The sequence below is a fragment of the Acidovorax sp. WCS2018Noco2-16 genome (genome assembly GCF_031843945.1).
In the GTDB taxonomy this organism is placed as follows: Bacteria; Pseudomonadota; Gammaproteobacteria; order Burkholderiales; family Burkholderiaceae_C; genus Paracidovorax.
Genome location: NZ_JAVTJJ010000003.1, coordinates 1 through 112,452 on the forward strand (window position 1 = coordinate 1; position 112,452 = coordinate 112,452).

Here is a 112,452-nt window from a genome sequence, read left to right on the forward strand (position 1 = left end):
GAAGCAAACGCACAGCCAACTCCAAAGCCCAGCGAGCTCAAAAAAGATCAGTGCTCAATCATTTCCTGCACCTTCCCCACCAACGCCGCCATATCAAACGGCTTCGTAATCACCTGCATCCCATACTCCAGCAACCCATTGCCCACCGCAGCGTTCTCCGCATACCCCGTGATGAACAACACCTTCAGCTGCGGCCGTGACACCCGCGCCGCGTCCGCCACCTGCCGGCCATTCAGCCCACCCGGCAACCCCACATCGGTCAGCAGCAGATCGATGCGCCGGTCAGACTGCAGGATGTGCAGCCCCGACGGCCCGTCAGCCGCCGAGATGACTTGATAACCCAAGTCCTGCAACTCCTCCACGATCAGCCCGCGGATCGTCGCCTCGTCCTCGATCACCAGCACCACCTCGCCATCGCCCCGGTGCTCGTACTGGCTGCGCTCGAGCTCCAGGTCGGGCTCGGCATCGCCGATGTGGCGGGGCAGGTACAGGCACATGGTCGTGCCCTCGCCCGGCACCGAATAGATCCGCACCTGCCCGCCTGACTGGCGCACGAAGCCATACACCATCGACAGGCCCAGCCCCGTGCCCTGGCCCATGGGCTTGGTGGTGAAGAACGGGTCGAAGGCGCGCGAGGCGACCTCCGCAGTCATGCCGGCACCCGTGTCGGTCACGCAGACCGAGATGTACTGGCCGGGTGTCAATTCACGCTCGCCGGCAGCGCGGTCGTCCAGCCATTTGTTGGCGGTTTCGATGGTGAGGCGACCGCCCGAAGGCGCCATGGCGTCGCGGGCGTTGATGCACAGGTTGAGCACGGCGTTTTCCAGCTGCGACGGGTCGACCTTGGTCAACCACAGCCCGCCTGCACCCACCACTTCCAGCTCGACCGAAGGGCCCACGGTGCGGCGCACGATCTCTTCGATGCCCGCGACGAGGCGGTTCACGTCGGTGGGTTTGGGGTCCAGCGTCTGGCGGCGGGAGAAGGCCAGCAGCCGCTGCGTCAGCGATGCCGCACGGCGCACCGACGACTGGGCCATGCCGATGTATCGCTCGGCGTTCTCGAAGCGCTGGGCAGCTAGCCGCTTCTCGAGCACCTGCAGGCTGGCGCTCATGCTGCCCAGCAGGTTGTTGAAGTCGTGCGCGATGCCGCCGGTCAACTGGCCGATGGCTTCCATCTTCTGGGCATGGCGGAACTTGGACTCGACCTCCATCAGCTCCTGCGTGCGCTCGGCCACCTTGCGCTCAAGCGACTCATTCACTTCGCGCAGTTGGGCTTCGGTGCGCGCACGCTCCACGGCCGTGCGGGTGCGGCCTGCCACTTCGCGCATGAAAGCCACGTCTTCGGGCGACCATTCGCGCGGTTGTGCATGGTTGGCGAACAGCAGTGCCACCAGCTCACCCTGTTCCAGAACCGGTATGTTGAGCAGCGCAGCCACGCCCCGCTCCTGGATAGCCGCCAGCGCGCTGCGGGTGCGCTCGTCGGCACGCACGTCTGCAATGCGCACGACCCGGTCTGCCTTCAGGTCGTCCACGAAGCTGCCGTAGCGGCGCAGGTTCAGGCTGCCCGCGATCGATGCGGTGCCCGGCTGCGTCCAGTCGCAGGGGATGGTGGCGTCGTCGGTGACAGGGTCCACCAAGGCGTAGCCGGCACGGCTGACGCGCAGCGTGCGGCCCAGCAGTTCGGCCGCGGCCTCGCAGATGGCGTGGGCAGATGTCAACGACCGCAGCAGGTCGGTGAACTGCGCGAGTGCGGCGCGGCGCGCCTCAGCCGCCATGCGTCCCGTCACGTCCACGCCTTCCACGAAGATGCCGGTCACAGTGCCCTGGGCATCGCGGATGGGCTGGAACACAAAGTCCACGTAATGCTCGCCCTCTGGCGAGTCGTAGCGCGCGCCGTGGGCAGTCAACGCCTCGCCGCTGAGGTAGACACTGTCGAGCAGCGCCAAGTAACCCTGCTCCACCGTTTCAGGCAAGGCTTCGACCACGGTCAGCCCGATGATCGCGCGCGGGCCCACCAGCCGGCGGTAGCCGGGGTTGGCCAGCGTGATGCGGTGCTCCGGGCCTTCCAGCATGGCCATGAAGCTGGGAGACTGGTCGAACAGCTTTGCGAACTGTTCGCGCTCGGCGACCAGGCGGCGCTCCAGCTGCACCTTGGCCGTGGTATCCGTCACCATGCCGAGCACGCCGGCAACGGCGCCCTGCTCGTCCGGAATGGGTGAATAGCGCAAGTTGAACCATACCGTCTGGGGCGCTCCCTGCAGGTTCAGCTCCAGGGGGGTGTCGTGATAGTCCAGCGTGCCGCCCGCCAGGCAGGAGCGCAGCACGTTGTCGTTGAACTCGCGCGCCTCCGGCCAGGCCTGCAGCACTGGCATGCCCAGGATTCCCGGGTGACGCTGGCCGCTGAACGCGGCGTAGCCTTCGTTGTAGATCAGGATGCCGCCGTCACCCCACAGCGTGGCGATGGGCACCGAAGAACGCAGGATGGTGGCCAGGGTCAGCCGCAAATGGGCCGGCCACTGCTCGATGGGACCGAGCGGCGTGGCGCTCCAGTCGAAGTCGGCAATGAGACGGGCCATGGAGCCGCCACATTGAAGAAAAGGCGGTAGGGCCGAGCCCGGCGCGGGGTGTGACATGCAGTCTGCCTTCTGATTGTTTTGTCTACTGGAAGCGGGCTGCTGGCGAACCTTTGCCATGGCACAACGCTCCCCTCAGAAGACGGCCATGGCGCGAAATATTCTGGTGCGTGGACACAAGCGTGCGCCACGGGCAACGACAAGGTGCGTAAGAAACCATGCTCCCCTACCCCCTCAGTCGCGGTATACGGGCGCTGGCGTGGCCCGTCCGCCAGACTGGGGAGCCGTGTCAGCACCCGCACGCGCCGGCGCCTGGGCTGCATCGCCGCCACCGCCGAAGAGCCGCCGCAGCGTTTCACCCAGCCGCGCGCCCAAAGCGGTGCCGATGCCAGGCGCCACCGCCGTGCCCAAGGCCGCTCCGGCCAGCGCAGCGGGTGGCAGGCTCAGCGTGGGGTCAGACACCGTGCCGCCAAACTCCAGCGGCACGCCGATCACGCCTTCCACCAAGTCCACCGACACATTGCCCTTCACCCGCTGGCTCTGTATGACGGCGCTGCCGGTGGCAGTAAGTACGCCAGAAGTCGCCTTGAGGTCGGAATAGCGCACGATGGTGCCGTCTCGGTCGCCTTCGGTGCGTACGATGCCGCTCAGTTGGTCCAACGGCGTGGTGCCTTGATGGTTCTGGCCGGCGCTCTTCACGGCCTTTTCCAGATCGAACGTCAGCAGGCGTGCCTGGCGGATGTCGAAACGGGTGCGGGTCTGGAGAGAGCGCAGCGCCTCGGCCGGCTCGGCCCCCTCGGCGATCAGGTCGGTGTGGCCGTCGGCCCGGCCCGCCACGATGGCGCGGCGCTCGAAGGCAGCCATGAGGCCCACGATGTCCACGCCCGTGAAATCAATGGCGCCGGTGATGCGGTAGCGCGTGCCGAAGGCTTCCAGCCGAAGCTCGCCCGGCTGCGTGCGCCCCCCGGCAGTGACGTCGGCACGCCAGCGGTCTTGGGTGCCCTCGCGGGCGATTTCCAGCGCAGCGGGCACCGAAGCCCCCTCGCGCTCGATCCGGCCACGCCGTGGGCGCCACTCGGTGTCGAACTGCACATCACCCGTGTACGCCAGAGAACGGTTGGTGCGCGACACCCACCGCACATTGCGCCATTCGACATGCTGCACGGGAATGTCGGCCAGCTTGAATGGAGCGTCAGGCTTGGCACCATCCTCTGCCGGCTGAACACTGAAGCCGGAAAGCGAGCGCTGCGGTACGGAGGCATCTTCCACCAGCAACTGCGTGATCGACAGGCGCCGGCGCAGCAGCTCGGACCACTGTGCCTGAGCGGTGACACGGGCGACGGTAATGGGGGCTTCCTGCCCGGTGGCCACGCCTTCGAGCACGACGCGCGGCGCGCGCCACAGGCCCCACTGCAAGCGCTGCACGGTGACGGGAACGCCCAACTTTTCCGATGCTTCGGCCTCTACGCGGCGCGCCAGCTCCTCCTCCGTCGGCAGCCAGACCCACAACGCCAGCACGGCAAGCAGCACCAGGCCCGCGATGGAGGCCAGTGCGATCCAGACGGTGCGGCGTTGAGGCATAAGAGCAAAAGAGGGAGGGAAGGCAGAACGGAAGGATGAGATCAACGTGCAACACGGCTGCCAACGCGCAAATGCACACTGCCAGACCGGCGTGCCGACGCACTCGCCAGACCTTAGCGGCGACCCCGCCTTATCGCCGTCGTCCCAGGACTACAGCCTATGTGCGCCAAACACCTGATTCGACACCACCAGGGAAGCGCTTGGGACGCGTTGACACACCCTACACTTCGCGCCGTTCCACACAACACACAAACCGAGGAGTATTCCCCTTGTCCACCTACTTTCCCCGATGGCGCGAGACGCGCGCCACCGAAGGCGCCGTCGTGGCCCCCGACGAACGCCTGCCCTGGGGCCAGACCGCCGTCATGGGCGTGCAGCACGTCATCGCCATGTTCGGCGCCACGGTGCTCGCGCCCATCCTCATGGGTTTCGATCCCAACGTCGCCATCCTGATGAGCGGCCTGGGCACGCTGATCTTCTTCATCGTGACTGGCGGGCGGGTGCCCAGCTACCTGGGCTCGAGCTTCGCGTTCATCGGCGTGGTGATCGCCGCGTCGGCCTATGCGGGCAAGGGCCCGAACGTGAACATGGGCGTTGCGCTGGGCGGCATCATTGCCTGCGGACTGCTCTACACCCTGATCGGCGTGCTGGTGCAGGCCGTCGGCACTGGCTGGATCGAGCGCTTCATGCCCCCGGTGGTGACCGGTGCGGTGGTGGCCGTCATCGGGCTGAACCTGGCGGGTATTCCCATCAAGAACATGGCAGCCAACAACTTCGAGGCCTGGATGCAGGCCGTCACCTTCGTGTGCGTGGGCCTGGTGGCGGTGCTGACGCGCGGCATGGCGCAGCGCCTCTTGATCCTGCTGGGGCTGATTGCGGCCAGCATCATCTACGCCGTATTCACCAACGTGCTGGGCTGGGGCAAGCCGCTGGATCTGTCGCCCATCGCCGCCGCCGCCTGGGTGGGCATGCCGGCCTTTACGGCGCCGGTGTTCAGCGGCCCGGCCATGCTGCTGATCGCGCCCGTCGCCATCATTCTGGTGGCCGAAAATCTGGGCCACATCAAGGCCGTCACGGCCATGACCGGCCAGAACCTGGACCGCTACATGGGCCGCGCGTTCATCGGCGACGGCATTGCCACCATGGTCAGCGGCAGCGCGGGCGGCACGGGCGTGACCACCTATGCCGAGAACATCGGCGTGATGGCCGCCACCAAGATCTATTCCACCGCCGTGTTCCTGGTGGCCGGCGTGATCGCGCTGGTGCTGGGCTTCTCGCCGAAGTTCGGCGCGCTGATCCAGGCCATTCCGCTGCCGGTAATGGGCGGCGTCTCCATCGTGGTGTTCGGCCTCATCGCCGTGGCCGGCGCCAAGATCTGGGTCGACAACCGGGTGGACTTCTCAGACAACAAGAACCTCATCGTCGCAGCTATCACGTTGATTCTGGGCACGGGCGACTTCACGCTCAAGTTCGGCGCGTTTGCCCTGGGCGGCATCGGCACCGCCACGTTCGGCGCCATCATCCTGTACGCCTTGCTGAACCGCCGCGCCCAACGCTAGCCCAGGCGACGGCCTGTGCACTGTGCAGTCACGGCGACCGTGGCGTGCAGCACCCTGGGGGATACAAGCCAAGATGCGCATTGGCAGTTCCTGCCCGACCGGCACGGTGCGGTAGTCCGAAAGGACCGGTGGTTCAGCATGACAGCGCCTGTAGCAACATCCACATCGCCGCCGGCATTGCCTTTCACGGGTGATGCTGGGCTGCGATTTTTCCCAGGGCTGGCTCTACAGCGCGCACGTCCGGCCGGCCAGTTGGGCGACTACGCCCGCCGTCACTTGCCGGCCCCATCGCTCTGAGCAGGGCCGCAGAGGGTACGGCGGACTTAGCGCATCAGCCGCCACACCAGCTCGACCCCGGCTGACAGCAGGTCGAAGCGGTCGGAAGATGACCCCTCGGTGAACCGCTCCTTTTGCCGCTGGCGCTCTTCCCGGTTGCGCTCACGCTCCAGGGCCACCAGCGCATCGGCCAGCGCCGGTGGGCTGACGGGCTCTTCGGCCCGTCGGGCAGCCTGGCTGTGGCGCTGCAGCGCTGCGTCTACCGCCTTCGGGTCCAGCAGCGACAGCGCAGAGCGGCAATAGGGGCAGGCGTGGTCGCGGCGGATGTCCACCGTGCCGCCGCAGTGCGTACAGCTGATGGTGCCCACGCGGTCGGCCAGCGCCTCGATCTCGATGGGCGAGAGATGGCGCACGAATCCTTTTTCCACCATGAACGAGCCGAAGGTGCTGAAGCGCCCATGGCCGGCCGTGCAGCGGTAGGTGCGATAGCGCCCGCCCCGGGCCACGTCGAAGCCGCCTTCGAGCGTGCGTGCGCACCGCGCGCACTGCAGCCGCTGCGCGATGGGGTGGTGCGCATCGCTGCGGTGGCCGTGCAGCAGCTCGAACAGCGCCAGCACGCCGGCGGGCGCCAGCCGGGTGTTTTCCTGCGGATCGAACCACAGGCCCTGGCAGGCGAAACACAGGTCGAGCTCCAGCGTGCCGCCGCCATGCGCGGCGAAGCGGTGAACGGCAGCGGGCTGGCGGCAGGACGGACACAGGCGGGCGGACGGCAGCGTGGACATGGTGCCCAGCATGGTAGCGGCTGCGCGGCGCCGTTTCAGCCACACACCGCCGCTGTCAGTTGCGCAGGCATGGCCACCTTCTTACCTGGACGAACCAGCGCCGTTCAAGTGAGGTCCATGGCCCCGGCTACCTCAGAGCGCTTTCACAACGCTGCGTCAGACCCCGGCGCAGACTCCGTCGGCACGTGGGTCCGTCGCGCCTTCGATGCGCCCGTCGGGGTGCACGGCCACGGCGCCTGCGTGGCCCATCATGTCCTCGAAGTCGCCCACCACCTGCACGTCATGGCCCGCCTGGCGCAGCGCCTCCACCAGGGCCGGATCAAAACGCGACTCCAGCTTGAGATTGGTGGACTGGTCGCCCCAGGTGCGCCCCAGCAGCCAGCGCGGCGCGGTGATGGCCGCCTGCATGTCCTGCCCGAAAAGCGCATGCCGCGTGAAGAAGGCCGCCTGTGTCTGCGGCTGCCCTTCCCCGCCCATGGTGCCGTAGGCGAGCACACGGCCGTCGTTCAGCAGCGCGAGCGCAGGGTTCAGGGTATGGAATGGCAGCCGGCCCGGCGTGAGCTGGTTGGGGCCGGGCTCCAGCGTGAACGAGGCGCCCCGGTTCTGCCATTGAACGCCCGATTCAGGCAGCACGATGCCGCTGCCGAACTCCCAGTACACGCTCTGGATGTAGCTCACCACCCGGCCCTGCGCATCGGCCGCGCCCAGCCAGACCGTATCGCCGGGCGCGGTGGGCACCGGCCAGGGCGCGGCGCGCTGCGAGTCGATGTGAGCGGCCTCGGCATCGAGCGCGCCGGGCTCCAGATAGGCCACAGGGTCGGCATGCATGTGGGCCGGGTCGCCCACATGGCGGTTGCGCCATGCGAAGGCGCGCTTGGTCGCCTCCACCACGCCGTGTACGTGCGCGAAGCCCTCGGCTTGCGACACACCCAGCCGGTCGAACAGGCCCAGGATGGCCAGCGACGACACGCCCTGCGTGGGCGGAGGCTGATTGAACACCTGGCCGACCGACAGGCGGGTCGACAGAGGGGCCACCTGGCGCGCTTGCCAACCCTGCAGGTCGGCGAGCGCCAGCGGGCTGCCCAGCGTTTGCAGGTCGCGCGCCATGCTGCGGGCGAGGTCGCCCCTATAGAAATCGTCGAGGCCGGCGTGGGCCAGCCGTTCCAGCGTGGCGGCGATGCGCGGCTGGCGCAGCGTATCGCCCACGCGCGGCACGCCTTCTGCGGCGAAGGCGGCGGCAAAGCCAGGCACGTGCTCCAACTCGCCCCACTTCGCCTGCGTGAGCGACGCCTGCGAACGGGTGACGGACATGCCCTGGCGGGCATGGCGAATGGCATCGGACAGCAGGTGCGGCAGTGGCAGCGGCGTGCCCCAGGTGCGCGCCACCTCCAGCGCTTCGGCCCAGCCCCCCACCGCGCCGGCCACGGTCAGCGCGGCACGCGGGCCGCGCGTGGGAATGGCTGCGTCACCTTGCGCACGGTAGAAAGCCGCATCAGCCGCCTGCGCAGCAGAGCCGCAGGCCCGCACGGCCACGGGGGCCGCCATGCCGGGGGCGTGGATCAGCCAGAAGCCATCGCCGCCGATGCCATTCATGTGCGGATAGACCACCGCAATCGTGGCCGCCGCAGCCACCATGGCCTCCACGGCATTGCCTCCTTCGCGTAGCACGGCGGCGCCGGCCTGGGCTGCAAGGTGGTGGGGCGCGGTCACCATGCCGCCGCGGCAGTGCAGGCTATGCAGCATGGGCCGGCTCCTTGGGTGCGTCCATGAGCGAGACATGCGCTGCCACCACGCACCAGCCCTGGCCCGGCATGCGCACCCAGGTCTGCTGCTGGCGGCCGATGCGGACGCTGCCTTCACGGGTGAATTCGGTGCTGGCCGTGGCCATGTCACGCCCATACGTCGTGATGGACGTGTGGCGCAGCGTGCGCGCCAGCCCGACGGCGGGCCGCGCACTGCGGAACGCTCGGATGGCGTCAATGCCGTAGAGGTTTTCGGTGGCGCCATACCGCACGGTATGCGGGCTGTGGAAGAAGAGCGCGTCCAGCGCATCGACCTCGTTGTGCACCAGCGCGTGTTCGTATTGTTCGAAGGCGGCCATCACCTCGGCCAGCACCTCGGGCAGATTGACGGTGGTCTCGTCATGCATGCATTTGTCTCCGTTATCGATGTGGTGGCAATTGTGGGCCAGCTCAGTGCCCGCCGCCCAAATAGGCGCGCGTGAGCGCATCGTTGGCGGCAATCTCCTCTGCCGTGCCTTGCGCCACGACACGGCCGCCCTCCAGCACATAGGCACGGTCGGCCAGCGACAGGGCCAAGGCGGCCATCTGATCTACCAGCACCAGGGTCATGGATTCATTGCGCAACGCGTCCAGTGCGGCGAACAGCTCCTCAATGACCTTGGGCGCCAGGCCCAGCGACGGCTCGTCGAGCAGCAACACTTTCGGCTGCGCCATGAGCGCACGCGCAATGGCCAGCATCTGCTGCTCCCCGCCCGACAGCAGGCCGGCACGCTGATGCAGCCGCTCGCGCAGGCGCGGAAAGCGCTGCAGCATCTGCTCCACGCGTGCCTCGCGGCCCTCGGGCACCAAGAATGCGCCCAGGCGGATGTTGTCGAGCACGGACAACTCCGGAAACACCTGCCGGCCTTCCGGCACGAGCACCAGCCCATGCGCCACCACCTGTTCAGCGCGCAAGGTGCCCAGCTCCACCCCCGCCAGGTGTATGCCTCCTTGCAACGGACGGTGCAAGCCGGCGAGCGAGCGCATCAACGTGCTCTTGCCCGCGCCATTGGCGCCGAGCAGCGCCACCAGTTCGCCCTGGCGCACCCGCAGATCCACGCCGTGCAACACCGGCTCGGCACCGTAGCCGGTCGTCAGATTCCCTACGCCGAGCACTTCGACAGTACCCTGTGGCAGCGTGCGGCCGATGCCGCCGCGCACTGCCACGGCCCCACCCGCGCCGTCACCCAGGTATGCCTGACGCACCGCGGGATGCGCCTGCACCTCGGCCGGCGTGCCTTCGGCCAGATGGCGGCCCGATTCCAGCACCACCACATGGTCGGACAGCCCCATCACCAGCGCCATGTCGTGCTCCACCAGCAGCACGCCCACGCCCTGGTCGGCAATGCGGCGCAGCAGCGCGGACAAGCGCTCCTTGTCTTCATGCGACAGCCCAGCCGCCGGCTCGTCCAGCAGCAGCACGTCGGGGTCGGTGGCCAGGGCGCGCGCAATCTCCACCAAGCGGCGATCCACGTGTGCCAGATCGGCGGCGCATGCCCAGGGGTCGCCCGCGTAGCCGCACCACGCCAACAGCGCCGCCGCCTGCGCCCCGGCCTGGGGCGAGCGGATGCGCATGGCGCCCAGCAACGCACCCAGGCGACCGCGCGGCAGGGCCAACGCCACGTTGTCGATCACGCTCAAGCTGCCGAACAGCTGCGAGGTCTGGTAGCTGCGGGCCACACCGGCCCGTGCAATACGCCATGCGCTCAGGCCCTGCACGGGCATGTCGCCCAGCAGGCAGCCGCCTTGCGTAGGCGTGTAGAAGCCGCTCAGCATGTTCAGCACCGTGCTCTTGCCCGCACCGTTGGGGCCGATCAGGCTGGTCACCTGGCCGGGCCGCACGCTGAACGACAATTTCGACACCGCATGCACGCCGCCGAACACCATGGACAGGCCATCGGCCCGCAGCGTGCGGCGCACGCGGCTGCCCAGGGCCGGCGCGGCCCCTGCATTCAGCGACGCAGCCACCGCCGCAGCAGGCTCTGCTCGGCGAGGCCACAGGCGCAGCACCAGGCCGACCAGCCCCTGCGGCGCAGCCCACAGCACGGCCAGCAGCAGCGCGCCGAAGAAGAGCAGCCGGTATTCCTCCAGCCGCGCCAGCAGCTCCGGCAGCAGGCCCACGATGACGGCACCCACCAGCGGCCCCGCGATGCTGCCCGAGCCACCGATCATCACCACAAGCACGAAGAGGATGGACTGCAGGAACGAGAAACTGTGCGGCGTGACGAAGCCCGACAGCGGCGCGTAGAGCCCGCCCGCCACACCGGCCAGCAGCGCCGACACGGCAAAGGCCATGGTCTTGACGACGAGCGGATTCAGCCCGATGGATTCCGAGGCGGTTTCCGCATCGCGCACGGCCCGCAAGGCCGCGCCCCAGCTGCCGCGCGACAGCCGCACGAAGGCCACCATAGCCAGCGCCGCAGCCACGATGGCTAGCGCCGCCACGGCTCTTTCGCCGCGCAGTGTGCCCCAGCCCAGGCTGGGCGCCGCAATGCCCATGATGCCGTTCTGCCCGCCTGTCAGCTCGCGCATCTCGACGGCGCTGTGTTCCACGATAAAGCCGAAGGCGATGGTGACCATCGCGAGGTAAGGACCCTTCACCCGCAGCGCAGGCAACGCCAGCAGTGCGCCCATGGCACCGGCGGCGAGGGCCGCCACGGGCCATGCGGCCCAGAAGCTCCAGCCGGCCTTGGTGGTGAGAATCGCCACGGCATAGGCACCGATGGCATAAAAGCCCACGTGGCCGAACGAGACCTGTCCCGACAGGCCGAGCAGCACGTTCAGGCCAATGCCCACGATGGCCAGCAGCGCCACGTTGGCCAGCACGAAGACGTAATAGCCGTTGACGGTGGCGGCCAGCCCTATGCCCCCCAGCACGGCGGCAATGCCCAGAATCCACAGCCCCGTCCCGGCCAGGCGGCCTCGCGCTGGCGCGCTGCGTCCCACGTTGTGTTGTTCAACCATGTTCATACCTTGCGCACCAGGGCACGCCCGAAGAGCCCGTTGGGACGCGCGGCCAGCGCCACGATCACGAGCGAGAAAGTGAGGATCTGCGTGTAGCCCGAGCCGAGCGTCGTGGTCACCAGCGCCTCGACCAGTCCGAACAGCAGGCCGGCCAGCATCACGCCCCATGCGCTGGATACGCCCCCCAGAATGGCCACCGCAAACGCCTTCAACCCGAACAGCGTGCCCATGTCGGACTGCACGTTGAAGAGCGGCGCGATCAGCACGCCCGCAATGCCCGCGAACAGCGCCGACACGGCAAAGGCAGCGGCCACCACACGGCCGATGGGAATGCCCATCAGCCGCGCCGCGTCACGGTTCTGCACCACCGCCAGCATGGCCGTTCCCCAGCGCGTGCGGCGCGCCACCACGTGCAGCGCAGCGGCCAGCGCCAATCCCACGACAGGAATCAACAACTGCAGCGGATACACACCCAGCCCCTGCCCGCCCAGCTCGATGGGCGACTGGGCCAGCGGCGACGGCAGGCTGCGCGGTTCCTTGCCGAAGGTGAACATGACCACGTTGTCCACCACGATGCCCAGCGCCACGGTGGCCATCAGCCAGGCGTCGGAGCCCCGGCTGGCGAAGGGCCGCACGGCCACGAACTCCACCACCAGGCCATAGAGCGCGCACAGCAGCAGCGCCAGGGCGATGGCCACCGGCATGGGCCAGCCCAGGGTCATGGCAAAACCATAGGTGAGCACGGCGCCCAGCATCATGGAACTGCCTTGCGCGAAGTTCACAGTGCCGGAGACGACATAGGTGACGTGGAATCCCAGCGCCATCAGCCCGTACATGCTGCCCAGGCCGATGCCGCTGATGAGGGCGGAGAGAAATAGCATCGTGGTGATTGATCGAATGCGGTGAAGGAATGACGGCAAGCCGCGTTGGAAGACGGCCTGAAGCGGTCAAGAAAGCTCAGCGAAGCGGTTCTGGCCAGGCGCTACACGCCAGATTGATGGCAGGCAGTACGGCTGGTACGACAAGACACAGCAACGACGCCAGAAGCGCTTTATTGGCGGCGTTTACTGCTTGTCCAGCCCCACGGGCAGGATGCGGTTGCCGATGAACTGCGCCCACACGTAGTCGTTTTCGTTCAGCGCGTCGTGGTTGGCTTCGGTGAAAGGCTTGTCATAGGTCTTGATCAGGCCCTCGTACTTGTCGATCTTGTAGAAGCCCTGGCGCAAGGCATTGCCTTCGGTGCTGCCGGCCTTGGCAATCGCCAGCGCAGCCAGCTGCACGGCGTCGTAGGCATTGGCCACGCCGACGGCCGGCGTGATGTTGTCCGGCCCCTTGATCTCCGGGTAGCGGGACTTGAGCGCGGCCAGAACCTTCTCGCCCACGGGCGACTGCTTGCCGAAGAAGCTGTAGGTCTGCACGAAGTGCACGTTCTTGGCATTGGGCCCACCCAGCTCGGTGAAGCGGCCACCGGCCGGCCCCCAGTGCGAAACGATGGGCACCTGCCAGCCCATGCGGTCGAGCGACTTGACCACCTGCGCCGACGGCCCCACGTTGCCCACCATGAACAGCGTGTCGGCACCGGCGGCCTTCAGGCGCGTGAGCTGCGGCACCACGTCCACGTCGCTGTCGTTGAACTTCTCGATGGCCGCGGCCTTCATGCCCTTGGCGGCCAGCGCGGCGGTCAGGCCCTTCTCGTTCGATTCACCCCAGGGGTTGTTCACCAGAATCATCCCTGGGTTCTTCGCGCCGAAGGTCTTCTGCGCATAGGCCAGCATGCCCCGGTCCACGATCTCGTCCACCGCGGACACGCGGAAGGCGAAGTTGGGCTGGGCGCCGTTCTTGGTGATGGGCGTGCCTGCGGCCCAGGGGCCCATGAACGGCACCTTTTCCTGATTGGCCAGTTGCACGATGGCGATCGACACGGGCGTATCGAGCCCGCCAAACAGCACCGCCACCTTCTCGCGGTAGATCAGTTCACGCGCAGCCGTAACGCCCTTGGCCGGGTTGGCCTCGTCATCGCGGCGCACCAGCTCGAGCTTGCGGCCACCCAGCAGGCCCCCCTTGGAATTGATCTCTTCGATGGCAATGGTCATGCCCCGGGTGATCGACTCGCCCGCCAGGGCCGACTGGCCCGACAGCGCCGTGACCAGGCCGATCTTGATGGGCTCGGCAGCCTGCGCGGCCCCCACGAACGAGGCAGCGGCCAGGGCGGCCAGGGTGAATGTGCGACGGGTCGTCTTGGAACTCATGTTGGTACTCCAGGCTGGAATGAAGCTGCGGGTTGGGCGGAGCGTGACTACTTCGCGTGGCGTACCACGTGCAAGCACCATGCCAGCGTCAACCATCCATTACTTTTATTGCCAACATATGTAAATTCATATCGTCAACAATTTGGCACACCACTTGCTCACACCGCAATGGAGCGGCCTGCCAGGCCATACAGCACCAACCCGGTGCACCCATCGGAGAACCCCTATGCAACACGCCCCCTTCGAGGGCACGCCCGCACCTGCGCAGGACGCGGGCTCGCTGGTAGAAGAATTCCTGCGCCTCATCATGATTCCTGCGCCCGAGCAGGCCAGCCGCCTGGTGTCGCCCCAGCTCGCCATCCGCTTCACGGGCGGTCGCGCCATGCAGCGCCCTGCCGACTGCGCCGCCTTCAATGCCCAGCGCTACGCCTGGGTGAAGAAGCGGTTCGAGCGCACGGACGTGGCCCAGGGTGCGACCGATGCGGAGGCCGTCGTCTACAACACCGGAACGCTGCACGGCGCCTGGCCCGACGGCACACCGTTCGAGGGCAACCGCTACATCGACCGCTACGTGGTGTGCCACGGGCTCATCGTGCAGATGGATGTGTGGAACGACAGCGCGGAATGGCTGCTGGTGCGGGCTGGTCTGGCTGCGCCCTGGCCGTCGCCCATGCAGCCCCCCGCGGAGCCGGGCGCATGAGCGCGTATGGCATGGGGCCGCTGCCCTCTCACGGCCGTTTCGGCTATTCGGCCATCCCCGACCGGCCCGACTACGCATGGCCGGGCGGCGCGCGATTGGCCGTGTACCTGGGCTTCAACCTGGAACACTTTGCTTTCGGTGAAGGCCTGGGCGCGCGCATCGGCCCGGTCTCGCCCGAGCCGGACGTGCTCAACTACAGCTGGCGCGAGTACGGCAACCGCGTGGGCGCCTGGCGCTGCCTGTCACTGTTCGACCAGCTGGGGCTGCCCACCGGCTGCCTGCTGAATACCGCGATGTACGACCACTGCCCCGAGCTGGTCGCGGCCTTTGCGGCGCGGGGCGACGAGCTCATCGGCCACGGCCACACCAATGCGGAGCGCCAGGGCGCGATGGCAGAGCATGAAGAGCGCGCGCTGCTGGCCGGCTGCCGTGTCCGCATCGAGCAGATGAGCGGCAGCGCGCCCACGGGCTGGCTGTCGCCCTGGATCTCCGAGAGCCGCGCAACGCCCGATTTGCTGGCCGAGACCGGCTATGCCTACACGCTGAACTGGGCGCATGACGACCAGCCCCTGCCCATGCACACGCGCGGCGGTGCCCCGCTGTGGTCGGTGCCCTACCCGCAGGAGCTGAACGACATTCCGATGATCGTCGCGCGCAACCTGGATGGCCGCGACTTCGCCCAGATGATTGTCGACAACTTCGACGAGATGCTGATGCAAAGCGCCAGCCAGCCGCTGGTAATGGGCATTGCCCTGCACCCGTACCTGGTGGGCCAGCCCTACCGGCTGCGCCACCTGCGCCATGCGCTGGAACACCTGTGCCGGGCACGCGATGCGGGCCAGATCTGGTTCACCACGCCGGGCGCGGTCTGCGGCCACATGCAGGCGCTGTTTCCCACCGCTGCCACCACAGGGCTCGCGACCTGATCGCGCGCGCCGGCCGTTTCCCATTCCTAGCCCGTCACACCATGTCCTCCACGACCACCCCGTTTTCCATCGATGACACCGCACGCGCCTGGGTGCCCCACGGGCGCTTCACCGTGCCCGGGGCGCCCACGGGCGCGCTGGCGGGCCTGAGCTTTGCCGCCAAGGATGTCTTTGACGTCGCCGGCCACACCACCGGCGCGGGCAACCCGACCTGGCTGGCCACCCATGCGCCCGCCGAGCAGCACAGCCTGCTGGTGGAGCAGCTGCTGGCAGCGGGCGCCACGCTGCAGGGCAAGGTGATCTCCGACGAGTTGGCCTACAGCATCCACGGCCACAACCTTCACTACGGCATGCCGCTCAACCCTGCGGCGCCAGACCGCATTCCCGGCGGCTCGTCCAGTGGCTCGGTGGCCGCCGTGGCGGCGCGGCTGGTGGACTTTGCCCTGGGCACGGACACGGGCGGCTCCACCCGCGTGCCCGCCAGCTATTGCGGCGTGTGGGGCCTGCGGACCACGCACGGACTGCTGCCGCGCGAGGGACTGGTGCCGCTGCACCCGAGCTTCGATACCGCCACCTGGTTTGCACACGATGCGCGCACCTTTGCCCGTGTGGCAGATGTTCTGGCGCCAGCGCAGCCCTTCACGCCGCGCCGCGTGCTGCGGGTCGACGATGCGCTGGCCGAGGCCGACGCGGCCTTCGCGCCGCTGCTGGCCCAGGTGGCGGCCGCGCTGCAGGCGAGCACCGGCGCAGCGGTGCAGCCGGTGTTGGCCGCTGATGCCGGCGATACGCTGGAGCAATGGCGCCGGCACTACGTGGCCTGGGGCGCGCATGAAGGCTGGCAGGCCCACGGAGCGTGGATCAGCAGCCATGCGCCCGCGTTCGAAGACGCCATCGCCGGCCGCTGGCAGGCGGCCAGCCAGGTCGATGCGGCCAGCGCCCGGCAGGCCCAGGCCGAAGGCCTGGCCATCAGGGAGCGGGTGCGCGCGCTGGTGGGCGACGATGCCGTCATGCTGCTGCCCTCTGCGGCAACGGCAGCGCCCCGGCGCGATGCGGGCGGCGCGGAGATCGACGCCATCCGCATGCGCACCCTGCGCATCAGCTGCATCGCAGGGCTGGCGGGCTTGCCGCAGGTCAGCCTGCCGCTGCGCCTGCCAGACGGCCTGCCCGCAGGCATCTCGCTGATCGGCCCGGCCGGCAGCGACCGGGCGCTGGTGCACCTGGCCGTGCAGGTGTGGCAGGCGCTGCAGCCTGCGCAGGCCTGAGCCGGGCCGGCAAAAGGGCGGCCGGAAAGCGCGACAATCGCTGAAAACACAGACGCCTGGGCATTGTCGACAATGCCTGTCGAACATTCCATGGCCACCCCAAAAACCTCCAGCCCCGCGCCCAAGCCGCGGCCGGCCGTCCGCAAGGCAGCGCCTGCTGCCGCACGCCCCACAGTGCGTTCTGCGAAGCGCCCCGCACCGCAACCCAAAGCGTTGCCTGCATCCTTGCCTGAAGCGCCGCTCGCAGGCCCCGCCATCGAGGCCGCCACGCTGCCGGGCATGCGCACCGGCGACGATGTGGAAACGCGCATCTACAACACCGTGTTCGAAAGCGTGATGACGCAGCGCCTCACACCGGGCACCAAGCTGCCCGAGGCGTCGCTGTGCGCGCTGTTCGGCGTGCGCCGCGCCACGGTGCGCAAGGTGCTGCAGACGCTGGCGCACGACCACATCGTGGAGCTGCGCCCGAACCGGGGCGCGGTGGTGGCGGCCCCCTCGCCGGAAGAAACCCGCAAGATCTTCGAGGCGCGCCGGGCGCTGGAGGCCGCCATAGTGCGGCTGGCCACCCACCACGCCACGCCGGCCGATCTGGCGTCGCTGCGCGTTCAGCTGCAGCAGGAGCACGACGCCATGCACAGCTTCACGCAGCCGGCGTGGGCACGGCTGGCCAGCTCGTTCCATCTGCGGCTGGCGGAGCTGGCGCGCAACCCCATCCTGCAGCGCTACCTGATGGAGCTGGTGTCGCGCTGCTCGCTCATCGTGGCGCTGTACGAGCCGCCGGGCAAGGCGTCGTGCGAGCACGAGGAGCATGCGCGCGTGGTGGAACTCATCGCGCAGGGCGACGCCGAGGGCGCCGTCCGCGTGATGGAGGGCCATCTGCTGGAGCTCGAGCGCAACGTCTGCATGCAGCACGATGCGCCGGGCAACAGCCTGGCGCGCATGCTGGGCATGGGCTGAGGGCCGACCGGCCCGCCCACCCGCTGCGGATAATGGCTTGACCACCGTCATCGAGAAGAAATCATGTCCATCTGGAAGAAGCCCATCGACCTTGCGCAACTCAACAGTGGTGCGCCCAACGCCATCACGCATCTGGGCATCGAGTTCACCGAGGTGGGCGACGACTTTTTGCGCGGACGCGTGCCGGTGGACGACCGCACCAAGCAGCCTTATGGCCTGCTGCACGGCGGCGTGAGCGTGGTGCTGGCCGAGACGCTGGGGTCGGTGGGCGCCGTGTACGCGTCGCCCGAGGACTGGCGCGCAGTGGGGCTGGACATCAACGCCAACCACCTGCGCGCCGCCACCAAGGGCTGGGTCACCGGCACCGCGCGGCCGGTGCACATCGGCAAGACCACGCAGGTGTGGCAGATCGACATGGTGAACGAAGCGGGCGAGCTGACCTGTGTGTCGCGCCTGACCATGGCCATGCTGCCGCCGCGCTAAGCAGAATACAAGCCAAATTGGCCTCTAGCGCTTATCCATCAAGCGCAAGCAGCTATATATTTTATAGCAAACGATTCCGGCATGGGCTATCGCTGGGGTAGCGCGCGGGCCGGGTTGCCCACCACCGTCACGCCCGCAGGCACGTCGCGCGTGACGACGCTGCCGGCGCCGATCAAGGCGCCATCGCCCACCGTCACCCCGGGCATCAACAAGGCGCCCGCACCGATCCAGACATGCTGGCCGATGCGCACCGGCCGGCCGAACTCTGCCCCCGTGGCGCGTCCCGCGGCATCGCGCGGATGGTCCGCCGCGAGGATCTGCACGCCGGGCCCGATCTGCGTGCCATCGCCGATGGTGACCTCCACCACGTCGAGCACCACGCAGTTGAAGTTGAGGAACACCCCCGCCCCGAGCCGCAGGTTGAACCCGTAGTCGCAGTGGAACGGCGGCCGCACGACGCTGCCAGGCCCCACCGCCCCCAGGCCCTCGGCCAGCAGCGCGTGCCGGCCGATGGCATCCAGCGCGGCATGGGCTGCGGCGTCGTTGTAGCGGGCCAGCCACCGGGCGGCGGCGTCGCTGCCCGCGCGCAGTTCCGGGTCGCTGGCGATATACAGCTCTCCGGCGAGCATCTTCTGTTTCTCTGAGCGTGGGGCAGAAGCCAAGGGCGTCGTCATGGTTGCAGCATAGGTGGGCAGATGTTCAGTCGCCCCGGCGTTCCGCGTCGGCGACCGAGGCGCTGGCGGCATCGGTCCACACGCCGAGGCGAAAGTCCGCATCCTGCATGTCGATCACGGGGCGCAGCCCCAACTGCGTTTGCACGCGCTCATGCACCGCGTCGCCCGCCAGCGCGCAGCCATCGATGGGCCGGCGCCAGTGGCAGGCAGCCACCACGCCGCCCGGCGCCAGCGCAATGCGCACACACGCCGCTAGGCGATCGATGTCGTCTGGTGCCAGGTAATAAACGAATTCGCTCAACACGATCAGATCGAAGCTGCCGCCAGGCCAGTCGCCGGGCAGCCACAGGCGCGCGAACGCCACGTGCGGCTGCCCCACCAGGCGCGCCGCCGCGGTGGCCAGGGCGCGCTCGGCCCCGTCGCTGGCCAGCAGGCGATCACAGCGCGGCGCCAGTTCGGCTGTCAGCAAGCCGGTGGCGCAGCCGGGCTCGAACGCGCTGGCATAGCGGGCATGCGGCAGGCTGGCCAGCAGCAGGCGCCGCTTGCGCGCTTCGTACCAGCTGCCGTCGAAGTGCCAGGGGTCGTCGCTGCGTTCGTAGAGCGCGTCGAAATCGTGCGCAGTGAGGGCACCCGCCGCATGGGTGGTGATGGTGGTGGTGGATGAAGTCATGCGGGGGCGAACAGGGTTTCGAACGGCCAGCCCGCGCGCTGTGCGATGGCGTCGTCCAACACCGGCCCCTGGCCACCCGCACGGGGCGCCAGTTGCGACAGGTGGCAGGCCAGCGCCTGCGCCTTGCGCGTGACAGCAAGAGCGGAGTGAAGCCTTGGCGGGCGCAAAACGCGCAGCCGGTGCCACGGAATCTGCGGATGCGACGGGTCGGCCCAATGCCACATCCACACCGGCGCTTCCCACAGGTCCGCGCCCACGGCGCTTGCCGCCTCGGCCGCCGCCCGTCCGCAGGCTTCATGGTCGGGATGGCCGTCGAGCCGCCAGGTGCTGACCACCACGTCGCCGGGGCGCAGCAGCTGTTGCAGGGCGTGCGACAACGCGGCCTGGGCTGCAGTCACTCCGCCATCGGAAAAGCCCAGCAGACGCAGCGCCGCATCAGGCACACCCAAGGCGCGCAGACCGGCCAGGCGCTCGTCGCGCCGCGCGGCAGCCAGCGCTGGCTCCGGCCATGCGGGGTCACCCGCGTGGCTGGCCTCGCCGTCGGTCACGCCGACGATGAGCACGCTGCCGCCCTGCTGCACGTGGGCCTGCAGCAGCAGCCCGCAAGCCAGCAGTTCGTCGTCGGGGTGCGGCGCCACGACGACCAGGCGGCGCGAAGCGGGCACGATGTCGGCTGACTCCACGCCCGCCGTTGATCGTTGGCTCAGCCAGTCCTGCCACACGGCGGGCGCGTGGAGCGGATGCGGGCCGATGTGGCGACTGGCCGGTGTTGCCAGGGCGGCTGACATGGGTTCCGGGGCCATCACAGCTGCCATGGCGATTCCTCGTGTGCGGCCAGCCGCTCGCCCAGCGCCGCGTCGTCGCGATCCGCATGGCTCTGGCGAATGAACACGGGCAGATCAGCCGTCATGCGGGCAAAGTCGGCGTCGCGGCAGAACGGCGTCGCGCCCAGCGCCCGGCCGGCCTCGTCCAGCACGCGGCGCGCGCAGGCTTCGGCCGCCTGCCGGGCGCGCAGGGCAGCGCGCAAGGCGTCTGCCGCAGGGTTCGCGTCGATCCAGTCCGCAGTTTCTTTCAGCAGCGCGCCGGTGGTGCCCAGGGCTACGTCCACCCGCCCGAGCGCAGCCAGACGGAAAGGCGTGCGCTGCGCTGTCGGCGTCTGCGCGATGGCGGCATGCAACGTGCGACCGAGTGCCAGCGCGCCACCCCACCAGCACGCGGCAATGCCGGCACCGCCGTGCCAGAAACCCGGCCGCTGGAGGTAGTCGCCCTCGCCCCCCACGCATACCGCGCGCACCTGCTGGAACGACACGTCCGCACTGGCGCTTTCGGCCATGCCGACAGCGCGCCAGGTCTGGGTGGATACCGTGATGCCGGGCTGCAGCAGATCGACCGCCACCAGTTGCGGCCCGTGCCCATCGGCGTGCCAGGCGGTCAGCAAGCCATGCGTAGCGTGTTCGGCGCCAGAGCACCAGGCTTTGGTTCCGCTGATGCGGACCGCACCCGGGTTGGTACTGCTGTCGTCTTGCTGCCAGGTGACGCGCTCGCCCGGCGCCTCGGACGCCCAGGTGCCCCAGAGGGAATCGCCGCCGCTGCCAGCAATGCCCTCGGGCGCGCGCAACTCGCGCAGGATGGCCAGCGCATCGGTATGGCCTTCGTACAGCTTGGCGAGCGACAGATCATGTTGGGCCACTTCGGCGATGGAACGCCACCGCTGCAGGGTCTCGCCCTGCCCCGGTTGCGGCAACCGCGCGCAGGCGGCGCTGGCCAGTTGCTGCATGCGCACGGCAGCGCCCAGATGACGGCCGGCCACCAGCGCGGCCTGCAGCGCATCGAGCGTGGTGAGGTCGGCGGCCTGCGTCATGCCGCCACCTCGGCGGCCAGCAGCGCCGGCACCATCAGCCCCGCCAGATGAGCGCCGAAGCCGGCCGGCGCGCGGAACTGCCGGCGCGCGCTGGTAGCCACGCGCGGCGCGTTGGTCCACGCGATGCCTATGCCCGCCTTCTCCAGCGCGCGCACCAGGGCCACGTCCTCGCCCGTGCGCAGCTCTGAAAAGCCGCCCACCTGCTGGTACGCGTGCGCGCTCACGCCCAGGTTGGCGCCGTGCACATGGCGGTGCCCCGGCAGGTCGCTGTAGCCGGCGTGATAGAGGTGCTGCACGGCCTTGCCGTAGCTGCCCCAGTCGCGCACCTCCACCGTGCCGCAGACCGCGTCGCTAGCCTGGCCGAGGTGCTGCACCAGCCAATCGGGCGCGACGGTCGAATCGGCGTCGGTGAAGCTGAGCCACCGGGCACCGGCCTGCAGCGCATGCCGAGCCCCGGCTGCGCGTGCGGCGCCTACGTTACGCCGGTCCAGCCGAATCGTCTGCACGCCGCTGCGAAGCGCCAGGCGCTCAGACCCGTCGGAGCACGCATCGAGCGCCACCACGATCTGCACCGGCTCTCCCCGCAGCGCGGGGTGCTGGGCGGCGACACGCAGCGACTGCAGGCAACGGTCCAGCGAGGCTTCTTCGTCATGGGCAGGAATGACCACGCCGATCATGGGTGAGCCCTGTGAGCCATGCATGCACCGTTCAGCATTGGACGCGCCGATCGGCGAAGCCGGGCTGGCGGCTGGTCGTTGCTTGCCCTGTGGCTCTGCACCATGGTGAACTCCTTGGAATGGAACCTGCAAGCTAAGGCTTGCCTTGATGCGGCTTCGTAGGATGAAATCGAGCGCGTTCATCAGAACGCGTCAGCACGAGCGGGAGCCGGCAGAAAATCCAGACCGCTGGCGATCCATTCACCATTCGCTCGCATCCAGGCGTTCCGGCGTCCTACAGTCGGAGGGACGCGACTCGCCTACCGTGTGCCGGGTATTGGCAGAATCCTCGGACTCTGCCCTACCTGCCGTGCCACAGCCCGCACACTGAACCAATGACAGAAATAGAAGCCGCCTCATGACCCAGATCGCCACCGGACACGCCGCCCCATGAGCCCGTGGGCCGTCGCATGGCAACGCGCACGAGACAAGGTAATGGCCGTGCCGGGCCTGTCGGTTCTGGTGCTGGCCGTGCGCAATTACGTACTGCACCAGAGCGCCAACCAGGCGGGCAGCATGGCGTTCTCGTCGGTGCTGGCGATGTTCCCGTTGCTGATCCTGCTGTCTGCCACAGCGGCCTACATCGGCGAGCCGGGCGACGCCGCAGCCCTGGCGCAGCGCGTGATGGAATACGCGCCGCCCCTGGTGCGCAGCGCCATGCAACCCGTGATCGAGCAGGTGCTCGCGCAGCGCAACCAAGCCCTGCTGACCATCGGCTTTCTGGTCACGCTGTGGACCGCGTCCTCAGGCATGCAGGCGGCACGCACGGCGCTGAACAAGTCCTACGGCATCCAGCGGGGCCTGCCCTTCTGGAAGGCCCGCATCAAGGTCACCGTATTCACCGTGGTGGTCGGCGGCGGCATAGCAGCTGCGTTCAGTTCGGTGATCGTCATGCCCTATGTGTGGCAACTGCTGGAAAACAGCGCTGGCGTGGATGCAGATGCACCCTGGCTGCGCAACAGCGTGCGCTATGGCTCGGCATTTCTGGTGTTGACGGTGCTCTACGCACTGCTCTACGGCTGGCTGCCCGACCTGCGGCAACGCCTGCGCACCGTGATTCCGGGCGCCATCGTGGGCGCGGCTTTCTGGGTGGGCGCCGCCGCCACCCTGTCGTACACATTGCGCAGCGCGGGCAAGCTGGCGCTGGTGTACGGCAGCTTTGCGGGCGTGGTGGCTACGCTGGTGTTTCTGTACATCAGCGCCACCACGCTGATCTTCGGGGCGGAAGTGAATGGCGTGCTGCACCAGAAAAGCAAGGCAGCGGAAACGCCTGAGCCGCCCGCAGCAGACACGGCCGCACCCGCCGTGCCGTAAGAACGCGCCGGCCGTTGCGGCTTTCAGTCCGCCTGTGCCGACGCGCGCGCCATGCGCTCGCTCTTCCAGTACACGTCGTCGCCGCCATCCATGTGGTTGAGCACGCGCGAGAGCACGAACATCAGATCCGACAGGCGGTTGAGGTAGCGCCGCGGGGCGTCGCGCAAGGCTTCCTGCGCGCCCAGCGCCACCACGGCACGCTCTGCGCGGCGCGCCACGGTGCGGCAGACGTGAGCCTGGGCTGCGGCGCGGGTGCCTGCGGGCAGGATGAATTCCTGCAGCCTGGGGAGCGCGGCGTTGTGCTCCTCCAGCGCCGCATCCAGCTGCTGCAGCGCTTCGTCCTTGAGCAATTCGAAACCGGGAATGGACAGCTCGCCCCCCAGATTGAAAAGCTGGTGCTGCACGTCCACCATTAGGTCGCGCACGTTTTGCGGCAGCGGCTCGCACAGCAGCAGGCCGATGTGCGAGTTGAGTTCATCCACGTCGCCCATGGCGTGCGGGCGCGGGCTGTCTTTCGATACCCGGGTGTTGTCGCCCAGGCCCGTGGAACCGTCGTCTCCGGTGCGCGTGGCGATTTGTGTCAGTCGGTTTCCCATGGCTCGATTTCTCCTCGATTGGCGATAGCTTGGCCATTTTGCGTTACATGCCGGGGGCAATTGTGTAGCCGGGCAACGGCAGGCAAGAGTGCTGGCGCGCAAGGCGCGAACGCGGTGCAATGGCATCCTGTTCAACGCTTTTCGAGGAGTCAGACCCATGTCAAAGGCCAAGCCAAGGCGGTCTTACCCGTTCGATGCCCGCAGCGTGATGCTGTTTGCGGCCATCACGGTGGGAGGCATTACAGCGCATGCGCAAAGCCCATCTTCGACGACCGCCTCCAGCTCGCGGTCACAGAGCACCCAAACCAGCCCTGCCACGTCGTCAGGCTCTTCTGCGGCACCCCGCGCGGTGTTCGGCGGCAGCAGCAGTGGCAGCCACGCGAAACCGCCTGCTTCATCCAGCAAGGCAACGAAAACCGGGGGACGCCAACCCTGATCCAACCTACTTAGTGCTAGCGGCCCGACTCCACCCCGGGCCGTGAACGGGCCCGCCGCGCTGTACTCCAGGGCGTGACGGGCCCGTTCCTTTGTAGGCAAGGCGAAGTTAGAACTCCTTGCGCCCCGCCCAGATTTCCTTGGCCAGATAGGCCTTGGCACCCAGCTCCAGGAACGGCAGGGCCGGCGACCGGGTGGGGGCGCCGAGCGCCAGCGCATCGGCGATCAGCGGGTTGTCCAGACCCAGGGCATGCTCGACGAGCAACGTCCCAAGAATGGTCTGCTTGACGATGCCCACGCCGTTGCAACCCGCCGCGACATGCACGTTGGGCGCGACAGCGCCCCATCGCGGCGCCCCGTTGCGCGTGACGGCCAGCGTGCCCATCCAGAAGTGCTCCAGTTCCACGTCGGTGAGATTCGGGAACCGCGCGGCAAAGACCTGGACGTGCGTACGCTTGGCATGGTCACGCTGCGACTGCGAGACCTTGAGGTTCTTTGGAAACAGAAACCCTTGGCGAATGAGCATGCGCCGGTCGTCCGTGAAGCGCATGGTGGCGCCCACCACAGCATTTGCCGGCGTCAGGCCCCAGCTGTCGCGCACCCCATAACGGCGCTGCTGATCTTCATTCAGCGGCTTGCTGAGCGAGCCGAACGACACCATGGGAAAGGTCTCGCCCCGGAAGAAGCCCAGCTGCTGGGCGAAGGCGTTGTTGGCCAGAATGAGCCGGCCTGCCACGACAGAGCCGCCCCCGGCCGTCTGCGCCCTCACTTCTTTGCTGCCGACATCCAGGGCAACGACAGGCGAATTCTCGAACAACGCCACGTTGGCGGGCAGGCTGTCTGCCAGGCCTCGGCAAAGAGCGGCCGGATTCAGCAGGATGCAGCCGGGGGTGTAGATGCCCGAGCGAAAGTAGCTCGTTCCCAGCCGCGGTGCCAGATCGTCGCGGCGAAAGAACTGATGCGCCTGCCCGAGTCGATCCAGTTCATCGGCATGGTGCCGCAGTGTCTTTTCGGCCTGGGGCGATACGGCGCAGTGGTACTTGCCGGCCTGCCTCCAGTCGCAGGCGATCCCGTGCGGGCCGACCAGGGCTTCGAGCTGTTGAACGCCAGCGGCCAGCAGGCGCTGGTAATGGCGGGCCTTGGCCAATTCGTCCAGCGATGAGCCGACGTTGTGCGGAACATCGATGGCGAAGCCGGAATTTCGGCCGGAGGCGTTGTCGCCCACCACTCCCGCATCCAGCACGGCAATGCTGGCCGAAGGTGCCAGCTGCGCCAGCCGCCGTGCCGCCGCCAGGCCGGCGTATCCCGCGCCGATGACGAGCCAATCCACCTTCAATGCATGCGCCAGCGGCTCCTTTGCCGTGCGGGGCGGCAGGATGGTCGACCAGCCGTTGGTTCGGTCCTCCTGCGGAAGGTGCTGCACCCTGATGGGTTCACGCCCACCCTGGTGCGCCACCTGCTTGTTCGACCCGGTCAGATTCAGCGTCTCTTTCATCCATGAAATTGTCGGGCCATTCCACAGCGAGGCGGCCGCGAAGCCTGCCGCTCAGTCGTGCAGCGACGACAGGAACTGCTGCAGCTCGGCCGTCTTCGGCGCACCGAAGATCTCGGCAGGCGGGCCCATCTCATGCACCCGGCCCTGATGCATGAAGATGACGCGATCGCTCACCTTGCGCGCAAAGCTCATCTCGTGCGTGACCATCAGCAGCGTCATGCCTTCGTTGGCCAGGCTTTCCACCACGCGCAGCACCTCGCCCACCAGTTCGGGGTCGAGTGCGGAGGTGATCTCGTCGCACAGCAGCACGGCCGGCTCCATGGCCAGCGCACGGGCAATGGCCACGCGCTGCTGCTGCCCGCCCGAGAGCTGGTCGGGCATGGCGTCGAACTTTTCGGCCAGGCCCACGCGCAGCAGCAGGCGGCGCGCCTGCTCGGCGGCATCGACCTTGTCGGTCTTCTTGACCAGCGTGGGCGCCAGCATCACGTTGCGACCCACCGACAGATGCGGAAACAGGTTGAAGCTCTGGAAGATCATGCCCACGCGCTGGCGCAACTCGCGCATGGCCATCGGGCTGTCGTGCAGCAACGGCTTGCCGTCAACCGACAGGGCGCCGTCCTGGAACTGCTCCAGCCCGTTGATGCAGCGCAACAGCGTACTCTTGCCCGAGCCGCTCTTGCCGATGATGGCGATGACTTCGCCACGCGCGACCTTCAGATCGATGCCCTTGAGCACCTCGTTGGCGCCATAAGATTTGCGCAGCGCGGTGATCTGCACGATGGGCGCGCCGGAGACGGGCGCAGCGGCGGGGCGTTCCCCGTCCAGTGGGGTTTCAGCGACGGCTTGCATGGAGGATCTTCCTTTCCAGGAACTTGGCGTAAAGACTGATGGGGTAGCACAGCGCGAAGTACATCAGCGCCACGCAGGCGAACACGGTGAAGGGCTGATAGGTGACGTTGGAGATCATGTTGCCGGCCCGCGTGAGTTCGACGAACCCCACCACCGATGCGAGCGCCGTGCCCTTGATGACCTGCACCATGAAGCCCACCGTGGGCGGAATGGCGATGCGCAGCGCCTGCGGAAAGACCACGTGGCGCAGCTGTTCGCCGAACGACAGCGCCAGGCTCTGCGCGGCCTCCCACTGCCCTTTCGGAATGGAGGCGACGCAGCCGCGCCAGATCTCGGTGAGGAAAGCGCTGGTGTAGAGCGTGAGCGCCACCGTGACCGACACCCACACCGACACCTGGATGCCGAAGAGGCCGATGCCGAAGTACGCCAGAAAGAGCTGCATAAGCAGCGGCGTGCCCTGAAACAGCTGCACGTAGGCGCCCACGACGCGGTCCACCCAGCCGATGCGTGTCAGGCGCGCCACCAGCAGCAGCGCGCCCACCAGCCCGCCGCCAATGAAGGCGATGAGCGAGAGCACCACCGTCCAGCGCGCGGCCAGCAGCAGGTTGCGAAAGATGTCCCAGAAGGTGAAATCGACCATGGCGATGCTCCCGTTAGCGGCCGAAGATGAACCGTGGACCGGCCCAGTTGAGCAGGTGGCGCAGGGTGACGGACAGCAGCAGGTAGATGCCGGTGGCGACGATGTAGGCCTCGAACGTGCGGAAGTTCTGCGCCTGGATCACGTTGGCCGAATAGCTCAATTCCTCGGTGGCGATCTGGCCGCAGACGGCAGAGCCGAGCATCACGATGATGATCTGGCTGACCATGGCCGGCCACACGCGCTTGAGCGACGGTGGCAGCACCACGCGGGTGAACACCTGCACGCGATTGAGCGCCAGGCTCTGCGCCGCCTCGATTTGGCCGCGCGGCGTGTTTTCGACACCGGCACGGATGATCTCGGTGGCATAGGCACCCAGGTTCAGCACCATGGCGATGATGGAGGCGACCTCGGGGCCCAGCTTCACGCCCAGCGAGGGCAGGCCGAAGAAGATGAAGAAGAGCTGGACGATGAAGGGCGTGTTGCGGATCAGCTCCACATAAGCCCCCACCGCCACGCGCAGCGGCAGCGGCCCGCTGGCGCGCGCCCAGGCGCAGGCAATGCCCACCACCATGCCGATGGCCATGGACAGGGCCGTCAGCCCCAGCGTCCACAGCACACCGCGCAGCAGAAACGGCCACTGCACCAGCACAGCCGCGAAATCGAGTTGGATTTGCATATCAATCATCCGTTGCAGGACGCGGCCCATGAACCCGTCACGGCCTCACCCGTCCGATGGCCGCGGAGCAGGCCAGACCAGCAGACGCCGTGGAACCGGCTTCGCCGGGCCACTGGCGTCGTCCCCCCTCCCACGCGCAGCGTGAGAGAGGGGGTGAAGGCGCGCAGCGCCTCAGGGGGGAGCACCCTCATTCCGTCAGTGGCAGATCGCCAGCGGGGCGGCTCAGCCACTTCTTGGCCATGGCGTCCAGCGTGCCGTCCTTCTTGGCGGCCAGGATGATCTCGTTGACCCTGGCACGCAGTGCGTCTTCGCCCTTGGCGACACCGACGAAGCACGGGCTGTCCTTGATGAGCAGCTTGTATTCAGCGCCCAGCTGCGGGTTCTTCTGTGCCATCAGACCGGCGTTGGACACGCTGGTGGCCAGCACCTGCGCCTGGCCGGCGACGAACGCGGCGGTAGATGCAGCCTGGTCTTCATAGCGCTTGAACTGCATGGACGCGGGGCCGACCTTGGCCAGTTCCTGCTCTTCCATCGCGCCCTTGGCCACGGCAATGGTCTTGCCTGCCAGGTCGTCGAACGACTTGACGGTCATGCTCTTGGGGGCATAAACGCCCTGGAAGAACGGCGCGTAGGCATGCGTGAAGTCGATCACCTTCATGCGCTCGGGGTTCTTGCCCAGCGTGGAGATCACCAGATCGACCTGCTTGGTCTGCACATAAGGAATGCGGTTGGCGCTGGTGACGGGCACCATCTCGAGCTTCACGCCCAGTTGCTTGGCGATGAGTTCCGCCATGGCGACGTCCAGGCCCTGGGGCTTGAGGTCCAGGCCGACGAAGCCGTAGGGTGGGTAGTCGGTGGGCACGGCGATCTTGATGGTCTTGGCCTGCGTGATCTTGTCCAGCGCGGTTTGCGCGTGGGCGGCGGTGCCGCCCAGCAGCGTGGCGGCGGCGATGGCCAAGGCGGCGTGGCGGCGGGAGAGTGTGAAGAAGGTCATGAAAGTGCTCCAGGTCGACATCAAGGGAGGGGGTGGTTTTTGGACAGGGGTGAAAGCGTCTGATCAGTCGGCAGCGGTGTCTTGCGCCGCTGCCTGCGCTGCGGCGTCTCGGAATGCAAGGGCCGTGCCGTCGAGGGCATGTCGGCTGCTTCTGCGATCTCTGCAGCATCGATTGCCGTGGTGGTGCCCAGGGGAGCCAGCGCACCGCGCAGGCGCGCCAGCGGGTCGGCCAGGGCCGGCAGGCGCAGGTGCCCCTGCACGGTGCCGATGTGTTCTTCCATGAGCGCTTCAGCGCCCGCAATGTCGCCCGACTCCAGCGCCGCAACGATTTGCACGTGGTCGTCGCACGACTGCGCCGCGTCGTGCGACGACTGGTACAGCATGGCAATGAGCGTGGTGCGCGCCGTGAAATCACGCAGCGTGTCGGCCAGCAGGCTGTTGCCCAGGCACTCAGCCAGGCAGACGTGGAAGTCGCCCAGCAAGAAGCTGCGTGCGGCTACGTCGTGGCCGCGCACAGCGGCCTTCTCACGCCGCAGGTGCGACTTGAGCGACTGCAGCGCGCCCTTGCCCAGCGGCTGCTTCATGCTGCGAATGAGGCCCAGCTCGATCACGCGGCGCGCCTCGAAGGCCTCGCGCGCTTCGTCCTGCGACGGCTCCACCACATACCAGCCGCGCCGTGCGCTGACGGTGACGATACCGCGCACCGACAGCCGCATCAGCGCCTCTCGCACCACAGTGCGGCTGCAGTCGAACAGCGCGGCCAGTTGCTGCTCTCCCAGGCGAGTGCCGGGCGGCAGCTTCTGCGCCATCACGGCTTCCATGATGCGGTCGCTGATGGTGGTGGAAGAGGAAGTGGGCGCAGAAGCGGCAGGAGGCATGCCGACTGATCAGCAGAAACCGTGCCCGCTTGTATTCAAGGCGAGTGCACAAATGTGGTTCGCTGTGCGCGGTACACCGGCTCATTCGCACCAACCTGGCGCCTTCCGTGCCCGCAAGCTGGGCGAAGGCGACTTCCGTCAGCCGGCCAGCAGCCCTTCAGCCAGCCACCGGGTGCCCTGCAGGAAATCGTCAATGTCCATCGCTTCATGCGGGTTGTGGGAGCCGTTGGCATTGCGCACGAACAGCATGGCTGCCGGAATGCCGGCAGCCGCAAACACGGCGGCATCGTGGCCCGCTCCGCTGGGAACGCGCTCTAGCGCCTGCCCCGCGCGCTTGGCCACGGCCTCGAAACGCTGGATCCAGCCCTCATCCATCGTGGCCGGCGCGGTGTAGAGGCGGTCGTCGAATTCGAACCGCACGCCCCGGTCGGCCGCAATCGCGCGGCATTCGTCCTGCATCAGCTGATGGAAGCGCTCCAGCGTGGCGGCATCCTGGCTCCGCACCTCGAAGCTGAACTGCACCTCGCCCGGAATGACCGACACCGCATGCGACTGCGCGGGCGTAGTGCAGATGCCGCTGGTCATCACCAGGTCCATGCCCATCTGCAGCAGCACACGCCAGTGCTCGTCCATGCGCGACAGCAGCTGCGACACGGCCAGCACGGCGTCCTTGCGCAGCCAGCGCGGCACGGCGCCGGAATGGCCGGCCTCTCCAATGCAGCGCACGCGGTTGTGGCGCAAGTTGCCGCGAATGCCGGTGACGACCGCCACCGGCCAGCCGCGCGCCACCATCACCGGGCCTTGTTCGATATGCAGTTCCAGATACGCCGCCACGGGCACCGGCAGCAGCGATGTGCCTTGTGCGATGGCGTCCACATCGGCGCCGCAACGCGCCATGGCGCCTTCCAGCGTGCCAGCGCCCGCGCGGTGCGGCAGTTGCAAGGCGGCCGCAGGCAGGCGGCCTAGCAGCGCCATGGAGCCCATGTAGGCCCGGCCGTACCACGCGCTTTCTTCACCCCGCAGGGCCAGCACGCGCACAGGCGCGGCCTGGTCGTGCCGGCCGCGCAGCGACGCCAGCACCAGCATACCGGCCACCACACCCGCCAGGCCGTCATAGTTGCCGCCTTGCGGCACGGAATCCACATGCGAGCCGATCACGACCACCGGGTCGGTGCGCGTGTCTTCGGGCAGGCGCATCCAGAGATTGCGGGCACGGTCGTATTCGCAGGCCAGCCCCAGCGTGGCGGCGTGCCGCTCCAGCACCTGCAAGGCGGCGTCTTCGCCAGGCCCGTAGCTCTCGCGCGTGATGCCCGGGCCGTCGCGGGTGCCGTCAGCCACTTCGCGCAGCAGTGTCTCGGCCTGGCTGCGCCATGCGTCGGCGTTCATGCCAAGGCTCCTGCCGGCCCGGCGCCGGTGCCACCGTGTGCCAGAGACCACTGCGTGGGCGATGCGGTGAACTGGGCCAGCGTCTGCAGCTGCTGTGCGCTCAGGCTTCCCGATTCGATCAGTGCCGCATGCAAGTGCGACCACGACGCCAGCGCGTGCAGCTGCAGCGCGTGCTGCGCCAACTGCTCGGTGGTGTGGGGGTAGATGGCGTAGTCGAACAGCACCAGCGCATCGCTGACCTGGGTGCCGGCCTGGCGCAGCGCGGCAGCTGCGGCCATCTTGGAGCGCCCGTCGGTGGTCACGTCGTCCACCAGCAGCAGGCTGCCACCGTCTTGCGGTACGCGCCCTTGCAATTGGGCCTGCACACCCCAGCCAATGGGCCGCTTGCGCAGGTACAGCATCGGCAGGCTGAGCCGGTCGGCCAGCCACGCCGCGAAGGCAATGCCGGAGCTTTCCGAGCCCACCACGGCGCTGATGCCGCGCTGCGCCACCAGCGGCGCTACAGCGCGAGCAGCGGCATCCATCAGGTCGGTGCGCCAGGCCACGTCGCACAGTAGCGCATGCACGTCCACATAGACCGGACTGGCCCAGCCGGAGGTGTAGAAGAAAGGCGTGTCGCCCGCGATGCGCACGGCATCGGTGGCCACCAGCGCGCGGGCGGTGCGCGCTGCGTCAAGAGAGGAAAAGATCATGGGAGCCTGGGAGCGTAGGAACCTGGGAAGGGCCAAGCGATGCATCGTAGGCAGGCCGCTGTGGCCAGAGAAGTGCAAAAATCTCCGCGAGCCGTTCCAGAACGCGATGGCTCGCGTCTTGCAAGCGATGGAGGCGCTCCACATCCCCTCCTCCTTCTTTTCCATGTCCCGCCTTCTCTCCCCTCGCAGCTTCTTGCGCCAGCTCGATCTGGGCACGCTCGATCTTTTCATCATGGTGTGCGAGACCGGCAGCATCGCCCGCGCGGCCGAGCGCGGGCAGCTGGCGCCCTCGGCCGTCAGCAAGCGCATCGCCGAGCTGGAAGTGCTGGCCCAGGCGCCGCTTTTGGTGCGCCATGCGCGCGGCGCGCGGCCCACGCCGGCCGGCGCGCAGCTGCTGCAGCATGCGCACGCCATCCTGCTGGCGGTGGAGCACCTGCATGCCGATCTGGGCGAATTTGCCCAGGGCGTGCGCGGCCATGTGAAGGTGTGCGCAAGCGCATCGGTGGTCGAGCAGTTTCTGCCTGCAGAGATCGCCGGCTTCATGCAGCGGCAGCCCGACATCCGCATCGACCTGCGCCAGGCCGCCAGCCGCGCCGTGGCGCAGGCGGTGCGCGAAGGCGCGGCGGACATCGGCATCTGCGGCGCCAGCGACGAGGTGCTGGGCCTGGAATCACGCCCCTACCGGCGTGAACGCCTGGTGCTGGTGGTGCCGCGCGGGCATGCGCTGGCACGGCTGCGCAAGGTGGCGTATGAACGCGCACTGGCCTATCCGCAAGTGGGCCTGCGTGACAGCAGCACGGTGCAGCAGTCGCTGGCGCAGGAAGCACGGCTGACGCGGCGTGTGCTGGGCCGGCGCATGGAGGTGGACAGCCTCAGCGCCATGTGCCGCATGGTGGAAAGCGGCCTGGGCCTGGGCGTGATGCCCGAGGGCGCCTTCCGCGCCTTGGGCGAGGCGACCGACCTGCGCGCCATCGCGCTCACCGACGCCTGGGCCGACCGTGAACTCAACCTGTATGCATTGCGCTTTGCGGACCTGCCGGCGGCGGCGCAGCGCTTTGCAGACCATGTGACGCCGCAGGCCTGAGCGCGGGCCAAGAGGCGACGTGGGGTCATGGCCGCCCGGCATGGCCCCGGCGCTCATCGGCTTCTAGAATCAACCATCGCCCACACCCGCAGCGCACCACCGCGGCGCCTGCCGAAAGAAAGCCATGAACGCCCCCACCTCCGCCTCCCATCTGTTGCCCAATGTGCCGCTTCGCCCCGTGCCGCAAGTGCTGCTGGATGCGCTGGCGGCGCGCTTTGGCGCGCAGCTTTCCACCGCGCTGGCCGTGCGCGAACAACACGGCCGCGACGAGGGCTCGATCCAGGCGCCCCCGCCCTCCGCCGTCGTGTTCGCCGAAAGCACGCAGGACGTGGCAGACGCCATCCGCCTGGCCGCGCAGTACGAAGTACCGGTCATTCCTTACGGTGCCGGCTCGTCGCTCGAAGGCCACCTGCTGGCCATCCAGGGCGGCATCAGCATCGACGTGAACCGCATGAACCGCGTGCTGCGCGTGGACGCCGAGGACCTGACGGTGACCGTGCAGCCCGGCATCACGCGCAAGCAATTGAACGACGCCATCAAGGACACGGGCCTGTTCTTCCCTATCGACCCCGGCGCGGACGCCAGCATCGGCGGCATGGCCGCCACGCGCGCCAGCGGCACCAACGCCGTGCGCTACGGCACCATGCGCGAGAACGTGCTGGCGCTGGAGGTGGTTACCGCCAGCGGCGAGGCGATCCGCACCGGCACCCGCGCCAAGAAAAGCGCCGCCGGCTACGACCTGACGCGCCTGATCGTGGGCAGCGAAGGCACGCTGGGCGTGATCACCGAAGTCACGCTGCGCCTGTACCCGCTGCCCGAGGCGGTGAGCGCCGCCATCTGCTCGTTCCCCAGCATCGAAGAAGCGGTGCGCACCGTCATCCAGACCATACAGCTGGGTGTGCCCATCGCCCGCGTGGAGCTGATCGACGCGCACACCGTGCGCATGGTCAACGCCCACAGCAAGCTGGGCCTGCGCGAAGAGCCCATGCTGCTGATGGAATTTCACGGCTCGCCCGCAGGCGTGCAGGAACAGGCCGAAACGGTGCAGGCCATCGCGCAGGACTGGAACGGCAACGCCTTTGAATGGGCCACCACGCCCGAAGAGCGCACGCGCCTGTGGACCGCGCGGCACAACGCCTACTTCGCCGCCGTGCAAAGCCGCCGCGGCTGCCGCGCCATCAGCACCGACACCTGCGTGCCCATCAGCCGCCTGGCCGACTGCCTGCTGGATTCGGTGACCGAGGCCGACGACAGCGGCATTCCGTACTTTCTGGTCGGCCACGTGGGCGACGGCAACTTCCACTTCGGCTACCTGATCGACCCGAACAGTGCCGAAGAACGCCAGAAGGCCGAAGCGCTGAATCACCAACTGGTCGCCCGCGCCCTGGCGCTGGGCGGCACCTGCACCGGCGAACACGGCGTGGGCATCCACAAGATGGGCTTTCTGCTGGACGAGACCGGGCCAGGCGCGGTGGCGATGATGCGGGCGATCAAGCAGGCACTGGATCCGAAGAACATCCTGAACCCGGGGAAGATCTTCGCGATCTGAATGCTATTTAATTAATAGCTGGTAGCGCTTTATTGATAAGCGCTACGGGCATTTTTGGCTCGCAGTCCCGCTGAACGGGGCTATAAGGCATCGAGCGGACTCAAGATGCCGCGCCCACCCTTGTCGAGCACATGGGTGTAGATCATGGTAGTGCTGACATCGGCATGGCCCAGCAGTTCCTGCACCGTGCGAATATCGTAGCCCGCCTGCAGCAGATGCGTGGCGAACGAATGCCGCAGCACGTGGGGCGATACCGGCTTGTCGATGCCCGCACGCCGCGCCGCCTCGCGCACCGCCCGCTGCACCGATTCAGGGTACACATGGTGGCGCCGTTCCAGTGGCTGGCCGCTGCGCACATCCGGGCGAGGATCCATAGACCGCACGGGCAACGGACAAACCCGCTGCCACGCCCAACTCCGGTCCGCGTCTGGGTACTTCACCGCCAGCGCATGCGGCAGATACACCCGTCCCAGCCCGGCCGCCAGATCCTTTTCATGCAACGCCCGCGCTTTGTCTAACTGCAAGCGCAGCGGTGCCAGCAGGTTCTCGGGCAGCACGGTCACCCGATCCTTGTTGCCCTTGCCTTCGCGCACGATCACCTCGCGCCGCGCAAACTCCACGTCCTTCACACGCAGGCGCAGCGCCTCCAGCAGTCGCATGCCCGTGCCATACAACAATCGCGCCACCAGGCCGGGCGTGCCGTTCATGTGCAACAGCAAGTCGCGCACCTCGGTGGGCGTCAGCACCACCGGCAAACGCTGGGACCGCTTGGCTTGCACGACCTCGTCCAGCCACGCCTGTTCGATGCCGAGGACCTGCTCGTCAAATACAGAATCGCCGCCTTGGCTGGTTTTGCGTGGATGCGGAAACTTGGCGATCCACCGCCAGATGGCTCAAAAACGCCTCGACCTCCAGCGCAACCATGTCTTGCGGATGGCGCTTGTCGTGGAAAAGAATAAAACGCCGAGCCCAGTCGAGATAGGCATGTTCGGTACGAATACTGGAGTGGAGCGTGCGCAAACGAATGCGCATGCGCTCCAGCAGTTTGGGCGGGCGAGAGTCAGAGCCCGCAATAGCCACGGATGCCCTGTCTGGATTCATCCGGAAAATTTTAGGTTTGCCTAATCACTGGTGCGGGGTTTTCCTGGGTACGCAACAAGATGTGTTGTCTTATTGGACTTCAGCCATTAGGATGAGTGCTGTCTAATTCTAGTTAGACGGTATGCGAACATTGTAATTTTTTAAACTACAAAGGAGATAACTCATGGCACTTAAACCAGGACCAAAGCCGATAGCAGATTCAACAGGAAAGCCGGATCAGCGCCGCCGTGATAACAAAACCACACCAGGGAATACACCGGGCCTCAAACCTAGCAAATCGAGCAACCCCCCAAAAAATAAATGACACCTTGCCAATAAAATTGCTTTTCTAACCCGGCGCTCTAGCGGACGGCTACGCCGCCGCTTAGCTTGGCCCAATCTGGTGATGGGCTTAACGCATACATAAATTACAACGTCAAATTCAAATGCGACTGTTAATCTCACACCGCATCAAGCGTGAGAACATAACATTCTATTCAAGCGAACGGCTACGCCGCCGTTTAACTCAGGCATCAGTCCAAATACAGGCAGGGTGTTCAAGATGGCATTTACAGGCAAGCCGGCAGCGAAGTCCACAGGCGACCAAGCTAAGTCAAATACTTTAAAAGCTAACCCGTATCCAGGAAACAATCCTAGATATATGCCGAGCCCAGACTGCGGACAAACCGGGCGCAAAGTCGAACGAGTGCTCGCTCCAGAGGGGCCAATCTTCGAGGAAGAAGATTGCGAACTTTGCAGCGGGCTTGGGTGGGTAGCAACGTGAGCAAGCAGGCGCCTGTGTGCGCACAAGGTCTTGCGCCTAACCACACGTTACAGCCGACCGGCTTAGGCGGCGGCTGCACTCATTCGTTAGTTCCTCTAAATACCTTCTTTATGTAGACCGCTATTCATTCCAGCGTTTCGCATCGCACAGGTTTCTGCTCGGGGGTTTTGTTGCTGCGCCGGGGTTCGCCTCTCAAAGCTGCGCCAGCTTCAGGCTTTTTTGGCCTCCAGCGTTTTTGCAGCAAGCGCTACCAGCTATCATTTTCGCGACGCCGCACCGCTATTGTTGCGCAGCGCTTTTTCGTGGACCGCGCCCGTCTTGAAGTCGGGGCGCCATCTTTCGGCCTTAGGGCCTAACTGTTCGCCGCAGCAAACCGCTTCGCGGCGGCTGAACTCAGTTCGTTAACCGGCAGATAGATCGTGGAGAGTTTTGCGTTCGGAGGCGGAGAGGCGGAGCGAGTCGAGGTGCGTTTGCATGGCTATGAGCGCGCTCCAGCAGGCGATTACTACGACGACAACTGGCTCCGGGTATCTGTGCATCTCAACGTCGGCTCGTTTTCTGGTTCATTTGAGGCGACCTTCCTCACCTCGGAATTGATTGAATTTCGGGAAAGCCTGTGTTCTCTGTATGAGTCGCTGGCAGGGTCTGCGCGTTTCGAGACTCTTGAGGGACAACTCGCATTGCACCTCACAGGTGACGGCAAGGGCCACATTGCGCTGGTGGGCATAGCGTTCGATGCACCAGGAACGGGCAATCGGCTAGATTTCCATATTCACTTGGAACAAGGGCATCTTCCGTCGGCGATCAGAGGATTTGATTGCATTGCAACCACATTTCCGGTACGTGCCGGTTAACAGATGGCCCAAGGCAGACGCCCTTCGGCGCCGCTTGGCTTCGGCGTTACTCGCCATGATGTCATCGAACCACTCGTCCAAGCCGACGTTTCTTCGTCACGCGGCGTCATTCAGTCTCTAACCCTCCTCGGAAGGATTCCTCTGCGATGACCAAGCTGCTGGTTCACGTTCAAGAAGGCACCGAGATCGCCACGGCCGAGACAGCCTTTGGTGGCAGGCCCAGTGCACCCGGCGGTGTTGTCGATTGGCCCGTTTGCCGCTCATGCAACGGTTCCATGCAGTTCCTGGGGCAGTTGCCGCAAAGTGATTCGAGTGCACTGCTCTTGCTCTTCATGTGCCAGAACGAGCCAGGCCTGTGTGAAGAATGGGATGCCGATGCTGGAGGGAACCAGGTCGTGGCTGTCCCGACGACAGGCCTCGACCTGGTGCAGCCGCCGTCATCGGGAGAAGTTGTACGCCCCGCCCGCCATGGGGCGCGGACCGTTTTGCGTTCCGAAGAGAACTACGAGTCCGCGAGAGCAGCGTGGTCGAAAGAAAATGATGCGAGTCCGCGGGAGGTGCTGGGGCAGATAGGCGGAACTCCTACCTGGCTTCAGGGAGAAGAAGTGCCCCTTTGCAGTTCCTGCCAGCAGCCGATGAGCTTCGTCGCACAGTTGGAGCAAGGGCCGGATTGGCAAACCGAAATGAACTTTGGAGGGGGTGGCTGTGCTTATGTCTTCAACTGCTCATGCGGATCGGCTAGCCCAAAGTTCCTCTGGCAGTGCTGAAGCGGCCGATCTCTTCCATTGGGCGGACTTCAACCACATCGGCATCGCCGCCTATGTCAAACATTGCACGTCACTAGAGCCGATGCCATATGCCTGAACTTCCGGAAACCATCCACTCCGAGATTGAGCGCCTGTCTGCCGAAGGTGATGTCTTGGCAGAAGAACAAAAATACTCGGAGGCGATACCCGTGTATTGGCAGGCCTGGGATCTCTTGCCAGAGCCAAAGACCGGGTGGAATGCCGCCACTTGGCTGCTTGCAGCGATAGGCGACGCAAACTTTCTGTGTAGGGACTACACGGCAGGCAGAGACAACCTCAGCACGGCAATGCAGTGCCCAGATGCGCTTGGCAATGCTTTCCTGCACCTAAGACTGGGCCAGTGTCTGTACGAGCTAGGCGTTGTTGATCGTGCAGCAGACGAACTGATGCGGGCATACATGGGCGGTGGAGCTGACATCTTCAAAGACCAAGACCCGAAGTACCTGCGCTTTCTGCAAACCAAAGCCCAAGGCATCGAAGCACCCAAGAAGCCGTGGCAGTTTTGGAAGTGACGCTACAAATTCAGGTGATGCGGGTCATCGCCCTTGGACGCAAAGTCATATGAGCAAAACGACAGAAGACCCTCTGCGCAAGCGGCCCAGGCGACTCTGGGTAGCCGCCGTCATGAACATGGTGGCTGGCCTCATAGGCTTGTTCATGCTTGCCTATCTCTCGACGTCCCCGCAAGTGCCCGACGAGTTCAGGCCGGGGCCGGGAGCTGCTGTGTTTTCTCTGGCCACCGCCAGCCTCCTCATCGCTTCGTCGGCCCTCGCCTTGCTTGGCAGGGCGCGGTGGGACTGGCTGATGCTGGCTGCCGCAGTGGTCTATTACGGGGGCATCCTGGCGCAGAACATCTACATACTGATCCAGGTACAGGAAACGGCGATTCCTACGCAGCCCCTGGTGTCTCATGCCGTTCGCAGCGGCCTGGAGATTGCGATCAATCTATGGGCCGTGCTGAGCGCAAAGACACGTTCGTACTTTAGCCATGCAAATTGAGTGCACCCGTCAAATCGACTGCAGCGAGCCAGACGAATTGGGCGCGTACGACTATTACTACGAGTACGACGTCTACCGCTTTACCGATGGCCCCGTTAGCCTGATTGCACGCAGCTACATTGACGAGCCAGGCGAAGCGCATTTTCTTAGCGTTGAAGCCGACGGAAAGCGGCGCACCTTGGTCGATGCCGACCTGGCGCATCACCTGTTCCATCTGGCGCAGTCCTACCTGCGCAGCGAAGGGAAGACCCAGTTACGTTGGTTGAATGGCAGAGGGAACGGGTATGAACCAGTGCCAGACGGTCTATCACACGGCGCCTAGAGATGGGCCGAACTGCAGACATAGGCCGCGCTGGTCGAGAACCACGCCTTTGCAGCGTTAGGCTTTCGGAAGGTCGGCAAGTCGGCCCACCCCGGATACAGCCGCGCCACCAGCATCACCATGCGTGAACCGGTGGCCGGAGAGTGCGCCTGACAACTTGTTCCCCCCGCGCGCGCGAAAACCTGGCGACAAGGCCGCTACTCTTTGCACCTGTCGCATGCCCAACCTCGAAAGCACCCAATGGCCCAATACACCGCAGAAATCACCTGGCTCCGTGGCGAGCAGGAATTCCTCGGCAATCGATACAGCCGACGGCATGTGCTTCGATTCGATGGTGGCATCGAAGTGCCCGGCTCTTCGTCACCGCACGTCGTTCCTTTGCCGATGTCGGACGCTGCGGCGGTTGATCCGGAGGAGGCTTTCGTGGCCTCGCTGTCGAGCTGCCACATGCTGTGGTTTCTCTCCATCGCCGCCAAACACGAGTTTTGCGTTGATCGCTACATCGATAGCGCAGCGGGTGTGATGGGCAAGAACGCCGAGGGACAAATGGCCATGCTGACCGTGACGCTGAGTCCGCAAGTGCTCTTCTCTGGCGATAGCGTGCCGAGCCGAGAGCAGATAGAGCAGCTCCATCACAAGGCGCATGCAGCGTGTTTCATCGCCAACTCGGTGAAGACGCAAGTGCTGTGCGAGCCGGTGCACGCGGATACTTAGCATGCGGTGTTGCGCTGTGTCGCGTTGCAGGCGATACACTCCCGGCGGCCTGCGGTTCGCCACGGTCCAGCCCATGACCGGGCCGCTCTCACAGTCTTCCGCCGAGCCTTGCGCAAATACTTTGCAAACGGTGTGCTTTCACTATGACTAACCCCAACACGTCCCTCAAGCCTTCGTGGCAGCGTCCTCTCTACTTTGGCGTGGGCTGCCTCAGCCTGGCCTTCGGTGTTGTCGCACTGGTGGTGCCGTTGATCCCAGGCATCGTGTTCCTTGCTCTGGCCGCCGGGTGTTTTTCGCGCTCGTCACCTGCAATGGACCGATGGCTGACGACGCATCCACGGTTCGGCAAGCTGATCACCAATTGGCAGACCTCTGGCGCGATTTCGCGCACGACGAAGTGGGTCATCACGGCCAGCATGGTGGCCAGCTTCTCTCTCATCTTTTTTGAAACGCCGTCGCGTGCCATTCAGGCTGCGGTGGCGGCCGGCATGCTGGCTGTGCTGGTCTATGTGTGGAAAAGGCCGGAGCAGGCTAACCTGCCGGCCGCAGCTTGAACGTTGGCGCCCGGCGAACGCGCCAGGTCGTCTTCTAAATCCCATGATCGACATAAAGCCCGCCAGCTTTCCTGCAGACCACGATCACGTCGTCGCCATCTTTCGGGAATACGTCGCCAGCCCGAGCGTGAGTCTCGACTTTCAAGACTACGAGCCGGAGTTTGCTGCGCTGCCGGGCAAATACGCCGCACCAGACGGCCGGCTGCTGCTGGCGTGGAAGGATGGCGCCGTTGTTGGCTGCGCCGCACTGCGCAAAGTGGATGAGCGCACTTGTGAGATGAAGCGTGTCTACATTCGCTCTGCAGCGCGCGGGCACGGGCTGGGCCGCCGGCTGGTCGAAAGCATCATCGCGCAGGCCAGAGCGGCGGGCTACGTGCGCATCTGCCTGGACGTACTGCCCGAGTTCAAGGCTGCCCAGGGCATCTACCAGTCGCTGGGCTTTCTGCCGGCGCCGCCTGTATCGTTCAACCCCATACCCGGCACCCTATTCCTCGGCCTGGATCTGACACCGGCCGAATTCACCACCACTGCGGCCTGACCTGCCTCCAAGCGCCTGGCCAGTCGCCGCATCTGCATTGGGAAAATCATGGAACATTCCATCGAACACGAAGAGCTGGGCACCAAGGGCGCCTTCTTCATTCAGCAAAAGGGGCAGCGCGTAGCCGAGATGGCCTACAGCCGCACCAATGCGTCCCTGATCATCATCGACCACACCGAAGTCGATGAATCATTGAAGGGCCAGGGTGTCGGCCGCCAATTGCTCGGCGCGCTGGTGGTGTGGGCGCGCAGTGCCAACACCAAGGTGATTCCGCTGTGCCCTTTCGCCAAGGCCCAGTTCGGCAAGGACCCGGCGATTCGGGACGTGCTGAATTAAGAACCCTTGTCGTTGGATTGGTGTCTGTCGACCGGCATCCAGCCCGACACTTCGATTCACCGCCGTGGCCGCCTTTATCGCACGGCCGGCTCCAACGTCATTCCACCAAAGGACCACCTCATGGGCTTACTCGACGGCGTGCTGGGCAACGCCTCCAAGATCGACCCGCAGACGATTCAGCGGGACTTCGCGCAGATCCTCGCGCCCGGCGAGAAGGTGGAACACGCCTACCAGCTGATCCGCGACTACTTCGTGTTCACCGACAAGCGCTTCGTGCTGGTGGACAAGCAGGGCATCACGGGCAGCAAGGTGGCCTACCACTCGATTCCCTACCGGAGCATCACGCATTTCAGCGTGGAGACGGCGGGCACGTTCGATCTGGACGCGGAACTGAAGATCTGGATTTCCGGCTCGCCCGTGCCGGTGCAAAAGCAGTTCAACAAGAAGTTGAGCATCTACGAGGTGCAGGCCGTGCTGGCCAGCTACGTGCTGCGGGCGTAGCCGGGGCATCGCCTGCGCCGGTCGCGGCAGATTTCAAGCCAAATTGGCCTCTAGCGCCCTATCCACAAGCGTAGGCAGCTATATTTTTTATAGCAAATCAGACTGAATCCAAGCCGAATCAGGCCGACAGCCCGCAGCCTACGCCACCATGTCCAACTGCATCATGATCATGTTGACCAGGGTGCCCACGGTGGGCCGGCCGGTCTCGATGGTGAAGTGGGCGGCTTCGCGGTAGAGCGGGTCGCGCAGGGCGTACATCTCGCGCAGGCGCTCTAGCGGGTTGGCCACTTGCAGCAGCGGGCGGGCCTTGTCGTGGCGCACGCGCTTGAAGATCTCGTCGGGCGAGGCGCGCAGATACAGCACGTGGCCGAAGTCCTGCAGGATGGCGCGGTTGGGCGCGCGCAGCACGACGCCACCACCAGTCGACAGCACCAAGTTGCCGGGTTGCGCTGCCACTTCGGCCAGCAGCGCCGTTTCGCGTTCGCGAAAGCTGTCTTCGCCGTGCAGCTCGAAATACGTGCGAATGCTGGTGCCCAGCACCTGCTCGAGCCGATGGTCGAGGTCCACGAAAGGCACGTCGAGGCGGCGGGCGAGCTGCCGGCCGACGGTCGATTTGCCCGAGCCTGGCATGCCGACCAGTGCGCAGCGCGTCTGCATTCTTCTGTCCTGTTTCAGTGGGTGCGATGGAAGGCGTGGAGTGTACGACCGGCGAGCCATGCCTTTCGCGGCCCTGTCGGCATCTGCTGACAGTCGGCCACCTGGGCGGGCCTGACAATCGGGCATGGCACTTTCTTCTTTCAAGGAACGTGTGGCCGATCGCGCGCAACGCTTGCTGCGGCCGATCGCCCCGTTGATTCGCGCCGCCAACCTGTGGATGGACGTGGACGGCCCGCGCATGAGCGCAGCGATGTCGTTCTACGGCATGCTGAGCCTGGCGCCGCTGCTGCTGCTGCTGGTGGGGGTGATGGGCTGGTGGATCGACAAGGAATATCTGGAGACCAACCTCATCGCCCAGGTGCAGCATGTGGTGGGCGCGCGCGGCGCGGATGTGATCCGCATGGCGCTGGCCAGCGCGCAGGAGCCGTCTGAAGGGCGGCTGGCCTCGCTGTTCGGTTTCGGGCTGCTGCTTTCAGGCGCCACTGGCGTCTTCGTGGAGTTGCAGTCCGCGCTGGAACGCCTCTGGCTGGGCGGCCTGCCCGCCGCGCCGCAGACCACCAAGGCCTGGTGGCGCATGGCCTCGCTGCGGCTGCGCGGGTTGGGTTATGTGCTCGCCATCGGCTTTCTGCTGCTGATCTCGTTGATGGTGTCCACCGGCATCAACATGGTGGGCCACTGGGCCAGCGGCACGTTGCCGGTGGGCTCGGGCACGCTGCTGCTGGTGGTCAACGAGCTGGTCGCGTTCGCGATTGCGGTGGCCCTGTTCGTGGGCCTGATGCGCATCGGTGGCGGCCCGAAGCCTTCGATGATCTGCCTGGTGTTCGGCGCGGTGGTGGGCGCCATCTTGTTCACGGTGGGCAAGCAGTTGCTGGCGCTGTACCTCTCCACGGCGGCGGTGGTGTCGGCCTATGGCGCGGCGGGCTCGCTGGTGGTGCTGCTGATGTGGATCTTCTTCTCGTCGGCCGTGTTGCTGTTCTCGGCCGCGTGCGCCCGCGCCTTGCAGGAAACCCGCGAGGAGTTCGCCAAGCACAAGGGCCTGCCCAAGGACGAAGAGAGCGCCCCGCCGCTGAAGGGCCGCACCCCGGTCAACGGGTGATCTCGAGCCCGGTGCCGAGTCCCAGTCGATCGGCCAGGCGCAGCGCATTGGTGGGCGCGTGGATCTTTTCGGTGTTGTCGAAAAAGCAGAACACGTTGCGATCCGTGCGGCCACTCCCCGGCTGCTCCTTCGACAACGTGCGCACATCGGCCGGCACGCCGCCGCCCGCCCAGGCACGGATGCGTTCTGCCCACCGGTCGATCTGCGCATCGCTGTAGCCGCTGGCGTAGAGCTGGCTGGCACCGTGCAGGCGCAGGTACATAAAGTCGGCCGTGACATCGCCCAGCTCGGGCCAGCGGCCGCCCGTGTCGGCCACCACCAGCGCTACGCTATGGCTGCGCAGCAGGGCGATGCAGTCGGGGTGGCAAAAACTCTCGTGCCGCACTTCGAGCGCATGGCGCACGCGCCAGGGCAGCTCGGGCTCCAAGAGTTCGCGGCCACGCATGCGCTGCGGCTCGCGCTCGGTAGCCAGCGCAGCGGCGGCGCGGGTGTCAGGCGGCAGCAGGGCCAAAAACGCATCGAGCAGATCCGCGTCGAAATGCAGGCTGGGCGGCAGCTGCCACAGGATGGGGCCGAGCTTGGGGCCCAGCGCGAACAGGCCCGAGGCGAAGAAGTTGGCCACAGCCGCCCGGGCATCGCGCAGCCGCAGGATGTGGGTAATGAAGCGCGGCGCCTTGACGGTGAAGACGAAGCCGTCTGGCGTATCGGCAGCCCAGTTGGCGTAGCTGTGCGGGCGCTGCAGTGCATAGAACGAGCCGTTCAGCTCGATGGCCGGAAACTGGTGCGCGGCATGGGCCAGCTCGCGCGCTTGTGTAAGGCCCGGCGGGTAGAAATGCCCGCGCCACGGCGCATAGCGCCAGCCCGAGATGCCGATGCGAATTTGAGCAGCCATAGCCCGCAGGATATCGGCGCACCTGCTGGGGAATGCGGGTCGGCATGGCGGCCTACAGAGCGGCCACCGCTCCTTACTGCCGTTACAAATAGACCCGTCTTGTAAAGCGAGGCTGCGGGTACCCTGCCGGCGACAACTCCAAGGAGGACTTCATCATGAGTCTCATCGTTCGATCCCCCAATTCACTTTCTTCCACCCACGGCGCAGCAGCCCCGGCGGGCGCATCGGCCAAGTGGCTGTGGGCCGCCATCGGCGCCCTGGGCGTGAGTGTGCTGGCACTGGGTGCCACGCTGGTCGTGCAGCAGTCCGGCCGCAATGCAGCCGCCCCCCAACCCGTTGCGGCCATGACGGCCCCCGGCGCCACCACCGACACGCGCACGGCGCTGGTGGACGAAGGATCTGCATCAAAAGTGCCTCCAGCGCAGGTACAACGGGCGCAACCAGCTATTAATTCAGTAGCAAACCGTGCACCAGCCGCACCCGCAGCACCGGGGCGTGAAGACTACGCACAGGGCGGCGGCTACCCATCGCCCAACTATTCCCGCCCCGTGTCGGCCCAACCCGCGCAGGCGCCGGTGTGCGCCAGCTGCGGCCGGGTCGAATCGGTGCAGGCCGTGCAGCAGGCGGCGCCGGCAACCGGCATCGGCGCAGTCGCTGGTGGTGTGCTGGGCGGCGTGCTGGGCAACCAGGTGGGCAAGGGCTCGGGCCGCACTGCCGCCACGGTGCTGGGCGCCGTGGGCGGCGGCTACGTGGGCCACACGGTGGAGCAACGCACCCGCACCACCACGGCTTACCAAGTGCGCGTGCGCATGGACGACGGCTCGGTGCGCACCTTCACGCGCTCGCAGCCGGTGGCCGAAGGCACCTCCGTGCGCGTGGACGGCCGCTCGTTCCGCGTGGACCAGGGCGGCGACGCCCGTTATGGCAACGGCCAGCCAGTGCGCGTGGTGAACGCCTACTGATCGCCAATCGCACCGGGGCTGACCGCCCCCCGCCTGCAGATAAAAAGCCAAAGGCCGGCTCCGGAATCATCCGGGCCGGCCTTTGGCTTGTGGCGCGCTGCGATAGGCAGTGTCGGCCCGATTACTTCTCTACGAAAGCGCGTTCGACGACGAAGTCGCCTGGCTTGCTGGTGTTGCCTTCCTGGAAGCCGCGCTTTTCCAGGTCTTCCTTCAGGTCAGCCAGCATGGCCGGGCTGCCGCACAGCATGACGCGGTCAACGGCCGGGTCGAACGCGGGCAGGCCGATGTTGGCCGGGAAGGTGCCGTTGTCGATCAGGTCGGTGATGCGGCCCTGGTTGCGGAAAGGCTCGCGCGTAACGGTGGGGTAGTAGATCAGCTTGTCGCGGACGATGTCGCCCAGCAGTTCGTGCTCGGGCAGTTCGTTTTCGAACAGGTGCTGATAAGCCAGCTCTTCCACCTGGCGCACACCATGCACCACCACGACCTTGTCGAAGCGCTCGTAGGTTTCAGGGTCGCGCGCCACGGCCAGCCAGGGCGCCAGGCCCGTGCCGGTGCCGATGAGATACAGGTTCTTGCCGGGCAGCAGGTAGTCGATCAGCAGCGTGCCGGTGGGTTTCTTGCCGACGATGATGGTGTCGCCGACCTGGATGTGCTGCAGCTTGGAGGTCAGCGGGCCGTCTTCCACCTTGATCGACAGGAACTCGAGGTGCTCTTCGTAGTTCGGGCTGGCGATGGAATACGCACGCAGCAGCGGCTTGCCGTTCACCTTCAGGCCGATCATGGTGAAGTGGCCGTTGGAGAAGCGCAGCGCAGGGTCACGCGTGGTGGTGAAAGAGAAAAGGCGGTCGGTCCAGTGGTGAACGGTCAGGACGCGTTCTTCGAGAAAGGCGCTCATGGAATGGCAGTGTCCGGGTAGAAAGAACAACAACGGAAGAACACCCGCACGGTGCAGGGCCGGTGGCTTGAAGCTGCCCCCTGCCATACGGGCAAACCCGGGCATTGTCAGGCATACCGGCGGCGCAGGTACATTCTCATATTGCAGATGCTTATGCCCCAGGACACATGACCATGCCTTTGACTCGCCGCATCACCCTTCGCATTCCCCTCGCCGCCCTGGCACTTGCAGCCGGCCTGCCCGCGCTGGCCCAGGCCCAGTCGGTCTACAAGATCGGCGAGATCAACAGCTACAAGGCGCAGCCCGCGTTTCTGGAGCCCTACAAAAAGGGCATGGAGCTGGCGGTGGAACAAGTCAACGCGGGCGGCGGCATTGGCGGCAAGAAGCTGCAGCTGGTCACCCGTGACGACAACGGCAACCCGGGCGATGCCGTCCGCGCGGCCGAGGAACTGCTGGCTCGCGAGAAGGTGGACGTGCTGACCGGCACCTTCCTGTCGCACGTGGGCCTGGCGATGACCGACTTCGCGCGGCAAAAGAAGGTGTTCTTTCTGGCGGCCGAGCCGCTCACGGACAAGATCGTCTGGGAGAGCGGCAACCGCTACACCTTCCGCCTGCGGCCTTCCACCTACATGCAGGTCGCCATGCTGGTGCCCGAGGCGGTGCAGCTGCGCAAGAAGCGCTGGGCCATCGTCTACCCCAACTACGAATACGGCCAGTCGGCCGTCACCACCTTCAAGACGCTGATGAAGGCCGCCCAGCCCGACGTGGAGTTCGTTGCCGAACAGGCCACGCCGCTGGGCAAGGTCGATGCCGGCAGCGTGGTGCAGGCGCTGGCTGACGCCAAGCCCGACGCCATCTTCAACGTGCTGTTCGCGGCCGATCTGGCCAAGTTCGTGCGCGAAGGCAACACGCGGGGCCTGTTCCAGGGCCGCGGCGTGGTGAGCCTGCTGTCGGGCGAGCCCGAATACCTGGACACGCTCAAGGACGAGACGCCCAACGGCTGGATCGTCACCGGCTACCCGTGGCAGGCCATTCAGACGCCCGAGCACAAGGCGTTTCTCGACGCGTACCAGAAGCGCTTCAACGACTACCCGCGCGCGGGCTCGGTGGTGGGCTACAACGCCATCCTGTCGCTGGCCGCCGGGCTGCAGCGGGCCGGCTCGGCCGACACCGAACGGCTGATCGCCGCCTTCCGCGGCCTGCAGCTGGACACGCCCTTTGGCCCCATCACCTACCGCGCGCAAGACCACCAGTCGACCATGGGCGCCTTCGTCGGCAAGACGAAGAACGACGGCGGCAAGGGCGTGATGGTGGACTTCCGCTACCTGGACGGCGCGAAGTTCCAGCCGTCGGACGCGAAGGTGCGCCAGTTGCGGCCTGCGGCCCATTAAGCGCGTTCAAGCGCATTCCTGAACCGTGGACTTCTCCGGCCTGCTGCTGCAGTTGCTGAACGGGCTGGCGGGTGCGTCCACGCTGTTCTTGGTGGCGGTGGGCCTGTCGCTGATCTTCGGCGTCACGCGCATCGTGAACTTCGCGCATGGCTCGTTCACCATGCTGGGCATTTACGTAGCGTATTCGCTGGTCGATGGGCTGGCAGGCACCATCGGCTTCTGGCCCGCACTGCTGCTGGCGCCGGTGGCAGTCGGCCTGCTGGGCGCGCTGGTTGAAGTGACCCTGCTGCGCCGCATCTACCGCGCGCCCGAACTCTTCCAGCTGCTGGCCACCTTCGCGCTGGTGCTGGTCATCAAAGACGCCGTGCTGTGGGCCTGGGGGCCTGAAGAGCTGTTCGGCCCGCGCGCGCCGGGCCTGGAAGGCGCCGTCACGCTGCTGGGCCGGCAGTTTCCCGCCTATGACCTGTTCCTGATCGCCGTGGGGCCGCTGGTGCTGGCTTTGCTGTGGCTGCTGCTGCACCGTACGCGCTGGGGCACGCTGGTGCGCGCGGCCACGCAAGACCGCGAGATGGTGGGCGCCCTGGGCGTGAACCAGGCGTGGCTGTTCACCGCCGTGTTCGCTTTAGGCGCGCTGCTGGCCGGCCTGGGCGGCGCGCTGCAACTGCCGCGCGAGCCCGCCAGCCTGGAGATGGACATGACCACCATCGGCGCCGCCTTCGTGGTGGTGGTGGTGGGCGGCATGGGCTCGATACCCGGCGCCTTCGTGGCCGCGCTGCTGATCGCCGAGCTGAAGGCGGTGTGCATCTGGCTGGGCGTGGTGGAGGTGGCAGGCATGTCCATCGCCTTTCCGCGCCTGACGCTGGTGGTCGAATTCCTGGTGATGGCCGCCGTGCTGGTGTGGCGCCCGTGGGGCTTGCTGGGCCGGCCCATGGCGCCGGTGCGCGCCGCCGCCGAGGCCGAATCGCCGCTGCAGCCCTCCGGCCCTGGCGCGCGTGCGGCCTGGGTGGCCGGCGTGGCCCTGCTGGCACTGCTGCCGGTGGCGGCCGGCGCCTGGCCCTACGCCACGGTGCTGATGCAGGACGTGCTGATCGCCGCGCTGTTCGCCGCCAGCCTGCACGCGCTGATGGGGCCGGGCGGCATGCATTCGTTCGGCCATGCAGCGTACTTCGGCGTGGGCGCGTATGCGGTCGCGCTGTGGGTGCGTGCGGCCGGCCTGCCCGCGCCAGCCGCACTGGTGCTGGCCCCGCTGGCGGCGGGCGCCTTCGCGCTGGCCTATGGCTGGTTCTGCGTGCGCCTGTCGGGCGTGTACCTGGCCATGCTGACATTGGCCTTCGCGCAGATCACCTGGGCCATCGCCTTCCAGTGGGACGCGGTGACCGGCGGCAGCAACGGCATCACTGGCGTGTGGCCGCAGGGCTGGCTGGCCGAAGGGCCGGCCTTTTACTGGCTGGTGCTGGCCTGCGTGGTGGCGGGCGTGTTCGCGCTGCGGCGCCTGCTGCATGCGCCGTTCGGCATGGCCCTGCGCGCGGCGCGCGACTCGGCCTTGCGGGCCGACGCCATCGGCATCGACGTGCACCGGCTGCGCTGGGCCGGCTTCGTGGCGGGCGGCATGGTGGCAGGACTGGCGGGCGCGCTCTATGCGCTCTCGAAGGGCGGCGTCTCGCCCGAAACACTGTCGGTGGCCAAGTCGGTGGACGGCCTGGTCATGGTGCTGCTGGGCGGCGTGCAGGCGCTGGCCGGCCCGCTGGTGGGCGCGGCGGCGTTCACCTGGCTGCACGACACCATCGCGCGCCACACTGATTACTGGCGCGCGCTGCTGGGCGCCACCATGCTGCTGCTGGTGCTGCTGTTTCCACAAGGAATTTCGGGCTTTGCGCATACCTGGCAAGCGCTGATAGCTATAAAAAAGAGAGCACAACAGGAGGCGCCGCCATGAGCCTGCTGCAGGTCAGCGGTCTGGCCAAGTCGTTCGGCGGGGTGCGCGCGGTGGACGGCGTGGGCTTCAGCCTCGCGCCCGGCGAGCTGTTGGCGCTGATCGGGCCGAACGGCGCGGGCAAGTCCACCACCTTCAACCTGGTCGGCGGGCAATTGGCGCCCGATGCCGGCACGATCACGCTCGATGGCGAGCGCATCGCTGGCCTGCCGCCGCGCGCCATCTGGCGCCGGGGCGTAGGCCGCACCTTCCAGATCGCCGAGACCTTCGCATCGCTGACCGTGCTGCAGAACGTGCAGATGGCGCTGCTGTCGGCCGACCGGCGCGTGTTCGCCTTCTGGCGACCGGCGCGCACGCACCGCGTGGACGACGCGCTGGCGCTGCTCGAGCGCGTGGGCATGCGCGCGCAGGCCGCGCGCCCGTGCAGCGAGCTGGCCTACGGCGACGTCAAGCGCGTGGAACTGGCCATGGCGCTGGCGCACGCGCCGCGCCTGTTGCTGATGGACGAACCCACCGCCGGCATGGCGCCCGCCGAACGCCTGGCGCTGATGGCCCTGACGCGCGCGCTGGCGCACGAGCGCCGCATGGGCGTGCTGTTCACCGAACACAGCATGGACGTCGTCTTCCAGCATGCCGACCGCGTGATCGTGCTGGTGCGCGGCCGCATCCTGGCCGAAGGCCCGCCCGCCGCCATCCGGGCCGATGCGCGCGTGCAGGCGGCTTACCTGGGCAGCGGCAGCCTCACCGCACGTGTCAAGCCTGCAGCCGAGGAAGCCACGCCATGAGCCTCGCCGATGCACCGTTGCCGCTGCCGTTGCTGCAGGTCGATGGCCTGCAGGCCTGGTATGGCGCCGCACAGATTCTGTTCGACGTGAGCCTGCAGGTAGGGCGCGGCGAGGTGGTTGCGCTGATGGGCCGCAACGGCGCAGGCAAATCGACCACGCTGAAAACCATCGCAGCGCTGATCGCGCGGCGCAGCGGCACCGTGCGCCTGCTGGGCGAAGACGTGTCGCACCTGGCAACGCACCAGATCGCGCAGCGCGGCCTGGGCTGGGTGCCCGAAGACCGGCGCATCTTTACCGACCTGACCGTACTGGACAACCTGGAAGTCGGCCGCCAGCCCCCGCGCCACTGGCCGGACGGCAGCCCCGCGCCGGTGTGGACGCCCGAGCGCCTGTTCACCCTGTTCCCCAACCTGGGCGAAATGCCCCGGCGCCTGGGCGGGCGCATGAGCGGCGGCGAGCAACAGATGCTGACCGTGGCGCGCACCCTGATGGGCCAGCCGCTGGTGGTGCTGCTGGACGAACCCTCCGAAGGCGTGGCGCCGATCATCGTGGAGCAGATGGCCCAGACCATCCTGCAGTTGAAGAGCCAGGGCATCGGCATCTTGCTGAGCGAGCAGAACTTGGCCCTGGCCGAGGCGGTGGCCGACCGGGCCTATGTGCTGGAGAAGGGGCAGATCGTGCACACGGCGCCGATGGCGGAGCTGGCGGCGGATGCGGTGGCGCGGCGGTTGTATTTAGGAATCTGAACACATCGGAAGAATTGGTGTCCACCGAAGTTGAATTAGTGTTCGATATAAACGCTGAAGCTCGATTTCATTAAGCAGATGCGAGTGCGAAAGTCTGTTTGGCTGCAAAGCAGGCAGCAAAATTTGAATGACGATAAAGATTTACGTAGATCTGGACCGTGAATTTTTTCGCGTCCGTTTTTCATCTGCGTACTTAATAACCTGTTCCGCGAGTTCTTTTGCGACTTTTCGGAGCCCAGTGGTTTTTTTATCCCCTAAATTTCTAGTTACGCAAAGTGCGATTTCATAGGCTTCTTTTTGATTTGCCGACTGAAGCTCAACATCTAACCGTCCAATGGCTGCAGGCGATAATGAGATGATCCAGTAGGCTATCGCCACACGTGAATTACCGTTAGCAACGGCTGCCGAAGTTTTTTCCAGCATCCATGCAAAAGTTTTACTGCGACTTCCAAGTAGAACTTCTAGGGATGGCTTGCTTAAAACCTTTCCAATTAAATCTATCGCATCCCAGTAGGCTGATGTCGGCTCGCTCATTTGCTGCCCATCTGCTATGCAAGGATGTTTTGGCCAAGGTGCGCCCAATGCATCGAAATACACGCAGCCCCCATATGGAGAACGGTAGAAAAAAACCTTCTGCTTGCATTTAGGGCATGAAGCATTCTTGTTTATCGATCCTCCGCCCCGTAAGGGCCATAGCAAGGAAGCATCATCCGCATCGGATGGATGAAAAAAACCTCCCCACCCACAATTGCAGTTGGGTGGATGATTCCAAGCATTACAGTGACCCATAAAACTGATAGCGGATTTCCAATTCATACTCTCACTGACTTTCTGCACCCCACAGATAAAGAATGCATAATATTAGATGGTAATTTTTTCAATCGCCGCTTCAGCATCCTGTACCAGATGCGCCCCCACCACTTCCGCCAGCCAATCCATCACCGTCCGCACACGCCGCGGCAGGTTGCGCCGGTTGGCGTACATCAGCGTCAACGGCATAGATGGCGCGGGCAGCTGCGGCAGCACTTCCACGACCTCGCCGCGCGCCAGCAGGTCCAACACGCCCAGGCGCGGCACCTGGATGATGCCCAGCCCGGCCAGGCAGGCGGCCATGTAGGCCTCGGCGTTGTTCACGGTGATGGCGCCCTGCATGGGCGTGCGCACCAGGGAGCCGTCCACCACCGCTTCAAAACCAGTGGAGCGCGCGCCCAGCGTGTTGACGAAATGCACCAGCCGGTGGCTGCCGAGGTCGGCCAGCGAGTGCGGTGTGCCGTGCTGGCGCAGGTAGGCCGGGCTCACGCAGTTGGCCAGCCGGGCGGTGCCCAGCGGGCGGGCGATCAGGCTTGCGTCCACCACGGCGCCGGTGCGCAGCACGCAGTCGAAGCCTTCGCGCACCAGGTCCACGCGGCGCTCGGTGCTGCTCAGTTCCAACTCCAGCGCAGGATGGCGCGCCAGCAGCTCGGGCAGGCTCGGCACGACCACGTTGCGCGCCATGCCGGTGGACATGTCGATGCGCACGCGCCCGCTCAGGCTGGCGCCGTCGGCCTGCTGGAACATGGACTGCAGTTCGTCCACATCGGCCAGCAAGTCCTTGCAGCGGTCGTAGTAGGCCTGCCCGTCCTGGGTGAGCTGCACGCGCCGCGTGGTGCGGTGCAGCAGCCGCGTGCCGAGCTGGGCCTCCAGCTGCTGCACGGCGGTGGAGGCGCTGGCCTTGGGAATGCCCAGCGCCTCGGCGGCCTGCGTGAAGCTGGCCAGCTCGGCCACGCGGGCGAAAGTCTGCATGCGGTCAAAAGAGCTCATTGTTCTGAATGGATGAACGATGCGATCAATTTTGCGCGCTTTATCGAATCGGCATCGATCAATAGACTTGGCTGCATCGCTTCTTCTTCATCACCCTACCCGGCCCCGCCGACCTTCAAGGACATCGCCATGAGCAACACAGCTTCTTCTCCCTCCTCCGGCAGCCCCACCATCGCCCTCATCACCGGCGGCAGCCGCGGCCTGGGCCGCAACGCGGCGGTACACGTGGCCCGATCGGGTATCGACGTGATCCTGACCTACCGTAGCCAGGCCGCCGAAGCCCAGGCGGTGGTGGCAGAGATCGAAGCGCTGGGCCGTCGCGCCGTGGCGCTGCCGCTGGACGTGGCCCAGAGCGGCGGCTTTGCCGACTTTGCAGAGCAGGTGCGCGCTGCGCTGTCGCGGCACTGGCAGCGCGAGCGCTTCGACTTTCTGGTGAACAACGCGGGCATCGGCATTCATGCCAGCTTCATGGAGACCACGGAAGAGCAATTCGACGAGTTGGTGAACATCCACCTCAAGGGCGCGTTCTTCCTGTCGCAGAAGCTGCTGCCGCTGATGAACGACGGCGGGCGCATTCTCAACGTCTCCAGCGGGCTGGCGCGTTTTGCGCTGCCGGGTTATGCCGCCTATGCGGCCATGAAGGGCGGCATCGAGGTGCTGAGCCGCTACATGGCCAAGGAGCTGGGCGCGCGCGGTATCGCCGTGAACGTGGTGGCACCGGGCGCCATCGAGACCGACTTCGGCGGCGGGGCCGTGCGCGACAACGCGCAGCTGAACAGCTTCATTGCATCGCAAACCGCGCTGGGCCGCGTGGGCCTGCCGGACGACATCGGCGGCGTGATCGCGTCGCTGCTGCAACCGGGCACGGGCTGGGTGAACGCGCAGCGCATCGAGGCGTCGGGCGGCATGTTCCTCTGACCTGTGTGTCGCCAGGGTCTGGCGGCTGCCAGATCAAGAGGCAAATTGGCCTCTAGCTCTTATTGCATAAGCGCTAACAGCTATTTATTTTATAGCAACCACACGAAGCAATGACCGCTGGAAAGGCGCTGCCTGGAATCGCTGCCGCTGCCGCCACGCCTACATCGCCACATTCCAGCGGAGCCCCTGCGCGGTACGACATCGCTCAGAACGGTGTCACGGCGCTTCCACTATCTAGACGGTGCTGCGCAGCACCCGCCGGTATTGCACGGCCTCGGCCACGTGCGCGGCGGCGATATCGGCCGCCCCCGCCATGTCGGCGATGGTGCGGGCGACCTTGAGCGCGCGGTGCGTACTGCGCGCCGACCAGCCCAGGCGTGCGGCGGCAGCCTGCAAAAAGCGCCCGGCGGCGTCATCGAGCGCCAAGTGCACGTCGATCTCGCGGCCCTGCAGCGCCTGGTTGGGCTTGCCCTGGCGCGCCACGGCGCGCGCGCGGGCGGCCTCCACCCGGGCGCGCACGGCAGCGCTGGCTTCGCCCGCCGGGGCGTTCAGCAATTCGTCGGCCGGCATGGCGGGCACTTCCACATGCAGGTCGATGCGGTCGAGCAGCGGGCCGCTGAGCTTGCCCTGGTAGCGCGCCACCTGGTCGGGCGTGCACCGGCAGGCGCGCTGCGCCGCGCCGAGAAAGCCGCAGGGGCAAGGGTTCATGGCAGCGATGAGCTGAAAGCGCGCCGGGAATTCCGCGCGCCGCGCCGCCCGGGCAATGGTGATACGGCCGGTCTCCAGCGGCTCGCGCAGCGCCTCCAGCGCAGAGCGGGCGAATTCGGGAAATTCATCGAGGAAAAGGACGCCTTCATGGGCCAGCGAGATCTCGCCCGGCCGAGGGGGCGAGCCGCCGCCCACCAGTGCAATCGCGCTGCAGGTGTGGTGCGGATGTGCCGTGGTGCGCTGCATCCAGCTATCGGCCTCGAAGCGGCCGGCCAGGCTGGCCACCGCCGCGCTCTCCAGCGCCTCCTGCACCGTCATGGCGGGCAGCAGTGCGGCGAACCGGTGTGCCAGCATCGACTTGCCGGAGCCCGGCGGGCCGACCAGCAACAAGCCGTGGCCGCCGGCGGCGGCGATCTCCAGCGCCCGTTTGGCGGCGGCCTGACCCTTCACGTCGGCCAGGTCGGCGGAGGGCGCCTGCACGGGTCGTGGGGTTGGTTGCATGCGCGCCCAGCCGTCATCGTCGGCAGGGGCGTCAGCTGCTACGGCGTTCTTGTCGAGATGCAGAAACCGGCGCACCACGTCCAGCAGGTGGCGGGCGCAGTACACCTCGGTGTCAGGCACCAGGGCGGCTTCTTGCGCGCTGCCCGGCGGCAGCACCATGCGCGGGCGCTCGCCCAGCGGCAGCGTGCGCAGTGCCAGGCTGGTGGCCAGCGCGCCGCGCACGGCACGCAACTCGCCCGACAGCGACAGCTCGCCTGCGAACTCGTAGCCGGCCAGCCGGGTGGCGTCGATCTGTCCGCTGGCGGCCAGAATCCCCAAGGCGATCGGCAGATCGAAGCGGCCGGAATCCTTGGGCAGATCGGCCGGGGCCAGGTTCACGGTGATCTTCTTGTTCGCCGGAAACTCCAGCCCCGCATTCTGCAAAGCCGAGCGCACGCGCTCGCGCGCCTCCTTGACCTCGACCTCCGCCAAGCCCACCAGCGTGAAGCTGGGTAGCCCATTGGCCAGGTGCACCTCCACCGTTACGGACGGCGCCTGCAGACCCAGCAGCGCGCGGCTTTGCACCAAAGCAAGACTCATGTCGGCACCTCTCCCCAGACAGGTGCACCGCTTTGGCGCACCCAGTTGTTATGTCATTTATTGCACCGCGATGGTGCTTTGCGTTACTGCATGCGTGCGATGTAACGCCCTGATTTCCAGCGGAACTGTACGCGAGCGTGCGACGCACTGCGCCTATGGTGGCACGGTCCATGCTTTGAGGCCCTGGTCCTGACACCAACTTCCCGGGGGAATCCATGATCCGCAAAGCTATTCCAGTGCTCGCCATCGCTGCCGCCACCTTGCTGCCGGCCTTCGCCCATGCCCAGCTGACGGGCAACGTCGCCTTGACGACGAACTACAAGTTCCGCGGTCAGGACCAGGATACGAGCAAGTCCAAAGCCGTGAAACCCGCCATTCAGGGCGGCCTGGACTACACCTTCGGCGAGAGCGGCTTCTACTTGGGCAACTGGAATTCCAGCGTGGACTGGCTGAGCGGCAACTCCATCGAGATGGACGTGTACGGCGGCTACAAGTTCAAGGCCGGCGCGTTCGACCTGGACGTGGGCGCACTCACCTACATCTACCCCGGCAACACGACGGGCAACACCACCGAGCTGTATGGCGCAGCCACTTTTGGCCCGGTGACGGCCAAGTATTCGCACACCGTGTCGAAGGACTACTTCGGCTGGGCCGGCGCCAAGACCTCCAGCAACCGCGGCCGCAACACCGGCTACTTCAACGTGGCCTTTGCGCAGGAAGTGGCGCCCAGCACCACGCTGAAGGCTTCCGTCGGCTTCACCCGCTTTGCCAGTGACATCAAGGACCTGGGCGTGCCCAACTATATGGACTACAGCGTGGGCGGTGCCTACGACTTCGGTTCGGGTCTGTCGCTGGGCGCCGCAGTGGTCGGCGCCAACAAGAAGAACTTCTTCGGCGACGTCAACAAGTCGCGCCTGATCGTCACGCTCACCAAGACCCTGTAACCCCTTACCCATCACAGCGGGCGCCCAAAGCGCCCCATTCTGAGGAACCGCAAAATGAAAATGGTGACAGCCATCATCAAACCGTTCAAGCTTGACGAGGTGCGTGAAGCCCTGTCGGACATCGGCGTGCAAGGGATCACCGTGACCGAGGTGAAAGGCTTCGGCCGCCAGAAGGGCCACACCGAGCTGTACCGCGGCGCCGAATACGTGGTCGACTTCCTGCCCAAGGTGAAGATCGAAGCGGCCGTGTCCGACGAACTGGTCGAGCGTGTCATCGAAGCCATCGAAGGTGCTGCGCGTACCGGCAAGATCGGCGACGGCAAGATCTTCGTGGGCCATCTGGAACAGGTCGTGCGCATTCGCACCGGCGAGACCGGCAAGGAAGCCCTGTAAGGCGCGCCCCCGGCACCACACCCCGATACACACCCTGAGTATTGCCATGAAAAAACTGCTTGCTTCCTGCCTCCTGGGCTTGAGCCTGATGACCGCCGGCACCGCCGTGCTGGCTCAGGCGCCCGCCGCTTCCGAACCTGCCGCCGTGACGGCGCCCGCCGCATCGGCACCTGCTGCCGCAGCCACCGCCGCTCCGGCAGCGGCTGCACCCGACGCCGCTGCACCTGCCGCAGCACCCGCTCCAAAGATCGACTCCGGCGACACCGCCTGGATGCTCACCTCCACGCTGCTGGTCATCCTGATGACGCTGCCCGGCCTGGCGCTGTTCTACGGCGGCCTGGGCCGCTCCAAGAACATGCTGTCGGTCCTGATGCAGGTGTTCGTGGTCTTCTCGCTGATCTCGCTGCTGTGGGCCATCTACGGCTACAGCCTGGCGTTCTCGGGCGAGGGCAAGTTCTTCGGCGGCTTCGACAAGGTCTTCCTCAAGGGCGTGAACCAGGAAACCTTCGGCGCCCTGGCGACCATTCCTGAGTACGTGTTCTTCGCGTTCCAGGGCACCTTCGCCGCCATCACCGTGGCGCTGATCGTGGGCTCGTTCGCAGAACGCATGAAGTTCGCTGCCGTGCTGATCTTCTCGACGCTGTGGTTCACCTTCAGCTACGTGCCCATGGCCCACATCGTGTGGGGCGGCGGCCTGCTGGCAGCCGACGGCGCGCTGGACTTTGCTGGTGGCACCGTGGTGCACATCAACGCCGGTATCGCCGGCCTGGTGGGCGCCTACGTGGTGGGCAAGCGCATCGGCTTCGGCAAAGAAGCGTTCACGCCCCATTCGCTGACGCTGACCATGGTGGGCGCTTCGCTGCTGTGGGTGGGCTGGTTCGGCTTCAACGCCGGCTCGGCCGGTGCGGCCAACGCCAATGCGGGCCTGGCTTTCGTGAACACGGTGCTGGCCACCGCTGCCGCCACCCTGTCGTGGATCGCAGGTGAGGCGCTCTCCAAGGGCAAGGCTTCGATGCTGGGTGCCGCTTCCGGCGCCGTGGCCGGCCTGGTGGCCGTCACGCCTGCTGCCGGCTTCGTCGGCCCGATGGGCGCCATCGTGATGGGCCTGATCGCCGGTGTGGTCTGCCTGTGGGGCGTGGGTGGCTTGAAGCGCATGCTGGGTGCCGACGACGCGTTCGACGTGTTCGGCGTGCACGGCGTGGGCGGCATCGTGGGTGCCATCCTGACCGGTGTGTTCGCATCGCAGGGCCTGGGCGGCACGGGTGGCCTGACCCCCGACACGTTCAACATGGGTGCCCAGGTGTGGGTGCAGGTCAAGAGCGTGCTGTTCACCATCGTCTGGTCTGGCGTGGTGGCCTTCATCGCCTACAAGATTGCCGACCTGCTGGTGGGCCTGCGCGTCAGCGAAGAAGCCGAGCGCGAAGGCCTGGACATCACCTCGCACGGCGAAACGGCTTACCATCGTTGAGGGCTTGCCCGCCCCGGTGTCTGGTGGCACCGGGCGGGGGCGGAACCCGAACCCTGTTTTCTGCCAGTTATTCCTCTGGACATTCGGCCCGCCGCAAGGTGGGCCTTTTTTTTGGCCCACACCGATCAATGGCGGCCGCGCGCAGAGCGCCACCGGGGCTGCGGTCAGGAAAAGCCTGCGGGCAACCACGCGCAGCGCGCCGCGCCCGCCGCTTCGCAGCGGCCCCCACCCGCCACCGCGTGCTAAGGCGCCGGCCGGCGGTCTGCGGTGGACGCTGACTTCATCAACGTCTGAATGCGCTGGCCGAACACGCGCAGTTCGAAGGGCTTGGTCAGCACTTGCATGCCGGTGGGCAGATGGCCATGGCTGAGCACCGCGTTTTCCGCGTACCCCGTCACGAACATCACCTGCAGTGCGGGATAGATGTTGCGGGCCGCATCGGCCACCTGCCTGCCGTTCATGCCGCCCGGCAAGCCCACGTCGGTGACCAACAACGCCACCGATGGGTCGTTCTGCAGCGCCTGGATGGCACGCGGACCGTCTTCGGCCTCGATGACCCGATAGCCCATTTCGCGCAGCATCTCGACCATCAACGAGCGGACGGACGCCTCGTCATCGACCACCAGGATGGTCTCGCCCAGGCCGGTGCCGTCAAGCGCAGGCGGGGACGGCTCGACTTCCTGTGGCGCGACGTCGGTGCCGAGATAACGGGGCAAATACATGCACACCCTGGTGCCCGCGCCCACCTCGGAGTAGATGCGAGCCTGCCCTCCCGACTGTCGGGCGAAGCCATAGACCATCGACAGGCCGAGCCCGGTACCGACGCCGATGGGCTTGGTCGTGAAGAAAGGGTCGAATGCCCGGGCGATCACCTCCGGGGGCATGCCGCTGCCGTTGTCGCTCACGCAGATCGACACGTATTGGCCGGGCAACATCTCCTCTTGGCTGGCGGTGCGTTCGTCCACGGACCGATTGGCCGTCTCGATCATCAATTGGCCGCCTTCATGCATGGCATCGCGGGCATTGATGCAAAGGTTCAGCAGCGCGTTCTCCAGTTGTCCGGGATCTGCGTGAACGGGCCACACGCTGATGCCGGTCACGACTTCCAGCGAGATCTGCGGGCCGATCGTGCGCCGCACCAGGTCCTCGAACCCGCCAATCAGCTGGTTGACCTTCACGACCTTGGGCTCCAGGGTCTGCTGGCGTGAGAACGCCAGCAACCGGTGCGTCAAGGCTGCGGCCCGCTTCGTCGCAGTCTGGCCCATATCGACATAGCGCAGTGCCGGCGACTCATCGCTGAGCTTGCGTCTGAGCAGTTCCAGGCTGCCGGAAATCGCCCCCAGCAGGTTGTTGAAATCATGCGCCAGGCCACCGGTCAGCTGCCCGACCGCCTCCATCTTCTGCGACTGGCGCAGCGCCGCTTCCGACTTCATCAATTCAGCGGTGCGTTCCTGGACCTTTCGCTCCAGCGAGTTCGCCAGGGCATGCAGGCGCTGCTCGGCGCGACGGCGCTCCACCGCATGGCGGGTTCTGTGCGCCACCTCCCGGATGAGGCTCATTTCCTCGGCCGTCCACGGCCTGACCGTCGCATGATTGAGGTACAGCAACGCGACCAGGCCACCTTCTTCGCTCACGGGCATGTTGATGACCGACTGGGCGCTGATGGCAATCAATGCATCCGCGTTGTCACGGGTGCGCGGGTCTGTGCGGGCGTCTGAAAACACCACCGTTTCGCCCCGCTTGAGGTCTTCGATGTAGCTGCCGTAGTCACGAAAGCTCAGCACGCCCGCCAGGGTCGTGGTTCCCGGCGCGTTCCAGTCCCGCTCGATGGTGATGGTTTCGGCCTCGCGATCGATCATGCCGTAGCCGGCGCGGCTCACATCCAGCACGCGGCCCAGGGCTTCCGCCGCCCGGAAAGCAATCTCGCTGGGGTCGGGTGCCACACCGAAGACATCGCGGTCCAGAAAATCCAGCAGTTCCGCGCGCCGCCTGGACAGCATGGCGTCGGTGATCTCCTGCGAGATGCCGGCCATGTACAACGGGCGGCCAGCATCGTCCAACTCTAGCCGGCCGACGACCCGCACCCATGCCAGCTGTCCATCGGGCCGCACGATGCGGTATTCGATACGGTAATCCTCGCCCGTCGCAACGGTGTGTGCCACGGCCGAATGCATGCGCTCCTGGTCATCAGGGTGTACCGCTTCGAGCAGCGCTTCGTAGGTGAACGGCTCCGCCTCGTTCCGTCCAAAATTGCGCTTGAAGTGGCTCGATGCATGAAGCACCTGCTCCCGCAGATCCAGCTGCCAGACGCCCAGCCCGCCTGCATCGGTCGCCGTACGCAGGCGTGACTCACCGGCCTCGACTTCGCGAACGCGGTCGGCCAGCTCCGCAGTCAAGCGCTCGGCCTCCTCCTTGGCATTGCGAAGCTCGGCCTGCGCAGCAACGCGGGCCATTCGCTCGGCTACTTCCCGCATGGCGCGGTCCAGCACGGAGGGCAGCCGCGACAGCCGGCCCTTGCTGACATAGTCGGTCGCGCCCTGCTTGAGCAACTCGACCGCGTTGTCTTCACCGATCACGCCAGATACAAAGATGAAGGGCACATGGGGCACGCGCGCCCGTGCCATCTGCAGCGCCTCCGTGCCGCTGAAGCCGCCCAGTTCGTGGTCGGACAAGATGACATCGAAGCCGCCACGCTCCAGGGCCGCAGCAAAGGATGCGCCATCGCGCACCAGCTCCAACCGGGCGCGCGGATACGCGGCCAGTATGGTTTCTTGCAGCAGTTCGGCGTCGAACGCCGAATCTTCCAGCAGCAGCATTCCCAGAGGCTGCTGAGAGCGCTCGTAGGCGGACCGCTCAGTCATAGCGGCGGCTAGCGCGCAGGGACCCCGGAGGCGGCTCGTTGAGCACCGCCCAGAATACGCCCAGATCGGCAATGGACGATACGAACTGCTTGAATTCGACCGGCTTGACGACGTAGGCATTGACGCCCAGCTCGTAGCTGCGCAGCAGATCGGCCTCTTCCTGCGACGACGTCAGCATGACCACCGGAATGCTGCGCAACGCGGGGTTCTTGCGAACCGCTTCCAGAACTTCCAGTCCATTGACCTTGGGCAGCTTCAAATCCAGAAGAATCACCGCCGGGTTGCCCTCGTCACGACCGGCGTACTCGCCCTCGCGGCGCAGATAGTCCAGCGCTGCAGCGCCATCGCGCAGCACCACCACATCGTTGGCCAGCTGGCTTCGCTCCAGGGCGAGCAACGTCAGCTCCTGGTCGCGCAGGTCGTCTTCGACCAAAAGAATGGGTTTAAGCATGGCCGGAAGAGGTGTCGATAGAGGAAATCAAAGCGGCATTTTGCCCGGAGTCGGACAAAACGAAGCCGAACACGGCGCCATTCCCGGGCTCGCCCCGGGCCCAGACGCTGCCGCCATGCCGCTCGACGATGCGCTTGACGTTGGCCAGGCCAATGCCTGTGCCCTCGAATTCGTCGCTCTGGTGCAGGCGCTGAAACACGTTGAAGAGCTTGGCCACGTACTGCATCTGAAAACCCGCGCCGTTGTCTTGCACCTCCAGGCCCTGGCCCTCGGCGTTGCGCACCGCGCGCACTGTGATGATGGCCGGCGCCCGGTCGCGGCTGTACTTGACGGCATTGCTGATCAGGTTGCGCACCGCCACCTGCAGCAGCAGCGGGTCTGCCGTCAGCTGCGGCAGATCGGCCTCAACCCTCCATTCGATGCTGCGGTCTTGCTCATGCCGCGCAATCTCGCGCACCAGGCCTTGCACCAAACTGTTGCAGTCCACGCGCTTGCGCTTGAGCGCCGTGCGCCCCATACGGGAGAAGTCCAGCAACGCGTCCACCAGTTGCCCCGCAAAAGCCGCTGCATCCTTGACGTGCGCCATATAGCGGTGCGCACGCGGGCTGAGCGCTGTGCCTTCGGTGTCCAGCACCAGATCGACATAGCCCGCAATGTGGCGCATGGGAGCGCGCAGGTCGTGCGACACGGTGTATGAAAAAGCCTCCAGCTCCTTGTTGACGCGGCCCAGCTCGCCGGCCAGGGCGGCCAGTTCCTCGGCGCGCCGCAACACGATGCCGATCAGCGCCTGGCGCAGCTCGCCGACTGCAGCGGTCTCGGCACCCGACCAGGGCAGACACCGGCCACCGATCTGTTCGGCCCAGCGCTCGAAGCTGCGGCGTGGGTGAATGCGGCCCGCGGCGTCTGGCTGCAGTTGCTTGCGCGGATCTCCTGCCCAGGTGACGGTCTGCACGATCTCGGGGCGGAACCAGAGGATCACATGGCGGTGAACCTGCGATATGGAAATGGCCAGCACCCCGCCCGCTGTCGATCGCCAGTCGGCCGCCGCCGGGTAATGGGCGGCAAGCTGAGCGGTTTGGTAGACCGGCGTGCCCAGGCCGGCAATCCATCCAGCCAGCTCCACCAGGGACTCGGTCGATGGCGTGTCGCCCGTCGCCCAGGCCTCTTCATCCAGCACCACGGCGGCGCCGGTGGCGCGGGCCATGCGCAGCAGCGCAGCGGGCTCTTTCAGTATGCGGCGCAGGCTGGCATCGCTGTCAGACAGGAACGAGACGAGTTGCAGCGTCAGCTGGCGCAACTCCAGCCGCGCAGCCACGTCGGCATTGGCCTGCTTGGCCTCGATCTGCATGGACAGCAGCTGGCCCAGGTGGGTGCAGGCTGCGCGCATGCCGGCGTCCAGGCTGCGCGGTGAATGATCGTGGCAGGACGCCAGCCCCCAGAGCCGGCCGTCCACCACGATGGACACCGACATGGACGCCAGCGTGCCCATGTTGCGCATGTACTCCAGATGCACCGGCGAGACGCTGCGCAAGAACGCCTGCGACAGGTCGATGTCGTGCGCGGCGGGGCCGCCTGTTGCCGCGAGCAGTGGCACCGGTTGGTAGTTGGCGTCGGGTATCAGCCGAAAGCGGTTGGCCAAGTAGAGCGCGCGGGCCTGCTGCGGAATGTCGGTGCCCGGAAAGCGCAGCCCAAGGTAGCTGTCATAGCCGGGCAGCAAGGCTTCGCCCAGCACTTCGCCGTGGCCATCGTCATCGAACCGGTACACCAGGCTGCGCCCGAAACCAGTCAGGCGCTGAAGCTCCACCGCAGCCAGTTGGGCCAGGGCTTCCACCGTCTTTGCGGCCTGCAGCCGGGGAAGAAAGTCGCGCGCCACGCTGTAGATGGGCGCTTCCGGCCGCTTCAGTGCGGTTTGCGGTTCGCACTCCACGATCAGTTGGGTGGCTGTGCGATGGGCCCAGCACGTGTGCCACTGGCCGGCGAACTCCAGCCGGCCCACCTCGAGGGCGGATCCGTCTGCCGGAATGGCCTGCAGAACGTCGGCATCCAGGCTGGCCAAAGCCTCATCGGGCGCGCGATCCGTCCAGTTCGCGCTCCAGGCTTGCAGCGCCAGCGTGGTTCCATCGAGCACCAGCATGCGGCCGTGCGACTGGATAGCACCGGGCACGCGGATGGGCTCGATGTCGCAGAGAGTGAGGTCGGGAATGGGTTTCAAGGCGGAAGCTGTCATCAGCAAGCAAGCAACTGAGGGAGGCTGTGCGCGATGCCGTCAGGCCGACGTCGCGCGAGCGTCAATCATGCCAGCACGGGGGCAGGCGGGCTTGGGGTAGAGTGGCCATGAAGATAGAAGCGGCTGGCCCAAGGCCTGAATCCGGGCACGTTTTCAGGTGCCAGCACCGCTGCCGCTGCCGCTGCTGCTGGCTTGCCGCCGGCGCGCACCCGAGGTTGAGGCGACACACCGCCCGCCATCGCACCCCGTCACCTGCCCGCCCAAGGAGTTTGCCCGCATGTCCTGGACCGCCGTCACCACCGAGCCTTCCCAACTGGGCGAATCGCCCTTCTGGCACCCGCAGGAGCATCGCCTGTACTGGGTGGACATCGCCGGGCGCCGGGTGTCGCGGCTGGAGCCGTCGTCGGGCCAGCTCGAGCACTGGCCCATGCCCACCGAGCCCGGCTGCATCGCGCCGGTGCGCGGCGGCGGGCTGGTGGTGGCGCTGCGCGCGGGCATCTTCCTGGCACGGGAATGGCGCGGCGCGCTGGAGCCGCTGGCCGAGTTGCCCTTCGATGCCACCACCGAGCGCGCCAACGACGGCAAATGCGACGCGCTGGGCCGCTTCTGGGTGGGCTCGGTGCATGAACCCAAGGGCGGCCCGCGCCAGCCCGTGGCGGCGTTGTACTGCGTGGATGCGCGCGGCGCAGGCCCCGCCAGCGTGCGCCGCATGCTGGGCGGCGCGGCCACGGCCAACGGGCTGGCCTGGTCGCCCGATGGCAGCACGCTGTACTGGTGCGACACGCCCTCGCACGAGATCCGCACCTGGCCCTGCGACGCCGCCCTGGAGCCGCAGGGCGCCCACAGCGTGTTCCACGCGTTCGCGCCCAAGCCGGCCGACTGGCAGCCCGGCCAACCCGGCCAAGCCGTGTATGGCGGCCGGCCCGACGGCGGCACCGTCGATGTCGAAGGCGCCTATTGGAGCGCGCTGTACGAAGGCGGCCGCGTGGTGCGCCTGTCGCCCAGCGGCGAGGTGCTGGCCGACATTCCCACGCCCGTGCGCTGCCCCACCATGCCCTGCCTGGGCGGCGATGACGGTCGCACGCTGTTCATCACCTCGGCGCGCCAGGGCCGCCCCGCGCAAGAGCTGGCCGAGCTGCCGCAGTCGGGCTGCGTCTTTTCGATGCGGGTGGCGGTACCTGGCCTGCCGGTGGCGTACTTCGAGCACGGCGGCGGCTAAGAACGTGTTCACGATCTCGCAGGGGCCGCGTTGAAGCGCAATCGGGATGAGTGGATGCCTCGGATGCGCCGCATGGGCTCGTGCCCATGTAAGCAGCCGGGGCGTTCAATCGCCCGATTTCGCTTCAACCCTTCGGGCAGTGGCGTTTGCGGGCGGTCTGCGGCGTTGCGGCGCTCGCCAATAGCCGAGCTATTGGCAGCGCACCGCGCCTTGCATCCCATCCCGCAAGCGCCGCTGTGCGGCCCCAGGGAGAGCTTGAACACGTTCTAAAGCGCAACGGCGTAGGGCCTAGGCCCAATCCGCTCACACGCCGCGTTCAAAAAATTCACGGCAGGCCGAAGCCCCTTTCGCAGGGTGCTGCCGTACCATGGCCGCATGGATTCAGCCCTCAGCCAGATCGTGGAGCGCGTGCGCGCCAGTGCCTCCGAGCAGCGCCCGCTGCGCCTTCGCGGCGGGGGTACGAAAGAGTTCCACGGCGGCGTGGCGCCGTACGGCGAGGGGCTCGATGTGCTCGACCTGCGGCCGCTGGCGGGCATCGTGAGCTACGAGCCCAGCGAGCTGGTGGTGACGGCCCGCGCCGGCACGCCCCTGGCTGAGCTCGAAGCCTTGCTGGCCGCGCAAGGCCAGTGCCTGCCGTTCGAGCCCCCGCATTTCAGCGCAGGCGCCACCGTCGGCGGCATGGTGGCCGCGGGCCTGTCGGGCCCGGCCCGCGCCAGCGTGGGCGCGGTGCGCGACTATGTGCTGGGGCTGGAGCTGGTCAATGGCCGCGCCCAGCTGCTGCGCTTTGGCGGGCAGGTGATGAAGAACGTGGCGGGCTACGACGTGTCGCGCCTGATGGTGGGCGCCTGGGGCACGCTGGGCGCCATCACCGAAGTGAGCCTGAAGGTGCTGCCCGTGCCCCCGGCCGAGGCCACGCTGCGCTTTGCCTGCAACCAGGCCGATGCGCTGCGTCGCCTGCATGCCTGGGGCGGCCAGCCGCTGCCGCTGAACGCCAGCTGCTGGGTGGACGAAGGCGGCGGCACGGGCGTGCTGTACGTGCGCCTGCGCGGCGCCACGGCCGCCGTGCAGGCGGCCTGCCGCAGCATGGGCGGCGAGCGGCAAGACAACGCTGTCGTAGCGGCCGACTGGAATGCCTGCCGCGATCACACCCTGCCCTGGTTTGCCGCACGCCCGCCCGGCCATGCGCTGTGGCGCCTGTCGGTGCCGGCCACCGCGCCGGTGCTGGTGCTGCCCACCGGGGTGGCGCTACCGCTGCTCGAATGGCACGGCGCCCTGCGCTGGGTACAGGCCGCGCCCGAGCATGCCGAGGCATTGCGCGCCGCGGCCCGTGCCGCAGGCGGCGATGCTACGCTTTTCATAGCTAGTAGCGCTTATCCATCAAGCGCTACAGGCACTTTTTGCTTGAATTCTCCAGCGCTGACGCAAATCCACACCCGGCTGCGCCAGGCGTTCGACCCGGCCGGCATCTTCAATCCGCACCGGCTGGGCGCCGCGTAACGGTATGCGCCTGCTGCGGCACCTGACCGGCCGGCACCGCACGCCCACGACCAACCGCGTGCTGGGCCTGCTGCTGGCCTTCAATGCGGGCGCGGTGAATGCGGGCGGCTTTCTGGTAGTGCACATGTACACGTCGCACATGACGGGATTTCTGTCCACCGTGGCCGACAACCTGGTGATGGGCAACATGACGCTGGTGCTGGGCGCAGTGGGCGTGCTGTGGGCCTTCATGTCGGGCGCGGGCACCACCGCCATCATGGTGAACTGGGCGCGCGGGCACCGGCTGCGCAGCGGCTTCGCGCTGCCGCTGTTGCTGGAGGCCGTGCTGATGCTGCTCTTCGGCCTGGTGGGCGCCATCACGCTGGGCTGGCCCACGCCTTTTTCCGTGCCGCTCACCGTGCTGCTGCTGGCCTTCATCATGGGGCTGCAGAACGCGGTGGTGGCCAAGATGTCGTCCGCGCAGATCCGCACCACGCACATGACCGGCATCGCCACCGATCTGGGCATCGAGATGGGCAAGATGCTGTACTGGAACCGCAATGGCACGCCCCCCGAGGCCCAGGTGCATTCCAACCATGCCCGGCTGCGGCTCTTCGCCAGCATGCTGGCCATGTTCACCATCGGTGGCGTGGTGGGCGCGGCCGGGTTCAAGCACGTGGGCTTCGTCTGGGTGGTGCCGCTGGCCTCGCTGCTGCTGGCGCTGTCCCTGCCGCCACTGATCGCCGACTTCGAACATTTCGCGCGCCTGTGGCGTGCGCGGCGCCAGCGCAGCGCCGCCAGCCACACTTCGCCCCTGTAGATCAAAAAACTCCCCACACGATCATGCAAACCCAGCTTGCACCCGCCTACCAGGGCACCCCCGAAGGACAGGAGGCCGAGGCCATTTTGCGCAAGTGCGTGCACTGCGGCTTCTGCACTGCCACCTGCCCCACCTACCAGTTGCTGGGCGACGAGCTGGACGGCCCGCGCGGCCGCATCTACCTCATCAAGCAGGTGCTGGAAGGCGCCACGCCCACGCGCAAGACGCAGCTGCACCTGGACCGGTGCCTGACCTGTCGCAACTGCGAAACCACCTGCCCCAGCGGCGTGCAGTACGGGCACCTGGTGGACATCGGCCGCAAGATCGTCGACGAACAGGTGCAGCGCCCCCTGGGCGAGCGCGCCGCGCGCTGGGCGCTGAAGGAAGGCCTGCCCTCCCCGCTGTTTCGCCCCGCCATGAAGGTGGGCCAGGCCGTGCGCGGCCTGCTGCCCGCCGCGCTGCGATCAAAGGTGCCGCGCCCGCAGCAGGCCGGCGCCTGGCCGGTGCGCGAACATGCCCGCAAGGTGCTGATGCTGGCCGGCTGCGTGCAGCCCGCCATGCTGCCCAACATCAACCGCGCCACCGCGCGCGTGCTCGACGCCGCCGGCATCCAGACCATCATTGCGCCCGAGGCCGGCTGCTGCGGCGCCGTCAAGTTCCACCTGAACGACCAGAGCGGCGGGCTGGCGCAGATGCGCGCCAACATCGACGCGTGGTGGCCCTACGTGGACCGGCCAGGTGGCGTGGAATGCATCGTCATGAACGCATCCGGCTGCGGCGTGATGGTCAAGGACTACGGCCACCTGCTGCGCGGCGATGCCGCCTATGCCGAGCGCGCGGCCCGCATCAGCGAACTCACCCTAGACCTGAGCGAGCTGCTGCCCGCACTGCTGCCCGAGCTGGCCGCCACGCTGCAAGGCCGTGTGGCACCCAGCGATGCACTGCTGGCCTACCACCCGCCCTGCACGCTGCAGCACGGCCAGAAGCTGCGCGGCGGCGTGGAAACGCACCTGACTGCGCTGGGCTTTCGCGTGCGCACCGCGCGCACCGAATCGCACCTGTGCTGCGGATCGGCCGGCACCTATTCCGTGCTGCAGCCCGATCTGGCCTACCCGCTGCGCGACCGCAAGCTGGCGGCGCTGGACGATGCCTTCGGCGAAGGCGAGGCGCCCACCGCCATCCTGTCAGCCAACATCGGCTGCATCACCCACCTGCAAAGCGGCACCACCACGCCGGTGCGGCACTGGGTGGAAGTGCTGGACGAGGCGCTGCGGCCCGGCGCGCTGTAAGGCGCCGCAGACTCTCGAACACAGGCCCGCGCACGGCAAACTGGCATGATGGCGGGTTTTTCGCCGCGCAGCCGGGCCACGCCGCCAGGCTGCACCGCCGTGACTTGACCGCACTTTGATTGCCATGACCGACAACGCGACCTCACCCGAATCTCACAACCCTGCCCCCGCCGCAGGGGCCGACGTACCGGCCGTGGCAACCAACACGGCCGCCACCGAGCACCACAACGCCGCACCTGCCGAAACAGAAGGCGCTGCCGGCGCACCTGGCGACGAAACACGCGCACCGCGCTCGTCCTCTTCCCGCCGCGGCGGCCGGGGCCGCACGGGTGGCCGCGGCGCACAGGGCCGTCCGCAGGGCGACGCCGACGCTGCCGCACAAGACCCGCAGGCTGCCCCCAAAGGCAACGGCCCGCGCCGCACCCACCCCGCGCTGGAACAGCTGGCCGGCTTTTACCCGCACCTGTTCGGCGCACAGTTCCTGCCTCTCAAGCGCGGCATCTTCCAGGACCTGCAGGACGCGCACCCCGGCATCTTCGAAAAGGAAGACCTGAAGGCCGCCTTGGGCATCCACACGCGCTCCACCCGCTACCTGCAGGTAGTGGCCGAGGGCCGCCAGCGGCACGACCTGCAAGGTCAGGCCGTCGAAGCGATGGCGCCCGAACATGTGCACCACGCCCTGCTGGAAGTCTTCCGCCGCAAGAAGCCGCGCGACGGCGAAGACCTGGCACTCAAGCTGCGCCGCCGCATCGCCCAGGCGTATGAATCCTCCGGCCTGCCGCGCGACGCCTACGACACCCTGGTGCGCGGCCGCGACGAAAAAGCCAACGCCCTGCTGGACGAAGCCTTCGCCGAAGTCGCCGAGCGCGACGCCAAGGCCGAAGCGCTGCTGCGCGCCTTTGAAGCCAGCGGCAGCACGGTGGAACAGTTCGCCGACATGTACGGGCTGGATGCGCGTGCGGCAGAGCGGCAGTTGCACCGTGGGCGGCAGTTGCGGGCGGTTCCGCCCGTACCACCTGCATCGGAATCTGACACGCCGGCCTGACGGTGGCGTATGCGCCGAGCCAGGCCCTCTGACCATGGGCTGGTCAGAGGCACAGGGATGTCGCCAGCAGATGCTGCGTTATTGATAGCATCGCGCGCTCAAACATCCAGCGCTAGGTTCGCTTTTCGTTGAATCCTCGTTGCAGCCTGATGAGCACGGCCTTACCTGGGCTGCTCCAACTCCGCACGGCTGCACAGCCGATAAAGGGAGCAGGAGCCCAGGTACAGATTCACACCCTGATAACCCGACGGGCCAGACGAATCGCGGATGACCTCACTCATCACACCCCGCAGTCGCCCGTCGCGGTCCACCGTGAATTGCTCGGCGCGGTAAGCATCCGACGTGGTCCCGGCAGGGCCCGTACAAGTGCGAGTACCGTCTGAAGTCAAGCCGTCACCGGCCAGGCGGTAAGTGCCGCGGTACTCGCAGAGGGTTCGCAGATCCGCAGTTCGTGTGTCCATGCGAAACACGTTATCTCGCGCTACGAGGTCGATGTTGACGGGTGCGCCATTGGCTCGCCAAAGGGCATAAACCTGAGCGCTGTAAGTTTTGTCAAAGCGCGCTGTGTGGTCTTCATACCGATACCGGGAAATGCGCCGCGGCGTGTCGAAAGGCAAGGTGACCGTGCCGGTGGTAGGACTGTCGAACTCCAGTCGCATATTGCCGATGGTGGTTTCCACCTCCCCGCCTTGTACGACGCCACCGACGACAGGACCATTGCGAAACTCCTGCAGCGGCATATCGAACTGCTGGGCAGCCGAGCCGCTGTAGTTGAAAGCGGAGCCTTGCAGGAAAAGCGACGAACCATCGCTTCGATAGCCAAGATAAGAAACGACCATCGGACCGTCTCCTACCTGCGTGTCGATTTGCAGACTGCGCCCTGGAGTGCCGTTCAGTTCGTCATCGAAGGCCCACATGCCAGGCTCAACCCCCAGCTGCGGACGGCCACCCGAAGCGCAGGTATCAGGACTTCCGGTAAACACACCGCCTGCCAGGCAAGGCCCCATCAGAAACGACTTTGCACCGTTTCTCACGACGGTGCCGGTGAACATGCCATAGCGATCGACAGCAAACCGTTCTACCCGATAAGGTTGTTGCTGCTGCAAGCCACCTTCAGACGTACACGTGGCCGTGCCTTCCGACTCCAGCATGCCGCCACGCTCTTGATAGAGCCCCGAGTAACTGCATAGTCGGCCGTCCGATGTGCTGAGCTGGTTCATCTGAAAGACGCCCGCATCGACCAGGATCTGATAGGTTGTGGGTGTGTTCAGGTTACCGGGTGAAGGGTAGCTGTGCACCACGAATCTATTGCCCAGTGGCTGTGTCCACTGCCAAAAGCTGAAGCTGAATCGAGAAATTCGGCGAGGCGTATCGCCCGGCAAAGTCACGGTGCCCGACGTCGGCGAATCGAATGCAAGGCGGATATCGCCCACACTACCCGACACTTCACCCGGACGAACGATGCTCCCGCTCCCGCCCAACACAGGGCCGTTGCGGAATTCCTGCAGCGTGCCGGCGAACGAAGAGTCATCGGCTTGTCGCACCCCGCTGGCCTGCAGGAACAGGGCCGAACCATTCGCCCGGTAGCCGAGATACGACACGATCATGGCTTGACCCAGCTGCGTTTCGATATGCAGGCTGCGGCCAGGCTGGCCATCGACTTCCCCCTCAAAAGCCCACATGCCGGGTTGCGGCTCGGCAACAGAGGCCGAAGTGCTCTGCGCCCCAGCATGTAGGGCCGCGGATAAAGCAACGACGCAAAAAGCAAGCGCTCTGACCGAGATCGGAGATTTCATGGCAGACATCCTTTTTAAGGGTGAACCGGACGGACTAGGCGAAGCGCTGACGAAGCTTCTCAAGCGCACATTCCAATTCGATGCTCGGCAATGCAAATGCACTTCCGTGTCAGTGATTGCAGCATCCAACAAATCCAATTTGCTATTACTAAATAGCGCAGGAGGCTGAAACATCGAGCGCCACGGCCGTATATTTCTGAAACCTTTCACGCGCGCTTCACCTTGGCAGTCCGGTTACCGCGGCTGGTCCAGCTCAGCGGGAGAGCACTTCCTGAAACCCGGGCAGCTGCCCAGGTAGAGGTTGGCGCGCCGTTGCGCCACGCCTCTGGCGTCATAGCCTGCGACCTCAATGATGACTCCACGCAGGATGCCGTTGCCATCCACCGTGAACTGCTCGGCGCTATAGGCCTCGGTGGTCGCCGTGCCGGCCCCATCGGTGCAGGTGCGGGTGCCATCGGATGTCAAACCTTCGCCGGTCAAGCGATACGCACCTCGGTACTGGCAGTTGACTCCGGTGCTTGGGACCTGGGTATCCATGCGGAACTCGTCGTCGCGCGCCACGATGTCAGCAAAGGTGACCACCCCCTCGCTTCGGCCGTAGGGATACACCACCACGTCGTAGGCCTTGTCGAAACGCGTCGCATGGTTTTCGTACCTGTAGCGGGAAATGCGGCGCGGGCTCTCGGAGGGAAGCGTCACGGTGCCTGTGGTGGCGCTGTCGAATTCAAACTGCATTTCACCCAGCGTCGCCGCCTCTTCTCCTGCCTGAATAGCGCCACCGATCACCGGGCCATTCCGATATTCACGCAGAGGCGTGGAGTAGAGAACGCGCACCGCGAACTTGCTTGCTGACACGCCCTGTAGGAACAGAGAGGAGCCATCGCTGCGGTAGCCTACATAAGACACGACGGTTGCCGAATCGCGGTTTTGCAGGTCGATCTGCAAGCTGCGCCCTGGCTGCCCGTCGAGTTCTTCGTCAAAAGCCCACATTCCGGGCTGAACGGTGGTGAAGTTCGGGCCCTGCACACACGTGAAAGGCCCCGTGGCTAAAGCAGGCGCGTCGGGACTGCAGATTCCTAGCAAGATGCCGTCGCTGTCACCCTGCTGCATCGAGCCTGTCACCCGCCCCAGTTGGTCAACACTTAACCTCTCCAACCTGTAAGGCTGCTGCCGCTGAACGCCAGATGCGTCAGTGCAGGTCGACACACCCTGAGATTCCAGGCCCTGTGCCTGCACTTGGTAGGGTCCCGCGTACGTGCACAAAACTCCGGTGGTTGTGGACACTTGGCTCATGCGAAAAGTCCCGTCCTTGACCTGAACCCGATAGCTGCCTGGTACCACACCACTCTCGTTCGGATTTGCATGCAGACTGAAGACGCTTTCACGAAACGGCAACTCACGCGATGCAGCATCGTTCAAATTGAACCGCGAGATCCTCCGGGGCACGTCGCCCGGAAGCGTCACGGTACCGGAGCTGGGCGTATCGAATGCGACGCGGATGTTTCCCGGACTTCCAGCCACCTCGCCGTTCGCGCTACGGCCACCGATCACCGGGCCACTGCGAAACTCTTGCAAGGGCCCGACAAACGAAGATTCATCGGCATCACGCACGCCGCTGGCCTGCAGGAATAGCGCCGTCCCATTGGCTCGATAGCCCAAATACGAAACGATGATGGCGCGGCCCAACTGGGTGTCGAGGTGCAGACTGCGTCCGGGCTGGCCACTCAGTTCACCGTCGAACGACCACATGCCGGGGTGCGGCTCGGCGGTTGTGGGCGGTGCAGTTTGAGCCCAGGAATGGGAGGTTGCCATGAGGCTGACAAAACAGACAGCGAGTGTCTTGGTGGTGACCGAACATGTCATGGCAGGGGTTCCTTCGACGGTGAGCGGACTGGACGTGGCCTCGATGACCCGAGGCCCAAGAAGTGCAGGCATTAAAAACGCAACCACACGCCGGTGCAAGATGCCCTGTCGCATGCAGGGCATCCGAACGTGGCAGCGTCAGCGAACGCTGCACCTCCAAAAGATCACGCAGGCCTTGATGCCAGCGCAGCCTCGATGTCCTTCGCCAGCGACTGCGGCTTGTCGGTGGGCGCATACCGGCGGATGACCTGGCCGTCGCGGCCGATCAGGAACTTGGTGAAGTTCCATTTGATGGCCTTGGTGCCCAGCAGGCCCGGCGCTTCGGCCGTGAGCCAGCGGTAGAGCGGCGAGGCCTGCGTGCCGTTGACGTCGATCTTGGCCATGACGGGAAAGCTCACGCCGTAGTTCAGCTGGCAGAAGCCGGCGATCTCGTCGTTGCTGCCCGGGTCTTGCTTGCCGAACTGGTTGCAGGGAAAGCCCAGCACGACCAGGCCGCTTTCGGCGTAGCGCTTGTGCAGCTCTTCCAGCCCCGCGAACTGGGGCGTGAAGCCGCAGGCGCTGGCGGTGTTGACGATGAGCAGCACGCGGCCCTGGTACTGGGCGAGTGGCACGGGCGGGCCGCTCATGGGCTGGGCTTCGAAGTCGTATACACGGCTCATGGCGGAATCTCCTGCGGACTGGGGCGAAGCGCGCATTGTGGACGCGCCCGAGGGAGCGGGCTCAGCAGGCGCGCAGTGGCTTGCCGCCCAGGGCGGGGCGCAACTGGTCGATGCGTGGCGCCATGGCATCGGTCACGGCGGGCAGGCGCAGTGTGTAGTCGGTGCTGGCGCCAGTGCGTTCCTGCACCACGCGGGCCGTGCGCACGCCCTGGTTGCCCAGCGTGGCCAGAGCGCGTTCGGCGGCCTCTTCGGTCGAGAAGCGGCCCAGCGACAGGCCGGGCTCCAGCGCGGCGCCGGGGCGGTCGTAGGGCACGTTGCGGGCGCGCAGTTCGGCGCGCTTTTTCGCCAGCGCTTCGTCGTCGGCAAAGCGGCCCATATAGACCATCCACCGGCTGGATACGGGCGTGCCCTCCAGGCTCCACGCATCGGCGGGCAGGCCGGTGGCTGCCAGCGCAACGCGCAGCGTGTCGGCCTGGCGTTGATCGAAGGGGCCGGCCTGCAGGCAACTGGCGACGGCCGGGGCGCCAGAAGCAGCAACGGGCTCGGCGGGCTGCGCGGACGCAACGGGTGATGCGGTGGCCGGTGCCGCTGGCGATGCGCCGGCGTTCTGCGCCCGCGGCGCGCCTGCAGCGCCCGCGCCGGCTGGCGGCTGCACGCGCAGGATCTCCGGGCGGATCTGCTGCTCGATGCGGTGCGGCTCGGACGGATCGGCCGGCGCCAGGCCCACGCTGCGCAGCAGCCCGGCCGACCAGGCGTAGTAACCGGCATTGGCCAGCAGCAGAACGAGAAAGGCGATGCGCAGCATGGGTGGGGCGGCAGGTCAGGTGGGCAGCGCCCGGCCGACGGGGCGCACGCTGATCTCGGCGCTGGTCACGGCCTGCATGCCGGCCGGCGTGTGCACCAGCAGCGCGCCGTCTTCACCCACGCCGTGGGCCAAGCCGGCTTGCCCGTCGCTGAGCGTGACGGTGCGGCCGCGCAGCACGTCGCGCACGTCAAAGCGCGGCTGCACCGGGGCGAACCCGTACAGCTCGAAGGACTGCAGCATGGCGACCAGCGGCGCGGCGATGCGCGCCAGCGCGGCCGGAGCATCAAGACCCGCATCAACCTCGCCCAGGTGGGCGGGCGGGGTGTTCATGCCGTCGCCCGAGCGCGGCAGCAGGTTGATGCCGATGCCGACGACCACGTAGCGCGCGGCAGCCCCAGCCGCATCAGCAGCCAAGCTGCCCGGAGACTGCGGCGCGACGAAGCTCGCAGTCTCCACCAGAATGCCGCCCAGCTTGCGGTCGCCGTCCAGCCACAGGTCGTTGGGCCATTTCAGGCCGATGCGGGGCGCGGCGGAGCCTGGCGCGGGCAGCACGGGCTGCAGGCTTTCGGCCACGCTCACGCCCACGGCCAGCGACAGGCCCGACCAGTCGGCCGGCGCCAGCGGCAGGCCCAGCGAGAAGGTGAGCGAGGGCAGCGCGGTAGTCGCTCCTGCCACCACCGCATCGGCGTCCGCCTGGCTTTGCCACGGGCGGCCCAGCCGGCCCCGGCCGGCGGTCTGCGATTCAGCCACCAGCAGCGTCGGCTCGCAGCGGCCGGCGCGCGCGCGGCGCATCAGTTCGGTGCTGGTGGAATCGACGTGCGGCAGCACCTCGACGGTGAAGCCAGGCAGCACCGGCGCCACGGCTTCCCAGATGGCTTCGGCCTGCCAGCGCACGGGAGACGCGGTCATCGGACTTGTCACCGGCGCGGGCTCCGGGGTTTGGACGGGGGTGTTGGCGCCGGCTTGGGCGTAGCAGCCTTCGCCTTGGGCTTGGCCTTTTGCGGCGGCAGGCCCGGCGGCGCCCAGCCGCGCTTGGGGGCCAGCAGCGTGCCCCGGCAGGTTTTGGCGCCGCAAAAGCAGGGGTATTCGGCCTTGAGCTTGGGCGTGTAGCGCTCTTCGATGATCAGGCCGTAGTCGTAATTGAGTTCTTCACCCGCGCGGATGTTGCGCAGCGCGGTGATGAAGATGCGGCCGCCCTGCTCGTCGGCAAAGCAGTTGGGCGCGCAGCTGTGGTTGATCCAGCGCGAGGAGTTGCCGCCGTAGTTCGCGTCGATGACGCGGTCTTCGTCGACGTGGAAGTAAAAGGTATGGTTGGGCTGCGAGGGGTCGTGCGGGTGCCGGTCCTGCGCTTCCTGCCAGCTGACGATCTCGCCGACGTATTCGACGATGACCTCGCCCTCGGCAATATCCTGCACCGCGAAGACGCCCTTGCCATGCACGCCCGAGCGCCGGGTCTGGATGCGCCGGCCCGGAGCAAACGGGGCGGCGGCGGGCGGTGCGGAGCGGGGCATGGCAAAACTCTGTTAGTTTGAATAGGCACACATGCGTGCGCATGCGCGCGTAAGGCAAGCGGATTGTAGAAGCGCCGTAGAAGGCGAGACCTAAAAATGACCAAGACCCTGGTAATTGCAGAAAAACCGTCGGTGGCGCAGGACATCGTGCGTGCGCTCACGCCCGTGACGGGCAAGTTCGACAAGCACGAAGACCACTTCGAAAACGACCGCTACGTGGTCAGCAGTGCCGTGGGCCACCTGGTGGAGATCCAGGCGCCCGAGGAATTCGACGTCAAGCGCGGCAAGTGGAGCTTTGCCCACCTGCCGGTGATTCCGCCGCACTTCGACCTCAAGCCCGTGGACAAGACCAAGAGCCGCCTGAACGCGGTGGTCAAGCTGGCCAAGCGCAAGGACGTGACCGAGCTGGTGAACGCCTGCGACGCGGGCCGCGAGGGCGAGCTGATCTTCCGGCTGATCGAGCAGTACGCCGGCGGCGCCAAGGGCGGGCTGGGCAAGCCGATCCAGCGGCTGTGGCTGCAGTCGATGACGCCGCAGGCCATTCGCGACGGTTTCGACAACCTGCGCAGCGACCAGCAGATGCAGGGCCTGGCGCACGCCGCACGCAGCCGCTCCGAAGCCGACTGGCTGGTGGGCATCAACGGCACGCGGGCGATGACCGCGTTCAATTCGCAGGGCGGCGGGTTCTTCCTGACGACCGTAGGCCGCGTGCAGACGCCCACGCTGTCGCTGGTGGTGGAGCGCGAGGAAAAGATCCGCAAGTTCATCAGCCGCGACTACTGGGAAATCCACGCCGGCTTTCATGCCGAAGCGGGTGAGTACCTGGGCAAGTGGTTCGACCCGAAGTGGAAGAAGGGCGAAGACCCCGAGGCGCGGTCTGACCGCCTGTGGAACATCCACGACGCGCAGGCCATTGCCGAGGCCGTGCGCGGCAAGGCCGCCACCGTCACCGAAGAGAGCAAGCCCACCAGCCAGGCATCGCCCCTGCTGTTCGACTTGACCAGCCTGCAGCGCGAGGCCAACGGCAAGTTCGGCTTTTCGGCCAAGACCACGCTGTCGCTGGCGCAAAGCCTGTACGAACGCCACAAGGCGCTGACCTACCCGCGTACCGATTCGCGCGCGCTGCCGGAAGACTACGTGCCCGTGGCGCGCGAGACCTTCGGCATGCTGGCCACCAGCGGCATGCGGCACCTGGCGCCGTTCGCGCAGCAAGCGCTGGACGGCAACTACGTGCGGCCGACCAAGCGCATCTTCGACAACAGCAAGGTCAGCGATCACTTCGCCATCATTCCTACGCTGCAGGCGCCCAGCGGCCTGTCGGAAGCCGAACAGAAGCTCTACGACCTGGTGGTGCGCCGCTTCATGGCGGTGTTCTTTCCCAGTGCCGAGCACATGGTCACCACCCGCATCAGCCAGGTGGTGGGCCACAGCTTCAAGACCGAAGGCAAGGTGCTGGTCAAGCCCGGCTGGCTGGCCATCTACGGCAAGGAAGCCGCCGATGAGGTGGAAGGCGCGCAGGCCGGCGACAAGGGCCAGAGCCTGGTGCCCGTGCAACCCGGCGAGATGGTGCGCACAGACTTCGCCGAAGCGCGCGGCCTGAAGACCAAGCCGCCCGCACGCTATTCAGAAGCCACGCTGCTGGGCGCCATGGAAAGCGCCGGCAAGCAGGTGGAAGACGAAGAGCTGCGCTCTGCCATGCAGGAAAAAGGCCTGGGCACGCCTGCCACGCGCGCGGCCATCATCGAAGGCCTGCTGACCGAAAAGTACATGCTGCGTGAAGGGCGCGAACTCATCGCCACTGCCAAGGCCTCTCAACTGATGACGCTGCTGCGCGGGCTGGAGGTGGAAGAGCTGTGCCGCGCCGATCTGACGGGCGAGTGGGAATACAAGCTCGCCCAGATGGAAAAGGGCTTGCTCAGCCGCGAAGCCTTCATGCAGCAGATTGCCGCAATGACGGAGCGCATGGTCAAGAAGGCCAAGGAATACGACCGCGACACCATTCCGGGCGACTACGCCACGCTGGCCGCGCCTTGCCCCAACTGCGGCGGCGTGGTGAAAGAAAACTACCGCCGCTACGCCTGCGTGGGCAAGGCCGGCGACGGCAGCGATGCGTGCGGCTTCTCGTTCGGCAAGTCGCCGGCGGGACGCACTTTCGAGACCGCAGAGGCCGACCAGCTGCTGCGCGACCGCCGCATCGGCCCGCTGGAAGGATTCCGCTCCAAGGCGGGCTGGCCGTTCACGGCAGAAGTGGCGATCGTCAGGGATGAAGACGCCAATAACTTCAAGCTCGAATTCGACTTTGGCGACGACCGCGCGGCCGAGGAATCGGGCGAGCTGGTGGACTTTGGCGAGCAGGTCAGCCTGGGCGACTGCCCCATCTGCGGCGCGCCGGTGTTTGAACACGGCGCCAATTACGTGTGCAGCAAGTCGGTGCCCACCGCGGCGCAGCCCACGCCCAGCTGCAACTTCAAAAGCGGCAAGGTCATCCTGCAGCAACCCGTGGAGCGCGCCCAGATGAACAAGCTGCTGGCCACCGGCAAGACCGACCTGCTGGACAAGTTCGTCAGCATGCGCACGCGCCGCGCCTTCAAGGCCCACCTGGCGTGGGATGCAGAGGCCGGCAAGGTCAACTTCGAATTTGCGCCCAGCAAGTTTCCGCCGCGCCCGGGTGCTGCCGCAAAAACCATAGCTGCCAAGGCAGGAAAGACGGGCGCTGCGGCCAAAAAGGCTGCCAAACCTGCCGCTGCCAAAAAAGCCCCGGCAGCCAAGACTGCCGCCGCCAAGGCGCCGCGCAAGCCCGCCGCTGGCAAGGCCCCCAGCGCCGAGCTGGCCGCCGTGATCGGCCCTGAGCCGGTTGCCCGGCCCGAGGCCGTGAAGAAGATGTGGGAATACATAAAGACCCACAACCTGCAGGACCCGAAAGACAAGCGCACCATCAACGCAGACGCCAAGCTGCGCGCCGTGTTCGGCAAAGACAGTGCGGGCATGTTCGAGCTGGCGGGCATTCTGGGCAAGCACCTGCAAGGAGACAGCAGCCAATGACCATTCACACCCCTTCAAAGCAACCCGCCGGCGCCCAGCGCAGCGCCCGCCACCCGGCCGGTGCCGTGCTGGCAGCGCTGGTCGCCGCGGCTGTGCTGAGCGGCTGCGGCGCCTTGGCGTCGTCCGCACGGCCCGCCAACGACGAGGCCACCGGCACGCGCCAGAGCGCGCCGAGCGGCGTCACCGTCTACGGTGACATCGACATGGGCGTGAGCTCGGTGCGCTCGCGCTGATCGCACGCAGCGCAGCGTGGAACCCCAGCCGCTGCGGCGCCGCCCAAGCACCAGCAGTCGCAGTCGCAGTCGCAGTCGCTGGGGTGTCATGCCCCTGCCATGGTGCGCCCCTAGAGTCGTTCGTTTCGCTCCAAGAAAGACGACTCTCATGAAGACCCTCCTGATGACAACCGCGCTGTGCCTGTCCACCCTGGGCCTGGCGGCCTGTGGCGGCAGCGACGGCGACGACAGCGGCAGTGCCGCCGCAGCAGCCCAACCCCAGGTCATTGCCCACCGCGGCGCCAGCGGCTATTTGCCCGAGCACACGCTGGGCGGCTACGAGCTGGCCATTCGCATGGGCGCGGACTTCATCGAGCCTGACCTGCAGATCACCAAGGACGGTGCGCTCGTCGCCATTCACGACGACACGCTCAACCGCACCACCAACGTCGCCGCGCTGTTCGCGCAGCGCAATGGCGGCTACAAGGTGTCTGACTTCACCCTGGCCGAAGTGAAGACGCTGACCGTGGTGCCCACCAGCACCGGCAAGACCAGCTACCCCGGCTTCACCCCCAGCGCCCCCAACCCCTACGCCGTGCCCACCTTTCAGGAAGTGGTGAGCTTTGCCCGTCAGCAGGGCTTTGCCGTGGGCCGCGACGTGGGCCTGTACCCCGAAGCGAAGCAGGCCGACCCGGTGATGGAAGACGGCATTTTGAAAACGCTGAGCGACAACGGCTACAACGCGCGCAGCAAGGTCTTCATCCAGTCGTTCAGCGACGCCACGCTGCGCAGCCTGCGCACCAAGCAGACCGCGCAGAACAACAAGATGCCGCTGATCTTGCTGGGCGTAGCCACCGCCGCGCCGGACGGCTCGCCCCGCGTGGGCATCGTGTCGGGCACCGCCGTGCGCACACTGACGCTGGCCGAAGCGGCCGGCTTCACCGAAGGCATCGGCCTGCTGATCAATAACGCCACCTACCCCATCAGCAAAAGCTACATCGACCAGGCGCACGCCGCCGGCTTGAAGGTGCACGGCTGGACCTTCGCCCAGGCCGACGCCACCCTGGCCGCGGCCGACTTCCGCAAGTATCTGGACATGGGCATGGACGGCATGTTCGCCAACTACCCTGATCTGGCGGTGACGGCGCGCAATGCGTTCGTGAAGAAGTAAACCCGACCGACAGCCCCGACTGAGCGGGCCGCGACAGACTTTTGCGCCCTGGTCGCAAGCGACGTCCGCATGGTGCCGCAGCACTTTCCGTACTGCGGCATCCACCCATTCACTTATTGCTATAATTTTCATAGCTAGAAGCGCTTTATACATAAGCGCTACAGGCCATTTCAGCTTGTTTTTTGCGCGGCATGGTGCCGTCGACCTTGCCACTTCTTGGGGTAATCGTCAGGCAAGCATCAGGCAGCCTCGCTATAAGGTGCAACACAAAGATACACCCGAGAGAGGCTGAGGGATGGAATGGCAACGCTGATACCTGCCCTGGGCACCTGCGTGCCGCGCATGACGCCGGGCGAGCGCCGGCTGGGCGAGCGGCTGGAAGGCAAGCTCGAAGACGACTACCTGCTCTGGTGGGACGTGCCCATCGGCCCCAAGCAGACGCGGCCCGACTTCGTGGTGCTGCACCCGCGCCGGGGCGCGTTGATCCTTGAAGTGAAGGACTGGCGGCTGGACACCATTCGCCGCGCCACGCGCGAATATTTTGAGATCGCGCCCGACGGCAACCCCAAGGTCGTCATGAGCCCGCTGCAGCAGGCGCGGCACTGCGCCATTCAGGTCGTGAACGCGCTGGAGCGCGACCCGCAACTGGTGCAGCCCGAAGGCCGCCACCAAGGCAAGCTGGCCTTTCCGTGGGGCCACGGCGTGGTCTTTACCAATATCAACCGCAAGCAGTTTGAAGACGCCGGCCTGGGCGACGCCATTCCGCCCCACCTGGCCATCTGCAAAGATGAAATGCTGGACAACGTGGACGCCGAAGCCTTCCAGCAGCGCCTGTGGGCCATGTTCCCGCATACCTTCGGCAGCAAAGGCGCCATCACACTGCCGCAGCTCGACCGGGTGCGGTGGATTCTGTTTCCGGAAGTGCGCGTGCAAATCCCGGCCGGACTGTTTGACGACAACGATGCCGACGCCCAACTGCCCGACATCATGCGGGTGATGGACATGCAGCAAGAGCAGCTGGCCCGCAGCCTGGGCGATGGGCACCGGGTGATCCACGGCGTGGCCGGCTCGGGCAAAACGATGATCTTGGGCTACCGCGCTGAATACCTGGCCAAGGCCAGCACCCCCGCCAGCAAACCCATCCTCATCCTCTGCTTTAACGAGCCGCTGGGCGTGAAGCTGGCCAGCGCGATGGACGCCAAAGGCCTGAGCGACCGCGTGCACGTGCGGCACTTTCACAGTTGGTGCCACCGCCAGCTGACCACCTACGGGCAGGCGCTGCCGCCCCAAGGCGGCGGCTTTTACGAAGGCCTGGTGGATCACGTCATTCGCGCCGTAGAGCGCAGCCAGGTCCCTGCAGGTCAGTACCAAGCGGTGATGATCGACGAAGGCCACGACTTTGCGCCCGAATGGCTCAAGCTCATCACCCAAATGGTGGACCCCGCCACCAACAGCCTGCTGGTGCTGTACGACGACGCGCAGAGCATTTACGAACGCGCGCGCAGCAAGCAGTTCAGCTTCAAAAGCGTAGGCATTCAGGCGCAGGGGCGCACCACCATCCTGAAGATCAACTACCGCAACACGCGGCAGATATTGCACACCGCCAGCCTGGTCGCCGCAGACCTGCTGACTGCGGACGACAAAGACGACGACGGCATCCCGCTGCTCAAACCCGTGAGCTGCGGGCGCGAGGGGCCTGCCCCCGTGATCATCCAACTGCCTACCCTGCGCGACGAAGCCTTTGCCATTGCGGACCACTTGGCGAGCGCGCACCAGGAGGGTTTTGCCTGGGGCGACATGGCGGTACTGTGTGCGGACTGGAAAACCATGGATCTGTGTGCGAGTGCCCTGGCCCAACGCAAGCTGCCGCATCGCGTGCGTAAGAAGAGTGGGGAATACCGGCCCGGGGTGGATGCGATTCAGGTGATGACCATGAAGGTCAGCAAAGGCTTGGAATTCCCGGTGGTGGCGCTGCCCGGAGTGGGGCATATGCCTGCAGCCGGGGAAAATGAGAAGGAAGCGGCGCGGGTGTTTTATGTGGCGGCGACCAGGGCGACACAGCAATTGTTTTTGGGAATTGGTGGCGATGGGGTTTTTGCAAAGCAATTTAGCTAACGCGGAATAAATTTAAGGAAAATATATGCTGCTAGGCATGGGTTTGAAGAACTACAAAGTTTATAAGAATGTCCAATTTATACCTATTTCTTCGGGTGCTAGTTTCACCGCTTATCTTGGACCCAATGGAATTGGTAAGACCTCAATTTTCGAGGCGTTAGATAAATTTTTTAATGGTGGTGAATGGATAGCCAACAACGAGTCAAAGAAGGGCTCCGATGATTCGGCATTTGTTTCGCCGCTGTTTTTGATCCCCGTTGGCGACATTTCTTTGACAAAAAAAGAAAAGAGACTCGCCAGCTTAATTAGTGCATTTTTCTGGGATTTTTCCGGAACTCCTTACAATCCGTTTGTTAAATCTGTGATCGAAAGCATAGCCTCTGCAACCGCTATGGGCTACAACAAAGAATCGCACTATTTATTCTTGCTAGGAAATACCCACCAAACGAACGAAATTGAAATTCCATTCTTTGGCAATGATATTAAGAAGGTTTTTGATCGGCATGCGGATGTTGAGTACGAAGAACTCGCAGACCTTCTGAAAAAAGTAAAATCGCATTATCGATACATATATCTTCCAGCTGAGGCTGATTCGTTGACATTTAGTCGAATGGAATCAATTTACATCAGGAAGTTGTTGGATGAGGATATTAAAAAGAAAATCCAAGAATCTATTAGCAAAAATAGTATTGAAGAAATTAACAAAAAACTCAAAGAATTTATAGATCAAATAAATAAGACACTGGACCAATATGTATATAAAGGCAAACGAAAAGATCAATTAACAGCAAACGATCTTATTGAGAGGATTTTTTCTGCATATTTTGGGATAAAGGTTTTACACAAAAAGAACGGAGGAAGAGAAACAACCATAAAGGATCTGAGTTCTGGCGAAAAGAGGCAGGCCTTGATCGATCTTTCTTACGCATTGATTTCGCGATCAAAGCTAAAGGAGTATCAGGTTATTCTGGCAATCGACGAGCCTGATGCATCCATGCACGTTGCTGCTTGTCATGACCAATTTGAAAAAATAGCCAGAATACCAACTCTGTGCACGCCTGCGCCACAAGTACTAATTAATACTCACTGGTATGGTTTTCTTCCGGTAATTCGATCCGGTGTGGCGCATTCCTTATCCAGAGTCGCAAACGTAATTGAATTTTTTTCATTCAACTTGGAGAATTTTAGGGAATACATTAATCAAAATTATACAAAATCACATGGAAAATATCCGAAAGAGGTCGAGCTAAAAAGTTATCAGGACATGATTCAGTCCGTAGTTGTTAGCATGCTTCGTGATAAACCATATAACTGGATATTTTGCGAAGGCTTGTCTGACAAGATCTATTTAACCCACTATTTATCCGCACTAGTTGAGAATAATAACTTGCGAATCGTTCCTCTCGGCGGATTTAAACAGGTTCGCCGCGTATACGACTACCTGTCAGCCCCGTTAAGCGACAAAGAAGCAGGCTTTAAAGGCAAAGCTCTATGCATCGTCGATACGGATGCCCAGAAGGAACATGTGGAACTTAGAAAAGACTCAAAAAATCTTTTCTTCAAACGCTTGGTGCGTGATGAGAGCAAATTGGAAGTAGTGGCTCATGATGCGGATAGTCAGCATAGTTTTCCAACCGAAATTGAATTTGCTTTGCGCGAGGAAGTCCTTATAAAACTACTTTCCTCCCCAGAACATCACAAGAACATGGAAAACTTCGCAGTTCTCCAAGAAATTGTCAAAACGGCATCCGTAACTCAAGGGTCAAATAATTTATATGACTATATGAATCTTGGCCCAAAACAAAAAAAACAGTTAATGGACGATTTTTTTGATGTAGGCAATAACAAGGTTAATTTCGCCAACGCCTATATTGCGTGCGATTCTGAAAAAATTTCAGAACCGAAGTGGATGGATGTAATAAGACAAATTATCAAGGGTTGATTTGGGGAATCGTGTGCCGCAGCGCCAATCGCTGTGTACGGTTTTGCAAGCATTAGGCAGGCTACTTGCGAGCGCGCTTGCTCGACTAGGTGTTAGGCATGCTGCATTTTTTCTGCGACCAGTTGGAGCGCGCGGCGTGGCGTCAGTCGTTGCAAAAACGAGGACTCGTCCAAAGACTTGCGCAGCCCGTCGATCCAGCCCCAGCAAATAGCGGCCACCACGCAATCGTCCCAAGTGACGGTGGGTTGGCCGGTGGCCTTTTTGAAGATGCGCACCCAAAGCTCAGTCTCGCTGGCGTGGTTCACCCGCAGCCACGCGTGAATTGCACCTCTCAAACTCTAGGAACCCTCTGATCACCGCGCCGTGTGCATCTGCGGCCTCGGGCAGCCTGCGGCGTTGCAAACACTCGCTTTTAGCCAAATGCTAGAGGCCAATTCGACCTTAGAAACCAGACCCTTGCTGCTCCAGCGGCGCTTGAGCGGGCGTGTGTTCGGTACGTTGTGGTGTTTTCGGTTTTCTTACCGAAAACCAAACTGTGGCAACGACTTAACCACTGAACTCAGCGCTTGAACCCCGCCTCACGCTGGCTGCGCACGGCCAGCACGAACACGGTGTCCATGGCCTCCAGGTACTGGTACAGCGCCACATAGCCGCGCGCGGCCCGGCCGATCACCAGTTCGCGCTTGCCGCCTGGCGCGGGGCGGCCGATGTGCGGGCTGTGGCTGAGGATTTGAATGGCGTCGACGATGGCGCCGATGCGCTCTGGCGCAGAGCCGGGGTCGTACTGGGCGATGTGGTCAAAGAAACGGTCGAAGTCGTCGAAAACCTCGGGCGCCAGTTCGATGCGGGTCATTGCTTGATGGACTGATCGATGGCAGCGCGCTACTTGGCCAATTTGCGAGCGGCGGGTTTGCGCGGGCGCTCGCCATCACCATCGCGGCCATCCGCTGTAGCGCGGGCGGCCAAGTACGCTTTGGCGTCGTCCCACGCTACGGTTTTGCCAGTGGTGCGGATGCGGGCCCAGCGCTCGTCGGCTACCGAGTGGAACGCGGCCTCTTGCTCTACCTGCTCCACCCGTTCGGCCAGCGCATCCACGATGAAGGCGTGGGCCGATTTACCCATTTGCTGCGCTGCGGCTGCGACGCGGGCCTTGAGATCGTCTTCAATGCGGATGGTGGTGGTGGACATGGTGGCTCCTGAATGCGCTGGAAGAATGTAGCACAAACGTGCTATTTTCATGGATGCTCCAGACCCCGGTCCAGCCCTTCGGGTTACCCTAAACCACCAGCCGCGAATGCCCCACGCCGCCGCCCTTCTCCACCCGGATCTGCGCCGGAATGCGCTCCTTCAGCGCCTCCACGTGGCTGATGATGCCGATCATCTTGCCGCTGGCATTCAATGAATCCAACGCCGTCAGCGCGATCTCCAGCGTGTCGCCGTCCAGCGATCCGAACCCTTCGTCGAGGAACAGCGAGTCGATGGAGGTCTTGTGGCTCACCAGGTCTGACAGCGCCAGCGCCAGCGCCAGGCTGACCAGAAAACCTTCGCCGCCTGAGAGCGTGCGCGTGTCCCGCGCCACGTCGCCCTGCCAGGCGTCCACGATTTCCAGCTCCAGCTCGCCGGTCGATTTGCGGCGCAGCAGGTAGCGGCCGTGCAGGCGGGCCAAATGCTGGTTGGCCAGTTGCAGCAAATGGTCGAGCGTGAGGCCTTGGGCGAACTTGCGGAACTTGTCGCCCTTGGCCGAGCCGATCAGGCCGTCGAGCCGCTGCCACAAGTCGCTCTCTGTGGTCTGGCTGCCGATCTGTTCGAACAGGGCCTGCTGGTTGATGCGCAGCTGGGCGTCGCGGGCCAGCAGGGCGCGGTGGGCGCCGATCTGTTCGCTCAAGGCGCTGCGCTCGGCTTCCAGCGCTGCCAGGCGCGCGTTCAGGTCTTCGAGCGAATGCGCGGTCAGTGCCTGGGCCTGCAGTTGCGTGTGACGGGCTTGGGCGGACTGCAGCAGGGCGTCGGCGCGTTGCTGTGCGGTGTGCAGCCCGTCGCGCTGCGCGGCCAGGCGCTGGCGGTCGGCCTCGGGCAGCAGCGCCGCTTCGAACGCGGATAGATCGGCGAAGGGGCTGGCGTTCAGCGCCGCCTGCCATGCCTGGGTGGCTGCGGCTTGGGCCGTGGTTTGTTGCGCCAGCGTGGCCTGCGCCTGGGCCTGGCGGCCTTCCAGCGCGGCGAGGGCGCGTTGCAGGCGCTCGATTTCCGCCACGCTGGCCTGCAATGCGGCGGGCGCGTCATCGCTGGCGATGTCGCCCTGCGCGTCCGATGCGACGGCGATTTCATCGTCATGCGCATTCGCCTGCAGATCGGCCCGGCGTTGCGCCCACAGCTCGGCCTGCGCCTGGGCCACATCGCGCTGGGCTTGCAGGCGCGTGATGCGCTGGGCCAGCGTTTGCAATTCAGCCTGGGTAGTGCGCCAGCGCTGCCATTCGCCGTCGCGCGCCTGCAGCCAGGGCGCGGGGTCGGCTGGCAGGGCATAGCCGGCGTCTTCCACAGCGGTGCGCAGGCGGGCTTGCTGCGCGGCGAGATCGGTCTGGGCGGCGGTGATGGCTTCTGCCAGCGCGGCATGGCGCGCCTGCGCTTGCTGCGCGGCTTGCTGCAGCAGTGCCAGCTGGTGGGTGGCGGCTTGCTGGGCCTGGTCGCATTGGCTGGTGGCAGCCACCGCCTGCTGCACGCGCTGCTCGGCGGCCTCTGCGCTTTGCAGGGCGTCGCCCAGGCGCGTCAGCGCGTTATGAGCGGCTTGCAGGCCGGCGGCCAGTGGGTCGGCGTTTTGCCAGTCTTCTGCGGTCAGCGCGTTCGGCTCGCCGGGCACGTCCGGCGAATGCAGCGGCGCGATGGCCAAGGCCCACTGCGTCGCCCACTGGTCGATGCGCTGCGTGGTGGTGGCCTGCTGATCGCGCCGCTCGGCCAGTTGGGTCTTGGCGGTGGCGAGCGACTCCGCAACGGCGTGGCCTTGGGTCGTCAGCGCCTCCAGCTCGGCCTGCTTTTGCCGCAGCGCCGCGTCGGTGGCCGACACGTCCAGTGCCTGATAGGCATCGATGGCGGGGTGTGCCGTGGCGCCGCACAGCGGGCAGGGCTCGCCGGGGTGCAGGGCGTGGCGATGGTCGTCCAGGCTTTGGATGCGGCGCTCTTGCTCCAGCAGCTTCTGCTTGTCGGCGACCTGTTCCTTGACGGCGGCGTATTGGCCGCGCAATGCCAGGCGGGCGGTCTCCTGCTGGGCGACGGCAACTTCGATGCGCTGCACTTCTGCGGCCAGCGCGGTGTGCTGGTCGGCCAGGTCGCGGCGCTGCTGGCCCAGCTGCCCGATCTGCCGCCAGACGGCTACGCGGCCCTGGTTGTGTTGCCAGCGCTCGCGCAGCGCGGCGATGGTCTGCCCGCCCAGGCCCTGGCCCAGCGCTGCCTGGGCAGCTTGCAACGCTGCGGCTGCCGTGGACTGGGCTTGTGTGGCGGCATTCACCTGCGCATGCTGCGCCGTGATCTGGTCGCCGCGCTGGGCGATGTCTGCGGCCAGCGTCTGCAGCGCGGTGCCTTGCTCGGCCAGCCGGTTTTGCAGTGTTTGCTGCTGCAAGAACTGTTGCCGCCATTCACCCAGGCGCTCGCCCAGATGGGCGTGCCGCGCGTGGGCAGCGCAGTAGTCGGCATGGCGCTGTTGCTCGGCCTCGGCGTGGGCCAGATCGGCCTGCGCTGCATCTGCCACGCGGCGGGCGAGCAGGGCCGCGCGGTGGTGGTGCTGGCGGTGCGCGGCGGATTCGCGCTGGTGCTGCGCTTGCAGGGTGGCCAGCAATGCATCGCTATCACGGCAGGCGGTTTGCGCCTGCTGCCAGGCGGTGTGCGGCGCGCGCAGGGCTTGTGCGGGCTCGCTCTTGGCCAAGCGTTGCAAGTCGGGGGCGGCGGCTTGCAGTGCGGCGGCGGCCCGTTGCTGGCCGGCTTGTGCGGCCTCGACCGTCTGCGCCACTTGCGCCAGGTCGATGTACCACTGGCGTTGCGCGCCGGTGGTGGTCTGCGCCGTCTGCACGTGGCCCAACGCCTGCGTCCATTCGTGCACTTCGGCCTGCATGGCCGCGCTGCGCTCTGCGGGCAGCAGCTCCACGCCGTCGGCGCGGGCCTTGAGCTGGTCGAGCTGCTGGCGGGCATCGCGCGCGCGCTCGAACACCTTGCAGGAGATGTCGCCGTAGATCTCGGTGCCGGTCAGCTCTTCCAGCAGCTCGGCCCGGTCGTTGGCGCTGGCGTTGAGGAACGCGGCGAACTGGCCTTGCGCCAGCAGCATGGACCGGGTGAACCGGTGATAGTCCAGCCCGGTGATGTCGGCCACGCGCCGCAGCTTGTCGTTGCTCTGGCTACTGATGATGTGGCCTGCGCCAGTGGCGGGGTCGACCTGGGCCAGCTCGACCCGCGGGTCTTGCAGATTGCCGCCCACCTGGTCGCGCGCGCGGCGCTGGCTCCAGAAGGCGCGATAGACCACGCCTTTGACCTCGAAATCCACCTCGGCCAGGCAGTCGGCGGTGTGGCGCGTCATGATGTCGTTGGCCGACTTGGAGACGCTGGAGAGGCGCGGCGTCTGGTGATAGAGCGCCAGGCAGATGGCGTCCAGCAGCGTGGATTTTCCCGCGCCCATGGGGCCGGTGATGGCGAAGAGGCTGTTCTCGGTAAAGGGCGGCTGGGTGAAGTCGATGGCCCAGTCGCCCTTGAGCGAGTTGAGGTTCTTCAGGCGCAGCTTCAATATCTTCATGCGGCGCCTTGCGTCAGGGTGGCGACGACCTCGCGGTACCGCTGGCTCAGGGCGGCCTGCACGTCGGGTGCCAACTCTTCCAGCGCCAGCCGGCGGGCAAACACGTCGTCGGGGCTGAGTTCGTCCAGCGTTTCCAGCATGTCGCCCGCCAGGGTGGCCGCCGCGTTGGTGCGCTGGCGGCGCACGCGCAGCACGTCCACCGGCAGCCCCTGCGTCATGGCGCCGATGCGCGCGGGCAGGTCGCTCAGGTAGTCGTCTTGCGCCACCGTCACTTCGAGCCACACGGCTTGGTCTGCGGTGCCGGATTCAGCCGCGGCGGCGATCAGCGGGGCCAGCGCCTGCAGGTTGCCGGTGACGGACATCAGCGGCTGAAAGCGCGGCACGGCCAGCGGGGTGACCGCCACCAGGCCGGTGGCGTCCAGGTCCACCAGCAGCACTTCCTTCTGCTGCCGGGCTTCGTCAAAACTCAGCGCAATGGGCGAGCCGCAGTAGCGGATGTGCTCCAGCCCGCCCACCTTCTGCGGCTGGTGGATGTGCCCCAGCGCCACGTAGTCGACGGGCGGAAAGGCGGCGGTGGGAAAGGCGTCCAGCGAGCCCACGTAGATCTCGCGCACCGACTCGCTGCTGCTGGCGCCCACCGTCGTCAGGTGGCCGGTGGCGATCAGCGGCACGGTGAAGCCGGTATCGCGTTGCAGCGCCGCCTGCTGCGCAACGCCCGCGGCGTGCACCGCCTGGTAATAGCCCTGGATGGCGGCCTGCAGGGATTGCTGCTTTTCTTGCGCGCTTTGCCCGGCTTGGCTTTGCAGCACGTCGCGCGGACGAATGAAGGGCACGGCGCAGACGACGCAGCCGGCGCCGCCCTGCCCGCCACGCTTGGGCAACACGACCACGTGATCGGCGGGGCTGCCCACATCAGCCACCACGGTGGTGCCGAGCAGGTGCAGGATCGAGCGGCTTTCCCCCAGCGTGGCGACCGAATCGTGGTTGCCGCCGATCAGCAGCAGCGCCACGCCGGCGCTGTGCAGCTGGCCGACCAGATGCGCGTACAGCTCGCGCGCGTAGCTGGGCGGCGCACCGGTGTCGAAGATGTCGCCCGCAATCAACACCGCGTCTACCGCCTGCGCATCCACCTGCACCAGCACCCAGTCGATCAAGGCCCGATGCTCCGCCTGCCGGCTCTTGCCCATGAAGTGCTGGCCGAGGTGCCAATCTGACGTGTGGAGGATGCGCATGGTGGGTGGGATCGGGGAATGCGTGCAGAAGTAAGGCGGCACAGAGGGCTCAACGCCGTTGAATGAAAAAAGATCCGTTCGGACGTGTCTTTGCAAGCCAGGGCAGGCGTGTGCGAAGGCCCATGGGGCAGGCGCAGGAGGAAAGGGGTTCAAACGGACTGACATTGTGAATGGCGTCGAGATGGGCCGCCGCCGCCACAGTGCGTGGGTGACACGAAGAGACCAAGCCCACCGCTAAGATCGCGTGGCCTTCCAACCATCAGCCCCCCAACAGAGACAAATACCTATGTTCAGCCACATCATGGTCGGAGTGACCGACCTGGAAAAATCCCGCCAGTTCTACGACGCCCTTCTGGGCAGCATCGGCGTGCCGCCCGGCGTGGCCAACAAGAACCGGTACTTCTACCGCCACGCCGGCAACACGTTCGCCATCTCCACGCCCATCAACGGCGAGCCGGCCTGCCACGGCAACGGCAGCACCATCGGCTTCACCATGCAGTCGCCTGAACAGGCGCAGGCTTTTCATGCCGCCGGCATCGCCAACGGCGGCACCGACTGCGAAGACCCGCCGGGCTACCGCGAAGGCCCAAGCGGCCCGCTGTACCTGGCGTATTTGCGCGACCCGGACGGCAACAAGATCTGCGCGCTGCATCGCCCGCCCAAGGTGTGATCGACGTCGATTGCTATAGTATTAATAGCTATCAGCGCTTACTGAATAAGCGCTAGAGGCCGATTTGGCTCTTATTTCTGGGTCGCAGCCACGCCCGACGTCCCAGCGTCATCGACCAGAAACTGCGCCACCAGCGCCGCCACCGCCTCGGGCTGTTCGCGGTGCGGCACGTGCGCCAGGCCGGGCAGCATCTGCACCCGCGCCGGCCCGGCAGCCCAGCGGGCGATGCGGGCGGGTTGCTCGGCCGATCCGTACTCATCCAATTCGCCGTGCAGCGCCAGCACCGGGCAGGTGACGCGGCGCATCGCTGCTTCCAATGACCAGTCGGCAAAGGCCGGCGCCAGCCAGGTGTCGACCCACGCGTTCAGCACCCAGCGCGCCCGCTCTGCGCTGCCGCCGTGGTAGCGGGCCAGGCGGGTGATTTGCTCGGGGTTGCTGTCGAACTGGCTCTGTGCGGCGCGAATGCCTTGCAGCGTGCGCTCTTCCACGCAGGCCTGCGCGGCGATGGTGATGAGCGCCTCGCAGTCACTGCTGTCTTTGCCGTTGTGGTCTGCCGCCGCGCAATGCGCCGCCATGCCGCCACCCACGCTGTGGCCCAGCGCCACGAAGCGCTGCACGCCCAGTTGCGCACGCAAGGCCGGCAGGTTGTCGCGCGCTTCTTCGGCGACGAAATCAAGCGGCGGCTGACCCGCACGGGCGTCTGACCGGCCAAACCCCAGCCGGTCGTAGGCGATGACGTCGCGCCCGGTAGCGCGGCACAGCACGGCGGGGAAGTCGCGCCACAGATCTATGCAACCCAGCGAGTCGTGGAACAGCACGATGGGTGGCAGCGCTGCGGTGGTTTCCCCAGCAGCGGCAGTCCATCGCCGCGCGAACAGGCGGCCGGCGGGGGTGGTGATCCACGCGTCGCGCATGTCGACGGGGGTGGCAGGCTGGGAGGATGTGGAGGTTGTGGAAGGGGCTGCGCTCATACGCAGCCATTGTGGTCGCGCACCCCGCCATCAGCGATACGGGATACTCCGTGCCTTCGTTTTTCTCCCCTTTCCACGCCAGCCCTTCCGAGGACCGCCATTGAAATCCGCCAGCGCCAGCACCTTCGACGAGGCCTACTACCAGCGCTTTTACTTCGACAAGAAGACCAGCGTGGTGGACCCGGAGCACATGGAGCGCCTGGGCACCTTCGTGTGCAGCTACCTCAAATACCTGCGCGTGCCGGTGCAGCGCGTGCTGGACGTGGGCTGCGGCATCGGGCTGTGGAAGGACATCGTGGCGCGGCACTTTCCGCAGGCCAGCTACCAGGGCGTGGAATACAGCGCCTACCTGTGCGATCGCTTCGGCTGGCAGCAGGGCTCGGTCGTCGACTGGCAGGCCGGCGAGCCGTTCGATCTGGTCATCTGCCAGGGCGTGCTGCCCTACCTGAGCCCGTCCGACCTGAAGACCGCCCTGCACAACCTGGGCCGCTTGAGCCGCGGCGCGCTGTACGTGGAAGCGGTGTCCCGCGAAGACTTCGAGCGCGACATCATCGACGAAGACCTGACCGATTCCCGCGTCTTCCGCCACCGCGCGGACCTGTACCGCCGGGGCTTGCAGGAAGGCGCGGTGGAGCTGGGCGGCGGGCTGTGGCTGAGCCGCAAGGCGGAGGTGCCGCTGTTTGAGCTGGAGCATGTGGGTGGGCTGTGAAAGATATTGCTTTGCAGCCCCTGGTACCCCACGCCGTCTCCCAGCTCCGCACCGCCCGCCTGGCCCGCAGCTCCAAGCCCTTCCTGGCCCGGGGCGGCCCGCGCGGTGAGCGCTGCACGGGCTGCCGGCTGGTGCCCAGCCACTGCCTGTGCGCGCTGCGGCCGGTGGTGCCCACGCAGGCGGGGGTGTGCCTGCTGATGGCCGATATCGAGCCTCTCAAACCCAGCAACACGGGCTGGCTGATCGCCGATGTGGTGCCGGATACCTTCGCCTTCGGCTGGGCGCGCACCGAGGTGGAACCTGGCCTGCTCGCCCTGCTGGCTGACCCGCAGTGGCAGCCTTATGTGGTCTTTCCGGGCGAGTTCGTGGCGCCCGAGCGCGTGGTCACCCAGGTGGACTGCGACGCCGCAGGCCGCAAGCGCCCGCTGTTCATCTTGCTGGACGCGACCTGGCCCGAGGCACGCAAGATGTTCCGCAAGAGCCCGTATCTGGAGCGCTTTCCGGTGCTCAGCCTGGCGCCCGAGCAGATCTCTCGCTACAAGCTGCGCAGGTCGCGGCGCGACGACCATTTCTGCACTTCCGAAGTCGCATCGCTGTGCCTGGACATGGCGGGCGAGGCCCATGCGGCGCAGACGCTGGACGCGTACCTGGATGTGTTCAGCCACCACTACGTGCAGGCCAAGCACCAGTTGCCGCCAGACTGGAACAGCGATGCCCATACGCGGCTGCACAGCCTGCGGGCCGGGTGATGCCGGGTTGGCAGCGACAATGACCTGCCTTCCCTCTCTTCATTCAGCACCGCCCCGATGAAAGCACCTCCCCGACTCCAGTCCCTCATCGAAGAAGGCCTGATCGACACGGTCGTCCGGCAGCTGATGAGCGGCAAGGAGGCCATGGTCTACGTGGTGCGCTGCGGCGACGAAACCCGCTGCGCCAAGATCTACAAAGAGGCCAACAACCGCAGCTTCCGCCAGGCGGTCGACTACACCGAGAACCGCAAGGTCAAGAATTCCCGCTCGGCCCGCGCGATGGCCAAGGGCAGCAAGTTCGGCCGACAAGAGCAGGAGGCCGCATGGCAGAGCGCCGAGGTCGATGCGCTGTACCGCCTGGCCGCCGCCGGCGTGCGGGTGCCGCAGCCGTTCAACTTCCATGACGGCGTGCTGCTGATGGAGCTGGTGACCGACGCGAATGGCGATGCCGCCCCGCGCCTGAACGACGTGAGCTTCACGCCGGAACAGGCCCGCACCCACCACGCCACCCTGATCGCCGAGGTGGTGCGCATGCTGTGCGCCGGCGTGGTGCACGGCGATCTGTCGGAATTCAACATCCTGCTGGCGCACGTGCCTGGCGTGGGCGGTGCGGATGACACGAGCGATGACAACGGCCCAGCAGGCGCAGAAGGCCCGGTCATCATCGACCTGCCGCAGGCGGTGGACGCTGCCGGCAACAACCACGCCCAGCGCATGCTGCTGCGCGACGTGGCCAATCTGCGCGACTTCTTCGGCCAGTTCGCACCCGACTTGCGTGCCACGCAATACGGCCCCGAAATCTGGAGCCTGTACCAGAGCGGCCTGCTGAGCAACGAAACGCCGCTGACGGGCCGCTACGCGCCCGACCGCATCGACGTGGACATGCAGGCCGTGCTGCGCGAGATCGACGATGCACGCGACGAAGACGCAGCGCGCAGGCTGCGGATGGCCGGCGGCTGAGCTGCGAGGCCGGTCGCCGGATCGCCTCCGGCCCTGCCGGTGCTGCTGCAGCTGCTGCTGACGTGAGGTCAGCCAGGATCGACGGGGGGTTCCAGTGCGGCGACAGGGTGGCCGGCAAACGCGCGGCTCAGGTAGCGCGACCCTTTGAGCCCAAAGCGCCAGGGCACGTCCACAGCCTTGGAAATGCCGATGCGCGGGCCGGCTAGCACGTCGATGCGGTGGCCCTGCGCCGCTGCTGCTGCGGCGGCACCTTCGGGCTCCAGCAAGGCGAAGGCAGGCAGGTGCAACGGCTGGCCGTTGAAGCGGGCATCGATGCCCAGCGCCTGGGCCAGCCGCCCCGGGCCGGCGCACAGCACGCGCACGTCCTGCAGCCCGCGGCGCGCCTGCATGGTGTCGATGCCATGGGTGGGCTCCAGCGCGCGCAGCAGCACGCCGGCGCCGTGGCCGGCTTCGCGGCACACCGTGTTCAGGCACCAGTGCAGGCCGTACGAGCGGTACACATAGGCACAGCCAGGCGGGCCGAACATGGCGGCGTTGCGGGCGGTGGGACCGCCAAAGGTGTGCGATGCGGGGTCGGTCTGGTCGTAGGCCTCGGTCTCCACGATGCGCCCTCCCACGCCGTCTACCAGCAGCGTGACGCCGATGAGGCGGCGGGCGACCTCATGGGCGGGGCCGGCGAAATCGATGGCAGCGGGCACCAGCAGAGGCGCAGCGGCCGGGCGGCACGCTCCAGGGGCATGCGCAGGCAGCACGTGCAGAACGTGCTTCGTGGGCAGTGGAGAGACCTCGGGCACAGTGCCTGGGCGGTGGGTCACGACGCGACCTGGTGCCTGCGATGCCATTCGGCCAGCGATTCCTGGCCGTACTCGTCGAAGGTCTCGTCCTGGGAGCCCACGTGCGCATCGACCCAGTCGGGCTTGTACTTCAGCATCATGTGCGTGCTGGCCGGCGGGGGTGGCAACGGCGTGTCGACGGCCCCGGCGTGGGGGTGAACCAGGTCGGGCCAGCGGGGGTCGAACATCCACATCGCGGTGCCGCAGCGTTGGCAGAAGTTGCGCTCGCCGGGGCTGCGCGAGCCGTCGGGCATGACGGCGCGGTAGACAGCGAGATGCTCGGCACCCTCGATCTGCAGCGTCTTGCGGTCAGCGCCCAGGTTGATGGCGTAGCCGCCGGTTCCAGCGGTCTTGCGGCAGATGGAGCAATAGCAGCGCATGAACGGCACGGGCTCGTGCGCGGTCACGGAGAAGCGGACGGCGCCGCAGTGGCAGGATCCTTCGAGGTGCATGGTGAGGTCTCCGGGTAGGCGGTTGGGCGGAAAGCGCAACGGGGGCGAAGCGCATGCCACACCCGCTGCGCAGGCAGCTTTTGACGGGCCATGCTCCCACGCCGCCGCGGCCGGGAACGTCGGCGTAACGCTCAATCCGTCCGCGCGTACGCAGGTGGCCAATCGAAGGCGTCAGAGATGCCGGCAGACGCCGGCATTCGCCCGGCGCCTACAGTCCCGGCGCCGCGCCCAGGGCGAGATTCAGCAAGCGCTGCCCGCGCACAACAGTACCCCTCTGCCTGTTTCCATGTCCGCACGCCCCCCTTCTTCTTCCTCTTGCGCCGCTGCCGCCACCCCGGCGGTGGACGCCAGCGCGGCCGACTCGCTGACCGCCCTGCTCGACGCGTTGCAGGCGCTGGCGCAGGACGGCGGCCAGGTTCGCGTGGGCGATATGGTGGACGCGTTCGGCTCGCGCAGCTACGGGCCTTTTCTGGTCGTACCGGCCCTGGTGGAGCTGTCGCCCATTGGCGCCGTGCCAGGTGTGCCCACCGCGCTGGCCGCGACCATCGTGCTGTTTGCCGTGCAAATGCTGGCCGGCCGCAGGCGGCTGTGGGTACCGGGTTTTCTGGAGCGCGCGCGGCTGTCGGCCACGCGGCTCAACAAAGGCGTGGGCTGGCTGCGGCCGCTGGCGCGGCGGCTGGACGGGTGGTTCCACCGCCGCCTGCGGCGCCTGACCACAGGCGTCTTCGTGCGGGTGGCGGCCATCGCCTGCATGGCGCTGGCTTGCACCGTGCCGCCGCTGGAGGTGCTGCCGCTGGCCAGCTCGGCGCCCATGGGCGCGATTGCGCTCTTCGGGCTGGCGTTGCTGGTGCGAGACGGAGCGCTGATGCTGGGCGCCTGCGTGCTGTCGTTGGTGGCCGGCGGGTTGCTGCTGGCCACCTTCTGACCAGCGGGCGCGGCAGCAAGCGCGGGGCGATGCCCTCTTGCAGCAGCTTACAAACCGTGCGGCGGCCGGGGTTACGATGGCCAGCCCCGTGTTTCCACGCGCCTGTGCGCCTGCCCCATGCAACGCCGCTCCCTGCTTTTCACCGTGCCCGCCGCCTTGTTTGCCACGCTGGCGGGCGGTGGTGCGGCGGCGGCCGGGCCGCGCTATACGGTCACGCGCGAGCAGATCGAAGAGGTGCTGGCCGAGCGGTTTCCGCGCCGCTTTCCGGTAGGCGGCCTGGTCGAGCTGGACGTGAAGTCGCCCCGCATCACGCTGCGGCCCGAACGCAACCGGCTGAACGCCGACATGGCCGTCCAGGCGGGCGGCCCGTTGCTGCGCCGCGCCTACCCGGGCCGGCTGGACGTGGAGTTCGGCCTGCGCTATGAGGCGTCGGACCGCACGGTGCGCGCGCACGACCTGCAGGTCAACACGCTCGACTTTCCCGATCTGCGGCCCGATGCAGCGGCGCTGCTGCAGCAATACGCGCCGCAGCTGGCGCGCGATTCCTTGCGCGAAGTGGTGCTGCACACGCTGCGGCCGCAAGACCTGGCGCTGCCTGACGGGCTCGGGCTGCAGCCGGGCGCCATCACGGTGACCGAGCGCGGACTGGCCGTGGAGATGGTGCCCAAGCCGCTGTCCTGACGACGACGGTGCGGCCGGTGGGCTGCCGGTCTGCACGCGGGGCGCTTGGCGAGGTGCTTCCCACGCGTCTCACCTCACCGCAGCAAGCCAGCCAGCCAGTTCCGCACATGCACCATCCCGGCCGGCCCACACTGCGGACGCTCCAGCGCGCAGCCCAAGGCGACACGCTCCACGCAAAGAAAACCCTTCCGCGACACGTGCGGGCGACGCAGGCCCAGGGGCCCGCGCCGGCAAAACGCTATGAAAAGATGAGCTGCTCGCGCTTATGCGTAGGGCGCTAGAGCCCTAAAACGCTTGAAGAAGTGGAATGTCCACAGCCACGCGCGCCATCGTCCTGCACCCGCGCCACGTCGGTTGCGCCACGCTGCAGCGATGACCGCATCTGCCAACAAAATCGTCCCACCCTCCGCTGCCGCTGCGCAGGCTGACGCCGCTTCCCCCTCCCACACGCGGCGTCTGGCCGGCCAGGCGGCGCTGGTCACCGGTGGCGCACAGGGCATTGGCCTGGCCGTGGCCGAGCGCCTGGCCAAGGAGGGCGCTCACATCGCCCTGCACGTGCGCAAGGAAGACGACCGCTCCGCCGACGCGCAACGCCGCATCGCCGCGCTGGGCGCGCGCTGCGAGGTGTTCGCCGGCGACCTGCGCGACGTGCCCCGCATGCAGGCCGTGGTGGCCGAGGCGAATGCCGCCTTCGGCCGCCTGGACGTGCTGGTGAACAACGCGGGGCTGGAACTGCGCGCAGACTTTCTGGACACGACCGAAGACGATTACGACACGGTGCTGGACGTGAACCTGAAGGGCGCGTTCTTCACGGCCCAGGCGTTCGCGCGCACGCTGCGCGACGCGAAGCGGCCGGGCCGCATCATCCACATGAGCTCGGTCCATGAAGACCTGCCGTTCCCCCACTTCACCTCGTACTGCGCCAGCAAGGGCGGCATGCGCATGCTCATGCGCAACATGGCGATCGAGCTGGCGCCGCTGGGCATCACGGTGAACAACGTGGCTCCGGGCGCGATCCGCACGCCGATCAACGACGATCTGATGAAGCAACCGGACAAGCTGGCCGCGCTGACCGCGCAGATTCCGCTGGGCCGGATGGGCGAGCCGCCGGACGTCGCGGGCACCGTGGCGTTCCTCGCATCGGCCGATGCGGCCTACATCACTGGCGCCACCCTGGTGGTGGATGGTGGACTTTTGTGGAACTATGCTGAACAGTAGGAACCTGTCTAGGGTCTTCCAAGTTTCGCGCAGCGGTTTTTGCGGTAGGGGATGACAGGCACGGTCTACAGCGCACGGCCCGACCCTGGGCTGCGCACCGCAACGCCGCACCCCGCCTGCAAAGGCCGCTGCATGAAGGGGCTGGAGCGCAATTCTTGCCAGGCCAGCCCCACGTTCCACGAACCGCACCGTCCTATGAGCGCAACGATCGCACCGCCCTCCCCTCACCCGGCCACCCCGGCACCGGCGTCGCCTGCCTCGCAGCGCATCTCCGATCGGCACCCGGCCTATCGCATCGACCTGTCGCGGCTGCAGGCGCCCAATGCGCCGCCGTGCGACCACTGCACGCCAGCCGACCGCTACCAAGAGCTGTTCATCGCGGTGCAGAGCCAGCAGGTGTTCGGCGACAGCAAGACCTTTGTGGACTGCGCGCCGCTGGACGCGCCCGAAGCCATTCTTGCCGCGTACCGCGCCGAGCATACGCAGCCGGGCTTCGACCTGGGCGCCTTCGTGCTCCGCCACTTCGCGCCGCCCGAGATCACCAACGAAGACTATGTGGGCACGCCCGGCCTGTCGCTGGCCGAGCACATTGCCGCGCTGTGGCCGGTGCTCACACGCTGCCCCGAACAACACCCCCAGCGCGGCTCGGCGCTGCCCCTGGCGCACCCCTACGTGGTGCCGGGCGGGCGCTTTGCCGAGCTGTACTACTGGGATTCGTACTTCTCCATGCTGGGCCTGGCGGCCAGCGGCCGCAATGAACTGCTGCACGGCATGACGGACAACTTCGCGCGGCTGATCGACGCCTTTGGCTTCGTGCCCAACGGCACCCGCACCTATTACCTGAGCCGCTCGCAACCGCCGCTCTTCGCGTCGATGGTGGAGCTGAGCGCACTGGCCGGCGGGCCGCCGGCATCGCACTACCTGCCGCAGATGCTGCGCGAACACGCCTTCTGGATGGACGGCCTGCATGTGCTGCACCCCGGCGATGCGCGGCGGCGCGTGGTGGCGCTGCCCGGCGGCGAGGTGCTCAACCGCTATTGGGACGACCGGGACACGCCACGGGAAGAGTCCTGGCGCGAAGACGTGGAAACTGCCGCGATGGCCGAGCGCCCTTCGCCCGACGTGTACCGCGACCTGCGCGCGGCCTGCGAGTCGGGGTGGGACTTTTCCACCCGCTGGCTGCGCGAGCCGCGCGCTGACGAGCCGGGCTCACTGCAGCTGTCGCAGATCTGCACGACGCAGATTCTGCCGGTGGACCTGAACGCCTACCTCTACCGCATGGAGGTCTCCATCGCCAAGGCCAGCCTGTCGGCGGGCGACACCGCCACCGCGCGGCACTACCAGGACATGGCCGCGCACCGCCGCGAGGCAGTGAACCGGCTGATGTGGAACGAGGCCGAGGGCGCGTACTTCGACTACGACTGGCAGGCCGGCACGCTGCGCGGCTGCCTGACCGCCGCCACCGTGGTGCCCCTGTATGCCGGCATGGCGACCGACGCGCAGGCCGCCGCGGTGGCCCGCACGGTAGAGGCCCGGCTGATGGCGCCGGGCGGGCTGGCCGCAACCGAATGCGCCAGCGGCCAGCAGTGGGACCGGCCCAATGGCTGGGCACCGCTGCAATGGATGGCGGTGCGCGGGCTGGAACGCTACGGCCACAAGGCACTGGCGCTGGAAGTGCGCCGCCGCTGGATCGACACCGTGCGCGCCGTCTACCAAAAGGAAGGCAAGCTGGTGGAAAAATATTCGCTGCGCGCCAACGAGAGCGAAGCCGCTGCCGGCGGCGACGGCGGCGAATACCCGCTGCAGGACGGCTTTGGCTGGACCAACGGCGTGGTGCAGTGCTGGCTGGACCCGCGCTACGACACTGTGGCCGCCGCGCAGGCGGTGTACTACGGCCCGGTAGACGACCGACTGGCAGGCGAAGGCGCTGCGTCCGGCGCCTGCTGACCCTCCGCGGCACCACGGCCCGGCGCGCACCGGGGCGCGTCGCCCTGGGCCGGCCTTCGGGCCCACACGCACTTGGCCGGCCGTCGCCGCCACTCCTCGCCGGGTCTGACCCGGCTCGCATGGCGGTCTTCGGTGCCTTCGGTCACCGATACCGCTTTTTTCTGACAACACCGCAACGCTTCCCGAGAAAGGATTCCGACGCATGGATATCGCCTCTGCCACCGCCTGGCTGCACACCGAAACCCTGTGGGGCATGTCGGCCGCCAGCTTGCTGATCGCCGCTGCCGCCGCCCTCGCCACCTACCTCTTGCTCACCCTGCTGCAGGGCTGGGCCGTGGCCCGTGCCCGCCGGGCAGCGGGTGAAGAACGCTCTCATCGTGGCCCCGCGCAACTGCTGATGCAGGTGCTCTCGGGCACCAGCCATCTACTGATCGTGCTGGCTGCCGTGCTGGTGGGTGCCGGCATGCTCGAGCTGCCCGGCCGCTGGCCCGCCCGCGTGCAGCAGCTGTGGTTTCTGGCGGTAGCGCTGCAGGTGGGGCTGTGGGGAACGCGGGCCACGGCGCTGGTGGTGGAGCGCTACCGCGTGCACAACGGTGCCACCAGCCCGGCGCAGATCAGCGCGTCGGCCACATTGATTTCTTGGGGCCTGCGCACCCTGCTGTGGGCCACCGTGCTGCTGGCCATCCTGTCCAACGTAGGGGTCAACATCACGGCCTTCGTCGCCAGCCTGGGGGTGGGCGGCATCGCCATCGCGCTGGCCGTGCAGAGCGTGCTGGGCGATCTGTTCGCGTCGGTGGCCATCGCGGTGGACAAGCCCTTCGAGGTGGGCGACTTCATCGTCGTGGGCGGCGTGGCCGGAACGGTGCAGCAGATCGGCGTGAAGACGACCCGCATCAGCGCATTGAGCGGCGAGCAGGTGGTGATGAGCAACACCGACCTGCTCAAGCAGACCATCAACAACTACCGCTACATGCGCGAGCGGCGCATCCTCTTCAACTTCCGCGTGCCCTACGGCACCAGCGCCGAGACGGCAGAGGCCATTCCGCAGGCGGTGCGCCGCATCATCGAGGCCGAGCCCAACGCCCGCTTCGACCGGGCCCACCTGCAGGCCTTCGGCGACCACGGCCTGACCTACGAGGTGGTCTACATCGTGCTGGATGCGGGCTACAACGTGTACATGGACCTGCAGCAGAAGATCAACCTGGCACTGATGCGCGAGCTGCAATCGCTGGACTTGGCCTTTGCCATCCCCGAGCGGCGCGTGCATGTGGCCGACCTGCCCGCCGGCTGGCAGCCGCCGCCTGCGCCCGGCCCGATGCGCGTGGGCGCCCAGGCGTGACGGCCTGGGTGCGAGGGGCCGAAACTTATGTGGACAAGGCTTTATTGCTACTATTTAAATAGCACATTGCGCCCGTAAAATAAGCGCCACAGCCCGATTAGGACTTGAAGCCCTGTTCTACGCTCCCGCCCGCCCCTCTTTGCCCCGGATACCGCCATGACCCAAGACACCGCACGCCAGAACGAACTCAAGAAGATGGAGCTGTGCGAGCCTTGCGCCGGCATCCAGCGCAACTGGCGCCGCGCGCCAGGACATGCCGAACTGGTGCAACGCGGCAACCGCAAGGAAGAGCGCGAGGACGGCCGCGTGGTCACCGTCACGCGCTACCGCTGCGACCGCTGCGGCACGGCGTGGGAATACGAAAACGACAAGGCCGACCAGCGCGTGGGCTGGTCCGTGGTCGGCCGCTGAACCCGGCTGCGCTGGCGCGGCCTAGGCGCCGGTGCGCCTGATCTCCAACAACCTGCACCGGTGCACCGGTGCACCGGGAGCCCGCCGCCTCGCGCGCCCATCGCTGCGCTTCGCAGCCGGCCGCACGACCCGCCCGCTCGCCCGTCCCCACCCGTCGGATCAGCAGAAGTCCTACGCATCTCGCGCCCTGTGCGCACTACAACGCCGTATGACCCACCGCGCGGAGCCGGCGTGGCGGGCGCCTGCAGCGTTGAGCACCGTGTGCCCCCAGCGTTGCAGCGCCGCTGCCAGCCGCTCGCATCGCAGGAAAGAAGGACTCTACGCATGCGTTCACATTCGTCCCGGCCGGCTGACGGCCCACCTGACTTGACCGACCCGGCCCCTTCGCCAACCACCCGCCGCGCCTTACCGGGTGGCGCCCCGGATGCGCAGCGCGCCTCCACGGCCGCACCGCTGGTGGTGGTGATCACCGGCGCCTCCAGCGGCATCGGCCACGCCACCGCGCTGGCCTTCGCACGCCAGGGTGCACGGCTGGTGCTGGCATCGCGCAGCGCAGACACGCTCTCGCCCGTCGCGCTGGCCTGCCGCTCGGCCGGCGGCACCGCCATCGCCGTGCCCACCGACGTGACCGATGCGGACTCCGTGCAGTCGCTGGCGGACAAGGCGGTGCGCCACTTCGGCCAGATCGATGTGTGGATCAACGGCGTGGGCGTGGGCGCCATCGGCCGCTTTGACGAGGTACCGCTGGCCGCCCATCGCCGCGTGGTGGAATCGAATTTGCTGGGCCACCTGCACGGCGCGCATGCGGCGCTGCGGCACTTTCGACAGCGCGGACGCGGCCTCTTGATCAACATGATCTCCATGGGCGGCTGGGTCTCGGCGCCCTATGCGGCCGCGTACACCGCCAGCAAGTTCGGGCTGCGCGGCCTGTCGGAGAGCCTGCGCGCCGAAGTGGCCGACCTGCCCGACGTGCACGTGTGCGACGTGGCGCCCACCTTCGTCGATTCACCGGGCCTGGCACATGGTGCCAACTACACCGGCCGCACCATCCGCCCCAAGCTGCCGATGGTGGACCCGCACCGCGTGGCGCGCACCGTGGTGCGGCTGGCGCAGGCGCACCACCCGCGCGAGGTGACGTTCATGGGGTTGGGTGCGCTGTCCGGCCGCGTGGCGCATGCCGTGGCGCCCAGCACGGTGGCGCGGGCCATGCGCTGGGTGAGCGACTGGGGCCTGCGCAGTGCCGACCCGGTGCGCACCAGCGACGGCAACCTGTTCGCGCCGTCCCGCGGCACCGCCGTGGAAGGCGGCCATCGCCAGCGCATGGCGAGCAGCGCCGCGCTGGTGCTGGCGCTGGGTGCCGCCGGTGTGGCCTGGGGCTTTTGGGCCGGGCGGCGCGACCGATAGGGGCACCGGGCGCAGCCCGCTGGCGCGGGCGCTCGCCCCCCTTAGCGCGCCATGCCGCCAAAGCGCTTCGCAACCTGCTGCTTCCGGCAGCATTTGCTACCAAATAGATAGCTGCCTGCGCTTGCTAATCGGGCGTTACAGCCCCTTTTTGCTTCAAACAGTGCAGCCGCATGCACCCGCCGCGCGGCGTGCGGCGGCCGCGCCCACCGCCCCGGCGTCTTCCTACACAACGCCGCGCCGGTGCTGCCTACGATGGTTTTCAGGCACCGTGCACCGCACTGCACCGCATTGAGCGGCCAGCGGGGTGCGCATGCCGCTCACCGTCCCTTGCGGCCTGCAATTTCCGTGGCCGCTTCATCCTCAGGAGCCTCCATGTCCCGCCTGCCCGCCACCGGATCGCCCGTTGCGTCCGACGCCATCAGCGTTCGCACGTCGCCTACCCAACCCTCTTCGGCCACAGCCACGCAACCGCCCGGCCAGCCTTTCACGCTGTATGCCTCGCAGAACCGGGTGCTGTGCAGCAACAAGCGCGACAAACTGGTCGACCTGGGCCTGTTGGAGCGCGAGGGCAGTGGCACCTGGCACTACCAGCTCGACGCCGACGAAAAGATCGCTGCAGCCGGCTTCGGCTCGTCGGAAGAAGCCCTGGCCGACGTGGCGGGCGCCGTGACCTTCCTGTTCCTGGACGGCCAGTTCACCGCATTGATGGACGTGGGCGAAGGCGGCCGCCCCGACTTGGCCGATGCCGCGCAAATCCACATCACGCTCGACCCGCTGGGCCACGGCTCACCGGCGATCGCGGCGGACGTGTGAGCCGGCCTCCCTGGTCACGCGCGTGATGCTGGCCGGCTGTGCGCGTGGCGTAGAGGCGGTGGGCCGGTGCTGCGTTGCGCGGGGAGTGATGCCTTTGTCGACGCAGGTGCAGCCTGCTGAAGGCGCTGCGACCAGACGACGCGGCTGGGACATCACCACATGCGACGCATGCGCCAAGCCATCAATCCCACCAGCAGGCACATCAGCATCAGGCTCCACTGAGAAAGCGTCGGAACACCGGTCACGCCAGCCGGTGCCTGCAAAACCATCGGAGCGAAAGGATCTTCGATGGCGCCGGGTGCCGTGTTCGAATCGCCGGCCTGGTTGTCGGTCACGGTGTACTTCACGCTACGGCGGTCGCTGCTCAGCGAGTATTGCGCCGGCTGGAGTTCGAACCAGGAAGATGCGCGGCCCGTGGCAGGAGGGCCGAATTTCATGAATCGAATGCGCGCAGGCAGGGGCTGAGGGTAGGTCAGACTGACCGAGAGCGTGTCGCCGGGGCAGCCATCGGCGCTGAAGCGGAAGACACCGACCGGCTGGGTGGCGCCCGCTGGCGCGTTGGGCGGCACTACCGCGTTGAAGCCTGCCGACGTCAGCGTGCAACTGTTGCCGCCGCCGGTGATCGACACCGCAGCGGTGCCAGCGACGCCGGGCACCGGACCGGTGAACTCGGTGCGTACCGGTGTTGCGCTGATGGGGGCAGACGCGACGCCACCCGCTCCGCTCGCCTTCACCGTGAACTGGTAGGTCGTGCCGTTGGTCAGGCCCGGCACGGTGCAGGACGTGGTGGCAGCGGTGCAGGTGCCCGCCGGTGTGCCTGTCACGGTGTAGCTGCCGGTTGCGTTGGCCGCAGTAGTGCTCCAAGCGAGCGTGACCTTCTCATCGCCGGCAACGGCGCCGGTTAAGACCAAGGGCTTTGTATCGATGGTGATGGACAGCGGCCCCGACGGATCGCTGACGTTCCCTACACCATCGGTCGCCGTCGCGATGAGGCTGTGCACACCGCTGGCCAACGCCGAACTGTGGATGCTCCACGCGCCATCACCGGCCGCGGTTGCCATACCCAACCATGTCGCGCCCTCGTACAGCTTGACGATGCTGCCTGCTTCAGCCGTGCCGCCGATGGATGGCGTGGTGACGTTGGTGATTCGGTCCGAGTTGGAAGAGCCGCTGTCGCTAGCGGCATGGAGAACGGGCACTGCAGGTGCCGCGGGCCGCGTGGTGTCCAGCGTGATCGTCAACGAACCTGCCGCGCCACCGACATTGCCGGCCAGGTTGATCGCGCGCATCGTGAACACCTTCGAGCCCTCTGCGCCCAATCTGCCGGCTGGTACCGTCACGTCGATGTAGCCGTTGACGATATTCGCACCGCTCAAGGGGGTGATGAACGCCGGGCGCAAGGGGGCGCCGCCGAGCAGCACTTCGACGCTATCTCCAGCGACGGCACCGGTGCCTGCCAGGCTCAAACGCAGGGTGGGAGTGGTCACTGCGGTGAGGCCGTCCGCAGAAGAGCTTCCGCTGTCGGAGGCGGGGTTCAGCGTGATGGCGTTGCTGGGTGCGCCAGGGATGGCCCTGTCGGGCAGTGCGTGGGCGGAGGGAAGGGCATCGCAACCATGCTCGAACGCGTCTGATGTCCGAACAACGCTTCAGTGGCTGGCACGGCCCTACAACCGGCGACCTGCACGGCAGAAAAGCGTTCGCCGACAGCGCCGCGCTGTGGCCTGCACTAAAAGAGCTGTCCGTGGGCGACCGCTTTGCCAGTGGCGAGCATGTGATCGGCGCGGCGGCCTGAACGACGCGCCACGGGCAGTGCGATGAGGAGGCTCAGCCACAGGCCGAACCATACTGAGCCGGGCCGGTTGCTTCAGCGCAGCGCGGCAGGCGGCGGCTGCAGCACCGTGGGATCGGTGTGAATCAGATCGATCGGAAAACGCTGCCCGGCCAGGTAGTCGCGAATGCACTGCAGCACCAGCGGGCTGCGGTGGCGGTCGGCGCAGCACTCGATCTCTTCGAGCGTCATCCACACGGTGCGCACGATGCCGTCGTCGAGCGTGCGCCACGCATGCACCGGCCCCACGCTGCCGGCAAAGGCAAAGCGCAGGTAGGTGATGTCGTCGCCGGTGCGGGTGCGGGTGAAGCGGTTCAGGTACACGCCCACCAGTGCGGTGGGTGCGAAATCGCAGGCGGTTTCTTCCAGCACTTCGCGGATGCAGCCCTGCACCGGCGATTCGCCCGGGTCGAGGTGGCCGGCCGGGTTGTTCAGCCGCAGGCCGTCGGCGGTGTCTTCTTCCACCAGCAGAAAACGGCCGTTCTGTTCGACGATGGCGGCGACGGTGACGTTGGGTTTCCAGCGGTGGGGCATGGCCGGCATTATCGCCATGCCGGCCGGCAAAGGCATGGCTTTTCGTCAGGCGGGCCAGCGCGCAACAACGCTCTGTGGATATTCAAGCCAAATCGGGCTCTAGCGCTTGATGTATAAGCGCTAGCAGCTATTCATATCATAGCGTCCGACCCATGTACACCGCGTCGGCGCCATAGCTGGCCAGGTGCTGGCGCTGCACGGCGCTGGTCAGCGGCTGCACCGCGTAGCCGTGTCTCGCCCACCAGCCTTGCGCGCCCTGCACGGCGACCAGGGCGGTACGGCGCAGGCCCTCGGCACGGGCGCTGGCCCAGAGCGGCGCCAGCAGCGCCGGCCCCAGCCCCCGGCCGGCCAGCGCGGGCAGCACGGCCAGGTCGTGCAGGTAGAGCGTGTCGGTGCCGCGCGTGGCCTTGAAGTCGCCGTGCAGCGGGGTGACCTGGCCTTGCACGCTGCGGTACGCGGCCAGGTAGGCGACCAGCACGCCGTCGGGCCCGGCCAGGGCCAGCGAGCACTGCGCCGGGCAAGCCAGCCGCCGCGCGAACACGGCCCCGCTTTCGGCAAAACCGGTGCCGTAGCACGCTTGCTGGATCGACAGCAAGCCGGGCAGATCGGCCAGGCCCAGCGCACGCAGCTGAAAGCCAGCCGGGTCGGGCGCAGGGGCGGCACGGACGGGTGGAGTGGCGGAGCGCATGTAGGCAGGCAGACAGGCAGGTGAAACGTCAACGAACGTCAAGCGGCGGCGCCCAGGCCCATACGGGCCGCGTTTGCCAGAACAAGGGTTAGGCGATATGCCACCATTCGTGTAGAAGCACGATTCTCCGACACCGCTTCCCGTTTTTTCCACTGTTGAAGGCAGTTCGCCACGTCCTATGTCCTTGAGTCGATTGCTGCGCCTGATGGGCTTGTTGCTGGCCCTGGTCACTGCCACCCTGGTGCTGCGCACCAGCGCGGATGAGTGGCACGCATGGCGTCAGGCAGACGAGGGTGCCCTCACCATCGAGCGGCTGCGCCTGGGTTTGCTGGCGGCCGAATACGTGTCGCGCGAACGCGGCCCCGCCAATGCCCGCCTGGGCGCTGCCGACGGCCCGCCCGAAGCGGCCCAGCAGCAGGCCCTGGAGGCGGCACGCGCCCACACCGACACGGCCCTGGCCCAGCTGGCGGCCATGCTGCACGCGCAGCCGCCCGGCCCGCTGGCGCAAGCGGCACCGCATGCCGACGCGGCCATCCAGGCCCTGGCCCGCGCTCGCACGGTGGTCGACGGCACCATCGCCTTGCCATCGGCCCAGCGCAGCGCCGACAGCGTGCGCGCCAGTGTCTACGGCATGGTGGCGGTGGTACCGCTGCTGGCGCCGGTGACCGGCGCGCTGGGCTTGGCCACGCGCCAGACGCAACCTGCCCTGCAAGGCGACGTACAGACACTGTTGTTGACGACCGAATTGCGCGAACATGCCGGCGTGCTGGGTTCGCACTTCACTGCCGCGCTGGCCTGCCACCAGCCATACACGCAGGCCGGCCACCAGCCATTCACGCAGGGCGAACGGCTGACCATCGAGCGCACACGCGGGCACATCGCCGCGCTGAAATTTCTGATCGACCAGCGCGTCGGCGCGCCCGACACGCCGCCCGCGCTGCGCCAGGCGTGGGCCGAGGTGCAAACAGGCTACTTTCAACATGCCATGCTTCAGGTGGTGGGGCCGGTGATGGCGGCCGGCGTCACCGACGGGCGCTACAGCGTGACGGCAGCGCAGTTTGCCGAGCGCTACGTGCCCGAACTGACGAAGGTGATCGGCCTGCGCGACGCCATGCTGGCGCAACTGCTGGCCCGCACAGCCCGCGCGCATGAAGCCGCGCTGCGCAGCCTGCTGCTGGTGATCGCCGCATCCGCCACGCTGGTGGCAGTGCTGACCTATGCCCTCGTCACGCTGCAGCAGCGCGTGTTGCGGCCCCTGGCGCAGACCACGCTGGCCCTGCAGGCGCTGGCGCGCAACGAGTTGAATGCGCCACTGCCGCGCATTCGGGGCGACGACGAAGGTGCTGCCGTCGTGCAAGCCGTGCGTGCGCTGCAGAAACACACGCGCGCCCGGCAGGTGCTGGAGCGCGAACGTAACGGCCTCATCGCGCAGCTGCGCGAGCAGTCGCGCACCGACTTTTTGACCGGCCTGCCCAACCGGCGCGCGTTCTTCGAGTCCGCCGCCGAGCGCATCGCGCAGGCCCAACGCCACGGCTTTGGCGTGGCGGTGCTGCTGCTGGACGTGGACGCGTTCAAGGCCTTCAACGACCGCGCCGGCCACACGGCGGGCGACGAGGCGCTGCGCACGGTGGCCAGCGCACTGCGCGCAGCGCTGCGGACCGACGACGTGGCCGCGCGCTATGGCGGCGAAGAATTCGTGGTGCTGCTGGGCCCGTGCGACAGCAGCCAGGCCGCGCTGTCGGCCGAACGGGTGCGGGCCGCCATCGCGGCTGCGCCGGTGGCCCTGCCTACGGCCGGCACGGCGGCGCTGACGGCCAGCCTGGGCGTGGCGGCGTCGCAGCACCACGGGCTGGATCTGGCTCACCTGCTGTCGGAGGCCGACGCGGCGCTCTATCGCGCCAAGCGCGCCGGGCGCAACCGGGTGGTGGTGGCCGAGCGGGCCGAACAGGGGCCCAATGCTATTGATTAAATAGCTACAAGCGCTTATTGATAGGGCGCTTGAGGCCTAAAAGGCTTCAAACCTTGCCAGCACCGTGTGGAAAGACACCGTCAGCGCGGCAACACCGGCGGCTGCACCAAGTCGTCCAGTGACAGGCCCTTTTCTTTCAGCAGCGCCTCCAGCACGGGCGTGAGGCGGCCCAGGCTCTCCTGCACGGCTTCGCGCACGGTGTCGACCACCACTTGCGTGCTGCGCTCGATCTCGATGTTGAGCGCATCGCCTTCGCGTTTGCCTTCGAACACGGTGGCGCGGCGCGTCTCGGGAATCAGCCACACCTCGAACCAGCCCTCCTGCCGGTTCACCTCGGCCACCGTCAGGCTGGCGCCGTGGATGGCGATGTAGCCCTTGGCGAAGACGTAGCGGCGGAAGGGCTCGGGCACGGCCACGCGCCACACCAGGTTGTTGTCGAATGCGCGGCGCTGGCTGAGCGTGCCGGTGAAGTCGACATGGCCCGACAGCGGGTGGCCGCCGATCTCGGCGCCGTCCTTGGCCGCGCGCTCCACGTTCACGCGGTCGCCCAGGCGGTAGCGGCCCAGCGTGGTGATGTTCAGGCTTTGCAGCATCACGTCGAACGCGGCCTGCGTGGGCGAGAGGATCTCGGTCACCGTCAGGCAGACGCCGTCGGTGGAAACGCTCGCGCCGATGGCGAGGTTCTGGCAAAAGCCCTCGGGAAAGTCGAGCGTGAAAGTGCGCAGGCCCGCGCGGTCGGTGATGGCGGCGATGCCTGCCGTGGCTTGGACGATGCCGGTGAACATGGTGGTGCGGGCTTTCCGGTGAAGAACGTGGACGACGACGAGGGCCGGGAATTCTGCCACCCGGCCCACGCCACGCCCCGGCGCCGGTTACTTGGCCCGCAGCAATTCGCCCACTTCGAGCAGCACCAGCTCGTTGTCGTCCGCCCGGTCGGGCTCGCGGCTGGAGCTGAACGGCAGGTTGTTGTCGTTGCCCACCACGATGTGCGTTGCATCCACCACGTCCACGTTTTCGATGGTGAAGAACGGGAAAGTGAGCACGCCGTTGTTCAAAGGCTTCTTCGCCAGGCGCTGCGGGTCCTGGATGTTCATCAGGTCGATGTAGCCCACCTTGCGCAGTTCGGCGCCGGCGTTGGCCTCGGTCAGCTCGACCTTGTAGACGCGCTTGAACTTCGCCTGGTCGTGAAAGCAATCGGTGCGCTTGGTGCCTTCAGGGCAGGCCTTGTCGGCCGTGCCTTCGCCGTTGTCGCGCTCGATGATCAATCCCGTGTTCTCGTCGATCATGTTGAAGTCGCCGATGGCGTGGTGGTTGGCTTCGAGCACGTACTTCCAGTGGCGGCCGGTCCACTTCTCGGCTTTGACGTCGAATTCGAGCACGCGCAGGTACTGCTTGCCGCCCTCCAGCGCTTCATAGGCCTTGGCCGATTCGTTCCACAGCGGGCCTTCCAGCAGCGCGTAGAGCTTGCTGCCGTCCTTGGACGAGGCCATGCCCTCGAAGCCCTTGGAGCGCTTGACCTCGAAGGCCGGCGCCTTCGCATCGGGCGCGCCGGGTCCGGTGATGGCCGGGTGGTCAGGCGAGCGCACGGTCTTGCCGTCCACCTGCGTTTCGAACACCGCCAGCACGCGGCCGTCCAGGTCGGCCTTGATGAGATAGGGCCCGAACTCTTCGCCGATCCACAGCGCGCCGCCGGCGAACTGAAAGCTCTCGGGGTCGAAGTCGGCGCCGGTCAGGTAGCGCTCCTTCGTGCCCTCTTCGGCGATGCGGAACGGCACCTTCTTGTCGGGGTCATGCAGGAAGATCGTCTTCTGGCGCTTGAACTGGCCGCTTCTGAAATCCACCGCGTAGTGGTTCAGGTACAGCATGAAGTCGGGCGAGTTGGCCTTGGCGCCCGCGCCGTTGTCGGTGAGGATCCAGAACGAGCCGTCGGCCATGCGCTTGATGCCCGAGTGGCCCTGCGCAGGCTGGCCCTTGAACGGCAGCGCGACGCCCGTAGGCCGGCCGCCCGAAGTGCCCTCTACGCTGCCGAGCCGGTCAGAGCGCTGGGGCGTGGTGAACTTGCCGCTGGTCTGCAGGTCGGCGGGTGCAT

Annotated in this window: 106 protein-coding genes and 1 pseudogene (1 of these 107 only partly in view); 56 read left to right on the plus strand and 51 right to left on the minus strand. The window is 66.5% G+C overall.

Features of this window, described 5'->3' with window-relative positions; translation table 11 throughout:
• Positions 1-47: 47 nt before the first annotated feature.
• Together RQI28_RS09500 and RQI28_RS09505 are read right to left on the minus strand one after the other, a co-directional pair.
• A complete protein-coding gene (locus tag RQI28_RS09500; RefSeq protein ID WP_311223126.1) occupies positions 48-2,576 on the minus strand; it encodes a PAS domain-containing protein in 2,529 nt (842 codons plus the stop codon).
• Positions 2,577-2,807: 231 nt separating this feature from the next.
• Complete coding sequence (locus tag RQI28_RS09505) at positions 2,808-4,154, minus strand: hypothetical protein (RefSeq protein ID WP_311223127.1); 1,347 nt, start codon at positions 4,152-4,154, stop codon at positions 2,808-2,810.
• Positions 4,155-4,423: 269 nt separating this feature from the next.
• Between RQI28_RS09505 and RQI28_RS09510 the strand changes: the two genes are divergently transcribed.
• Positions 4,424-5,713, plus strand: a complete 1,290-nt coding sequence (locus RQI28_RS09510) for a solute carrier family 23 protein (protein WP_311223128.1) — start codon at positions 4,424-4,426, stop codon at positions 5,711-5,713.
• Positions 5,714-6,036: 323 nt separating this feature from the next.
• On the opposite strand, the gene RQI28_RS09515 is transcribed toward RQI28_RS09510, so the two are convergent.
• From RQI28_RS09515 to RQI28_RS09540, 6 genes are all read right to left on the minus strand, one after another.
• The gene (locus RQI28_RS09515; protein WP_311230423.1) at positions 6,037-6,783 is read right to left on the minus strand and encodes a zf-TFIIB domain-containing protein; all 747 of its coding nucleotides are present in this window, start codon (positions 6,781-6,783) and stop codon (positions 6,037-6,039) included.
• Positions 6,784-6,927: 144 nt separating this feature from the next.
• On the minus strand, positions 6,928-8,514 hold the full coding sequence (locus RQI28_RS09520) for a gamma-glutamyltransferase (RefSeq protein ID WP_311223130.1): 1,587 nt from the start codon (positions 8,512-8,514) through the stop codon (positions 6,928-6,930).
• The gene (gene hpxZ, locus RQI28_RS09525; RefSeq protein WP_311223131.1) at positions 8,504-8,920 is read right to left on the minus strand and encodes an oxalurate catabolism protein HpxZ; all 417 of its coding nucleotides are present in this window, start codon (positions 8,918-8,920) and stop codon (positions 8,504-8,506) included. The genes RQI28_RS09520 and hpxZ overlap by 11 nt, the downstream gene beginning before the upstream one ends.
• Positions 8,921-8,963: 43 nt before the next feature.
• On the minus strand, positions 8,964-11,522 hold the full coding sequence (locus RQI28_RS09530; RefSeq protein WP_404976896.1) for an ATP-binding cassette domain-containing protein: 2,559 nt from the start codon (positions 11,520-11,522) through the stop codon (positions 8,964-8,966).
• A complete protein-coding gene (locus tag RQI28_RS09535) occupies positions 11,519-12,397 on the minus strand; it encodes a branched-chain amino acid ABC transporter permease (protein WP_311223133.1) in 879 nt (292 codons plus the stop codon). The genes RQI28_RS09530 and RQI28_RS09535 overlap by 4 nt, the downstream gene beginning before the upstream one ends.
• A gap of 183 nt (positions 12,398-12,580) precedes the next feature.
• A complete protein-coding gene (locus RQI28_RS09540) occupies positions 12,581-13,765 on the minus strand; it encodes an ABC transporter substrate-binding protein (RefSeq protein WP_311223134.1) in 1,185 nt (394 codons plus the stop codon).
• Between the two features lie 226 nt (positions 13,766-13,991).
• Between RQI28_RS09540 and RQI28_RS09545 the strand changes: the two genes are divergently transcribed.
• The 5 genes from RQI28_RS09545 to RQI28_RS09565 all read left to right on the plus strand — a co-directional run bounded on the left by RQI28_RS09545 (position 13,992) and on the right by RQI28_RS09565 (position 18,093).
• Complete coding sequence (locus RQI28_RS09545; RefSeq protein ID WP_311223135.1) at positions 13,992-14,465, plus strand: nuclear transport factor 2 family protein; 474 nt, start codon at positions 13,992-13,994, stop codon at positions 14,463-14,465.
• Entirely contained in the window at positions 14,462-15,391 is a 930-nt protein-coding gene (locus tag RQI28_RS09550) for a polysaccharide deacetylase family protein (protein ID WP_311223136.1), read from the plus strand. Before RQI28_RS09545 ends, RQI28_RS09550 begins: the two co-directional genes overlap by 4 nt.
• Positions 15,392-15,432: 41 nt before the next feature.
• Complete coding sequence (locus RQI28_RS09555; RefSeq protein WP_311223137.1) at positions 15,433-16,653, plus strand: amidase; 1,221 nt, start codon at positions 15,433-15,435, stop codon at positions 16,651-16,653.
• Positions 16,654-16,743: 90 nt separating this feature from the next.
• Positions 16,744-17,610: a GntR family transcriptional regulator gene (locus RQI28_RS09560; protein WP_311223138.1), complete on the plus strand. Its 867-nt coding sequence runs from the start codon at positions 16,744-16,746 to the stop codon at positions 17,608-17,610.
• A gap of 63 nt (positions 17,611-17,673) precedes the next feature.
• Positions 17,674-18,093, plus strand: coding sequence for a hotdog fold thioesterase (locus RQI28_RS09565; RefSeq protein WP_311223139.1), 420 nt, complete (start codon positions 17,674-17,676; stop codon positions 18,091-18,093).
• Positions 18,094-18,179: 86 nt separating this feature from the next.
• On the opposite strand, the gene RQI28_RS09570 is transcribed toward RQI28_RS09565, so the two are convergent.
• From RQI28_RS09570 to RQI28_RS09590, 5 genes are all read right to left on the minus strand, one after another.
• Positions 18,180-18,722, minus strand: coding sequence for a sugar O-acetyltransferase (locus RQI28_RS09570; RefSeq protein ID WP_311223306.1), 543 nt, complete (start codon positions 18,720-18,722; stop codon positions 18,180-18,182).
• A gap of 70 nt (positions 18,723-18,792) precedes the next feature.
• Positions 18,793-19,437: an SAM-dependent methyltransferase gene (locus tag RQI28_RS09575; protein ID WP_311223140.1), complete on the minus strand. Its 645-nt coding sequence runs from the start codon at positions 19,435-19,437 to the stop codon at positions 18,793-18,795.
• Positions 19,434-20,252: a PIG-L family deacetylase gene (locus tag RQI28_RS09580; RefSeq protein ID WP_311223141.1), complete on the minus strand. Its 819-nt coding sequence runs from the start codon at positions 20,250-20,252 to the stop codon at positions 19,434-19,436. Before RQI28_RS09580 ends, RQI28_RS09575 begins: the two co-directional genes overlap by 4 nt.
• Positions 20,240-21,298, minus strand: a complete 1,059-nt coding sequence (locus RQI28_RS09585) for an acyl-CoA dehydrogenase family protein (protein ID WP_311223142.1) — start codon at positions 21,296-21,298, stop codon at positions 20,240-20,242. The genes RQI28_RS09580 and RQI28_RS09585 overlap by 13 nt, the downstream gene beginning before the upstream one ends.
• Entirely contained in the window at positions 21,295-21,975 is a 681-nt protein-coding gene (locus tag RQI28_RS09590) for a glycosyltransferase (protein WP_404976899.1), read from the minus strand. Before RQI28_RS09590 ends, RQI28_RS09585 begins: the two co-directional genes overlap by 4 nt.
• A gap of 429 nt (positions 21,976-22,404) precedes the next feature.
• On the opposite strand from RQI28_RS09590, the gene RQI28_RS09595 reads away from it, so the two are divergent.
• Positions 22,405-23,328: a YihY/virulence factor BrkB family protein gene (locus RQI28_RS09595; RefSeq protein ID WP_311223144.1), complete on the plus strand. Its 924-nt coding sequence runs from the start codon at positions 22,405-22,407 to the stop codon at positions 23,326-23,328.
• A 23-nt stretch (positions 23,329-23,351) separates the two neighbouring features.
• On the opposite strand, the gene RQI28_RS09600 is transcribed toward RQI28_RS09595, so the two are convergent.
• From RQI28_RS09600 to RQI28_RS09640, 9 genes are all read right to left on the minus strand, one after another.
• Entirely contained in the window at positions 23,352-23,924 is a 573-nt protein-coding gene (locus RQI28_RS09600; RefSeq protein ID WP_311223145.1) for a cob(I)yrinic acid a,c-diamide adenosyltransferase, read from the minus strand.
• Positions 23,925-24,468: 544 nt separating this feature from the next.
• Entirely contained in the window at positions 24,469-25,854 is a 1,386-nt protein-coding gene (locus RQI28_RS09605) for an FAD-binding oxidoreductase (RefSeq protein WP_311223146.1), read from the minus strand.
• A gap of 51 nt (positions 25,855-25,905) precedes the next feature.
• Positions 25,906-26,703: an amino acid ABC transporter ATP-binding protein gene (locus tag RQI28_RS09610; protein ID WP_311223147.1), complete on the minus strand. Its 798-nt coding sequence runs from the start codon at positions 26,701-26,703 to the stop codon at positions 25,906-25,908.
• The gene (locus RQI28_RS09615) at positions 26,687-27,343 is read right to left on the minus strand and encodes an amino acid ABC transporter permease (RefSeq protein WP_311223148.1); all 657 of its coding nucleotides are present in this window, start codon (positions 27,341-27,343) and stop codon (positions 26,687-26,689) included. The genes RQI28_RS09610 and RQI28_RS09615 overlap by 17 nt, the downstream gene beginning before the upstream one ends.
• Before the next feature lie 13 nt (positions 27,344-27,356).
• On the minus strand, positions 27,357-28,019 hold the full coding sequence (locus RQI28_RS09620; RefSeq protein ID WP_311223149.1) for an amino acid ABC transporter permease: 663 nt from the start codon (positions 28,017-28,019) through the stop codon (positions 27,357-27,359).
• 187 nt (positions 28,020-28,206) lie between these two features.
• Positions 28,207-29,013, minus strand: a complete 807-nt coding sequence (locus RQI28_RS09625; protein WP_311223150.1) for a transporter substrate-binding domain-containing protein — start codon at positions 29,011-29,013, stop codon at positions 28,207-28,209.
• A gap of 20 nt (positions 29,014-29,033) precedes the next feature.
• A complete protein-coding gene (locus RQI28_RS09630) occupies positions 29,034-29,891 on the minus strand; it encodes a GntR family transcriptional regulator (RefSeq protein ID WP_311223151.1) in 858 nt (285 codons plus the stop codon).
• A gap of 138 nt (positions 29,892-30,029) precedes the next feature.
• Positions 30,030-31,277, minus strand: coding sequence for a hydantoinase/carbamoylase family amidase (locus tag RQI28_RS09635; RefSeq protein ID WP_311223152.1), 1,248 nt, complete (start codon positions 31,275-31,277; stop codon positions 30,030-30,032).
• Positions 31,274-31,969, minus strand: a complete 696-nt coding sequence (locus RQI28_RS09640; RefSeq protein WP_311223153.1) for a phosphoribosyltransferase — start codon at positions 31,967-31,969, stop codon at positions 31,274-31,276. The genes RQI28_RS09635 and RQI28_RS09640 overlap by 4 nt, the downstream gene beginning before the upstream one ends.
• 163 nt (positions 31,970-32,132) lie before the next feature.
• Here RQI28_RS09640 and RQI28_RS09645 point away from each other — a divergent pair, with 163 nt between their 5' ends.
• Both RQI28_RS09645 and RQI28_RS09650 read left to right on the plus strand, forming a co-directional pair.
• Positions 32,133-33,053, plus strand: coding sequence for a LysR family transcriptional regulator (locus RQI28_RS09645; protein ID WP_311223154.1), 921 nt, complete (start codon positions 32,133-32,135; stop codon positions 33,051-33,053).
• 124 nt (positions 33,054-33,177) lie between these two features.
• Positions 33,178-34,602, plus strand: coding sequence for an FAD-linked oxidase C-terminal domain-containing protein (locus RQI28_RS09650; protein WP_311223155.1), 1,425 nt, complete (start codon positions 33,178-33,180; stop codon positions 34,600-34,602).
• Between the two features lie 80 nt (positions 34,603-34,682).
• Here the strand turns inward: RQI28_RS09650 and RQI28_RS09655 are convergent.
• Positions 34,683-35,703 (minus strand): annotated as a pseudogene (locus RQI28_RS09655) (integron integrase).
• Between the two features lie 163 nt (positions 35,704-35,866).
• On the opposite strand from RQI28_RS09655, the gene RQI28_RS09660 reads away from it, so the two are divergent.
• The 12 genes from RQI28_RS09660 to RQI28_RS09715 all read left to right on the plus strand — a co-directional run bounded on the left by RQI28_RS09660 (position 35,867) and on the right by RQI28_RS09715 (position 42,090).
• Positions 35,867-36,007 (plus strand): hypothetical protein, encoded by a 141-nt coding sequence (locus RQI28_RS09660; RefSeq protein ID WP_311230890.1) that lies wholly within the window; start codon positions 35,867-35,869, stop codon positions 36,005-36,007.
• 678 nt (positions 36,008-36,685) lie between these two features.
• The gene (locus RQI28_RS09665; protein WP_404976895.1) at positions 36,686-36,871 is read left to right on the plus strand and encodes a DUF1010 domain-containing protein; all 186 of its coding nucleotides are present in this window, start codon (positions 36,686-36,688) and stop codon (positions 36,869-36,871) included.
• A gap of 14 nt (positions 36,872-36,885) precedes the next feature.
• Entirely contained in the window at positions 36,886-37,320 is a 435-nt protein-coding gene (locus RQI28_RS09670; RefSeq protein WP_311223156.1) for a hypothetical protein, read from the plus strand.
• 146 nt (positions 37,321-37,466) lie between these two features.
• Positions 37,467-38,087 (plus strand): hypothetical protein, encoded by a 621-nt coding sequence (locus tag RQI28_RS09675; RefSeq protein ID WP_311223157.1) that lies wholly within the window; start codon positions 37,467-37,469, stop codon positions 38,085-38,087.
• Positions 38,088-38,176: 89 nt separating this feature from the next.
• On the plus strand, positions 38,177-38,638 hold the full coding sequence (locus RQI28_RS09680; RefSeq protein ID WP_311223158.1) for a tetratricopeptide repeat protein: 462 nt from the start codon (positions 38,177-38,179) through the stop codon (positions 38,636-38,638).
• A 49-nt stretch (positions 38,639-38,687) separates the two neighbouring features.
• Entirely contained in the window at positions 38,688-39,125 is a 438-nt protein-coding gene (locus RQI28_RS09685) for a hypothetical protein (protein WP_311223159.1), read from the plus strand.
• Entirely contained in the window at positions 39,115-39,447 is a 333-nt protein-coding gene (locus tag RQI28_RS09690) for a hypothetical protein (RefSeq protein ID WP_311223160.1), read from the plus strand. The genes RQI28_RS09685 and RQI28_RS09690 overlap by 11 nt, the downstream gene beginning before the upstream one ends.
• Positions 39,448-39,687: 240 nt before the next feature.
• Positions 39,688-40,161, plus strand: a complete 474-nt coding sequence (locus tag RQI28_RS09695) for an OsmC family protein (RefSeq protein ID WP_311223161.1) — start codon at positions 39,688-39,690, stop codon at positions 40,159-40,161.
• Between the two features lie 143 nt (positions 40,162-40,304).
• Positions 40,305-40,715 (plus strand): YbaN family protein, encoded by a 411-nt coding sequence (locus RQI28_RS09700; protein WP_311223162.1) that lies wholly within the window; start codon positions 40,305-40,307, stop codon positions 40,713-40,715.
• 43 nt (positions 40,716-40,758) lie between these two features.
• Complete coding sequence (locus RQI28_RS09705; RefSeq protein WP_311223163.1) at positions 40,759-41,253, plus strand: GNAT family N-acetyltransferase; 495 nt, start codon at positions 40,759-40,761, stop codon at positions 41,251-41,253.
• 48 nt (positions 41,254-41,301) lie between these two features.
• Positions 41,302-41,589, plus strand: coding sequence for a GNAT family N-acetyltransferase (locus tag RQI28_RS09710; RefSeq protein ID WP_311223164.1), 288 nt, complete (start codon positions 41,302-41,304; stop codon positions 41,587-41,589).
• Positions 41,590-41,709: 120 nt separating this feature from the next.
• Entirely contained in the window at positions 41,710-42,090 is a 381-nt protein-coding gene (locus RQI28_RS09715) for a PH domain-containing protein (protein WP_311223165.1), read from the plus strand.
• A gap of 138 nt (positions 42,091-42,228) precedes the next feature.
• Here the strand turns inward: RQI28_RS09715 and RQI28_RS09720 are convergent, their stop codons facing one another.
• On the minus strand, positions 42,229-42,747 hold the full coding sequence (locus tag RQI28_RS09720) for a shikimate kinase (RefSeq protein WP_311223166.1): 519 nt from the start codon (positions 42,745-42,747) through the stop codon (positions 42,229-42,231).
• 124 nt (positions 42,748-42,871) lie between these two features.
• Here RQI28_RS09720 and RQI28_RS09725 point away from each other — a divergent pair, with 124 nt between their 5' ends.
• A complete protein-coding gene (locus RQI28_RS09725; protein WP_311223167.1) occupies positions 42,872-43,843 on the plus strand; it encodes a YihY/virulence factor BrkB family protein in 972 nt (323 codons plus the stop codon).
• Here the strand turns inward: RQI28_RS09725 and RQI28_RS09730 are convergent.
• Positions 43,833-44,735 carry a DUF72 domain-containing protein gene (locus RQI28_RS09730; RefSeq protein ID WP_311223168.1) on the minus strand — a complete coding sequence of 301 codons (903 nt, stop codon included), beginning with the start codon at positions 44,733-44,735 and terminating at the stop codon, positions 43,833-43,835. The two genes, RQI28_RS09725 and RQI28_RS09730, sit on opposite strands and share 11 nt — an antisense overlap.
• Before the next feature lie 155 nt (positions 44,736-44,890).
• On the opposite strand from RQI28_RS09730, the gene RQI28_RS09735 reads away from it, so the two are divergent.
• Positions 44,891-45,697 (plus strand): glycine zipper 2TM domain-containing protein, encoded by an 807-nt coding sequence (locus tag RQI28_RS09735; protein ID WP_311223169.1) that lies wholly within the window; start codon positions 44,891-44,893, stop codon positions 45,695-45,697.
• A 121-nt stretch (positions 45,698-45,818) separates the two neighbouring features.
• Here the strand turns inward: RQI28_RS09735 and RQI28_RS09740 are convergent, their stop codons facing one another.
• Positions 45,819-46,592, minus strand: a complete 774-nt coding sequence (locus RQI28_RS09740; protein ID WP_311223170.1) for a ferredoxin--NADP reductase — start codon at positions 46,590-46,592, stop codon at positions 45,819-45,821.
• Between the two features lie 173 nt (positions 46,593-46,765).
• On the opposite strand from RQI28_RS09740, the gene RQI28_RS09745 reads away from it, so the two are divergent.
• The 4 genes from RQI28_RS09745 to RQI28_RS09760 are packed head-to-tail and all read left to right on the plus strand — an operon-like array spanning position 46,766 to position 51,447.
• Positions 46,766-47,983 (plus strand): ABC transporter substrate-binding protein, encoded by a 1,218-nt coding sequence (locus tag RQI28_RS09745; RefSeq protein ID WP_311223171.1) that lies wholly within the window; start codon positions 46,766-46,768, stop codon positions 47,981-47,983.
• Between the two features lie 25 nt (positions 47,984-48,008).
• On the plus strand, positions 48,009-49,919 hold the full coding sequence (locus RQI28_RS09750; RefSeq protein ID WP_311223172.1) for an ABC transporter permease: 1,911 nt from the start codon (positions 48,009-48,011) through the stop codon (positions 49,917-49,919).
• Positions 49,916-50,701, plus strand: a complete 786-nt coding sequence (locus tag RQI28_RS09755; protein WP_311223173.1) for an ABC transporter ATP-binding protein — start codon at positions 49,916-49,918, stop codon at positions 50,699-50,701. Before RQI28_RS09750 ends, RQI28_RS09755 begins: the two co-directional genes overlap by 4 nt.
• Positions 50,698-51,447 (plus strand): ABC transporter ATP-binding protein, encoded by a 750-nt coding sequence (locus RQI28_RS09760; protein WP_311223174.1) that lies wholly within the window; start codon positions 50,698-50,700, stop codon positions 51,445-51,447. The genes RQI28_RS09755 and RQI28_RS09760 overlap by 4 nt, the downstream gene beginning before the upstream one ends.
• A gap of 141 nt (positions 51,448-51,588) precedes the next feature.
• On the opposite strand, the gene RQI28_RS09765 is transcribed toward RQI28_RS09760, so the two are convergent.
• Positions 51,589-52,044 carry a hypothetical protein gene (locus RQI28_RS09765; protein ID WP_311230730.1) on the minus strand — a complete coding sequence of 152 codons (456 nt, stop codon included), beginning with the start codon at positions 52,042-52,044 and terminating at the stop codon, positions 51,589-51,591.
• Between the two features lie 264 nt (positions 52,045-52,308).
• Positions 52,309-53,247 carry a LysR family transcriptional regulator gene (locus RQI28_RS09770; RefSeq protein ID WP_311223176.1) on the minus strand — a complete coding sequence of 313 codons (939 nt, stop codon included), beginning with the start codon at positions 53,245-53,247 and terminating at the stop codon, positions 52,309-52,311.
• 129 nt (positions 53,248-53,376) lie between these two features.
• On the opposite strand from RQI28_RS09770, the gene RQI28_RS09775 reads away from it, so the two are divergent.
• Complete coding sequence (locus tag RQI28_RS09775) at positions 53,377-54,165, plus strand: SDR family oxidoreductase (RefSeq protein ID WP_311223177.1); 789 nt, start codon at positions 53,377-53,379, stop codon at positions 54,163-54,165.
• Between the two features lie 234 nt (positions 54,166-54,399).
• On the opposite strand, the gene RQI28_RS09780 is transcribed toward RQI28_RS09775, so the two are convergent.
• Positions 54,400-55,953, minus strand: a complete 1,554-nt coding sequence (locus RQI28_RS09780; RefSeq protein WP_311223178.1) for a YifB family Mg chelatase-like AAA ATPase — start codon at positions 55,951-55,953, stop codon at positions 54,400-54,402.
• Between the two features lie 215 nt (positions 55,954-56,168).
• On the opposite strand from RQI28_RS09780, the gene RQI28_RS09785 reads away from it, so the two are divergent.
• The 3 genes from RQI28_RS09785 to RQI28_RS09795 are packed head-to-tail and all read left to right on the plus strand — an operon-like array spanning position 56,169 to position 58,758.
• Positions 56,169-56,897, plus strand: coding sequence for a TorF family putative porin (locus RQI28_RS09785; RefSeq protein WP_311223179.1), 729 nt, complete (start codon positions 56,169-56,171; stop codon positions 56,895-56,897).
• Between the two features lie 54 nt (positions 56,898-56,951).
• Positions 56,952-57,290: a P-II family nitrogen regulator gene (gene glnK, locus RQI28_RS09790; protein ID WP_311223180.1), complete on the plus strand. Its 339-nt coding sequence runs from the start codon at positions 56,952-56,954 to the stop codon at positions 57,288-57,290.
• A 46-nt stretch (positions 57,291-57,336) separates the two neighbouring features.
• Entirely contained in the window at positions 57,337-58,758 is a 1,422-nt protein-coding gene (locus RQI28_RS09795) for an ammonium transporter (RefSeq protein ID WP_311223181.1), read from the plus strand.
• A gap of 242 nt (positions 58,759-59,000) precedes the next feature.
• On the opposite strand, the gene RQI28_RS09800 is transcribed toward RQI28_RS09795, so the two are convergent.
• Genes RQI28_RS09800 through RQI28_RS09810 form a run of 3 tightly spaced genes read right to left on the minus strand, consistent with a single transcriptional unit; the run spans position 59,001 to position 64,282 of the window.
• The gene (locus tag RQI28_RS09800; RefSeq protein ID WP_311223182.1) at positions 59,001-61,619 is read right to left on the minus strand and encodes a response regulator; all 2,619 of its coding nucleotides are present in this window, start codon (positions 61,617-61,619) and stop codon (positions 59,001-59,003) included.
• Positions 61,612-62,070, minus strand: a complete 459-nt coding sequence (locus RQI28_RS09805) for a response regulator (protein ID WP_311223183.1) — start codon at positions 62,068-62,070, stop codon at positions 61,612-61,614. Before RQI28_RS09805 ends, RQI28_RS09800 begins: the two co-directional genes overlap by 8 nt.
• The gene (locus tag RQI28_RS09810) at positions 62,063-64,282 is read right to left on the minus strand and encodes an ATP-binding protein (protein WP_311223184.1); all 2,220 of its coding nucleotides are present in this window, start codon (positions 64,280-64,282) and stop codon (positions 62,063-62,065) included. Before RQI28_RS09810 ends, RQI28_RS09805 begins: the two co-directional genes overlap by 8 nt.
• Positions 64,283-64,574: 292 nt before the next feature.
• On the opposite strand from RQI28_RS09810, the gene RQI28_RS09815 reads away from it, so the two are divergent.
• From RQI28_RS09815 to RQI28_RS09835, 5 genes are all read left to right on the plus strand, one after another.
• Positions 64,575-65,516 (plus strand): SMP-30/gluconolactonase/LRE family protein, encoded by a 942-nt coding sequence (locus RQI28_RS09815; RefSeq protein ID WP_311223185.1) that lies wholly within the window; start codon positions 64,575-64,577, stop codon positions 65,514-65,516.
• A 375-nt stretch (positions 65,517-65,891) separates the two neighbouring features.
• Complete coding sequence (glcE, locus tag RQI28_RS09820; RefSeq protein WP_311223186.1) at positions 65,892-67,013, plus strand: glycolate oxidase subunit GlcE; 1,122 nt, start codon at positions 65,892-65,894, stop codon at positions 67,011-67,013.
• A gap of 4 nt (positions 67,014-67,017) precedes the next feature.
• A complete protein-coding gene (locus RQI28_RS09825) occupies positions 67,018-67,812 on the plus strand; it encodes a YoaK family protein (RefSeq protein ID WP_311223187.1) in 795 nt (264 codons plus the stop codon).
• Between the two features lie 23 nt (positions 67,813-67,835).
• Positions 67,836-69,101 carry a glycolate oxidase subunit GlcF gene (gene glcF / locus RQI28_RS09830; RefSeq protein WP_311223188.1) on the plus strand — a complete coding sequence of 422 codons (1,266 nt, stop codon included), beginning with the start codon at positions 67,836-67,838 and terminating at the stop codon, positions 69,099-69,101.
• Positions 69,102-69,225: 124 nt separating this feature from the next.
• Positions 69,226-70,146: a ProQ/FINO family protein gene (locus RQI28_RS09835; protein ID WP_311223189.1), complete on the plus strand. Its 921-nt coding sequence runs from the start codon at positions 69,226-69,228 to the stop codon at positions 70,144-70,146.
• Positions 70,147-70,307: 161 nt separating this feature from the next.
• Here RQI28_RS09835 and RQI28_RS09840 read toward each other — a convergent pair whose 3' ends face one another.
• Complete coding sequence (locus RQI28_RS09840) at positions 70,308-71,942, minus strand: hypothetical protein (protein ID WP_311223190.1); 1,635 nt, start codon at positions 71,940-71,942, stop codon at positions 70,308-70,310.
• On the opposite strand from RQI28_RS09840, the gene RQI28_RS09845 reads away from it, so the two are divergent.
• Complete coding sequence (locus RQI28_RS09845; RefSeq protein ID WP_311223191.1) at positions 71,941-72,111, plus strand: hypothetical protein; 171 nt, start codon at positions 71,941-71,943, stop codon at positions 72,109-72,111. The two genes, RQI28_RS09840 and RQI28_RS09845, sit on opposite strands and share 2 nt — an antisense overlap.
• Before the next feature lie 65 nt (positions 72,112-72,176).
• Here the strand turns inward: RQI28_RS09845 and RQI28_RS09850 are convergent, their stop codons facing one another.
• From RQI28_RS09850 to RQI28_RS09870, 5 genes are all read right to left on the minus strand, one after another.
• The gene (locus tag RQI28_RS09850) at positions 72,177-73,805 is read right to left on the minus strand and encodes a hypothetical protein (RefSeq protein WP_311223192.1); all 1,629 of its coding nucleotides are present in this window, start codon (positions 73,803-73,805) and stop codon (positions 72,177-72,179) included.
• Between the two features lie 164 nt (positions 73,806-73,969).
• Positions 73,970-74,464 carry a glutathione peroxidase gene (locus RQI28_RS09855; protein ID WP_311223193.1) on the minus strand — a complete coding sequence of 165 codons (495 nt, stop codon included), beginning with the start codon at positions 74,462-74,464 and terminating at the stop codon, positions 73,970-73,972.
• A 61-nt stretch (positions 74,465-74,525) separates the two neighbouring features.
• Positions 74,526-75,269: an SPOR domain-containing protein gene (locus RQI28_RS09860; RefSeq protein WP_311223194.1), complete on the minus strand. Its 744-nt coding sequence runs from the start codon at positions 75,267-75,269 to the stop codon at positions 74,526-74,528.
• Positions 75,270-75,284: 15 nt separating this feature from the next.
• A complete protein-coding gene (locus tag RQI28_RS09865) occupies positions 75,285-76,178 on the minus strand; it encodes a biotin--[acetyl-CoA-carboxylase] ligase (protein WP_311223195.1) in 894 nt (297 codons plus the stop codon).
• 8 nt (positions 76,179-76,186) lie between these two features.
• Positions 76,187-76,780, minus strand: a complete 594-nt coding sequence (locus RQI28_RS09870) for an SET domain-containing protein-lysine N-methyltransferase (protein WP_311223196.1) — start codon at positions 76,778-76,780, stop codon at positions 76,187-76,189.
• Between the two features lie 96 nt (positions 76,781-76,876).
• On the opposite strand from RQI28_RS09870, the gene RQI28_RS09875 reads away from it, so the two are divergent.
• From RQI28_RS09875 to RQI28_RS09895, 5 genes are all read left to right on the plus strand, one after another.
• The gene (locus RQI28_RS09875) at positions 76,877-79,822 is read left to right on the plus strand and encodes a DNA topoisomerase III (protein ID WP_311223197.1); all 2,946 of its coding nucleotides are present in this window, start codon (positions 76,877-76,879) and stop codon (positions 79,820-79,822) included.
• Positions 79,819-80,055 (plus strand): hypothetical protein, encoded by a 237-nt coding sequence (locus tag RQI28_RS09880; protein ID WP_311223198.1) that lies wholly within the window; start codon positions 79,819-79,821, stop codon positions 80,053-80,055. The genes RQI28_RS09875 and RQI28_RS09880 overlap by 4 nt, the downstream gene beginning before the upstream one ends.
• A gap of 148 nt (positions 80,056-80,203) precedes the next feature.
• Positions 80,204-81,205, plus strand: a complete 1,002-nt coding sequence (locus RQI28_RS09885) for a glycerophosphodiester phosphodiesterase family protein (protein ID WP_311223199.1) — start codon at positions 80,204-80,206, stop codon at positions 81,203-81,205.
• A 300-nt stretch (positions 81,206-81,505) separates the two neighbouring features.
• Positions 81,506-83,320, plus strand: a complete 1,815-nt coding sequence (locus tag RQI28_RS09890) for a 3'-5' exonuclease (protein WP_311223200.1) — start codon at positions 81,506-81,508, stop codon at positions 83,318-83,320.
• 37 nt (positions 83,321-83,357) lie between these two features.
• Positions 83,358-85,262: an AAA family ATPase gene (locus RQI28_RS09895; protein WP_311223201.1), complete on the plus strand. Its 1,905-nt coding sequence runs from the start codon at positions 83,358-83,360 to the stop codon at positions 85,260-85,262.
• Between the two features lie 92 nt (positions 85,263-85,354).
• Here RQI28_RS09895 and RQI28_RS09900 read toward each other — a convergent pair whose 3' ends face one another.
• The 5 genes from RQI28_RS09900 to sbcD all read right to left on the minus strand — a co-directional run bounded on the left by RQI28_RS09900 (position 85,355) and on the right by sbcD (position 91,262).
• Positions 85,355-85,567, minus strand: a complete 213-nt coding sequence (locus tag RQI28_RS09900; RefSeq protein WP_311223202.1) for a hypothetical protein — start codon at positions 85,565-85,567, stop codon at positions 85,355-85,357.
• Between the two features lie 254 nt (positions 85,568-85,821).
• Entirely contained in the window at positions 85,822-86,115 is a 294-nt protein-coding gene (locus RQI28_RS09905) for a type II toxin-antitoxin system RelE/ParE family toxin (protein ID WP_311223203.1), read from the minus strand.
• A 29-nt stretch (positions 86,116-86,144) separates the two neighbouring features.
• Entirely contained in the window at positions 86,145-86,450 is a 306-nt protein-coding gene (locus RQI28_RS09910; RefSeq protein ID WP_311223204.1) for a ribbon-helix-helix protein, CopG family, read from the minus strand.
• 88 nt (positions 86,451-86,538) lie between these two features.
• Positions 86,539-90,030: an AAA family ATPase gene (locus tag RQI28_RS09915; RefSeq protein ID WP_311223205.1), complete on the minus strand. Its 3,492-nt coding sequence runs from the start codon at positions 90,028-90,030 to the stop codon at positions 86,539-86,541.
• Positions 90,027-91,262 carry an exonuclease subunit SbcD gene (gene sbcD / locus RQI28_RS09920; RefSeq protein ID WP_311223206.1) on the minus strand — a complete coding sequence of 412 codons (1,236 nt, stop codon included), beginning with the start codon at positions 91,260-91,262 and terminating at the stop codon, positions 90,027-90,029. Before sbcD ends, RQI28_RS09915 begins: the two co-directional genes overlap by 4 nt.
• Before the next feature lie 286 nt (positions 91,263-91,548).
• Here sbcD and RQI28_RS09925 point away from each other — a divergent pair, with 286 nt between their 5' ends.
• Complete coding sequence (locus tag RQI28_RS09925) at positions 91,549-91,932, plus strand: VOC family protein (protein WP_311223207.1); 384 nt, start codon at positions 91,549-91,551, stop codon at positions 91,930-91,932.
• Between the two features lie 71 nt (positions 91,933-92,003).
• Here the strand turns inward: RQI28_RS09925 and RQI28_RS09930 are convergent, their stop codons facing one another.
• Positions 92,004-92,903 (minus strand): alpha/beta fold hydrolase, encoded by a 900-nt coding sequence (locus RQI28_RS09930; RefSeq protein ID WP_404976894.1) that lies wholly within the window; start codon positions 92,901-92,903, stop codon positions 92,004-92,006.
• A 100-nt stretch (positions 92,904-93,003) separates the two neighbouring features.
• Here RQI28_RS09930 and RQI28_RS09935 point away from each other — a divergent pair, with 100 nt between their 5' ends.
• The 3 genes from RQI28_RS09935 to RQI28_RS09945 are packed head-to-tail and all read left to right on the plus strand — an operon-like array spanning position 93,004 to position 95,321.
• Complete coding sequence (locus RQI28_RS09935) at positions 93,004-93,612, plus strand: class I SAM-dependent methyltransferase (protein ID WP_311223208.1); 609 nt, start codon at positions 93,004-93,006, stop codon at positions 93,610-93,612.
• Positions 93,609-94,361 (plus strand): tRNA-uridine aminocarboxypropyltransferase, encoded by a 753-nt coding sequence (locus RQI28_RS09940; protein ID WP_311223209.1) that lies wholly within the window; start codon positions 93,609-93,611, stop codon positions 94,359-94,361. The genes RQI28_RS09935 and RQI28_RS09940 overlap by 4 nt, the downstream gene beginning before the upstream one ends.
• A gap of 57 nt (positions 94,362-94,418) precedes the next feature.
• A complete protein-coding gene (locus RQI28_RS09945) occupies positions 94,419-95,321 on the plus strand; it encodes a PA4780 family RIO1-like protein kinase (protein ID WP_311223210.1) in 903 nt (300 codons plus the stop codon).
• A gap of 68 nt (positions 95,322-95,389) precedes the next feature.
• Here RQI28_RS09945 and RQI28_RS09950 read toward each other — a convergent pair whose 3' ends face one another.
• A complete protein-coding gene (locus tag RQI28_RS09950) occupies positions 95,390-96,025 on the minus strand; it encodes a DNA-3-methyladenine glycosylase (protein ID WP_311223309.1) in 636 nt (211 codons plus the stop codon).
• Positions 96,026-96,132: 107 nt separating this feature from the next.
• Positions 96,133-96,606, minus strand: a complete 474-nt coding sequence (locus RQI28_RS09955) for a GFA family protein (protein WP_311223211.1) — start codon at positions 96,604-96,606, stop codon at positions 96,133-96,135.
• Between the two features lie 286 nt (positions 96,607-96,892).
• Between RQI28_RS09955 and RQI28_RS09960 the strand changes: the two genes are divergently transcribed.
• The 8 genes from RQI28_RS09960 to RQI28_RS09995 all read left to right on the plus strand — a co-directional run bounded on the left by RQI28_RS09960 (position 96,893) and on the right by RQI28_RS09995 (position 105,344).
• Positions 96,893-97,531 (plus strand): exopolysaccharide biosynthesis protein, encoded by a 639-nt coding sequence (locus RQI28_RS09960; RefSeq protein WP_311223212.1) that lies wholly within the window; start codon positions 96,893-96,895, stop codon positions 97,529-97,531.
• 117 nt (positions 97,532-97,648) lie between these two features.
• A complete protein-coding gene (locus RQI28_RS09965) occupies positions 97,649-98,212 on the plus strand; it encodes a DUF1439 domain-containing protein (RefSeq protein WP_311223213.1) in 564 nt (187 codons plus the stop codon).
• A gap of 372 nt (positions 98,213-98,584) precedes the next feature.
• Entirely contained in the window at positions 98,585-99,430 is an 846-nt protein-coding gene (locus RQI28_RS09970) for a glucose 1-dehydrogenase (protein ID WP_311223214.1), read from the plus strand.
• 195 nt (positions 99,431-99,625) lie between these two features.
• Positions 99,626-101,377, plus strand: a complete 1,752-nt coding sequence (treF, locus tag RQI28_RS09975) for an alpha,alpha-trehalase TreF (RefSeq protein WP_311223215.1) — start codon at positions 99,626-99,628, stop codon at positions 101,375-101,377.
• A gap of 202 nt (positions 101,378-101,579) precedes the next feature.
• On the plus strand, positions 101,580-102,716 hold the full coding sequence (locus RQI28_RS09980; protein ID WP_311223216.1) for a mechanosensitive ion channel family protein: 1,137 nt from the start codon (positions 101,580-101,582) through the stop codon (positions 102,714-102,716).
• 156 nt (positions 102,717-102,872) lie between these two features.
• The gene (locus RQI28_RS09985; RefSeq protein ID WP_311223217.1) at positions 102,873-103,127 is read left to right on the plus strand and encodes a hypothetical protein; all 255 of its coding nucleotides are present in this window, start codon (positions 102,873-102,875) and stop codon (positions 103,125-103,127) included.
• Positions 103,128-103,451: 324 nt separating this feature from the next.
• The gene (locus RQI28_RS09990) at positions 103,452-104,531 is read left to right on the plus strand and encodes an SDR family oxidoreductase (RefSeq protein WP_311223218.1); all 1,080 of its coding nucleotides are present in this window, start codon (positions 103,452-103,454) and stop codon (positions 104,529-104,531) included.
• Between the two features lie 372 nt (positions 104,532-104,903).
• A complete protein-coding gene (locus RQI28_RS09995; RefSeq protein WP_311223219.1) occupies positions 104,904-105,344 on the plus strand; it encodes a hypothetical protein in 441 nt (146 codons plus the stop codon).
• Positions 105,345-105,496: 152 nt separating this feature from the next.
• Here RQI28_RS09995 and RQI28_RS10000 read toward each other — a convergent pair whose 3' ends face one another.
• Positions 105,497-106,831 (minus strand): IPTL-CTERM sorting domain-containing protein, encoded by a 1,335-nt coding sequence (locus RQI28_RS10000; RefSeq protein WP_404976893.1) that lies wholly within the window; start codon positions 106,829-106,831, stop codon positions 105,497-105,499.
• 143 nt (positions 106,832-106,974) lie between these two features.
• Here RQI28_RS10000 and RQI28_RS10005 point away from each other — a divergent pair, with 143 nt between their 5' ends.
• Positions 106,975-107,136: a hypothetical protein gene (locus RQI28_RS10005; protein WP_311223220.1), complete on the plus strand. Its 162-nt coding sequence runs from the start codon at positions 106,975-106,977 to the stop codon at positions 107,134-107,136.
• A gap of 72 nt (positions 107,137-107,208) precedes the next feature.
• Here RQI28_RS10005 and RQI28_RS10010 read toward each other — a convergent pair whose 3' ends face one another.
• Together RQI28_RS10010 and RQI28_RS10015 are read right to left on the minus strand one after the other, a co-directional pair.
• Positions 107,209-107,706, minus strand: coding sequence for an NUDIX hydrolase (locus RQI28_RS10010; RefSeq protein WP_311223221.1), 498 nt, complete (start codon positions 107,704-107,706; stop codon positions 107,209-107,211).
• 136 nt (positions 107,707-107,842) lie between these two features.
• On the minus strand, positions 107,843-108,394 hold the full coding sequence (locus RQI28_RS10015; protein WP_311223222.1) for a GNAT family N-acetyltransferase: 552 nt from the start codon (positions 108,392-108,394) through the stop codon (positions 107,843-107,845).
• Between the two features lie 178 nt (positions 108,395-108,572).
• Between RQI28_RS10015 and RQI28_RS10020 the strand changes: the two genes are divergently transcribed.
• Positions 108,573-110,363, plus strand: coding sequence for a GGDEF domain-containing protein (locus RQI28_RS10020; RefSeq protein WP_311223223.1), 1,791 nt, complete (start codon positions 108,573-108,575; stop codon positions 110,361-110,363).
• 80 nt (positions 110,364-110,443) lie between these two features.
• Here the strand turns inward: RQI28_RS10020 and RQI28_RS10025 are convergent, their stop codons facing one another.
• Positions 110,444-111,148: a riboflavin synthase subunit alpha gene (locus RQI28_RS10025; RefSeq protein WP_311223224.1), complete on the minus strand. Its 705-nt coding sequence runs from the start codon at positions 111,146-111,148 to the stop codon at positions 110,444-110,446.
• 87 nt (positions 111,149-111,235) lie between these two features.
• On the minus strand, positions 111,236-112,452 hold the 3' portion of the coding sequence (locus RQI28_RS10030; protein WP_311223225.1) for an esterase-like activity of phytase family protein. The gene runs 142 nt beyond the window's last position; 1,217 of the gene's 1,359 nt are visible here — the last part of the coding sequence; its start codon lies off the right edge, out of view; its stop codon occupies positions 111,236-111,238.

Coding starts and splice junctions, on each gene's coding strand:
- RQI28_RS09520 (WP_311223130.1), bottom strand. CDS start 8,514: ATGCTGCATAGCCTGCACTGCCGCGGCGGCATGGTGACCGCGCCCCAC.
- RQI28_RS09880 (WP_311223198.1), top strand. CDS start 79,819: ATGACCATTCACACCCCTTCAAAGCAACCCGCCGGCGCCCAGCGCAGC.
- RQI28_RS10025 (WP_311223224.1), bottom strand. CDS start 111,148: ATGTTCACCGGCATCGTCCAAGCCACGGCAGGCATCGCCGCCATCACC.
- RQI28_RS09590 (WP_404976899.1), bottom strand. CDS start 21,975: ATGATCGGCGTGGTCATTCCTGCCCATGACGAAGAAGCCTCGCTGGAC.
- glcF (WP_311223188.1), top strand. CDS start 67,836: ATGCAAACCCAGCTTGCACCCGCCTACCAGGGCACCCCCGAAGGACAG.
- RQI28_RS09580 (WP_311223141.1), bottom strand. CDS start 20,252: ATGGCAGCTGTGATGGCCCCGGAACCCATGTCAGCCGCCCTGGCAACA.
- RQI28_RS09955 (WP_311223211.1), bottom strand. CDS start 96,606: ATGCACCTCGAAGGATCCTGCCACTGCGGCGCCGTCCGCTTCTCCGTG.
- RQI28_RS09840 (WP_311223190.1), bottom strand. CDS start 71,942: ATGAAATCTCCGATCTCGGTCAGAGCGCTTGCTTTTTGCGTCGTTGCT.
- RQI28_RS09795 (WP_311223181.1), top strand. CDS start 57,337: ATGAAAAAACTGCTTGCTTCCTGCCTCCTGGGCTTGAGCCTGATGACC.
- RQI28_RS09685 (WP_311223159.1), top strand. CDS start 38,688: ATGAGCAAAACGACAGAAGACCCTCTGCGCAAGCGGCCCAGGCGACTC.
- RQI28_RS09695 (WP_311223161.1), top strand. CDS start 39,688: ATGGCCCAATACACCGCAGAAATCACCTGGCTCCGTGGCGAGCAGGAA.
- RQI28_RS09850 (WP_311223192.1), bottom strand. CDS start 73,805: ATGACATGTTCGGTCACCACCAAGACACTCGCTGTCTGTTTTGTCAGC.
- RQI28_RS09855 (WP_311223193.1), bottom strand. CDS start 74,464: ATGAGCCGTGTATACGACTTCGAAGCCCAGCCCATGAGCGGCCCGCCC.
- RQI28_RS09970 (WP_311223214.1), top strand. CDS start 98,585: ATGACCGCATCTGCCAACAAAATCGTCCCACCCTCCGCTGCCGCTGCG.
- RQI28_RS09775 (WP_311223177.1), top strand. CDS start 53,377: ATGAGCAACACAGCTTCTTCTCCCTCCTCCGGCAGCCCCACCATCGCC.
- RQI28_RS10010 (WP_311223221.1), bottom strand. CDS start 107,706: ATGCCCCACCGCTGGAAACCCAACGTCACCGTCGCCGCCATCGTCGAA.
- RQI28_RS09760 (WP_311223174.1), top strand. CDS start 50,698: ATGAGCCTCGCCGATGCACCGTTGCCGCTGCCGTTGCTGCAGGTCGAT.
- RQI28_RS09915 (WP_311223205.1), bottom strand. CDS start 90,030: ATGAAGATATTGAAGCTGCGCCTGAAGAACCTCAACTCGCTCAAGGGC.
- RQI28_RS09600 (WP_311223145.1), bottom strand. CDS start 23,924: ATGGGAAACCGACTGACACAAATCGCCACGCGCACCGGAGACGACGGT.
- RQI28_RS09785 (WP_311223179.1), top strand. CDS start 56,169: ATGATCCGCAAAGCTATTCCAGTGCTCGCCATCGCTGCCGCCACCTTG.
- RQI28_RS09610 (WP_311223147.1), bottom strand. CDS start 26,703: ATGCAAGCCGTCGCTGAAACCCCACTGGACGGGGAACGCCCCGCCGCT.
- RQI28_RS09960 (WP_311223212.1), top strand. CDS start 96,893: ATGTCCGCACGCCCCCCTTCTTCTTCCTCTTGCGCCGCTGCCGCCACC.
- RQI28_RS09620 (WP_311223149.1), bottom strand. CDS start 28,019: ATGCAAATCCAACTCGATTTCGCGGCTGTGCTGGTGCAGTGGCCGTTT.
- RQI28_RS09615 (WP_311223148.1), bottom strand. CDS start 27,343: ATGGTCGATTTCACCTTCTGGGACATCTTTCGCAACCTGCTGCTGGCC.
- RQI28_RS09835 (WP_311223189.1), top strand. CDS start 69,226: ATGACCGACAACGCGACCTCACCCGAATCTCACAACCCTGCCCCCGCC.
- RQI28_RS09500 (WP_311223126.1), bottom strand. CDS start 2,576: ATGGCCCGTCTCATTGCCGACTTCGACTGGAGCGCCACGCCGCTCGGT.
- RQI28_RS09660 (WP_311230890.1), top strand. CDS start 35,867: ATGGCACTTAAACCAGGACCAAAGCCGATAGCAGATTCAACAGGAAAG.
- RQI28_RS09815 (WP_311223185.1), top strand. CDS start 64,575: ATGTCCTGGACCGCCGTCACCACCGAGCCTTCCCAACTGGGCGAATCG.
- RQI28_RS09560 (WP_311223138.1), top strand. CDS start 16,744: ATGGCCACCCCAAAAACCTCCAGCCCCGCGCCCAAGCCGCGGCCGGCC.
- RQI28_RS09575 (WP_311223140.1), bottom strand. CDS start 19,437: ATGACTTCATCCACCACCACCATCACCACCCATGCGGCGGGTGCCCTC.
- hpxZ (WP_311223131.1), bottom strand. CDS start 8,920: ATGCATGACGAGACCACCGTCAATCTGCCCGAGGTGCTGGCCGAGGTG.
- RQI28_RS09740 (WP_311223170.1), bottom strand. CDS start 46,592: ATGAGCGCCTTTCTCGAAGAACGCGTCCTGACCGTTCACCACTGGACC.
- RQI28_RS09965 (WP_311223213.1), top strand. CDS start 97,649: ATGCAACGCCGCTCCCTGCTTTTCACCGTGCCCGCCGCCTTGTTTGCC.
- RQI28_RS09710 (WP_311223164.1), top strand. CDS start 41,302: ATGGAACATTCCATCGAACACGAAGAGCTGGGCACCAAGGGCGCCTTC.
- RQI28_RS09550 (WP_311223136.1), top strand. CDS start 14,462: ATGAGCGCGTATGGCATGGGGCCGCTGCCCTCTCACGGCCGTTTCGGC.
- RQI28_RS09905 (WP_311223203.1), bottom strand. CDS start 86,115: ATGACCCGCATCGAACTGGCGCCCGAGGTTTTCGACGACTTCGACCGT.
- RQI28_RS09540 (WP_311223134.1), bottom strand. CDS start 13,765: ATGAGTTCCAAGACGACCCGTCGCACATTCACCCTGGCCGCCCTGGCC.
- treF (WP_311223215.1), top strand. CDS start 99,626: ATGAGCGCAACGATCGCACCGCCCTCCCCTCACCCGGCCACCCCGGCA.
- RQI28_RS09645 (WP_311223154.1), top strand. CDS start 32,133: ATGTCCCGCCTTCTCTCCCCTCGCAGCTTCTTGCGCCAGCTCGATCTG.
- RQI28_RS09755 (WP_311223173.1), top strand. CDS start 49,916: ATGAGCCTGCTGCAGGTCAGCGGTCTGGCCAAGTCGTTCGGCGGGGTG.
- RQI28_RS09585 (WP_311223142.1), bottom strand. CDS start 21,298: ATGACGCAGGCCGCCGACCTCACCACGCTCGATGCGCTGCAGGCCGCG.
- RQI28_RS09800 (WP_311223182.1), bottom strand. CDS start 61,619: ATGACTGAGCGGTCCGCCTACGAGCGCTCTCAGCAGCCTCTGGGAATG.
- RQI28_RS09730 (WP_311223168.1), bottom strand. CDS start 44,735: ATGGCTGCTCAAATTCGCATCGGCATCTCGGGCTGGCGCTATGCGCCG.
- RQI28_RS09825 (WP_311223187.1), top strand. CDS start 67,018: ATGCGCCTGCTGCGGCACCTGACCGGCCGGCACCGCACGCCCACGACC.
- RQI28_RS09865 (WP_311223195.1), bottom strand. CDS start 76,178: ATGACCGCGTCTCCCGTGCGCTGGCAGGCCGAAGCCATCTGGGAAGCC.
- RQI28_RS09805 (WP_311223183.1), bottom strand. CDS start 62,070: ATGCTTAAACCCATTCTTTTGGTCGAAGACGACCTGCGCGACCAGGAG.
- RQI28_RS09910 (WP_311223204.1), bottom strand. CDS start 86,450: ATGTCCACCACCACCATCCGCATTGAAGACGATCTCAAGGCCCGCGTC.
- RQI28_RS09680 (WP_311223158.1), top strand. CDS start 38,177: ATGCCTGAACTTCCGGAAACCATCCACTCCGAGATTGAGCGCCTGTCT.
- RQI28_RS09530 (WP_404976896.1), bottom strand. CDS start 11,522: ATGAACATGGTTGAACAACACAACGTGGGACGCAGCGCGCCAGCGCGA.
- RQI28_RS09875 (WP_311223197.1), top strand. CDS start 76,877: ATGACCAAGACCCTGGTAATTGCAGAAAAACCGTCGGTGGCGCAGGAC.
- RQI28_RS09635 (WP_311223152.1), bottom strand. CDS start 31,277: ATGAACGCCGACGCATGGCGCAGCCAGGCCGAGACACTGCTGCGCGAA.
- RQI28_RS09990 (WP_311223218.1), top strand. CDS start 103,452: ATGCGTTCACATTCGTCCCGGCCGGCTGACGGCCCACCTGACTTGACC.
- RQI28_RS09985 (WP_311223217.1), top strand. CDS start 102,873: ATGACCCAAGACACCGCACGCCAGAACGAACTCAAGAAGATGGAGCTG.
- RQI28_RS09630 (WP_311223151.1), bottom strand. CDS start 29,891: ATGCCTCCTGCCGCTTCTGCGCCCACTTCCTCTTCCACCACCATCAGC.
- RQI28_RS09535 (WP_311223133.1), bottom strand. CDS start 12,397: ATGCTATTTCTCTCCGCCCTCATCAGCGGCATCGGCCTGGGCAGCATG.
- RQI28_RS09595 (WP_311223144.1), top strand. CDS start 22,405: ATGAGCCCGTGGGCCGTCGCATGGCAACGCGCACGAGACAAGGTAATG.
- RQI28_RS09505 (WP_311223127.1), bottom strand. CDS start 4,154: ATGCCTCAACGCCGCACCGTCTGGATCGCACTGGCCTCCATCGCGGGC.
- RQI28_RS09690 (WP_311223160.1), top strand. CDS start 39,115: ATGCAAATTGAGTGCACCCGTCAAATCGACTGCAGCGAGCCAGACGAA.
- RQI28_RS09605 (WP_311223146.1), bottom strand. CDS start 25,854: ATGAAAGAGACGCTGAATCTGACCGGGTCGAACAAGCAGGTGGCGCAC.
- RQI28_RS09515 (WP_311230423.1), bottom strand. CDS start 6,783: ATGCTGGGCACCATGTCCACGCTGCCGTCCGCCCGCCTGTGTCCGTCC.
- RQI28_RS09640 (WP_311223153.1), bottom strand. CDS start 31,969: ATGATCTTTTCCTCTCTTGACGCAGCGCGCACCGCCCGCGCGCTGGTG.
- RQI28_RS09870 (WP_311223196.1), bottom strand. CDS start 76,780: ATGCCCCGCTCCGCACCGCCCGCCGCCGCCCCGTTTGCTCCGGGCCGG.
- RQI28_RS09650 (WP_311223155.1), top strand. CDS start 33,178: ATGAACGCCCCCACCTCCGCCTCCCATCTGTTGCCCAATGTGCCGCTT.
- RQI28_RS09745 (WP_311223171.1), top strand. CDS start 46,766: ATGCCTTTGACTCGCCGCATCACCCTTCGCATTCCCCTCGCCGCCCTG.
- RQI28_RS09930 (WP_404976894.1), bottom strand. CDS start 92,903: ATGAGCGCAGCCCCTTCCACAACCTCCACATCCTCCCAGCCTGCCACC.
- RQI28_RS09715 (WP_311223165.1), top strand. CDS start 41,710: ATGGGCTTACTCGACGGCGTGCTGGGCAACGCCTCCAAGATCGACCCG.
- RQI28_RS09895 (WP_311223201.1), top strand. CDS start 83,358: ATGGGTTTGAAGAACTACAAAGTTTATAAGAATGTCCAATTTATACCT.
- RQI28_RS09545 (WP_311223135.1), top strand. CDS start 13,992: ATGCAACACGCCCCCTTCGAGGGCACGCCCGCACCTGCGCAGGACGCG.
- RQI28_RS09700 (WP_311223162.1), top strand. CDS start 40,305: ATGACTAACCCCAACACGTCCCTCAAGCCTTCGTGGCAGCGTCCTCTC.
- RQI28_RS09625 (WP_311223150.1), bottom strand. CDS start 29,013: ATGACCTTCTTCACACTCTCCCGCCGCCACGCCGCCTTGGCCATCGCC.
- sbcD (WP_311223206.1), bottom strand. CDS start 91,262: ATGCGCATCCTCCACACGTCAGATTGGCACCTCGGCCAGCACTTCATG.
- RQI28_RS09980 (WP_311223216.1), top strand. CDS start 101,580: ATGGATATCGCCTCTGCCACCGCCTGGCTGCACACCGAAACCCTGTGG.
- RQI28_RS09780 (WP_311223178.1), bottom strand. CDS start 55,953: ATGAGTCTTGCTTTGGTGCAAAGCCGCGCGCTGCTGGGTCTGCAGGCG.
- RQI28_RS09565 (WP_311223139.1), top strand. CDS start 17,674: ATGTCCATCTGGAAGAAGCCCATCGACCTTGCGCAACTCAACAGTGGT.
- RQI28_RS09675 (WP_311223157.1), top strand. CDS start 37,467: ATGACCAAGCTGCTGGTTCACGTTCAAGAAGGCACCGAGATCGCCACG.
- RQI28_RS09885 (WP_311223199.1), top strand. CDS start 80,204: ATGAAGACCCTCCTGATGACAACCGCGCTGTGCCTGTCCACCCTGGGC.
- glcE (WP_311223186.1), top strand. CDS start 65,892: ATGGATTCAGCCCTCAGCCAGATCGTGGAGCGCGTGCGCGCCAGTGCC.
- RQI28_RS10020 (WP_311223223.1), top strand. CDS start 108,573: ATGTCCTTGAGTCGATTGCTGCGCCTGATGGGCTTGTTGCTGGCCCTG.
- glnK (WP_311223180.1), top strand. CDS start 56,952: ATGAAAATGGTGACAGCCATCATCAAACCGTTCAAGCTTGACGAGGTG.
- RQI28_RS09735 (WP_311223169.1), top strand. CDS start 44,891: ATGAGTCTCATCGTTCGATCCCCCAATTCACTTTCTTCCACCCACGGC.
- RQI28_RS09705 (WP_311223163.1), top strand. CDS start 40,759: ATGATCGACATAAAGCCCGCCAGCTTTCCTGCAGACCACGATCACGTC.
- RQI28_RS09860 (WP_311223194.1), bottom strand. CDS start 75,269: ATGCTGCGCATCGCCTTTCTCGTTCTGCTGCTGGCCAATGCCGGTTAC.
- RQI28_RS10005 (WP_311223220.1), top strand. CDS start 106,975: ATGTCCGAACAACGCTTCAGTGGCTGGCACGGCCCTACAACCGGCGAC.
- RQI28_RS09945 (WP_311223210.1), top strand. CDS start 94,419: ATGAAAGCACCTCCCCGACTCCAGTCCCTCATCGAAGAAGGCCTGATC.
- RQI28_RS09770 (WP_311223176.1), bottom strand. CDS start 53,247: ATGAGCTCTTTTGACCGCATGCAGACTTTCGCCCGCGTGGCCGAGCTG.
- RQI28_RS09720 (WP_311223166.1), bottom strand. CDS start 42,747: ATGCAGACGCGCTGCGCACTGGTCGGCATGCCAGGCTCGGGCAAATCG.
- RQI28_RS10015 (WP_311223222.1), bottom strand. CDS start 108,394: ATGCGCTCCGCCACTCCACCCGTCCGTGCCGCCCCTGCGCCCGACCCG.
- RQI28_RS09725 (WP_311223167.1), top strand. CDS start 42,872: ATGGCACTTTCTTCTTTCAAGGAACGTGTGGCCGATCGCGCGCAACGC.
- RQI28_RS09925 (WP_311223207.1), top strand. CDS start 91,549: ATGTTCAGCCACATCATGGTCGGAGTGACCGACCTGGAAAAATCCCGC.
- RQI28_RS09555 (WP_311223137.1), top strand. CDS start 15,433: ATGTCCTCCACGACCACCCCGTTTTCCATCGATGACACCGCACGCGCC.
- RQI28_RS09570 (WP_311223306.1), bottom strand. CDS start 18,722: ATGCTCGCCGGAGAGCTGTATATCGCCAGCGACCCGGAACTGCGCGCG.
- RQI28_RS09845 (WP_311223191.1), top strand. CDS start 71,941: ATGGCAGACATCCTTTTTAAGGGTGAACCGGACGGACTAGGCGAAGCG.
- RQI28_RS09890 (WP_311223200.1), top strand. CDS start 81,506: ATGGCAACGCTGATACCTGCCCTGGGCACCTGCGTGCCGCGCATGACG.
- RQI28_RS09995 (WP_311223219.1), top strand. CDS start 104,904: ATGTCCCGCCTGCCCGCCACCGGATCGCCCGTTGCGTCCGACGCCATC.